Origin of the sequence: Legionella steigerwaltii (genome assembly GCF_001468065.1) — a bacterium.
Lineage (GTDB): Bacteria > Pseudomonadota > Gammaproteobacteria > Legionellales > Legionellaceae > Legionella > Legionella steigerwaltii.
Genome location: NZ_LNYZ01000013.1, coordinates 480,460 through 595,802, shown reverse-complemented (window position 1 = coordinate 595,802; position 115,343 = coordinate 480,460). Strand labels below are relative to the sequence as shown.

Below are 115,343 nucleotides of genomic sequence, written 5' to 3'. Positions count from 1 at the left end.
TTACTTTTATTGCCTCAAGATTCTCAATTTTCAAAGCACAAAGTATGGCTTCTTTTTTATCATCGACATTGAGTGTCTTTTGCTTCAATAATAGCGTTAAAATATCCATATCAGACTGTCTGCAGGCAAGATATAAAGCTGGAACTCTTGCTTTCAACCCTCCTTTAGCTTTTTGTGCTCTTTTTACTACGGCTCCTTCCTTCAATAAAAGTTCAGTTGTTTTAAAATGGCTGTTTTTGACAGCAAGTTCCAGGGATGAAAGGCCATCTACTTGTTTTCGGATATCTGCACCTGAAGTAAGAAGCAGTTTGACTTGGTCCGTCTTACCTAGTTGGGAAGCGACCATAAGGGCTGTCCAATTTTTTGAATTAGCTGCATCTACATCCCCCAGAACTTGAATCAATTGCTCAAGCTCATGTAATTCCTGATAAACAACTGAAAAGTGCAGTGTAATTTGTTCTGGTGGTAAGCTTAAAACGGACATACGTTTGTTTTTAAATTCAGCGTTAACTATTTTTTTAGATAAAAGAAAATGTAAATAATTTCGAGTAGCATGCAATGCTTTTTCATAGGCATCGCTTTGATCCATGCACAGCCATTTGTACATCATTTTATCTTCTTCTAATGCTTTTACTAATCCAGGCTCACCTCCAATTAATTCACGACATAATGGCAATTTGAATACTTCAAAAATTTCAAAAAAAGAATGTCCGCCACTGTTGTATACCATCAGAGCAGAAAAAACTGTCATATTTTTTTGAAAGTGACCTTTATAATAAACATGACCTAATCGTTTTTCTAAAATCATATTTCTAATTTGTGCCAGTGTAGTGCTGGAAATACCATTAGAATACAATTGAGTCATTCGTGAAAATAAAAGCTGTGTCCATCGGCTTTCTATCATGAACGTCGCTTGGTCTGCAGAACGTTGAAAAGGTGATGCTGTTTGTTCTTTTGTCTTCTCGTCATATTGAGAATCCACGGCATTAGCCACATCATAATACATTGGAAGTGGTGAAATGGATTTCATTAATCCTTTTGCTGTTGTTCGTACTTTATCATGCTCTTTTTTTATTATTCTTCCTCTTCCGTCCATGCCCATAGTAAAAACACTATCACTGTAAATATCTGCTGGCATTGTTTGATCGATTTGGGTATTTAATGTTGAAAGACTGGTACTGCGTGCAAGTTCCAACAAATTTTTGCACGCTTTTTTAGATAATCCATAGAAACTATTCTTGGCAAGCATAGAGATGATTTGTGCATATTCAGTTTCATACTTATTAAGTATTGTATCCATTTCCCCCTTAAGGATTTTTTCTGCTTTTTTAATATGAGTATCATCAGGAGCAGGTAAAGAATATAATCGTTTTCTTAAATTTTGCGTAAACTCAACTAATTCGTTTTGATTGAGCTCTTCTGCGTTATTCTGAAGAAGATAATAAGCGAGCTGTGTTTCAAAATAACGTCGCGTGGGGTCTTCATTAATGGTGATAGGATCCGATTTGACATTATATTTTTTAGATACCAAAATCTCCTGGATTTCTTTAATAAAGCGAAGATCCTCTTTTGACTTGATGCCTTCAATATAAAGCAAATTTAATTGATCGATTATTGTTGAATCAACATTTGCTTGAATACACGCATCCATTACAAGTAATAAACTTTCTCCAATCGATAAAACAACTTCACCGCCAGATCTATTTTCAAGTATGTACTGAATTAAGTATTTTTTTATTAATTCTATAGAAATGCTCATAATAATCGTCCTTAATTTTTATGAGTAATCTTCCAATATACTGTGTAATTATTCTTGCTTCAACTTGGATGTATTTAGTGTTTTTTTATTCTAGACTGAATTTGCTGTAGCAACTGTCTTGAAAAAACTTTCAAGACAGTTGCTACATCTTATTATGCTACATAGCCACTATATGTATGAATACGATAGCACTTATATACTTTTTTTGCTTAAAGCACACTTTTTGTGAAAAAAGCGATAGCATAATTCCTGTTTTTTCAGGTAGGATGAATAGGATTTTTATTGTTATTTTTTCAAGGAGAGAATTGTGGGCAAACTTACTGTTGATGGAATGACCGCTGTTGAAAAGGCAAAAAAAGATCGAGCGGAAGCGTTAAAATCACTGACATCCAAACCATTTAGCTTAAATGATGAGGAACAACAAGCTGCATTAAAAAAATACATCAATGACTTCGAGTACAATGCGAATCTAATGTATCTTTTCCAGGGAATGAGTACAGGACTAACAGCTTGGGGTGGTTCTTGGCTTGCCGGATTTCTTTTACCAATCCCTGAATTTGCTAAGTACTTCCTAAGTATGTTTCTTTATTGTGGAGCTGCTGGTTATATTCTCCAAAATTTTAGTATTGCTGACTTCCATAACCAACTCGATGAGATGAAAGTGCTTTACAACTGGTGCTTGAAAAAAAATCAACCTGAATATGATGGCTCTACGGATAATACTGCCGTCCTTTCAAACACAGATATTCAGCGTATGGTGAAATTAATGGCTCCACTCTGCTCTACTGAGTTTATGTTGGCATGGAAAAAAGTAACAGAAACAGAAGAAACTAAAACTTCGATTTGGAGCGGTTTCTCTTATGCCTACTCCCTCTTTTCATCACCTAAATCTGATGTGGATCTTAATCGACTTCAAGATTTAAAAGCCAGTGTAGAACGTCGAGAGCTTGATGTGGGTATATATAAAGGAGTAGAAAGTGCTATTCGTTACTTCGCGACAGATCCTCATTTCAGAGAGCTTTTAATTGCCAAAGTACAACAACCCGTGGAGCAAATAAAAGGTATGTTGCCTTCGGTCCTTACTCTAGGACACTCGAAGTCTGAGTAACCTATGTGATATGAACAGACGTAAGCTGGGCTTAACAGCCCAGACTACGATGTTTTTCGGATGGTGTTAACCGTTTAGTGATGATAAGATTTTTGCGGTGAAGCTGCTTCTTAGGTAGAATCCACGCGGTAAGGTTTTGATTTTGTTTCCCTGAATATCATAGCCATAACATAAAGATTTTCCATTTGCACCCTTAGGTCTTACTTGCAAATACTCTCCATTTTTTGCATCCAGACTTTCAAGATATCCAGTACCGATTTGCAAGGATAGATAATTCCAGTCTTCTTCTAAAATACGCTCTTGTAATCTGTCTGGTGACCAGATAAACCCTTGTCCAACTCTTCTCTGTGGGTAAGGAATATCTGTATCTCCTTCTATTGGGATCCACAAAATTCGTCTTAATTTAAGATAGCATTGTGAGGTCTTCCATTCTTGTTTATGAATTGTAAGCAAAGGAATGGATGTAATGAACGTCGATTCTGTGGGTTTCCTGGAATTATTTAATGGGAGAGTTTTTAATTCAACCCCTAAACGCTCAAAGTCAGGTACTGATTTATTTTGGGCATCAGCACCTAATGCTAATTCTATTGCCTGACCAGCCCACCCTTTTCTTTGGTTGGGATTATCAGGAATAGATAAACTCAAACTTAAAGCGAGTTGTGCGAAACTAAGGCCAGCAATAGCAGAACAGCGTTCAAGCAATTCAGCCTCAGTTTTCGGTGGTCTGCTTTTTAGCACTGAGCTCTCCTTGTCCCTCTTTAATCTCAATGGAAATTGGTTCTATAGGAGGTTTAATATTTGCTGTTTTAAATTGGGTCATTATCGCGAACAATACTTTAGATTGTACTTCAATACGAGTGTGTATCTGGACGTTAATGAAATATCGAACCTCAAATTCGAGTAAGGCCTCATCAATTTTTTTAAGGAAAACCTGAGCAGGAGGATCCCCGACAATTTCTGGAGTCGTAGCCAAAATATCCTGTATCAATTGTTGGACCATCGCTGGATCATCAGAGCGACTAACTTTGATAGGAATAACTGTTCTGACAATGCCATCTTGATGTGTCCAGTTAGTAAATGGCTTATTAAATGTTTCTGCATTAGGGATTAACACTTCCATATTGTCCCATGAAGAAACTCTCATAGACCGAATACCAATGTGGGAAACACGTCCTTCATGCTCACCAACGGTCACTAAGTCACCCTCTCGTACGGGTCTTTCGACAAGCAGCATCAGACCACCGACAACGTTGCTGGCAAAATCACGTAAACCAAAGCCCATACCAACAGCAAGCCCTCCAATGATCATCGACATACCACTAAAATCAAATCCGAGCACATGTAGGGAAACAAAACCACCTAAAAGAACAATTGCATATTGGCTAAAAACCGAAAGGCTATTCCTTATCCCCGCATCTTTAGCATTTTTATACAACCAACGATAGCAAAACTCACGCGTCCATTTAGAAGCCCATACAAAAACTGCAAGCAGAATGCAAAATCCTATCGTGCTAGTAACCGTAATATGGATGCCAGGTATATTCACAATGGTATATTGAGCAAATTTTCCTAAATTCACCATAACCAACGAATCAGAATGCCAACCAAACAATTGGAACAGCACTAATATGCTTGCAACAAGTAGTAGAATCCGCAAAATTTTATCTAATGGTTTTAAAAATACTTCTATCCATAACCATCCATTACGCAATGAGGAAATCATTAATTCAGAAAACAACTCCAGGGCATCGAACAACAAGCCTCTTGCAAGTATATATCCTACAAGAACAAGCAAAGCATAGGCCTGATATTGACTCATACTCCATGCTAAATTGATAAATCCTAATAATCCGATTACAGCAGTAGTAAATAATGTTATAGGTACTAGAATAACCAATAAAGAAATGGCATGTATAACGTATCTTTTTTGGCTTTTTAATAAAGGACGAAGAAGATAAGGAATTACATCCTTACTTTTCCATATGACTAGGGATACTGTTAAAATAAAGAGCATAAATAAACGGTTAAATATGTCCTGGAGCAGTATCGATAAGGGTAATGAATGACTAAGGGTCATTAAAGCCGTTGTCCATCCACCAAATAGCAACAGCCATTTTAAACGGTAATAAAGTTTGACATCCTTACCTGATGAGTCAGTAATGCGTTCCAATAATACTAAGCGTGCTATCAAGATTATAATCTTAAAAGTAAACCACACTGCGATTAATTTAAATAACAGCTGGTAGTTGGAAAATGAAATATGTGTTACGAAGAGCAACGCCCATAGCATAGAGACGATACAAAAATAAGGTATATTTCTTTGCACTAAAACCAAAATACCATCGTAGAGGTACCCTGTTAAACGAGAGCGTTCTTTATCTCTACGTAGCGTCCTTAAAATACGGCTAATCATAAAGAAAAAACCCACAATAAAGACAAATCCACCCCATAGGAGCACCATGGATAAAGGACTTAACCATAAATAACTGTCGTAAACTTTTAAACTCAGAGTTTTGAGGTATTTATAAAATAAACCAGGAATAGCTGCAATTTTATTAAGGATAAATGGCCAACTGCTAATATTGTAATCGGCTAGAGTTTGTCGAGCAGACATTAACTTCTTAAGCTGAGCTTGATAGTCAGACAAATTCTTAATAAGAAGTTGTTTTTGTACGTTTGTCTCCTTAAGTTGCAGAGTTAAGGTTTCTTGTAATGATCTTATTGATTTTTTTAAATTAGGGGCACCAACAAGTTTCGTTTCATTATTCAGAAAATTGCTTATTTGTTGTATTGTTTTTTCAATCTTAGAATATTGATTTAATGCATCTTTATAAATATCTGTAATCAGTTGTAAATTCTTGGTATCGGGGTTTTTAAGATAAATAATATCAGCTCTTACGACGGTCTTCTGGATATTTAAAGCATTTAAATGATTTTGAATTGCTGCAATATTTTGATTGTTAATCAGTAACATTGCTTCATAATCTGCTGCAGATAGTGGTTTTAATGACTTAGAGCGTTTATCGGGTTGTTTTGGAGTATTGCTTTCATAAAGTACGGTTAAACGTTTATTAAGTTGCTCTCTCAATGACTTAATTCGTGCTAGCTTTTGTTCAAGAACAAAATTCGAATGCCAAATCTCCAAATGTCTTATCTCTTCATTGAGTGAAGATTGAAATTCTTTGGCAAGCTTTAGATTTTCAGTTATGAGCTGAGTGGTTTGTTTGTTGATATTCAGTAGATCTTCCACTTTTTTGACGCGCTCAGGAATCGTTGTATTTTCCTTTGCGATGGGCATCTGCTGGAGATGTTTTAAACGCTGATTTAAATTATTTTGTTCTTTATACTGATGATCCAGAAAATTTTCCAAGCTTTCAATCTTTACGCGGCTCATCGATAGTATTGCTGACACTTGCTTCATTTTGGCGTTAAACTCTGCCTCACTTTGAAGCTTTATTGGCTGCTTTGTTTCCTGAATAGAGGTTGTTAGATGTGTTTTTTCTTGAGTTAAATATTCAGTAAAGGTAGCTGATGTCTTTGTAGTAGCAGCCATAGCAAAGGAAGAGCAGAAAAGTAAGAAAAATAAAAAACTCAGATATTTTCGATTTTTAGTCAATGATTTCATTTTTATTAAGAAGGAATTATTGTTGCGAATACGGGGATCCCTCTCCAAATTGACTTGTATGTCAACTGGAGGGTAGATCCCTGGTTTCACAGGATTAGCCAATTTTTTTACGATGTTAGCAAGGCTTCTACCAAGTTTGTTATTTAGTCTGTGTAGTTGGAGCAAGTCTTATTCCTAATTCAGTTAATTGCGCATTACCTGTAGGTGATGGCGCGCTCGTTAAAAGACACGATGCTGTTTGAGTTTTAGGAAAAGCAATAACATCTCTAATTGACGTTGAATCTGTAAGTAACATGGCTAAACGATCGATGCCAAGAGCAATGCCGCCGTGTGGTGGTGCTCCATATTGTAAAGCATCCAATAAAAAGCCAAACTTTTCCTGAGCTTCTTGCTCATTGATTCCAAGCAACTCAAAAACCGCTTTTTGTAAATCGGATTGATGAATTCGTATGGATCCTCCTCCAATTTCGTAGCCATTAATTACAATATCATACGCTTTGGCCAAGGTTCGTGTAGGATTAGCACGCAAATTCTCAGGTGACAGATCTTTGGGAGAAGTAAATGGATGATGCATTGGATTTAATTTGCTGGCTTCATAATCCATTTCAAACATTGGCCAATCAACAATCCATAATAGTTCCCACCCATCTTTAAGCAGTTTTCTATCATGCCCCAATTTTATCCTTAATGCCCCCATAGCTTCATTAACAATATGGTTTCTATCAGCACCAAAGAAAATAACATCCCCTGTTTTAGCTTCTGTGCGTTGCAGAATCGCGAGTACTGCTTCTTCGGAGAGGAATTTTAAAATAGGTGATTGTAAGCCAGACATTCCTTCAGCCAGATTATTTACTTTAATGTAAGCAAGGCCTTTAGCACCATAAATACCGACAAAACGGCCATAATCATCCAAATCTTTTCTGCTTAGATCACAACCACCAGGAAGTCGTAATGCGATCACTCTGGATTCTGAATCATTTGCAGCAGTAGAAAATACTTTAAAATCACATTCTTTTACTATGTCAGCTACATCGATGAGTTCTAAAGGATTACGCAAGTCTGGTTTATCACTACCGAAACGCCGCATTGCTTCAGCATAAGGCATTCTATGTAACTTTTCAGGTAAATCCACATTAAGAATTTGTTTAAATACAGTTTTTAGCAATCCTTCAATGAGATTAAGTATGCTTTCTTCATCGATAAAAGACATCTCAATATCGAGTTGTGTAAATTCGGGCTGTCTGTCGGCGCGTAAATCTTCATCACGAAAACAACGAACGATTTGATAGTACTTGTCAAAACCAGAAATCATTAATAATTGTTTAAAAAGTTGCGGTGATTGAGGTAATGCATAAAAGGATCCCTGATGAACCCTAGAAGGTACCAAATAATCGCGTGCTCCCTCTGGGGTTGCTTTAGTCAGCATGGGTGTTTCAATATCAAGAAAATCTTTCTGATTAAGATATGTACGTATACAGCTATTTAACTGATGTCTTAGTGTCAGCTTATGCTTCATTGATGGACGACGCAAATCAATATAGCGATATTTATAGCGTAGATCTTCATTTACAACTTGGAAATCATCAGGCAAAAATGGCGGTGTAGGTGATTGATTAAGAATTTCAAGCTTAGTACCTATTACCTCAACTGTACCTGTAGCCATTGCAGGATTAATCATCCCTTCGGGTCTTTTACGTACTGTACCAGTAATGCGAACAACAAATTCGGAACGTAATTTTTCCGCATCAGAAAAAGATGCTTTATTTTCTGGTTCATATACTACTTGCAAGATACCTGAGCTATCACGTATATCAAGAAATATAACACCACCATGATCTCGACGATGATGTACCCAACCACATACAACAACTTCTTTACCTAAACTTGACTCATCGACGCCCAAACAGTAGTGTGTACGCATATAAAACCGCCTTTTTAAATTTTTACAAATTGTTTGCTAATGCTGCCTCGGATGCTGGCGGCATTACTCCTAAAGAAATTATAAATTTTAGTGCTTCATCAATACTCATATCTAACTCAATAACATCATTTCTAGGAAGCATCATAAGAAAACCTGAAGTGGGGTTAGGAGTAGTCGGTATAAATACAGAGATCAATTTTTCTTTTGTTATATTATTTATTTCTGTATTTGCTGTACCTGTTTGAAAAGCGATAGACCATAATCCCTTACGTGGGTACTCTATTAACACTACTTTTCGAAAAGCTTCACTGTTTGTTGACATTACGGTATGAATAACTTGTTTCACCGTTTTATAAATTGATCGGACTAGAGGAATTCTGACAAGAATGGACTCTCCCCATGCTACGAGCCGCTGTCCAAAATAATTGGTAGCAATTATTCCAGTAACGAGCAGAATAACCAGTGATAAGATAACTCCTAAACCTGGAATATAATGTCCAATTAATTGTTCCGGTTGATACGCCTTGGGGATTAAAGCCAATGTATTGTCAAGTAAGTCGATAATAAAGCGCAATACCCCTATAGTGATGAGTATGGGTAACCATACTACCAATCCAGCAAGTAAATAGCTTCTTAATGATATTGTTTTCACTTATTATCACCGTCTTGAGTAGTTTTTGATGAAGAGGTATCTTTTGTTTTATCTGTGCCAGCAGAATCATCATTTTTAGCTTTAGTTTCTGTAGATTGGCCGCTTTTATTTTTAAAATCTGTAGCATACCAACCCGTACCTTTAAGTTGAAAACCAGCAGCAGAGATAAGTTTCACCACTGTATTCTTATAGCATACAGGACATTGTTTGACAGGCTCATCACTGATTTTTTGCATTAAATCAAAGTGATGATTACAACTGGTGCATTGGTATTCATAAATTGGCATCGAAAACGACTCCATTAACTTCAGATAGTTCAATCTAACCAATTATTATAACTAACTCCGAAAGAATGAACAATATGTAAGCCCGGTGACAAAGGCATAGGTCTTTGAGTAATCTAAATTTTTATAAATATTTTTCGTCGGTATAAAAAGGCAGCGACTAGAAAATTTAAAAAAAGAAACAGTATAGCATAAAATAATCCTGCATTTTCTGGACTAAAACCTCCAAATAAATACTCCGAAATTGCTACACGCAAGACATCACTTGTTCCATTGGGCAAGGGAAAAATAAACATGGATTGGATTTTAAGTAAAATAACGTGAAAAATAAAAATAAATAGTGCATTCATGCCAAAAATTTTAAATGGAGTCGACCACTTCGTATAACCTAATACATCAATAACAAAAAAACATAAACCAAAAACTATAAGCGAAAAGCCACTACTCCATAATACAAAAGTGCTTGTCCAAATATTTTTAATAATGGGGAAGTCATAACTCCAAATCCAAGCTAAAAATAGAAAAATTAATCCCACAGAAATTAAGATCACACTTTTCTTTTGTTTACTGATTTTTGTCAATAGGAAATGTCCGGTAAGAAGCCCAGAAAGAGTTGTAGCGATTGCTGGGATAGTACTTAAAAAGCCTTCTGGATCATAATTCTTAAAAAATAAATGTCCAGGAGAAAATAGTTGACTGTCAACATAAGCCACCCAGTTGCTTGCCATACTTAATTGATCGGCTCCTGAACCAGGGAATGGAATCTGAGTTAGTAAAAACCAATAACCTATAAGAATACTCAAAAAGATAAGAACTTGTGTTCGAACGGATGTATGAAGATAGAGCATAGAGCAAATGAAATAACACACAGCAATACGTTGTAAAATTCCATAAAATCGCATGGTTGCAAAATCAATCTTCTTTGGAAAAACACTAAGGAAGATACCAATGACAATTAAAAGAAGAGTGCGAGTCAAAATACTCCTGTAAAGTTGCGCTTTACTCTCCGAATTGATATGTCTTTTTAGACTGATGACCGTTGTGATCCCTACAATAAACAAGAATGCAGGAAATACTAAATCAGCTAAATTACATCCAATCCAGTCGGCATGCGTTAATATAGGATAAGAAACTCGTGTTCCCAGGCTATTGACTAATACCATTAATGCCATTGTTAGGCCGCGAAAAACATCTAAAGATAAGATACGATTATTTTCGATTGTATTACTGCTCATAAAGAAAATGCTTTAAAAAATGAATATGATAGCAACAATATACTACGTTGTCTTCAAGCCACGCACAGGAACGTCCATATGGTATACGTAATGTTTAATAATTTGCTCTGCTTGTTCACATGTTAAAGGTTTACTGATTGCTCCTTCCATAAAGTAATGTTGGCAATCGTATTTGACTACCTCCGCTTCAAAACCAGTCAAGGCAATAATAGGAACATGGTGATTTGTATTTTTTTCTTTTTGACGTAATTGTTTCGCAACGACATACCCTGAGGAGTCTTCCAATCCAATATCCATCAAAACCAAGTCATATTTTCCAGGATGAAATAATTTTATCGCGCTATCAGCAGAGTCTGCTATATCGACGTGACAATGTAATGCTGTTAATAATGCTTTTTCAACATTTTGTGCGATTATATTATCTTCTACCATGAGCACAGTAGGTAAGTAACCTTCTTTAAGTGTATGCTCCATTTTTTTATTATTTTTTTGTAAACTATCTACATGAGTTTCAACTTCTTTATTAAGAGTGATATCGTTTAAAATAACAATTAATCCAATTATTTTTTTGTCACGATTATGCATTGGCACTCGAGACGATTGAAAATAGTAAAGTTTTTCAGAATTGTCTTTAATCGGTTTTTCTTCTACATGAAGCTGAGGAACCCCAGAAAAAATCACTTTCATGTCATCTAGTTTTAACTCTTCTATTCGTTCCTTATCCCAGTGCGCAAATTCCTCCAGTTGTTGGTAAGGCGAGCCCTTTAGATCGCTTATTGTATTTACGCCAAGCAATTTTATGAAATTGTTATTGCATCCTTTTAGATTACATTCAGTATCTATCCAGTACACAATATTTGGCATTGAATTGATAATTTCCATGTAATATTGATGTATGGAATCAATCTCTTCTTGAGATTTATTTTTAGCTTGGGATGACATGCAAATACTCCAATAATTTATCGTTTCGCATGTAAATTATAGTACAGGTAAATTATTTTGATTGTTTCACTTAGAAGCTAGTTCATCAGAGAGTATTTTTCAAAGAATAATATTAAGTTTTATCTCTGAAGTATCGCCATTTTTTGATTAATACCTTGATTTATAAATACTTTTCACACCTACCACGTCCTGCACTGCGAACAGGACATGAAATACAGGACGTAGAAGTCAAAGATAAAAAAAATAATCTAACGAATAATCCATTCAATTTGTTGTTTCAAATCAATTGAAATTTCGGAAAGTTCCTCAAGCTCATAATCCATATAAGGATTATCAATTGAGTTATTAACTTGATGTTGTTTAATTTTTTTGTCTCGCTCTTGATGTAACCACAAAATCTGTGGCTTAAATAGATGAAGTACACCTTCAACCCACTTATCCAGTACTTGCCAGTAGGGATCATCTATCAAAGTCATTTTGTAGCGTTTTAACAGACGTTCGCTGTCCTCAGCATTATACCAAATTTCGGAAGTTACCCACCGATTAACAGTGAATAAGCGTATAGGTTGCCCTAATTGATTCATGCCAATGGCGATCAAATGAGTCATTGGATTATCAATATACCTATCCCAATCCGCTAAAGGTGCTGGCTTAATTCCTTTAGGAATATGTTTGTAGCGTAAAAAACAATGAAAATGGCCATGCTCAGTACTTTCATAGTTTTCCCTATGGCAGTGATAAAAATATTGCGAGCCTGTTTTATGATCAATACGATCGCCTGGAGGATAATGACTCATATGTTCAAAACGACGTTTCTTTTTTAAGGCGTAATGAAGAACGTTCTTACCCTTATTTGTCGTCATTATTTGTTGTGATTCTAAAACTTGTTTGGCGTAATTCAAATAAATATTCTTATGCCAATTACTGAGTTGGGGTAAGGTAAAATCTGAATGGGTACTCATATTTCTTACTTCATGAAGGAAAAATGAAGAGGTAGTAAGAACTACCTCTTTAAAGAATAAAGATTACAGATTACTCGCCAGAGCAACCACCGCAACCTTTACAGCCTTTGCAACCTTTGCAACCTTTACAGCCAGCACAACCCTTGCAACCTTTACAACCTTTGCAAGTGCTTGTAGTAGTAGAAGAAGCGTCATCTGCGTAAGCAACAGAAACCACAGGAGCTGCTAAAACAGTTAACAAAGCAGCTACAGCTATTGTTGATTTTTTCATAATTTTACTTCCTTGATAGTTAATGATTTTTAACCCAATTAGATATTAGCAAAGAAATTGGAGTTTTTCTTCTTTTTTTTAAAAAAAGTTTATCTTTTCATGCCTTTTAAACACTATAAATAGCTGAAAAATTAGGTATGGAAAAATTATGACAATTCTTTTTTCGAAACCATTAAAAAGAATCTATCCAACATTTTTGCACTTAAAATCCATTTTAAAAAAATCATAAGATGCGCTGGAAAAGTCACTGGATACTTGACTCTAGGTCTCTTAGATTCGATTGCATGAATAAATTTATTAATTACTGCATCAGGTTTGCGGGTAAAAACAGAATCTGATTTTTTTTGTTTAAACGTTGTCAGCATCCGTTCGTATTGTTTCGAAAAGTGGCTTTTTTGCATGTTGATATGCTTCAATGAATCATCAACACAATTATCTCGAAAACGACTTTCTATTGGCCCTGGCTCTATAGTAATGACATCAATACCTGATGACTTCAATTCGAGTCTTAACGTGTCACTTATACCTTCTACTGCATATTTAGATGCATTATAGGCGCCGCGAAAGGGCATACTAATAATCCCCAAAATCGAACTTAGATTAATAATGCGACCAGAGCCTTGCTGACGCATGACTGGAATGGCAAGATTTGTGAGCTCAACTAATCCAAAAACGTTTGTTTCAAATTGTGCACGCAATACATCACGTGAAATATCTTCCAACGCCCCTGCCTGGCCATATCCTGCATTATTAATTAAAACGTCTAAACGCCCATCTGTTTTGGCCAGAACCTCAGTAAAAGCTCTCTGAATTGAAGATGAATCAGAAACATCCAGTTGAACCGCTTCGACGCCCATATCCAATAATTTTCGGACATCCTCCTTTTTCCTACATGAGCCAATGACTCTGTGCCCTCTTTTTTGCAGAGCAAAAACAGCATCAAAGCCAATACCACTAGAACAACCAGTAATTAAAATTATTTTTTCATTCATAAATCAAATCCCAAAATTGCTCATGAAAATTATTTATAATCTATAATTCTTAATGTAACAACATAAGAGGGGTTGCATCATGGAAAAAGTTAGCATCCGAAGTTACAAAACGATTTCGCATCTTCTACTACCCTTTATAATATTTATAGGTTTTTTCTACAGCAGCTTAGTTAAAGCAGATACCCTACCCGCACAACCACCAGGCCAACAGCTTGCTTATTTTATTGGATTTCATTCTGGTGGCTATTATGAACCACCTCCATATTATTTTCATCGTCACCATAGAAATCTGTTCTGGACCCCCTGGAGATATGTAGGTCATGGCTGTCGCAAAAGCTGTCTTATTGACCGCTGGAGTGGTCAAGTGCTTCGTTGTAGAAGAATTTGCCGATAGCTGAGAAAGACATTTAAAAACAAAAGATTAGAGTCTTTTTCCATTTTGCTAGCTTGGGACAACCCCTAGAGTTTAGGCAAAATAATCAACCAGTCCTTTGACTCTCCCTTTATTTTTTAGGGGAGTTACTCCAATTTCATCTTCAAAAGTGTGAGTTAATTGTTCTTGACCGCTATTATTTTGCTGAGAAAACTGACGTGGATTGGCATCAGAATCAATTTGAACTTCAGATAAGTTTAAACCTTGCTCAGCCATCATTGCCTGTAATCTTGGTAATGATTGATCAATAATGTCTCGTATATGATGATTATTGGTTATTATGTTTACCGAAGCAGAATCGTTCATCACCTTAATATTGATTTCTAATGGACCTAAATCTTCAGGATTTAGTTTGATTACCGCACTTTTAACCCCTTGTTGCTGCCCAAGCCAAATAATATGCTCTGAAAATTGCTTAGACCATTCGGGTGTATTAACTTCTATTGGTATCACTAGAGATTGAGTTTGAGACGCAATATCCATAATAGGCGCTCGGTTTTCCATAGGCACATCAACACGCACCTCACTTGTTAATACATGCCCCATCAGTTGTAATTTTGTTTCGTCAGAATTTTCGATTGCGGGCAAAGACGGTGCAGAAGTAGTGCTAAGCGGGGGAGATGTTATTCCATTTTCATCAGTTAGTGATTGAAATGATACGGTTTGACTTGTCTTTTTTTCTTCTGTAGAATTTTCCAAGTCGCCGAATTGATATTCCAAGCGTAAATTTGATGTCATTGATTCCTTGTTGTTAATGTGATGTGACAAGGTATTTGGCGAATCTTTATTGTTTCCAACGGGTTCTACAGATTTTAATAATATATTGTTACTAATTTGTGGGATCTCAGAATTTAAAAACTGCTCTGCATCTTGTAGTAAATTATTCTTAGCTTCGACTATAAGAGCTTGTTGTTCTATAGATTGTCTATCTAATAATTGTTGTGTATTTAACGATTGTATCTCTTTCTGTTGTATTTCTTCCGATAAAAGATCATTTTTGGAGATTAATTCATTGTGCTGTATTTGAGTTTCTTTAACTTGTACTGGTCTGGGTAAAGGCTTTTCTTCATTTTGTTCTGGGGAGGTAACGCCATTTAACATGTCACTTGGATTATATTCTTGCTTCAAATTGATTCGCTTGTTCTCAATTTCCTGCTGATAATATTGAGAATTAATCCAAGAAACAGCAACATTATTTTCCATCTCAATGATTGACTGCTCTTCACTTTTTTCTTCAATAACATCTTCTGATTCCGGTGATTCCGAATTAATTGATTCTGGACATGACTGCTGAGGTTCTTCTGCAATTTCAGTGGTTGCCTGATAATTAGACATCTCTTTTACAACATGTGCTAATAATAAAATAAAGGTATTTGGGTCTTTGAGATCGACTGTTGGCAGAGGATTTTGAATATCACTTTGAGGTTTTTCTACTGATTCTGTCAATATTTCGCCATTTAGGGCATTTTCACATGACAAATTATTAGAGAAAAGATCAGCAACTCCAGATGAATTTAATAGTGTATTATTCAAGTCGGTCATTCTACCCCCCCATAATATTGATTATTGGAAAGCAATATCCGTACCAATTGATAACTTAAACTATAATAATCAAATTTTTGTTAAAAAATATTTCTTGAGTGTAAATCCACCTAAAAGATCTATTTTAAACCAAACAAATGATGCTAATCTACGCTCACTAAAAATTTTAAGAGTTATTATCATGTATTTTAAGTCTTTTTTCCCCAAGAAATATACGCACGAATCAGTTTTAGTGGAAATCAAAAGAGTGAAGGATTTCTTGAAGGACAAAGAAGAAACAGATAAATCTGCTTTTTTTATCCTGCTACAGTATCGAATCGAAGATTTTGAGAGGGCCCTAAAAGAAACTCCTGATCCATATGAAAAACAAAGAATAATAGATCAATATCACCGTTTTGCTAAAACGGTATTATCTTGTCTATCCAAACCAAAAGACACTGATTCTTATATAAGTACTTACTTTGACGCTAAAAATTATTACCCAGTAGGAGTTACTGAGGTAATACAAGAACCTATTCGGCATAATATATCACTCGCTGCAACCATTTTAGGTGCAGCGCTTATCTTAGCATCCATAGCTGCGATATGGATTAATCCGTTGATAACTGCCATTTTACTTCCAATTGGCATTACGATTTTAGCGCCTGGCGGTACATCTTTATTAATCTCAAGTCCTCTTGATCCCTCAGCAAAACAGACTGAAGAGAAGCAAATTTTTGAAGCTGGAGCTCGAGTAATTGATCCTAAATTTGATGCCGATCAAAAATATTACCCACAGCTTACCGCTGTTACACTCTAAAAAGTTCAGGCCTAATTTCATAAGATCCCATGGAATTTTCTTAAATTTGAGCTATCATTCAATTTTTGATTTCAGGAGTTCTTCATGAAAGTAGGTCGTGACAGCTTATCAACAAAATCTCAATTGCAGGTAGATGGAAAAACCTATCATTATTACAGTCTTAAAGAAGCCGAACAAAAAAACTTTAAAGGGATCAGTCGTCTTCCCTACTCGCTCAAAGTTCTTTTTGAAAATCTGTTGCGTTTTGAAGACGATAACACCGTAACTACCAATGATATTAAAGCTGTTGCAGACTGGCTACATAATAAAACATCACAACATGAAATTGCTTTTAGACCTGCACGTGTATTAATGCAGGACTTCACAGGAGTTCCTGCTGTAGTTGATTTAGCAGCGATGCGAAACGCAATCACTAAGATGGGTGGCGACCCCGATAAAATTTCTCCTTTATCGCCCGTAGATTTGGTTATTGATCACTCAGTGATGGTGGATAAATTCGGAAGTACTGATGCTTTAGCTGTAAATACTGAAATTGAGATGAAGCGAAATAATGAGCGCTATGAGTTTTTACGCTGGGGTCAAAAAGCATTTGATAATTTCCAGGTTGTTCCTCCTGGTACAGGTATTTGCCATCAAGTAAATCTTGAGTACTTGGGCAAAACGGTGTGGAGCAGCAGTGACAACGGTACTTTGTATGCATATCCAGATACATTAGTTGGTACAGACTCCCATACAACAATGATTAATGGCCTAGGCGTGCTCGGATGGGGTGTTGGTGGTATTGAAGCCGAAGCAGCAATGTTGGGACAGCCTGTATCCATGTTGATTCCTGAAGTGATTGGCTTCAAATTGCATGGAAAGATGAAAGAAGGAATTACCGCAACTGACCTGGTACTTACAGTAACACAGATGCTTAGAAAAAAAGGTGTTGTCGGTAAATTTGTTGAATTTTATGGACCCGGTTTGAGCGATCTACCTCTTGCTGATCGCGCCACCATCTCTAATATGGCACCCGAATATGGTGCGACATGTGGATTTTTCCCAGTAGATAAAGAAACGATTCGCTATCTCGAATTAACTGGACGTGATAAGCACACGATAGCATTGGTTGAGGCGTATGCTAAAGCGCAAGGAATGTGGTATGACAAAGACAGTGAAGATCCTATATTCACTGATACTTTAGAACTTGATTTGAGTACGATTGTGCCCTCATTGGCCGGTCCTAAACGACCTCAAGATAAAGTCACTTTAAGTACCTTACCTATTGAATTTGATGCGTTCCTCAAAGAGGCTGGAAAAGAACAAGAAAAAAACTCTTCTTTTGCAGTTAAAAATCATGATTTCCAAATGAAACACGGTCATGTAGTCATTGCGGCAATAACCAGTTGTACGAACACATCAAATCCAAGTGTCCTTATGGCTGCAGGATTAGTAGCTAAAAAAGCAATTGAAAAAGGACTGCAACGCAAACCTTGGGTTAAGTCCTCTTTAGCCCCAGGCTCAAAGGTAGTAACAGATTATCTTAAACAAGCCGGGTTACAATCTTATTTAGATCAATTAGGTTTTAATTTAGTAGGTTATGGTTGTACTACATGTATTGGTAACTCTGGCCCATTACCTGATGCAATTTCACACAGTGTTAGTGATAATGATCTCGTTGTTTCAGCTGTTTTATCTGGAAACCGGAATTTTGAAGGCCGCGTACACCCTCAAGTCAGAGCCAATTGGTTAGCATCACCTCCGTTAGTAGTAGCCTATGCTCTTTGCGGTACCACAACCATTGATCTAAGCAAAGATCCTATAGGTAAAGACAGTAAGGGCAATGATGTGTATCTGAAAGATATTTGGCCATCTAATGCGGAAATTGCGGCTGAAGTTTCTAAAGTTACAGGTGGAATGTTCCGTAAAGAATATTCAGAAGTATTTCTTGGTGACGAACACTGGCAAACGATTAAAACAAGCAGTGGGAAAACCTATGAATGGGATACAAATTCAACGTACATTCAACACCCGCCCTTTTTTGATAACTTAAAAGCAAAGCCTGATTCAATTAAACCAATTAAACGAGCTTATGTACTTGCTTTATTTGGTGACTCGATTACAACAGACCATATCTCTCCAGCAGGCTCCATTAAGGCCAACTCACCTGCTGGCTTGTATTTAAAATCCAAGGGAGTTGATGAAAAGGAATTTAACTCGTATGGCTCTCGACGTGGTAACCATGAGGTCATGATGCGAGGTACTTTTGCTAATATTCGTATTCGTAATGAAATGACCCCAGGTCAAGAAGGCGGTATCACACGTTACATTCCTTCAGGTGAAGTAATGCCCATTTATGATGCAGCAATGCTTTATAAGAAAGACCACCATGATCTTGTAGTCATTGCTGGTAAAGAATATGGGACAGGATCTTCAAGAGATTGGGCAGCAAAAGGAACCAATTTACTTGGGGTCAAAGCAGTCATTACTGAAAGCTTTGAGCGCATTCACCGTTCTAATTTAATCGGTATGGGGGTTTTACCTTTACAATTTTGTGACGGTATGACACGTAAGACATTGGAGTTGAAGGGAGATGAGCGCATCAGTATTGATGTATCTGATTCTTTAAAACCTGCTTCAATGGTTCCAGTAACTATTGAACGGACTAATGGTCAAATCGAAAAGATTAATGCATTATGCCGCATCGATACCGCTGACGAATTAGAATATTATAAAAATGGTGGTATTCTGCAATACGTTCTTAGAAATCTGTGTGCTTAATATGATCAAAATATATTCTCAGTTGGGTCTTTGGCCCAACTGGAGTATCATCAGCTTAGATCGATATGCTCATGGCTTGTTTGGGTTAAAATCCCAACCTACTTTTATATTTAAATTTCACATATGACAAGAGCACCAGCGTCCAAAGTTATTGGCGGTTTGGTTAGGCCGCATTTGTTAAGGATTAATCATGAATCACCCTAAAAAAGTTCTAAGCGTTTTTTCTTTAGTAATGATTAACGTCATTGCTGTTGATAGCTTACGTACTTTGCCTATTAGTGCCAAGCTCGGCCTTACATTAGTCTCTTATTATGTTGTTGCTGCGTTTGCCTTTTTTATTCCTGTCTCTTTAGTGGCAGCTGAATTAGCAACTAGCTATCCTGAAACAGGAGGAATTTATGTATGGGTTCGTGAAGCATTCGGTAAGAGAGCAGCGTTTATTACGATTTGGCTTCAATGGATATATAATGTTGTTTGGTATCCAACGATACTTGCTTTTATCGCTGCCACCCTATCCTATTTAATTAGCCCAGAATTAGGAAATAATAAGTACTATTTATTAGGCACAGTGTTAATTCTGTTTTGGATGTTTACAATACTTAATTGCTTTGGCATGAAAGTATCAAGCATAGTTAGCACAATTGGAGCAACACTAGGCACAATATTTCCCATGCTTTTTATTATTTTCTTAGCAATGCTTTGGGCTGCTCAAGGAAAACCAATGATGGTCGGCTATCCCTCCGCATGGTTACCTGACTTCAGTTCTTTAGGTAATTTATCGTTATTTGCAGTAGTATTATTTGGCCTACTTGGTATGGAAATGTCCGCAGTTCATGCTGAAGAAGTAAAAAATCCCCAGCGGGATTATCCAAAAGCGCTTCTTTACTCAACTATTTTAGTCATTTCTACGCTTTCTTTAGGCTCGATAGCCATTATAGTTGTAGTCCCTAATGAAAATTTAAGCGTTGTATCTGGACTTATTGATGCTTATGCTGTTTTCTTTAACTCATATAATATGCCCTGGATGACCTCAATTATTGCCATCTTAATTATTTTAGGTGGTCTCAGTGGTGTTTCAGCATGGATTATTGGGCCAACAAAAGGATTAATGGTTTCTGCGCGTGACGGATCCTTACCTACGAAATTTGCACATACCAATAAGCACGGCGCACCAACAACAATTCTCTTTGCACAGGCTATTATTTTTACCGTTTTAAGCTCAGCTTTTATTTTGTTACATTCAATTAATGCGGCTTACTGGATGTTGAGTGATCTGTGTGCCCAAATGGCCTTATTAGTCTATGTTTTTATGTTTGCCGCAGCCATTAAGCTAAGATACAGTAAACCCAACCTACATCGTGGATACACTGTTCCAGGTGGTAATCTAGTTATGTGGTTATTATGTATCGTTGGGATTCTTTGTTGTCTTACAGCAATTGTTATCGGTTTTGTACCTCCAACACAAATCCCTGTTGGTAATGTATTTATTTTCGAATCATTTCTAATTGGTGGATTAATTATATTTGTGTTAATTCCGTGGTTTCTTGCTAAAAGACATTAGAGTATTTTTAATACGTGGCCTGGGTGAAGGCGTAGCCGTAACCCGGGTTCCGCTGCGCTTCACCCAGGCTACAATTATTGATTTATGCGAAGAAATCAATAACCGCTTGATTCCACTGTTTGGGCTGCTCTAAATTAGATAAATGCCCTGTATTAGGTAAAGTAATTAATTGACTATTTTTTGCAAGTGAATGCATATCAATACTTTGTTGTGGTGGAATTACTTTATCCAATTCACCTGTAATAATTAAAATAGGTAGCGTTGTAGTTGCGAGTAAAGATGAGGTGGAGTCACGGAGTGCCATACCGCGCAAAGCAGATGCAGCAGCTGTAGGTTTTTGTAAGCTTAAAATATGGTGAAGATAAGTTTTTATTTCTGGTGAGGCATAAGGAGAGAGTGCTTTTGTCATAAATCCATCAATCAGAGTGTCCATTCCATTTTCAAGAACATCAAGCGCAGTTTTTTCACGAGCAGCTTTTGCTTCTGCGCTATCTGCCACAGCTTGCGTATTGGAAAGTACTAATCCTAATGTTAGATCTGGATATTTATTTAAAAAGGCAAGAGCAATGTATCCTCCCATTGATTCTCCTGCAACGATTGCTTTATCAATCTTTAAGTAATCTAATAATTCTTTTACTTCCTGAGCGTATTCAGACATGGACATTGCTTTTCCATCCACACTGGATGATTCACCAAACCCCCATAGATCGAGAGTAATTACACGAAAATGTCCTTTTAGCCCCTCTTGTTGAGCCTGCCATAGCCGTTGATCTGTGGGAAATGCATGAATTAATACAAGTGGTTTGCCGTCACCTACGTCATTATAAGAAATAAATTGGTTTGTATGAGGGAGGGCTATTGTCGTCGCAAACAAGGCATTATCAAAAAAAGCAAATACAATAAAAATTAAAAAGACAAATATCTTATTCATTAATTACTCCATTAATCAGTGCGTTGTAACGTCATGTTAACTAGAATATGGGAGTTACTTTAACAGTGATAAGACACTCTATTAAAGTAACGTCCTTTAAGCAGTTTATTATCTATTAATCAGGCAAAGACATTAAACTTGCATTACCTCCAGCTGCAGTTGTATCAACAGTATAAGTTCGTTCATGACATAATCGGACTAGATAGTTAGGTCCCCCTGCTTTAGGACCTGTTCCTGACAATCCCTCACCACCAAAAGGTTGTAAGCCGACAACGGCTCCTATCATATTTCGGTTTACATAACAGTTACCTGCATGAACGTTCTGTCTGATGTATTCAACTGTTTCATTAATGCGACTATGGATTCCCAGAGTTAGACCATAACCAGTTGCGTTAATTTGTTTAATCACTTGATCCAAGTCTTTTTGCTTAAATTGAATCACATGCAATACTGGACCAAAAACTTCTTTTTCTAGTGCATTGATATGATCAATAGCAATAGCAGTTGGTGGCATAAAATATCCCGATTCGAGTGATTCATCCAATGAGCATTGGTAAATTATTTCAAAACGTTTTTTCATATTATCCACATGATTTTTTAATGTGGACAAAGCTGCTTTATCTATAACAGGTCCTATATCAGTGACTAGCCAGCGCGGATCTCCTACAACTAATTCCGCCATGGCCCCTTTTAAAAGCGCTATCGTTCTTGGGTAAACTTCTTCCTGCACAAATAATACACGCAATGCAGAACATCTTTGACCTGCACTACCAAAGGCTGAGTTAATTGCATCCACAACAACTTGCTCAAGCAATGCAGACGAATCAACAATCATTGCATTTTGACCACCTGTTTCAGCAATCAATGGAATAAGTTCTCCACCCCGTGTCGACAAGGTATGATTAATGAGATTAGCCGTATCAGTTGACCCTGTAAATAACACTGCTTTAATCCGGTGATCAGCAACCAATGCAGCCCCAATTGTCTCACCTGGTCCGGGAAGTAATTGTACCGCACCTATAGGAATACCCGCTTTATGCATTAATTTAACAGTATAAGCAGCAATTAATGGCGTTTGTTCTGCAGGTTTTGCAATAACACAGTTCCCCGTTACTAAAGCAGCAGCAATCTGACCAGTAAAAATTGCCAATGGGAAATTCCATGGGCTAATACAAAGTACTACACCGCGAGGATGCAAACTAAGTTCATTTAATTCACCTGTATAACCTGTCAAACGCAAAGGGGTAGCTAAAATTTGCTGAGCTTGCATAGCATAGTAACGACAAAAATCAATGGCTTCTCGCACTTCTGCAACGCAGTCATTCATTGTTTTTCCCGCTTCCAGGCATGCTATAGTCATAAGTTCTGTCTGATTTTCTTGTAATAAATCTGCAAACCGATTCAGACAAGCAGCTCTTTCCTTAACGGATATAGCAGACCAAACAGGGAAAGTCTGTTCGGCTGTTGCTAAAGCCTGTTTTACATCGTCAAGTGATGCATTTTGGACTGTTCCTATAATATTTTCAATTTGTTGCGGCGATTCAATTCGTTGCTTTTCGCCTATAAGCGTTGTGCTACCTGCAATGATAGGCTCTGAAGTCCATTGCTGTAGCTTGATTTGAGCCATTTTTTGTTGTAAAAGAGCGCGCTCGGCTCGATCGGTAAAATCAAAACCTTGAGAGTTTTTCCTACTTGGTTGAAATAGATCTTCCGGTAAGGGAATGTTCTGATTCATCTTATGCAATAGTGACTTGGCTTTTTCAACGGGGTCCTCAACCAATGTACTAATAGGCGCATTGTCATCAACAATACGGTTTACAAATGAAGAGTTTGCTCCATTTTCTAATAATCTACGGACCAAATAAGGAAGTAAGTCTTCATGGCTACCTACAGGTGCGTAAATACGACAAGGAATACCATGACATTCAGCTGGTACTATTTGTTGATACAATTCATTACCCATTCCATGTAAACACTGAAACTCAAAATCTCGATAATCACCAGTAATATTTAAGATCATCGCCACGGAATAGGCATTATGTGTTGCAAATTGAGGGTAAATCGCATCCGTCATGGTCAATATTTTTTTCGCACATGCCTGAAAAGAAACATCTGTGAAAACTTTACGCGTAAATACAGGGTATTCTTTAAAACCCTGCATTTGCGTTTTCTTGATCTCGCTATCCCAATAAGCACCTTTGATCAAGCGGACCATAATTCGGCGTTGCTTTCTTCTTGCAAGAGCTGCTACCCAATCCAGTACATAAAAAGCTCTTTTTTGATACGACTGAACAGCCAAACCAAAGCCATTCCATCCGTCTAAACTGGTGTCATTAAAAACACGCTCCATTACATCAAGTGATAACTCCAAACGTTCAGACTCTTCAGCATCAACTGTTAGAGCGATATCATAACTCTTCGCTAAACGAGCAAGTGCCAACAATTTAGGTGACAACTCTTCCATAACTCGCTCATATTGGCTTTCATTATAGCGTGGATGTAATGCAGAGAGTTTTATAGAGATTCCTGCACGTTTGTATACATTTGAATTTTTATCAGCCTGTCTGCCTATTGCTTCAATTGCGTTTTTATATGCTTCAAAATAGCGTGATGCATCAATCGAGGTAAGTGCTGCTTCCCCGAGCATATCGTAAGAATAACGATATCCTTGCGCCTCTTTCTTTTTTGCTCGACTTAATGCTTCATCTATAGTTCGTCCCATCACAAATTGTTTACTCATGATTCGCATCGCTTTATCAACCGCTTTTCTTACTACTGCCTCACTGCTGCGATTCACGAGCTTCATTAACGATTTAGATAATGTTGTTTGGGCTTTTTCTGGTGTCAGTATTTTACCTGTAAGCATCAGGGCCCATGTTGTTGCATTTACAAAAAACGAATCACTTTGGCCTATATGAGATTTCCAATCACCACCAGACAATTTATCTTTAATTAAATTATCAATTGTAGCACTGTCAGGAACACGCAATAATGCTTCAGCCAAACACATGAGGGCAATACCTTCATCACTGGATAAGGCATATTCAGTTAAAAATGAATCAATACCGGTACTTTTTTTTCGTTCTGCTCGCACTGATTCAACCAGTTTTGTTGCACTATTCCTAATATCAATTAATTGCTGTTGCCCTAATGCTGCTTTCTCACAAAGCTCAGATATCAAGGATAATTCATCAACACGATAGGCATGATTAATAGCAGCTCGTATTCCTTCAGGTAATTGTATGATCTGCTTTTCCAGCATAGCATTCTCCGAAATCAAATATATAACTATTCTTTTTCCCCTTTCTCTCTTGAGAAGTATCAAGTCAATGCTGGGTTTAAAAGAGTTTAAAAAAGTAGCAGCCAAGTATAATTTAGTGCTATATAAAATGGAATGCACTGGCTATTATTTTGCTATACAATAACCATAGCAATCCACAGTAAATGGGGTAATTATACCTTGTTTTAAGCAAAATATCTGTTGTTTATTTGATAAATTTGAACTATTTTTAATCATTTAGGCCGTGTTTTGCCACACCAAATAGAGCAAATAACAAACCAATCGTTCACTTATTGATCAATTGGTTTTTTTAACGCTTAAATAAGACTTTGAATTGAATAATATTTTTCCCTGATGAACAAAGAAAGCTCTTGTAATTTTACAATTACATGAATTGTTAATATAATCACCATTTTTATAAAGAACTGTAATTGCTATTTACAAGAAGAAAGGAGAAGTATGAATACCCTATTGACTCTAATCTCAACTATAATTTTAACCAGCAATATAACTTCCAGTGCACCTACATTTGCAGCTCGATCTGAAACAGATATCAATACTAAATTGCAGCATTTGAGCAGCAAGGCACCCCAATTAAATAGAAATGTGTTAAAGCTTGCATTAACTGCATATAGAAATGCGAGCAAGAGAGGCGCCGTCAAAAAACCTGTGCTTACGGTAATTGATTACTCTTTACCCTCAAACAAGCAACGTATGTGGGTATTTGATCTCAATAGAGAACGCCTCCTATATAATACTTATGTTGCACATGGCAAAAATTCAGGTGTGAATAAAGCAAGTCATTTTTCGAACGTTCCTTCAAGTAAACAATCAAGTTTAGGCACATATATTACAAAAGATACCTATATAGGACATAAAGGATACTCACTCAATCTTCAAGGTCTGGACAAAGGCTTTAATGATAATGCATTAAGTAGACGTGTAGTAATACATGGTGCATGGTATGTAGAACCTGATTTCATAAAACGTGCTGGTCGAGCTGGGCTATCTTGGGGTTGTCCTGCTATTGCACAAACCTTAGCAAAACCTGTAATTAACACCATTAAAAATGGTTCTGTAATTTTTGCTTATTTTCCAGATAGAAAGTTTTTATCTAAGTCAGGTTATTTAGTGGCCTAAATGTAAAAAAGCCAGGGTTACCCCTGGCTTTCGCAGTCATCCGTATAAGAACTTCCAGTTCTTATGATCATCCATGATAAATCATATCCGTATGATTACAATTCCATTTGTTTGACTCATATCCATACAAGTCATGATTAAAATGTAGCAATAGAAAAAAAGAAGTTCAAGTTTACTTTGTACTTATTTCTCAAACTTATTCACGAAAACCAGCAATTAAATTTTATTAAATTTTTTTAAAAAACAACAAGTTATAAAAAATATAAAAATTTACGCCTAAAAAAAACGGCTATTATCCCCAAGGCAATTGAGAAATATCTTACAAGAAATCAAGCAAAAGAGCGTAAAGCATATTACTTGAACTTAATGCGTAACACTAAAATAACTTAGGATAATAATTATGTTTGCATATAAGTGCTTGATTATGTCAAAAGATGTGGTAGTTTATTCTGCATCTAGATCACGCTTTAGAGCTATGCAATGGACAAACAACCGCTAACTACAATTAAAAAAGATAAATTACAAGTTATAGATTGGCTTATTGAACATTTTCCCAATGCTTTTTTTAAAAAGGGAAATCAGATTAAGCCTCTGAAAATCGGGATATTTGACGATATCATTGACTTCTACGAACGACTTGACTCTCCTCCATTCAGTAAAAAATCTTTACGAGAAGCTTTAAGCTACTATAGTGCATCACCAGCGTATTTAAGCTGTCAAAAAGAACACTCCGCACGAATTGATATTTACGGCAATGAGGTGGATGTGGTAACCCAAGAACAAGCTAAATACGCCCATCAACGATATTTAGAACGCTATAGCAAAAAGCAAGACTTAGGGAACAAATAATTGTAGCCTGGGTGCAGTGCAGCGGAACCCGGGATACTAGCAGCAGTAAAACCCGGGTTCCGCTGCACTGCACCCAGGCTACATCTACTTAGTAATACCCCTGAAACTCACACCTGCATTATAGATTAAGCAATTAGCTGTAAAGCCATCAAATAATTAACTCTAATATCTGATCCTAATGAAGCCTTCCTTAAAAAGGGGTTGTAGTCCATTCCTTTCAATTCGATCAAGTCAAAATCCCAAGGTCGGGCCATGGTAAGTAACTCACTTGGTTTTATAAATTTTTTATAATCGTGGGTCTGTTTAGGTAATAAGTTGAATATATATTCTGCAGCAATAATTGCCGTAGCATAAGCCTTAATTGTTCTACTAATTGTTGATACAAATAATAGGCCTTGCGGCTTCAGTAATCGTCTACAGTGTTCGAAAACCAATCCAGGATTTTCTACATGCTCCAACATTTCCATGCAAGTGATCACATCAAAACGCCGGTGATTATATTCTTCCACTGAAGTAGATAGATAATTAATCTTCAGATGATTATTTTTTGCATGTTCTTGAGCGATTAAAATTGCCTCAGATTCTGCATCTATACCAGTAACATGTGCCCCTGAGCTTGCCATAGCTTCACAGAGGATACCTCCACCGCAGCCCACATCCAAAACAGTCAAATCATTTAAATGGGTATGCTGCTTTATAAAATCAAGCCTTGTTTGATTTATGTCATGAAGAGTTTTAAGAGGCCCCTCAGTATCCCACCATAAGCTGGCATGCTGAGCAAATTTACTAATTTCTTTGGGATCAACAGTTGATTCAGGATGACTCATATTTGTAATAAATCCAGAGGTTTAAAAAAATCGATAACTCGCTGATTGGTAATAAAACTTACATTATAAGGATGTTCTGCAATAAGTCCTATAGGTAATTTATTTTGTGCAGCAGTTTCTGCAATTTTACCCAATAAAATCAATTGGACAGAAGGTTTAATTATAGCCAATTGACTAAAAAGGCTTTGCATAAACGGTTTCCATTGTCGTGCGTGGTAAGGAACTTTACCTTCACTATAAACTAAAGAAGCATTGAGCAATAAGATTCCTTTCGTCATCATTCCTTCAAACAATTGTTGCGCCGTTTGTACTAAAGAGCTTTTATCCAGTAGTGCTATATTGGCTTGTGACGTATTGGAGTCTAATTCACCGCGTGCGACAAGCAACATTTTAATCCAATTACGCAAAGAAGTTGCTCTATTAACTGCTTTACTTAAGCCATTTATGCTCCATAAGTTACCAACTGAATTATCCCAAAAAGCATATCCGTTCGCTGAATCTTGCCGAGGATAAGGAGATTCACCCAGCAAAATATATCGAGTTTTAGCTAGCGGTAAGCTGAAGGCCGCGAATAGACTCTCCTTCCCTGGTAACCAATGTTCATCATGCATTAGCAGTTGTAAATAATGCTGGTCCATTGTTTCTAGTGCTTTGGTAACAATTTCTTTCCAATCAGAATGACAATTGTTTAATAATGATTGATTATCCACTTTTATGCTCGGTGAAGAGAATTCTAATGATACTTCCACTCTGCCTCCTTAAACGGGCCGTATACTTTACAAGATATATTCAATCTTCTGAGTACTCCGGTAAATAAAATGTAACCGCAGTAATGAATACACCATCGTAACTGCTCTATCTATTTTCTTCAATTAAAACCTAAAATTTATCCCGAGAGCATTAAGCGAATTCTATCAAAAATAACTATCGCACTTCATAGATCTTTTTCATATAAGAGAGAATAAATTATATTATGTAAGGCTCCAGATTGTTTTGATTTTTTCCAAATAGGAAAATGAGTCACCTACAGCATATTGTTTTTAAACAACTACAAAACAACAAATTTTTACTTGCTTATTAGTGCTTTTGTGGTTAAAAATAGAATTTACAGGGAGATTCTTAAACACAGGGAGTGTTGTATGTCTACTAAAGATCAAGAACTTGAAACACTTATTAAAAGCGATACTAATGCTTCTGTTTCAAATAAAGTAATCCTTCAAAAAGCTTTGTCACAGATGAGTTTTTCTGATGCGGCAAAAAAAATATTACTAGATCCAAGCTCTCCTCCGGCTGATTTAGATAGTTTGCAAAGTATTGCTTTAACCCAAGAGCATTTAACACAAGTCAAAAAAAGTCTAGGAGCAATAGTTGATAGTTTACATGATAATCCAAGCCTTATTTCACGTGCAGCTGCTTTTTGGGGTGAGCTACCTCTGTGGCAAAGAATTATTGGTGGAGTTGCTATAACAGGCCCAACCCTCATTATTGGAGCTGCAGCACATATTGGATTTCTCGTTACAATTAGCGGAATAAGTGCCGTAGCGTATACTACAAGCGGAATTGTTCTTGATGACCATCATTATCATACAAAAAATATTGCACAAAAATTAAAAGAGGGAATTTTTGGAGTTGCAGAAATTCTTGAATTAACTATTGGCGCATTAGATTCAATTCGTAAAAAATTGGCTGTTGAAATAGATAAATTTAAAGAAGAGAATGAAAAGCTCGCCCAAAATATTACGCGATTAAATGAAGAAGTTGAGACTTTGAGCGCTCAGGTAGAGGTTTATGTTGAAACAGAAAAATTACTTCGTAAGACAAAGGAAAAACTTGAAGAAACAGCTGCCTCTTTAAAGCAAGATCTTGAAAAACAAAATGAACAGTTTCAAGCCACTCAAAAAGAGCTTTTAAAAGCACAAGATGAACATTCTAAAAGTCTATTGCTCTTATCTCAAAAAACTTCTGAGTTATCGGAAGTTAGGAAATCAATGGGGACTGAACTAGATAAAGCTAAAAAAATTGCCACTTCTCTGGAAGGAACAGTGAAAGTTCTATCTACTGCAGCAATCAGTGACACCAGTCAACGACAAGCTTTTCAAGAAAAATTAAATAGCTTTTTAACGGATAAGTCAGCTAGTTTTGATGAGGTAACCGAGCGGATGTCTAAAGCAGAATCTGAACTTTCTTTAGTTAAGTCTGAATTAAAAGCGAGTACAGAACGATTTAATAAGTTATTAGAACTTCAAGAAAAGCAACTTCTACGTCTGCAGGGACTCGATCGACGCGTTGACTCGAGCTTTCATCCAGAGCTACAGCAGACTAAAAGTGATGAACAAGTCAAATCTGAGGGTTTACTGAGTAAATTTGGTTTTATGGCTTTGCCCCAAATATGGCCGATAACCAACACACCACAACCTGCTAAACAAAACGCATCACTTAGCTCTGTGCCATAGCAAAAAAACCTCAATTTGTCTTTTCCTCCGAGTCGAATTACTCGGAGGATTTCATTTATTTTCCTTGGGTATAACGTTGTGAACTACCCTAATTTCAGCTATTCTGTATTTTTAGCTCTAAGTTAAAAGCCGTGATTAAAGCATACAAGAAACTGATAAATATAATAAAAAATAATCAGGAAACGATGGTGAAACAACTCCATCAGTTTTGTGAGATTAATTCTGGCACAACTAATTTAGAAGGGTTAGCCCAAATGGCTTATTTATTGCAAACAGCCTATAACCCCATAGCTGATACAATTCAGATAAAAAAACTTCAGAAATTATCTGCTATAGATATGTCTGGCAATACAGTATTACAAACCTGCGGCGATGCTCTATTTATTAGAAAACGACCTCACTTGAAACGTCGAGTTTTGCTCAGCGGACATATGGATACCGTGTATGCTGCAGATAATCCTTTTCAAAAATTAACTTATATTAATGATAATTGCATTAATGGCCCTGGCGTTACCGATATGAAAGGTGGGCTTATTGTGATGTTGCATGCTTTATCTGCTTTCGAACAAGATGAGTGTGCCGCAGAACTTGGTTGGGATGTTTTAATTAATTCTGATGAAGAAATTGGCTCACCGGCATCCAGCCTTCTTTTCGATGAGTTAGCAGCTAATTATCAAGCAGCTTTAGTCTATGAGCCAGCGATGACTCCAAATGGCACTTTAGCAAAAAATCGCAAAGGTAGTGGGAAATTGACACTTATTGCTACTGGAAAAGCTGCGCATGCAGGACGAGCTTTCTCAGAAGGGCGAAATGCCATTTGCTATTTAGCTGAGGTAATATGTGCCGTTGACGCCCTTAATGGGAAGCGCGAAGGAGTGACCATTAACGTAGGAAAGATTGCAGGCGGTGAAGCACTCAATGTAGTTCCTGACAAAGCAGTAGCGCAGCTTGACATTCGGATTAGTCTCCCTGAAGATGAATATTGGGTACGAACTGAGTTGGACAAAATTATTGGACAATTAAAACGCCAAGGTTATTCTTTAAATATACAGGGCGTTTTTGGTAGGCCCGTTAAACGTGTATGTTCTGGTACAAAACGTTTGTTTCATCGTATTCAACACTTAGGAAAAGAGCTTGGTTTAGCTATAGATTGGCAAGATAGTGGTGGTTGTTGTGATGGAAATAATTTGGCTCAACATGGTTTACCTGTTCTAGACACACTTGGGGTTAGGGGCGGTAATATCCACAGTGCAGAAGAGTATATTTTACTTGATAGTTTATCCGAACGCGCCGCACTCAGTACCCTACTCTTGCTTGACCTAGCTCAAGGTGGTTTAGAGGATCTAAAAAATGATGCTATTTCGTAGTGCTCGTGATACAGATTTAGATGCGATTCATTATTTGGCTGAGGAAAGTGGCATAGGAATAACAACGCTTTCCAAGGATAAAAAAATCCTAAAAAAACGACTTCACTGGTCTACTGAATCATTCAAAAAAAATATAGTAAAACCGCATAATGAATATTACTTATTTGTTTTGGAAAACCCTACAAATAAAAAAATAATAGGTGTTTCCGGAATTGAGTCATGCATTGGACATGAGGCTCCTTTTTATTCTTACAAAATCTCCAAGCGTACTCGAATTTGTCGTTCATTAAATATACGAAGCGATTATGAGGTTTTAAGTTTAGTAAATGATAATCAAGGGCGCAGTGAAATCTGCACCCTTTTTTTAGAGCCTAAATACAGGAAAAATAAAAATGGACTATTACTTTCCAAAGCCCGTTTTCTGTTTATCGCCCAACACCCAGAACGTTTTGCTTCGACTGTAATCGCTGAAATGCGCGGCACTTCAGATATAAATGGCATATCACCCTTTTGGCAGAATGTAGGAAGTCATTTTTTTCATATGTCTTTTGCAGAAGCAGATCGACTCACTCTAGCAACAGACAAACAATTTATATCAGACTTGATGCCTCGTAATCCTATATACATTAAATTGCTGTCACCCGAAGCCCAAGCAGTAATAGGTCGAGCCCATCCATCGACACAGGCGGCCATGAACATTTTGTTGAGAGAAGGATTTCGATATAACAAGTACATTGATATTTTTGATGCGGGTCCTACACTTGAAGTACCACTACCCAAAATCAAAACTATAGAACTAAGTCGAATTGTAACCATTAAAAATATTAGTGATGAAGTAAGCAGTGCTAACTATTTATTAGCAAATACACAATTGGATTTTCGTGCAACCATTAATAGTGTTCTAGTAAACAAAGAAAATAACACCTGTATTATTAGCAAAAAAACAGCAAGTGTCCTCCAAGTTAAATGTGGCGATCAACTGCGCGTAGCTCCTTTATTATTTAATGATGGAGGGTTAAATGATTAAATCATCTATATTGAATGGCAAAGGACAATATATTAATGGCCAGTGGATTAAGGGACAGGGAACTACTCTAGAATCAGTTAATCCGAGTTATGGCACATTATTTTGGCAAGGTACAAATGCGACTGAACAAGAAATTTTCGCTGCATATCATGCAGCACAACAAGTGCTTTTCCCCTGGTCGACTCTTGATTTTGAAACTCGTGCAAATTATATCCAGAAATTTGCCAAACAAATTGAAAAAAATCGCGATCAACTAGCATATTTAATAGCAGTAGAAACTGGAAAACCTTTATGGGAAGCACATACCGAAGTCAATGCAGTTATAGGAAAAATTAATTTATCCATTCAAGCTTACCAGGAAAGAACAGGCACAAAAGTAACCAAGACGACTGAAGCAAATGCCTATCTTCGGTTTAAACCCCAAGGTGTTGTAGTCGTTCTCGGTGCATTTAATTTTCCAGCTCATTTGAGCAATGGCCATATAGTCCCTGCTCTTTTAGCAGGAAACACGATTCTTTATAAGCCAAGTGAACATACACCTGCCGTAGCTGAATTTGTCATGCAATGTTGGCATGAGTGTGAACTACCTCCTGGAGTAATAAACTGTTTACAGGGAGATGCAACCTGTGCAAGAACCATGCTTTCACAAGACATTCAAGGAGTATATTTTACAGGCAGTTATGCTACGGGATTGCGCATTCATCAACAATTTGTTGACAAGCCTGAAGTCATCTTAGCACTTGAAATGGGAGGAAATAATCCTTTAGTTGTTGATGAAGTGACTGATCTTAATGCGGCTGTTTACCATACACTACTTTCTACCCTAATTACTGCTGGTCAACGATGTACCTGCGCACGGCGTGTTATTATACCTGACACGGCTCAAGGCGATGAGTTTTTAAATCGGTTTATTGAAACCTGCTCATCTGTCAAGGTTGGTCCCTTTGACCAAAAACCAGAGCCATTTATGGGGCCAGTTATCAGCTATGTACAAGCTCTTAAACATCTCCATAGCCAAAAGAAACTGATTGAGTCAGGTGCTATTTCTTTATTGCCCATGACATTACTTACTGAGTATACAGGTCTACTCTCACCAGGTGTCATTGATATGACACATTTTGATAATCCACCAGATGAGGAAATTTTTGCTCCTTTGGTACAAATTCATCGTTATACCCACTTTGAACAAGCAATTAATCTGGCAAATCAAACTCGCTATGGTTTGGTTGCGGGTTTATTAAGTGATAATGAGCAGTATTATCATCAATTTTATCAGCGAGTCCGGGCTGGCTTAATTAATTGGAATAGGCCTACTACAGGGGCAGCCGGTAGTCTTCCTTTTGGTGGAGTTGGATTAAGTGGAAATCATAGACCAAGTGCCTATTTTGCTGCAGATTATTGTGCTTACCCTGTAGCTAGTATGGAACAACCTCTTTTATCAATGCCAGAACAGATGTTACCCGGTATTACTTTGTAACCCAAATGTAGATATCGCAGCCTGGGTGCAGCGCAGCGGAACCCAGGATCAGAGGTTCATTCATATCCGTAAACCCGGGTTACGCTGCGCTGCACCCAGGCTACGATGCACCTATAATTGGGGGCAAACAGTTACATAAAATTTAAAAACGGAAAATTAAAATGAACGTTTATGAGTTAAACATGGACGGCCTAGTCGGCCCTACCCATAATTATGCAGGTATTGCTCCGGGTAATCTTGCATCTCTTTATAATGCACTGGCAATTTCCAATCCCCAAACAGCAGCTCTGCAAGGCATAGAGAAGATGCGTTTACTTCACAAAATGGGTCTAAAGCAAGGATTATTTCCGCCACAGCAACGCCCTAATCTAGAGCTACTCCATCAATTAGGCTTTTGTGGTACACCCACAGAACAAATTAATAAAGTTTATAAAACGGCACCTGAACTGCTTAGTGTGTGTTATTCGGCATCCAGCATGTGGGCAGCCAATGCAGCTACAGTTTCTCCAAGCACAGATACGAATGACCATAAAGTTCATTTTACTGCAGCAAATCTCATCAGCAATTTGCACAGACATCAGGAGGCGGATTTTTCAAAAAAAATGCTGGAGTTTATTTTCTCTAACCCCAATTATTTCCATCATCATCCTATTCTGCCACGCTCAACCATTACTGGAGATGAAGGTGCTGCAAACCACAGTCGTATCTGTCAAAACTATAGCCAACCAGGAGTTCATCTTTTTGTTTATGGGAAGAAAGCTTTAGGGAAAAATCAGTCAAACTTTGGTCCAATAAAATATCCAGCACGACAGACTCGAGAAGCATCTGAAGCCATTGTACGCCAACATCAATTATTGGAAAACAATGTTGTGTTTGCCTGCCAAAATCCAATCGCCATCGATCAAGGAGTTTTTCATAATGACGTTATTTCTGTGGTCAATGAATCTGTTTTTTTAGTTCATGAACAAGCGTTTCATCAGCAGAGCTCTGTGTTTAAAGAGTTAAGTGAAAAAACGCCCTTTCCTTTAAATATTATTCAAATTTCACAAAAAGAACTGAGCGTTGTCGATGCAGTTGAAACCTATCTTTTTAATTCACAAATTATTAGTTTAAAAAGATCAAACTCAATGATGCTCATTGCTCCTTTTGAGTGTCAAAATAATCCACGCTCCAATGCTTGTATCGAAAGAATACTTGCCGATGAATCAAACCCTATCAACTCGGTACATTTTCTTGATCTGAAACAAAGCATGCAAAACGGTGGTGGCCCAGCTTGCCTGAGATTGCGTGTTCCATTGAATGAAGCAGAACTTCAAGCCATGCATCAAGGCGTATTAGTCAATGATGAGTTATTAAAGTCCTTGGAAAAATGGGTATTAAAGAACTATCGTACTGAGTTAGTTGCAGCAGACTTAGCGGATCCCCTATTTCTTGAAGAGTGTTTTTGTGCCTTGGATGAATTAACTCAAATCTTAAAACTTGGGTCAATTTACCCCTTTCAATTAGAGACGATACGCTAAAATGTGGAGAACGAAGTTAGGAAGATGCATTTATACATCCCCTTCGGGTTATAAAGTATATCAAAATTTATGCTATCGATGGCTGACATTGGGTAGTAATGCGTTACAAACGGTAATTAATCGTTATAAACCTCATAAACCTATTTTATATTATCTTCAGGCACTGACGTTAATGGCACGTAAATATCCAGGAACAACGTGCATGTTAGGGTTAGGTGGTGCAGGAGTTGCGTTAATGCTAAAGGATATTCCGTTAATCGCGGTGGATAATAGTAAAGAAGTTATCGAAATTGCAAAACAGTTCTTTATGATAGACCGCTTAAAAAATTTAACCGTCATCCATGAAAATGCGGAAGATTATGTACAAAATTGCGAGACAAATTTTACCCACCTAATCGTTGATCTGTATAATGCAAACCATTTTCCACTCGAGTGTGCTAATGCTAACTTTTTTGCCTCATGTCACAAAATAATAACCGAGAATGGATTTTTGGCTATAAACTTAGCCAATATAAAAGAACAATATCCTATTTTTCAGTTAGTTAAAAATCAATTTAAGCATACCTTAGTCATTCCAATAAGAAAAAGTGCCAATATGGTTATTTTTGCCGCAAAAAATGAAAGTAAAGAACTATTTATGAATAAAATAAAAGAAACGGCAGCTTTTAAACGAATTATATGGGTTGATTCCTGGGGATATGTTGGAGATTATAAACAAACGAACTGGAAGCGATTAGTGACTAATTTTAGGAAGAAATTTTAGCTCTTTTATTTGTGTTATTAATGGCGTAAAAAATAAAAACATTACTTTTTGCTACTAACTCAACCACCTCAAATAGGTTGATATTACATTCACCGACATTTCGTATTGATCTAAAGATAAACATACTGACTATTTATAGTCTATACTTATAAAGTATCAATTTTCTTGTATGTCAAACAAGACTCATTGCATCAAGTCGACTTCGTAGACTTAGATGTCTCGAAGTATTTCACGAGATAGCAACAATCGTTGGAGAGAGACATGAGTGAAGAGAAACATGAAAAAAAACAATATATGGTTACGCTTAATATGTCAGATTAATTGATTTAAAAGAGATGCTTGAAGAAAAATTAAAAGATTTCGAAAAAAGTTCAGATAGTCATCTCGGAATATTCAAGGGTAGTATTGAAAAAATTATTAAAGATTTGGAAATTCTTGCTCGATTTAGAGAGCTAGATAACCTTCCGACTATAGACTTACAATATTCGGCAGCTGGAAATATGTATAAAAATGTACAACTTCTCTATTCTACACTTAAATATGAAGATCCACGAATACTAAAAATTTTAAAAAATGAAGATCTAGCAAAAATTCCCTCTCAAGAAGCGGAGAAGTGTCATGAGAGTGAGTTTAATGATGAAGCTGAAAAGATTCAAGATAAAATTTTGGGAAAAATTTCTAGAAGGCAAGAACCTGAGGAGGAGGAGGAGGAGGAAGAATTGGATTGGGGTAGCGAAGATGAGGAGGGTTATACACCCAGATGACTACAAAAAAATTACTGTGTTGAAAGACAATACCTCTGTTGTTAATTCATTGATCGCGTTCATTTGCTTGGATGTTTTAAATAAACCAATAGCAGTGATACCCCCAGCTATGGCACCTAATTCCGTACTTGAAGTGGCAACAGATACAGCTGTAGTGTAACCGCCTAAAACTCCAGCAGCTACACATCTAGGTATAAAAGCTTAGTGAACATCATAACGTGAATTCTTACTATAAAATAACTGATTTATCCCAAGAGGATACTTCAGCAGTAAAATTAGCGAGAGCTTCCACTTCCGTGGAGGGCTTAAATAAACCATATGCAGTAATACCACCAGTTATTACCCCTGATAGTGCACTTGAAGAGGCAACAGTCACCGCAGCAGTATAACCGCTTAATAAACCAGCAAAAAAAGCTCCAGGACCAGTCCACCAGCTATATGCAACTCCAATGGCGAAACCAATTAAAGCTGTCACAGTTAATACGATGGCAGCTGCAGCAACCGCAAGCACCGCTTTAAGTACGTTAGGATGTTCATCTCCTAAAATAATTTCACAGTTTTTTGTAAACTTCTCTATAGCCGCAGCTTTCTCCTTTGGAGTAACGCTTGGAACACCAGTTTTATTCAATATAATGTTTGAAAGTTCATCTAATTCAATTCCTATTAATGTGTTTTTTGCCTTTGGAAGACTGATGATACTCTTTTTCAGTTTTGTAACGGCCTCACTCCATGACAGTAGAAGTTTACCTTCACAATGAGTACGGATTAGATCAAAAAGCGCTTCTACATTATCTCCATTGTTTGCTGAAGTAATGATGAAGTTGGTAAATAATTCTTTTGATTTAATTTTTTCTAATGCGTTACTATTTGCCCTAGAAGAGTCTGATTTTGTTCCAACACAGATAATAGGAACAAGGGGAGCAAATTGGCGAAACTCTTGGATACGGCTAGTAATTTCTTGTTCTTTAATTTCTTCTGTCAAATCAACACAAAAAACACCTACATCAGCTCCCTTGTAATAATAGGGATTAATTTGCTTAAATCGTTCTTCTCCTGATATATCCCATAAGTCCACAACGTTATTGGAGTCAATTTTTCGAGATAAAAAATCAACACTTAAGGTAGGAGCCAAGTCTTCTTCAAAATCAATTTCCTTTTGGGCAATTTTATGATTTAGTCTAGTTTTACCACTTCCCTGTTTCCCAAAAACAACAACTTTATATTTCATGAGGAACCTCCAAAAACCATTTCAGAAGGGTTATAGGAAAAATATATTAAGTGACTTTTTTATAATGGATAAAAAAACTTAATAATACATTCATATCATGACTAAATTAGAAATTAAATAAAATACTTGGTGTTTTTGAATGATAAATGAAGCAAAAAGTTTTGTTGCTGCTTGAAGTGGTGTGAATCACCTCAAGCATTAATTTGATCTAGATTTCCATTAAATCTTTTTCTTTTTCAGCCAATAAGGCATCTACTTCTAGAATATATTTATCGGTTAGTTTTTGAATGACTTCTGTTGCTCGACGCTCATCATCCTCAGAAATAGCTTTATCTTTAACTAATTCTTTTAATTGACTATTTGCATCTCTTCTAATATTTCGAATGGAAACTTTTCCTTGTTCTCCTTCATTACGAACAACTTTGATTAGCTCTTTTCTACGTTCTTCAGTCAACGGAGGCATAGGAACGCGAATAGCAGTACCTGCTGTAGCAGGATTCAAACCCAAATCTGAGTTCAAAATTGCTTTTTCTACAGCTGATACCATGGATTTTTCCCAAGGTGTAACCAATATTGTGCGCGAATCACTAGCAGTAACGTTGGCAACTTGATTCAATGGAGTCATCGTTCCGTAATAATCAACTTGCACATGGTCCAGCAAACCAACATTCGCTCTTCCTGTGCGAACTTTGACTAGATCGGCCTGTAACGCCTCGATAGTTTTTTTCATTCGCTTTTCTGAATCTTGCTTAATCTCATTAATCATGATTAGCTCCGACTATAGTTCCCACGCGCTCTCCAGATACAATTCTTTTCAATGCATTAGGTGCAGTCATATCGAAAACCTGCAATGGCATGCCCTGATCTTGACAAAGACAAATTGCAGTAGAGTCCATTACTTCTAAACCTTGTGTTAGTACTTCAATATAAGTTAAATAATCATATCGTTTGGCATTTGGATTTTTGAAGGGGTCTTCAGAGTAAACACCATCCACTTTAGTTGCCTTTAAAACTACATCAGCGCCTATTTCAATGGCTCTTAAACAAGCCGCTGTATCAGTAGTGAAAAATGGGTTCCCTGTTCCCGCTGCAAAAATAACAACATGTCCGGTACGCAAATGTGTAATTGCCTTGCGTCGATGATATGGGTCAACAACTCCTAGCATGGGAATAGCTGACATAATACGCGCTGGCATATCAATTCGCTCTAAAGCATCTCTCACCGCTAAAGCATTCATTACTGTGGCCAGCATACCCATATGGTCACCAGTTACACGTCCTACTCCTGCCTGAGAAAGTGCCTTACCACGAAATAAATTACCACCACCTAATACGAGACCAACTTCAACGCCCATCTTTATTAATTCAGCGATATCCCTGGCCAAAGTATCCAAGACCGAGGGATCGATACCGAATTGTGACTTGCCCATAAGGGCTTCACCGCTGTATTTTAGCAAAATACGCTTATATTTTAATGTTGGGTGACTTTCATTCATCATGTACGAACCTGAGCCATCACTTCTTCCACAAAATTGTCTTCTTTTTTCTCTATTCCTTCACCAACTTCATAACGTACAAAGGAAAGCACTTCCGTATTTTTTTCTTTTAAAAGTTGTCCAACTTTAATGTCTGGATTCTTAACAAAAGGCTGACCTAATAAACTTACTTCATCAATAAATTTATTGATTCGACCTTCGATCATTTTATCGATAATTTCTTGTGGTTTGCCACTTTCTTTTGCTTGGGCTGTAAAAATTTCACGCTCATTTTCAATAGCCTCAGCAGATACTTGATCTTTGCTTACTACAATTGGCTTACTGGCTGCAATGTGCATAGCAATATCTTTGGCAAGTTCTTCGTCGCCCGTTTTAAGTGCAGCCATGACACCGATTCGTGAACCATGCAAGTAATAACCAATAACGCCTGCATCACATGACATACGCTCCAGACGTCTTAATTTAATGTTTTCACCAATTTTTGCTACTAATTCTTGACGAGCTTGCTCTACAGTATTTCCAGAAGGAAGCGCAATTACGGATAATTCAGCAATAGTTGCAGCAGAACTGTTTAATGCGGCCTCAGCAACCTTATTAGCAAAGTTAGTAAAATTCTCATCCCGAGCAACAAAGTCTGTTTCACTATTAATTTCAAGCATTACTGCTCTACGTCCATCCGCAGAACGAGCAACAATCACCACACCTTCGGCAGCAACACGATCCGCTTTTTTATCTGCTTTTGCTTGACCTGCTTTACGCATTTCAATGATTGCAGCCTCAATATCACCATTGGTTGCTATTAGAAATTTTTTACATTCCATCATGCCAGCACCGGTACGTTCACGTAACTGCATGACTAAACTCGCACTAATTGACATTTCATTTCTCCGTATAGCAAAAAGGGGGCAAATTGAGGTGTTCAGACACCCGGCCCCCTATATTTTTAAGTTTAATTATTCCCCAGCTTTTTCAGAATCACTAGCTTGTTCAACAACTTCAACAAATTCAGCATCAGATGAACCTGCACCTACTGTGTTACTGCCTTTAGCATCTAAAATTGCATCAGCAACACAACGTACATAGATATCAACTGCTCTCATAGAATCATCATTACCAGGAATAATATAATCAATGTTTCTTGGGCTATTGTTCGTATCAACAACACCAATAACGGGAATTTTTAGACGATGAGCTTCTTCAACGGCAATGTGCTCAAAACCAACATCGACAATAAACAGAGCATCAGGCAATCCGCCCATATTCTCGATACCACCTAAGCCTCTTTCCAATTTTTCAAGTTCACGAGTCAACATTAATGCTTCTTTTTTTATCATTCCATTCAGCAGACCCTTTTCCTTCATTTCTTTTAATTCTTTTAAACGAAAAATAGACTGACGTACTGTTTTATAGTTGGTTAACATACCACCTAACCAACGGTGATCAACATAAGGCATGCCACAACGTTTCGCATGTTCACGAATACTGTCTTGTGCTGCTCTTTTAGTACCTACAAAAAGAATCTTTGCTTTGTTAGATGCTAATCTTCCAACATAGTTTACTACGTCGTTAAGCATCACCATCGTTTTTTCAAGATTAATAATGTGGATTTTATTACGTGATCCAAATATATACTCACCCATTTCAGGATTCCAAAAACGTGTTCTGTGTCCAAAATGAGCACCTGCTTCAAGCAATTCTCGCATACTAATATTCATTTTTTATCTCCAGGGTTATTCCTCCACGCTTCCCATACAAAACCCTTACGGGACCCTATCGTATGTGACGAAACGTGTGTGTATTTAAAAGCGCGACATTTATAACACATTCGGCGAAATTCATCAATTGAATTTAGCGTCAAATCTTTTTTTTTATCTTGTGCTAAGCTTTTTATTAATGATTCCTTTTGGTCGTACAGAGTATACGAAAAACTGGCTTTTTATATGCGGTAATTTATTGAACTCTAAAATAAAGAAAAAAAATGTATCAATATAACCCAAAATTACATGTAAAAATCTGGTTAAGCAATAATCCAAATGTATTCATGAACTTGGAGAACCAAATTCGTCTTATTGAAATGCGGGAGAAAAATCCTGACGATACCATTCATTTGGTATATGAATCTACCCTACTCACTCAGACATCAATTAATGCGCTTCGCGAATTTTGCAGGGAACATCGTATCGTCTTCATCGATGCGAACGCAATTCATTCTTCACTTCAATCATATAATGAAAAAAAATTATACGAGTTCTATAAAGATGAAATTTGTAATTTAAAAGCAGGTGGAAATTTAGCTGTTGCAAGTGATATTTTAAGATGGCTTTCCCCAATATTTAAAAAAGGTACTTATACCGACTTTGACTTTCCGGTTGATACCTCACATCTTCCTAAACTCATTCCGACTGAAATGCCAATACTACTCAACATTGGCAGCTTAAAAATAAGAAGCAAAGAATTTATTCTCGCAAATAACGATTTTGTTGCTATAGTAGACGCAATAGCAGCAGCGAAAGATATCGAACGAGTGCAAAGCGGGCTTATTGCCAGACTATCTCATTATGATACTGACTTCATTGAGCGTACTGAAACTGAATTAAGCAAAGACAGTTTTATAAATCGTTATCTCTTAAAATTCATGAAAAATCGTTCTGAGTCACTTTATATAGCAAAATCGAAAGAAATTATTCCACCAGATACATCTAATTCTTCATTAAATATCAGAAAATACATTAATGAGGTAATGACAGATAAAAATAAATTTTTAGATTTTAATAAAGTATATCCGCAAGAAACTCATATGGAAGTGATAAAAAGATTGAGAAACGATCTACATGCTCAACTGAACCTTGTAAAATATCTTTTTTTTAATAAGGAATATTCCTTAATTAAACGTATTTTAGAAAAAAAAGATGATAAATTCTTATCATACTTAATGCAAAAGGAACGTGATCTTTATCTTAAATCAATTGTTGTATGTACAACGGGGCCAATACAGATATCGAATGCCCTATTTGATGGATATGTTGTGAGTGCGGATAAATTTATCAAAGATATCCAACCCCACTCTTTTAATCATTATGGCTTGCAAAATGCTTTTTGCTCACAAAATTCTATCCCTTTGCATGAAAATGTTTTAGGAATGCTCAAATTTCTTGGTGTTGATGAAGGAGAATTAAATGATTCTTCATGGTTAGATTCCGGGAAAAAATTACAAACTTCGCGTACTAAATTGCTTGTTGCGCGACAAAAGGAATTGGCTTTAAGCCTACCTACTACTTTTTCTATAATAAGAAGTGATGTAGAAGAATACATCCAAAAAGTCACACCAATCCCAAGTCCATCTGTTTCAAGAGAAAAAAATTATCCCAAAATAGCAGATCTTAAACTTATATTAAGTTGTTTTAATAAAAAAAATGAATTCAATATTTTACAATTTAAAAAAATTTTAATAAATATTCAAGAACATAAACAAGATGAGTACACGCAGAAATTAGTAGAGGAACTAGAAAAGCTTTCTCATGATGCAGTAATCTTTAGTCTTGCTAAAAATAAAAAAATAAAATTAGCTCTTCCTGATTATCGGTTACCCCAATCATCACCACCTCACTTAAGGAAAAAAATTAAAGGGATTAGCCAGTACATGCATAACCTGATTACTTGGCCAAAATAGATTGGAATTACCTGTTTATAGATTGGCTCTAACATACTGTATTTATTCATACTATAGTCTATACTCCAATAAAGTCATCGTCGATGACAAAGGACAAAACAGGAAAGTTGGTATAATTATTATGAGGAATGGATAATGAGTAAAAAACTTCTCTGGTTATCAACCATCGCACTAGTAATGGCCATAAGTCAGCCAGGTTTTGCATGTATTGGTGACTCAAAACACTGTAATTCTCATCATCGATTTGATAGGTTAGCCCAAGAATTAAGTCTCTCTGCAGATCAAAAAGCCAAGATAAAAGCATACAAAGAAAAAGCTATGGCTTCACTCAAAGAAAATTATGCTCAACTCAGATTATTGCGTAGTCAAATTAGCTCTATGATCCAATCTGATAAAATTGATGAAGCAAAACTTGATACTCTAATCGAAAAAATAAACAAAATTAGAGGCTCCATGTTAAAAAGTAGAATAATGATGCAGCATCAGATGTTTTCCCTTTTAAATGAAAAACAAAAAGCTAAGTTTCTTGAATTAAAGAAAAAATGGTATTTGCATCATAATGTTTAATCGCCGTTTAAATGCCTGACTTTCTAATGATCAGGCATTATTATTTTCATACTTTAATAAAATTTACATTGTCTTTTTCAAAAATCTCGGGTTACGCTACACTGCACCCAGGCTACAAAGCTACATTTTAAGTTCTCTATAACATTAATATTATTATTTCTTGCGCTCAGCAACCGCTTTAAAATTTATAGTTACCTCATCTTTTATTTCACTCGTACTAGACCAATCGCCTTGTCCTATACCAAAATCCAATCGTTTTACAGTAGTATGTCCTTCAACAACCAGATGATCTTTAGGGGACTCAACCGCTGTAAAGGTAAGTGTTACTGGCATCGATTTATTCTTTATGGTTAATGTTCCAGCCGCTTCGTAATTCTTATCATCCTTTTTAGTGAACTTAGTTGATTTAAATTCAGCTTTTGGAAACTCTTTGGCGTTAAACCAATCTGAACTGACTAATATTGAGGTTATTTCGGCATATGCAGTTGTAAGTGAGTTAATGTTCACTACTACATCTACTTTACTGTCTTGATAATGAGCAGGGTCTGCCTCTATTGTTGCAGAAAACTCTTTAAATGAGCCAGTAACAGGTGCGTTATTTTGTGTTGCAGTGAAGCTTATACTGCTTTCATTAGGAACAAGTGTCCATTCAGGTAAAGCATTCGCATAGGTACTATTCAAAAAAAATAGAAAGATAAAATACTTTATTATTTTCATGGGAACATTCTCCGTAATATATCATCCTTGTTAATAAAGTGATGTTTTAGAGCTGCAGCTGTGTGCATACAGATCGCTGCAATGAGCGCGTACCCTAACCATTCATGGATCCATTGAAATAAAACTCTGTTACTTTCATCAGGTGCTATAAGGTTAGGTAAGGTAAATAGTCCAAAAAATGATGCAGGTAATCCAGCGGCTGAAGTAATTAACCAACCAGTAATTGGCATGGCAAACATAAACACGTAAAATGCCCAGTGCATACTGCGCGCAGCAATTTTTTCCAGCCAAGGCAAAGCAAGTTCAGGCTGCTCATTACTCAGTCGCCAAATAATTCTAAAAATCGCTAAAAAAAGGACTAATAAACCATACTCTTTATGCCATCCATAGAACTTCAATCTTTGGGGGTTCCATGGTAAAGATACCATGTACAACCCCAAAACCAACAATCCAATAATTAACAGAGCAATAATCCAATGAAGTATTATAGTAACAATACCAAAGTGAGTTGTGCTGTTTTTGATTTGCATAAGAGGTCCTATTTTTTATCCTGATATGCTTCTGCACCAATTGAAATATCAACTTTATCACCTACAGAAGGCAGAAAAGCATTTATCCCGAAATCAGAGCGTTTTATAGAGGTCATGGCTGTAAAGCCAACTGACATTTTATTGGTAATTGGATTCATTCCTTCTTTATTTAAGGTAACATCCAACACCACTGGTTTACTTACCCCGCGCAATGTTAGGGTACCATCAACTGTTGCTTTATTATTACCTTGAGGGGTAACTTTATTGCTGACAAAAGTTGCGGTAGGAAAATGTTCTGTATCAAAAAACAACTTACTTTTTAAATGCTTATCCAATTCTGGAATACCAGTAACCATATTAGCAACATCAATTTTCACATCGACTTTACTTTGACTTGGATTATCTTTATCAAGAATCAATTTACCTGTTGCGTACCATTTACCATACTGAGTTGAAAAGCCCAAGTGATCAATACTCCACAGTACAAAAGTATGATTTTTATCTAAAGTAAACGTTTCGGGTGCAGCATAAATTGGCGCAGAGAAAGTGAATGCCATAAACAATAATGTGGACAAGCCGCTTAGAATTTGCTTCATAATCAATTTCCTTATTTTCAATGTGAATTCTAAATCAATTTTAATTACTTATTCAGGTTTGAGATTACCACCAACAATCCGTTCACATAGTCCTTTTGGTAACAAAATAAAAGCATCTTTTTGTCGGTCTTTAGTAGCAGAGGAAGCGCATGATGCAGTTGCAGTAGCACAATCGTTCATTCCCTTTTTCGCAATTCCATAACATTTTTCTGTTGCAGCACTCGTATCATTGGTATCGGCAGCTGAACTTCCAGTTGCAATGAGAATAAAAAAAGTAGTCATTACTGATTGGATCAACTTATCCCGTGTAAACATTATTTTCCCTTTCATTAAATGAATTCTTCATTAACATACAATAGTGGCATTGAAACAACAAGTAGGCGGTATATTTTTTGTGGTATGCTATTATGGTTGAGAAAAGCTCAACAAGGAATGTTCAAATGTTCAAGGATATTAAGTGTCAGCAGAGTTTGCTCTCTATAAATTTTTTATTTCTTGCAATTATTTTTCTTCTTATCTTTTCACCTTGGCTCAGCATCAGTTATACAACAAATTCAATTCTTACGATGTTACTGGCATTCTTATTTATGCTAATACATGGGATAATCGGATGGGGTGTTAGAAACATCCTCGTTTTTCTCGTGATCACATGGATTTTTAGTTTTTGCTCTGAAGCCACTGGCGTTGCTACTGGTGCAATATTCGGCCGGTATCATTATACGAATCATCTAGGACCTAAATTATTAGGAGTGCCTTTTATGATTCAGGTATCCTATGTTGCTATGGGTTATTCCAGTTTAATGACAGCTCGTTTGATTTTAGGCATTAAGGGAACTCCTAAAAAATCAGCCCTATTTTTTAGCACATTGATTGGTGCAATGTTAATGGTTGGATGGGATCTCTGTTTAGACCCTTATGAGTCTACCGTTGCAGGTGATTGGATTTGGCCTCAAGGAGGACCTTATTTTGGGATTGGTATACAAAATTATGTAGGCTGGTTTTTTACTGTATTTATTTTTATGTTTTTATATCAACTTTTTGCCTCATATTATCCTGAAAAAAACCCACACAACACATGCAAAGCATTTTGGAGTCAACCACTTATTTATTATGCGATCATGGCACTGTCTATTATTTTAGTACCTTGGGTAGGTGGTGTGTCTGAGCCTATTGCTTCTCCTGAAAATTATTCAGGAGCATTGCATGACTTAATCTATAGTTTGTCACTGATCACTGTTTTTACTATGGGAACACCTTGTCTTATTGCTTTAGCTAAATTATTTACTCAAGAAAATGGGCAGGAAAAGTAAAAAATTGGATGTCAATAATTTAGCTATAAAAAATCAATCATTGTTAAATCCCCTCCAAATGGTACTTTTGCCAAAAGAGGGGAAGTAAGTTTTCGGTTTAACGTTGCAATATTAGCGGATAAAGCCTGCATGTTTGGGTCAATGCAATTGGCAATCCAACCCGTGCATTGAATGTTATTTGCAAGCAAAGCAGCTTCCGTCAACAATGCATGATTAATACATCCCAATTTCATCCCAACTACTAAAATAACTGGGATTTTAGTGATTTGTAAAAAATCAATCCAAGTGTCGTGGTCATTTAAAGGCACCATTAATCCACCCGCACCCTCAATAAATAATGTTTCAATCCCATCCAACTGCAAATTGAGGCAATAATCTGCTATTTCAGTAAGGGATAAACAAACTCCTTCACTCTCTGCAGCAATATGAGGTGAAACAGGCAATTTAAATCGCCAGGGATTTATTACTTCCATGCTGATACTTTTCTTACTATTTTTTTGTAAATGCTCCGCATCACTGTTGACCAGCTTATTTTCTATCTCCATACATCCACTTGCAATGGGTTTAATTGCAGCTGCCGATGAAAAATAATTTAACAACTGGGTTGTTACATAAGTTTTACCACAATCAGTATCAGTGCCAGTAATAAAGAAACGCTTCATTTAATAAATCCTCGGATTTCTTCGATAAATAAATCCACATGAGATAAAAAAGGCATGTGTGCAGCACGTTTGAACAGTATATAATTAAACTCAGGATAGTTCACTTGCATGGAATTCATTGTTTTAATCGGAACAATAGGATCAAGTCGACCAAACATAAAACATGCGGGCTTGCCGAACTGTTTTAGCTCCTCACGTAAATCCCAAGTTTCTAGAGTTTTAAGACCTAACTCTAACCCTTCAGGAGATGGAAGTTTATCTGGGAGATGTTGCAGTCTATCATTGATCGCTAATCCATTAAGCTCCATAAATTCTTTTAGGGTAGCACTTGGTTCTTCCAATAATTTTTTATAAAATTTTTTAAATACCTCTTGAGAAACACCTGGCCATAAATTTCTATGTAAAAATCGTGGCGATGAGGTCACGTTAATAAGATACTCTACTCGATTAGGTTCTTCTACTGCTAAACGAGTGGCATATAACCCACCCATAGACCAACCTATTAATGCAAACTGGTTAGGTAATTGATTCACTAAAAACTGTTTAAATACATTCCAGTCCATGATTGGACTATGACCAAAACCTGGCAAATCAATTAATATAAGCTGGTAATCCATAGAGAGTTTAGGCACTAATGGCAACCAAACATGACTGTCAAATCCCCATCCATGAAAAAAAACCAGAGGAAATCCTTTTCCGTAACTATGAATTTTTATGTTCATAAATAAAACTTAACTTTTCAAATAACTCACGGATCTGTTCCGGAGTGTGATTGTAATTCAATATGATACGCAAACCGGATGCTTTTGTACTTACTGTAGGTTTCCTTATAGCACAACAACTAATCCCTTGTTTTTTCAACTCTCGATCATAATATAATGCTGAATGTGGGCAACCTAATTGAAGTTGTTGAATTGGACTCATAGAATCAGCCCAAGTTAAAGGAGACTGTTTAATATATGATCTAAATAAAGTGATTAATTGTGTTAGTTTCGACCTCCTCTCCTCCGCATTAACTATAAATTCCAAAGCATGTAATAAGCCATAACTTAAGGCTGGGCTTACAGCAGTTGAATAAATAACTGAACGCCCTGCTTGTAATAAAGCATAAATCCAGTCTGCTTTACCAGCAACAAGTGCACCTTGAGCGGCATAGGCTTTTCCTAACGGAATAATCCTTAATGGGACTTCATTTTGAGTTAAACCGTGATGTGATACTGCCCCCCTTCCTTGAGTTCCTAAGATTCCAAATGAATGCGCTTCATCAACTAAGAGTGAGCTTTGGTTCATTCTACAAAGAGAAGACAGTTTTGCTAAAGGGGCCAATTGGCCACTCATACTAAAAACACCCTCCGTAATTAAAGCAGAGCATTTGACTGAAGCTATTAATTTACGAGCTAAATCATCTAAATTATTATGCAAATAGCGTGTGTAGTTTACTTGTGATAAAGCTAATCCATCATAAATTGATGCGTGTATTTCTTTATCAATAAAACAATGTACTTTTAATTTACCAAGTAACGCCGTAACTGCGAGATTTGCCGCATATCCTGAGGAAAATAAAATGCAATCATCTACCGCCAATAAGTTAGCAAATGCCTCTTCAACTGCTCGGTGATTCGGGTGATACCCACTCAACAACATCGAGGCACCGCTACCTGCAGGATATAAGGCATACCCACGCTGGTAACCTTCTGAAATACGTTTGTCTTTGGCTAACGATAAATAATCATTGCTGTCAAAATGAATTAATGACGAGTCGTCAGCATTGATTAGTCTATTTCTTAATAGTCCTTCATGTGCTAACTGATTCGTATAATCCTTAATCTTATGACTTATAGCCATTTATACCATCTCAGTTAAACCTAGCTTGTCAAAAAGAGTTTTATCCTTAGTCCGTTGTGGATTTTCTTCAGTGAGAAGTTTATCACCCAACCACACAGAATTAGCTCCAGCATAGAAACATAGAGCTTGTAACTCCTCACTCATTCCCACTCTGCCAGCGGATAATCTGACCATACTTTGGGGCATTAATATTCGCGCTGTCGCAATAGTCCGAACTAATTCAATCCCTTCAACTTGTGCTGCCTTTGCAAGAGGAGTCCCTTCCACTGGAATAAGACGATTTATTGGAACACTTTCTGGGGGTGACTCCATATTGGCAAGAGTAAATAAAAACTCTATTCGATCTTCTCTTGTTTCGCCTAGACCCAATATTCCCCCGCAACAGACACCTATCCCAGCGCTTCTTACATGTTCCAAAGTTTCAAGACGCTCACTAAATTTGCGTGTTGTTACTACTTTTTCATAGTATGAAGGTGAGGTATCAATGTTATGGTTATAATAATCCAATCCAGCTTCCTTTAAAGAGGTTGCTTGTTCTTGATTGAGCATCCCTAAAGTCATACAGGTTTCTAATCCTAATGCCTTAACGCCTTTAACCATTTCTTTCAAGTTATCCATAACTTTATCTGGTGGACAGCGCCAAGCAGCACCCATGCAAAAACGTTGTGCCCCACCCTCTTTTGCTTCTTTTGCACATTTTAAGACATCTTCAACAGACATCAATTTTTCTTTTTCAACATGCGTCTTATAATGGCCACTCTGTGAACAATAACCACAATCTTCAGGACAAGCACCCGTTTTAATGCTAAGCAAGGAGGCAAATTGCAATGAATTCGGTTGATGATTTGCTCTATGCACCGTAGATGCCTGGTGCAACAAATCATTAAATGGTTGTTCATAAAGCGCTGTAATTTCAGAAATAGACCAGTGCTTCTTAGCTTGAGTCACAACAGTTCCTCCTCTCAAGGATATTAAAAACAGCTTAGGCAAGCAAAGAAAAGCCCAGCTGCATTCCATATTTCTCATTTTATTTACCTAGCGAACATGATAAAGTGCCGCTTAATCTTGTCAACCAAAATTTTTAAAATGGTTAACGTACATCAATTAATTAGTAGAGATTTGAAACACTTTTGGCACCCTTGTACACAAATGAAAGATTTTGAAACCTGTCCTCCTCTCCTTATTGAAAAAGCACAAGGTAGCTATCTTTATACCGATAAAGGCCCATTGATTGATGCCATCTCCAGCTGGTGGTGTAAATCTTTAGGTCATGGCCATCCTGCTGTGATGACAGCAATAACAGAACAGCTTAATCGTTTTGAACATGTCATTGCAGCTAATACCACACACCCACAACTCGTTGAGTTAGCAGAAGAGCTCACTAAAATTACTAAGAAACAACATACCTTCTTTGCCAGTGATGGCTCCAGCGCAGTTGAAATAGCAATGAAATTGACGATCCATGCGAATCAAATCAAGGGTTTTACAGATAGGAATCAATTTATTGCACTTAAAAATGGATATCATGGGGAAACACTGGGCGCAATGAGTATCAGTGATTTGGGCATTTACAAAGCTCCCTATACGTCATTTGGACTAACCTGTCATTTTATTCAAAATATTCCTTATATTTCCGGAAAAGAAGACTCCCTATGGAGCAATTGTGATTCGTATTGGTCTGCTGTTGAAAAAGAATTAGAAGCAGTGTGCGACAAAGTCTGCGCCATTATTATTGAACCATTGATTCAAGGCGCTGGAGGGATGCTATGTTATAGCCCCGATTTTCTTAAAAAACTATCGTCCTGGGCCAAAAGCAAAGATATTTATCTCATTTCTGACGAAATAATGACCGGAATGGGACGCACAGGCAAATGGCTTGCTTCACATCATGCAGATGTAGAACCGGATCTGATTTGTTTATCCAAAGGACTAACTTCCGGATCCATTCCTTTAAGCTGTATCATGATTGACAGTTCTATTTTCGATCTTTTTTATGCAGATTATGCAAGCGGAAAATCGTTTCTGCATTCACATACCTACAGCGCTAACCCACTCGCAGTGAGTGCGGCACTAGCAACTATTCGTGTTATGCATGAAGAAAAAATAATGATGCAGGCGCAAAATCTAGGGGAATACATGCTTACTGCTTTAACTGAAATAGCGCAACTTTCAGGTAGATTAAGCAATATTCGTGGAATTGGAGCAGTTGTCGCTGCTGATCTTGAAGATACAGGGCATAATCGAATAGGTAATAAAGTGTATCAACATGCATTAAAGCATGGTGCATTAATAAGACCAATAGGAAATACGCTTTATTGGCTTCCTCCTTTAAATACTAGTTATGAAGTAATTGGGAAATTAGCGGAAATCACACTACACTCTATAAAGGGAGCCTATGTAACATCTTAAATTATGCGAAAAATATTCAGAAATCTGACATTTTTTGTCTACAAGCGATTCAAATTATTCTGGATATTTTTTACCTTTTTTTTGCTTTTAGTCTTTTCTTATATCAATTGGCATAATAGCGTCAAAAATTCTTTTACTTTGGTTATGGAAGTAAGTAATAAACTAGAACATAAGGTTGATCGATTTATAAATAATATTGTTCAAGGTTTGAATCAAATTCCGTCATATCAAAAGAACAATCTAACGTGTGCCGATGATTTTATTCCTTATCTGCAACATATCATCATAAATCACCCACAAATCTCTGGGCTAGCAATTCGTGATCAAAAACACCAAATTATATGTTCTACATTACCTAGCAATCAGGCCTTCCTCTTAAATCATGGTCTACATCAAACGATTATTGGACCATTAAAAACACCTATATTTAATCATCCAATTTATGCAATACAAAAAAAAATAGGTAATTATCAGGCGGAAATAGTAATTATGTCCTCAGTTCTGGAAAATATCTTGAATATTCCAGACAATATTTCACGGACAGTGACGTTATATGACGCGAATCAAAAAAAAGAAATTATCCAAGTGGGAAAAATAAATGACAACACATGGATAACTAAATTATCTTTTGACTCATCTTTTGCATCAGAAAGAATATTTGCTACAGCAAAACTATCTAGTCTTAATGGAATCTTACTTATAGTTACTGAGCCTAACCAAGTAATAATGAATAATCTATGGTATAACCAAATTTTGCTTGGTCTCGATGTTTTAGTACTTTCAATTTTCTTATATTTTGTAATTAAGAACATTTTTAACAAACATTATTCTTTGCATGGGGCAATAAAGAAGGCTCTTCGAAGTAGACAATTTTATCCTGTTTATCAGCCATTATTTGATGCAAAATGCGGTACCTACTCTGGCGCAGAAGTTCTATTAAGATGGCAGGACAATTATGATGAAATTATAATGCCTGATCTTTTTATAGAAGAAGCTGAAAATACAGGATTAATTGTCCCAATAACGTTACAGATTATTGAGATAGCATTTAAAGAAGCTAAAAAAATCTTAACTACTCAACCAACTTTCTATTTATCATTTAATATTTGTGCGATGCATTTTACTGATAATCAATTTTTTTCTGAGTTCTATAAACTTGTGAAGCATTATTCAATTTCACCCAAACAAATATTATTGGAGGTAACGGAACGTTATTTACTCGATATGAATGATCAAATTTACATCAACAGAATGAAAGAACTTAGAAAAATCGGTTATTCATTGGCTATAGACGATTATGGAACAGGACATTCAAGCATCAGTTATTTGCAATATTATCCTTTTAATTATCTGAAAATTGACAAATTATTCATCCATGCGATAGGTACTAAAGCCATTGCAGAAACTCTAAATGATGCAATAATTCATTTAGCAAAAAAAATTAATTTAACTATTATTGCAGAAGGTGTAGAAACGAAAGAGCAGCTAAACTATTTATTACAAAACGAGGTTCGATTCCTTCAAGGCTGGTATTTTTCAAAAGCGTTGCATGTGGAACAATTAATTGAACTGCTTCAGGGAGAAAAAAATGAATAAGTACATAGGATGTTATTTTTTGCTTGTTCTAGGTATCTCAGTTCCAAGTTTTGCTGAACCAATAAACACCGAAGGTAATTATTGGGAATGTTCCACTCAAGATGCCTCTCATACAAAATGGTCTGCACAAAACATTTTCCAAAAAATTGCTTTAACTCTTTCTTATGCCGAGTGTAAAAAAAATAGCCAGGCGCCTGCTACTTGCAAAACGTCTAAGGCCAACTGCATACGATTCATTAATGGCGTAAATGTTATGCCTATGTGGCGATGCACTGCTTTTGATAGGGAAGCATTACGATGGAGAAGTAATCTTTATCCGTTTCGTGAGGATGCTGCATTAGCTGCTTTAGCATATTGCAAACAGAAAAGCCCTGTGCCCTATACTTGCTTTATCAATTTGGTAACATGCGTTAATAAAAATGAGATATAAAAGTATGGTTTATTGTGTTGGATTAACAGGTGATATAGCGAGTGGGAAAACTACTGTTGCTGAACTCTTTTCCAAATTAGGTATTGAAGTAATTCATGCTGATAAAATATCAAGAGAACTGACCCAAAAAAACAAAGCCGCATACAGTAAAATCCTTGAGCATTATGGTCGTAGGGTTCTTAAAGAAGATGACGAATTGGATCGTAGCAAACTAAGAGAAATCATATTTTCTGACCATAAAGAACGGGAGTGGCTTGAACAACTCTTACATCCTCTTATCCGTCAAGAGATAAAAAAACGTGTTGATGCATGCATCACACCTTATTGTATCATTGAAATACCACTGCTTATTACGAAACAAACTTATCCTTATATCAATCGAACTTTACTTGTATGTGCGCCAAAAGAAACTCAAATATCACGATTAATGCAGCGAGATCAATCCAGTAAAGAACAAGCTCAGGCTATTTTATCAACTCAACCCGATATCAATAAACGCTTAGAAAATGCAGATGATAAGATTGTTAATAATATGGGGATCGAACAGTTAACAAAGAGGGTAAACGATTTACATTATAGATATCTTCAGGAGTCTAAGAATGTGTAATAGATATTTACCGCTTGTCAAAATTGGCTGTAAGTAAAAAATATAGTTATAACGAACACAAGGGACTCAGTAATAAATGAAATTAATTACTTTAAATTTATGGGGAGGCCATATAAGAGATCCCTTATTAAAATTTATCAGTGAGCATCGTGATATTGATATATTTTGTCTACAAGAAGTTTATTACAACGCCCACAGAACTGTAACAGAAGAAGATAGAGAACTTAGCTTAAATATTTTTGCAGATCTACAACAGCTCCTCCCTAATCATTTTGCCATTTTTAAACCTGCTGTCGAAAATGTTTATGGAATTGCGATGTTATTGAAAAATAATATTGATATCTTAGGGGAAGGAGATATAAACATTCATCAAAAACAGCATTACCCAGGAATAGGATTAAATCATCCTAGAAATTTGCAATGGGTCGAATGTGAAATTAATAAAAAAATTTATTCTATTCTTAATGTGCATGGACTATGGAATGGGCAAGGTAAAAAAGATACCCCAGAGCGAATCAATCAGTCATGCCGTATTCGGCATTTTATGGATACCATCAATACCCCTAAAATATTATGTGGTGATTTTAACTTAAGACCCGATACGGAAAGTATGCATATAATTGAACAAGGAATGAATAATTTAATTACAATGAATAACATCAACTCAACAAGAACTCGTTATTATAAAAAAAATGAGAAATACGCGGATTATATCCTGACTTCACCGGATATTGTCGTGAATCAATTCATTGTGATGAATGATGAAGTTTCTGATCATGCGCCATTGTATCTTGATTTTAATTAGGGAATTTGTAGCTGTCGCCTGGGTGCAATGTAAAGAAATCCGGGGAAACTTGGAGATTTATACCCGGGTTTCGCTACGCTGCACCCAGGCTACCAAAGTAATCATTTACCATTGAAATTACTTCGTGATTTGCTTCAGGGAAATGTTCCGGATTTAATTCGTGTTGATAAACCCATTTCATGGCCAATTGTCCTTCCAAACATGCAGGCATCCCGGAAAATTGATTGATAAGAAAAATAATTAAGTTTACTGCTTTATCCGGATAATGATGATTTACTTCGCCCAATAACTGGTATTGATGAACTTCTAAACCAACTTCTTCTTTTACTTCTCGAATTAATGCAGATGATGATGACTCTTCTGCCTCCAATTTCCCTCCGGGAAATTCCCAACATCCTCCGTGGGGTACGTGAAAAGGACGTTGGGTTATTAAGATTCGTTGCTCTTCATCAACTATGACCGCTACGGCAACTGTGATGTTCACGCCAGGCTTCCATGGCAAGATTTATATTTTTTACCCGAACCACATGGACAAGGATCATTTCGACCCACCTTCTTTTCTTGTCGCCTATATGTTTGGGGTTGAGCCTCTTCTTCATTTTCATCAGCATAATTGCCATGTTGTAAGTTCATCTTGCTTACTTGCTCAGCACGTCGTTGTTCCTCAACTGCATTAACGTCTTCTTCAGTTTGAATTTCAACTGAAGAAATTAAACGAATTACATCATACTTTAAATTATCAAGCATCGTAGTAAACAGCGCAAATGCTTCCTTCTTATACTCTTGTTTTGGATCCTTTTGTGCGTAACCTCGTAAATGAATACCTTGACGCAATTGATCCATTACAGCCAAATGTTCACGCCATTGATTATCCAATGTTTGTAAAATCACAGACTTTTCAAATTGTGACATTGTAGCTCTGCCAGCCTGATTTACTTTTGCAGCATACTTCTGTGCAGCAAGATCAAGAATTTTTTCTCTAATTTGCTCTGGTTGAATATGATGATCTTCTTCAATCCACTCAAGTACAGGTGCTTTAAGTTTGAATTCATCCATTAGGACGTCACTTAAAGCTTTTGGATCCCATTGATCTTCTAAGCTTTGCGGAGGAACATAAGTATCAACAAGATTTGAGATAACTTCCTCTCTCATCATATTTATCATTTCCTCAGTGTCCGTCATTTCCATGATTGAGGCACGTTGAGTGTAAATGACTTGTCTTTGGTCATTAGCAACATTGTCATAATCTAACAGTTGCTTTCTGACATCAAAATGATGACCTTCCAGCTTACGCTGTGCGTTCTCAATTGCTTTCGTAACCAAGCTATGCTCAATCGGCTCACCAGGTTTCATTCCTAAACGACGCATCATCGATGCGACACGCTCTGAAGCAAATATTCGCATCAAATTATCTTCAAGCGACAGGTAAAATCGACTGCTTCCCACATCACCTTGACGACCTGAGCGGCCCCGCAACTGATTATCAATGCGTCGTGACTCATGACGCTCCGAACCTATAATTCTTAGTCCGCCCGCAGCAAGTACTTCATCATGGCGTTTTTGCCACAATTTTTTTACAGCTTCTATTTCTTCAGTACTCGCAGTTTCAGGCAATTGTGCCAAATCTGCAGCCAAACTTCCGCCTAGCACAATATCTGTTCCTCGACCAGCCATGTTGGTAGCGATAGTTACCGTACCAGGACGACCTGCTTCAGCAATAATTTGTGCTTCCTTTTCATGGAACTTAGCATTAAGTACTTGATGCTTAATATTTTCTTTTTTAAGAAGCTGACTTAAAAATTCAGACGCTTCGATCGAAACAGTACCTACAAGAACCGGCTGTTTACGTGCAATACAACCGCGGATATCTTCTATAACCGCCTCAAATTTATCTTTTTGCGTTAAATAAACCAAGTCAGACTCATCTTTGCGTACCATAGGTTTATTTGTTGGAATTACAACCACATCGAGATTATAAATTTGTTGCAACTCATATGCTTCTGTATCGGCTGTTCCAGTCATTCCCGATAATTTATTATACATACGGAAAAAATTCTGGAATGTAATTGAAGCAAGGGTTTGGTTTTCATTTTGAATAGAAGTACCTTCTTTAGCTTCAACAGCCTGATGTAATCCCTCAGACCATCTTCGACCAGGCATTGTTCGACCAGTATGTTCATCAACGATGATAACCTGTCCATCCTTAACGATATAATCCACATCTCGATGAAACATAGCATGGGCTTTTAATGCGGCATTGACATGATGCATTAACATGATATTACTGGCATGATACAAACTCTCACCATGGTCCAGAAGTTTTGCCTTAACTAATAATTCTTCAATATGTTGATGGCCTGCATCAGTAAGATGCGCCTGCTTTTGTTTTTCATCAACAGTATAATCCCCTTCTCCACCCTCTTCTTCTTGCTTTTTCAAATGGGGAATCAATGTATTAATTTTAATATAAAGTTCAGAACTGTCTTCAGCTGCACCTGAGATAATCAGAGGGGTCCGCGCTTCATCGATGAGAATTGAGTCGACCTCATCTACTATGGCAAAGTTTAACTCTCTTTGTACTTTATCTTCGAGACTAAATGCCATATTATCGCGCAAATAATCAAAACCATATTCGTTGTTTGTTCCGTATACAATATCACAACGATAAGCTTCTTGTTTTTCAGGATGTGACATATCAGGGAAAATAACACCCACAGTTAACCCTAAAAACTCAAATATGGGCTTCATCCATTGGCTGTCACGTTTAGCAAGATAATCATTTACTGTAACAACATGTACACCACGTCCGGTAATTGCATTCAAATAGGCGGGTAAAGTAGCTACTAATGTTTTACCTTCCCCTGTTCGCATTTCAGCAATATTGCCTTCATGCAATACCATTCCACCAATTAATTGCACATCAAAATGGCGAAGACCTAAAGTGCGTACAGATACCTCTCTTACCGTAGCAAAAGCCTCTGCTAATAGTTCATCAAGAGTTTCTCCCTCTGCAAAACGTGCTTTAAAATGCTGGGTTTTTGCGGCTAATTCAGCATCAGTTAGTGCTTGCATTTGTGACTCAAACGCATTAATTGCCATCACCGCCTTTTCCATACGCCGCAATGTACGCTCATTTCGGCTTCCAAACATTTTCTTAATCAACGTATTCAGCATGGCCTAAATAATCCTCTGGATATTTCAAATAACAAATTGGTTAATGTACTAAAATTTGGGGGAAAATACTATGAATACCTTCTAATTTAAGTGCATCTTCATGGTTTAAACATAGTAAAAAGAACAGTTTTCTGACAAACAGATAAGTAAAATATTATTTTCCGCAATTTCTTTTCATAGTATACAATATTTTACTCGCTAAGTGACGTACATATCAGAATATCTCTTACTAAGAAATCACGCCCCCAAAAGTGGTCTAAGCGCACGAACTAGCTGCGACTCGAAGGAGTTAGAAAGGAATGGTGTTCCACTGTCATAAAAAATAAAATTGGATTCTTAACAAATCTCTGCGTGCAATTCAATATTTTGAAGGTACTCACTTAATTCTTGAAACAAAGATAAGTTTTTAGTTTGCAAAATCAGCATCAGCTTTTTTTTCCATTGGCTGGCGCCAGGTAAACCAAAAACCAGATTGAATATGGGTTTCATCAGCAAACTAAGGGAAACACCTTTGCTGGATTCTTCAAGCAAATAATCCAAATAGTGATTAAATACTTGGCTTCGAGTAGTCTTTTGATTCTTTGGATAAAGCGCTTGATGTATCGTCGCTATTTGAAAAGGATTATCACATGCCAAGCGTCCAAGCATCACCCCTTCGACACCTTGAAGATGTTCCTTAATTTCTTTTATATTCAAAATATTACCATTGATTACCACAGGAATTTCAGGAATTTCCTTTTTAAGTCGATAAACATAATCATAGTTAACCGGTGGAATGGTTCGATTTTGTTTGGGATTTAAACCATTTAACCAAGCCTTACGCGCATGAACAATAATCTTTTGTGCCCCTGCCTCAACTAATTGATGAGCAAAATCACTAAAAAACTCATAGCTGTCTTGATGATCGATACCTATTCTGGTTTTGGCTGTAACAGGAATACTAACTGCTTGCCGCATAGCATGAATACAATCAACAACGTGTTTGGGCTCCTTCATCAAGCAAGCACCAAAACGTCCGGCCTGAACTTTATCACTAGGACAACCAAGATTGATATTCACTTCATCATATCCTTCTTGCTCAGCGCGTTGAGCGCATTGCGCTAATGCATCAGGGTCCGAACCACCCAGCTGAAGTGCTATTGGATGTTCTTTTACATTAAATTGTAAAGAGCGCACAGGATTGTTTTGTATTGCTCCAGTAGTTTGCATTTCAGTATACAAAAGTGCATGAGGAGCCAAAATACGCATAAAAACTCGGAAGTGACTGTAGGTCCAATCAATCATCGGAGCAATAGACAAAGGAGAAAGCAGAGTATTTGTCACTATTGTTATTCAGTTAAAAAGTGTTGATTATAACCGAAATTAAAAATTTTGTGTAAAAATATAACTAAAAATGTAGCCTGGGTGCAGCGCAGCGGAACCCGGGATCTGGAGTTATTAAAACCCGGGTTCCGCTGCGCTGCACCCAGGCTACAAGGCACTGAAAATAAGATTATTCTTTATTTACAGCATTCATCACTTGAATAAGCAGTTGCAATCGAGTCCGGCCCTGGTAAAAATTAATATCCAACTTATAAGCCGCATGTATGTATTTAACTCTATGGTTTGGCCAAGATTTTAAATCGACATTGAACGCAATCGCATCAACCTGCTGATCACCTTGTGTTGTCGCCAATGTCATTTTCAAGTGATTTTTCCCCACCAACCGTTGATCAAGCACTTCAAAAACATTGTCAAAAACAGGCTCAGTAAATTGCTGTCCCCATGGGCCTGCTTGCTGGATTAATTGAGCGATTTCAATACTAAATTCCTCAGGCTGTAATGGACCATCAGTAAGCACCTCCCCTTCGCATTGAGATAAATCAATGTGCTTACCCACTTCGAGAACTAATGCTTCATTAAATGCTTTGAAAGCGCTTGGATGAATACTCAAACCTGCGGCCATAGCATGACCACCAAATTTATTGATAAGACCTGGATGATCCTTATCTATTGCTGCCAATACATCTCGGATATTTAAATCCGAGACAGAACGAGCAGATCCTTTTAATTCCTGTTCACTTACTTCCGCAAAAGCAATGACAGGCCGATGATAACGTTCTTTCACGCGTCCTGCTAAAATTCCAATAACCCCTTGATGCCAAGTTTTATCAAAAAGGCACAAAGCAATGGGTAAATGATTGTTATTGTATTCCGCACTGAGAGTAAGTTTTTCCAATGCGAGCATTGCCTGCTCTTTCATTTCTGTTTCGATCTGTTTTCTTTCTTCATTTAGCTCATCGAGTTGTTGACAATAGTTTCTAGCTTGCTGCTGATCTGTAGTAATTAAACATTCTATACCTAAAGCCATATCATCCAATCGTCCAGCAGCATTGAGCCTTGGTGCTATTGCAAAACCTAAATCGGATTCTCTTAGTCGTGCATACTCTCGTCCAGACACTTCAATCAAGGCCTTAATTCCTACACGACACTGTCCTTGTCGTATTCTAGCAAGACCTTGATTTACCATAATGCGGTTATTCTGATCTAAACCCACTACATCAGCTACTGTACCTAAGGCAACTAAATCCAAAAAACTGGCCATATTGGGTTCACTAATATTCATCTCATGAAACCAATTGGCGTTCACTAAATGTCTACGCAAAGCCAGCATAACATAAAAGATAACCCCAACTCCGGCTATCGATTTACTGGGAAATTTACAATCCCGCTGATTTGGATTCACAATAGCACAGGCATCAGGAAGAGTATCCGCAGGTAGATGATGATCAGTAATTAAAACATCGATACCTAATTGATTTGCTTTATCCACACCCTCAACACTGGCAATACCGTTATCTACGGTGATAATTAGTGCTGGCTTCCATTTACTGGCTACTTCAACTATTTGAGGTGTTAAACCATAACCAAATTCAAATCGATTAGGGACTAAATAATCAACAAATTGAGCTCCCATCATGCGTAAGGTGCTCACGGCAAGCGCTGTTGAGGTTGCACCGTCTGCATCAAAATCCCCAATAATCAAAATTCTATGCTGTTCACGTAAAGCATTCTCTAAACGCATGCATGCTTCTTTCATTCCTTTAAAGCTGTCAAATGGCAGTAATGTTTGGAGTTGTTTATCTAATTGGCAAGATTCCTTGATTCCTCGGTTTGCAAATATCCGTCTTAATACCTCAGGAACATTAGGTAAATCGAGTATGTGTGATGGTCTGGGGCGTTGTTTAATAAGCATGAATTAATTTTCTCCATAAACGAGCGTACCAACTGCCAGTACTCATCGAGTAGGCCGTATTATTCCAATACCAATGAACTGGCATCATTTTTAATTCTTCTTGATGTTGGTCACTTAGACTAGAAAACTCCGAGAGTAATAGAATTTGATAGTCCTTGAGTGTTATTCCTGGACGATACAAAGTAACGTGAGTACTACATAGTTGTGCAAATGGGAAAAAATGCTCATCAACACAAATATTGGTTGTTTTTTTCTCATCAAGCTTTGAGTTTCCCCAAACCCACAAGCCATTAATTAATGACTGGTTAGGTCTTGAGGCAAAAAGCATTTGGCTTTCGGTGATGAATTTTTGCCAATGCATCGTATTGTCAAGTTGAATTAATTCTGGCATTAAAGATTGATGCAGCAAATGATGTGGCGGTTTTGCATTTAAAGAATATTTTTTATTATTACTCAGCAGCCATGTTCCAGCATCATGATAAAAAAGTGTTGTTTCTTCTTCCGCCAGATACTCTGAGAATAGATCAAACCATGCTCTTGACTCACTCTCTTCGAACTGTAAATTTCTTGCCAAAGTAACAATCATAGCGTCATTATGCGTTGCCTCCCAATGAACGGGAGTCAACACAAACCACTCACCTTCTAAATGATGATGTTGTCTTAATAAATCAGCAAAAGGTGGGTTGTCAGGAGCATAGCCAAGGCTCAATAAAAAATTGAGCAATACATTCCCTTCTGCAGTGAGTAGTCCCGCTTGTTCAGGGATAGAATGACACTCTGAGTCAATCACAACATGCATGTTTCTTCGGCCTTAATTAATCCATCTCTACGAAACAATGATTTTAAATTTCGTAATGCTTGCCGCATGCGATCTTTATTTTCTATTAGGCCGAAACGAACATAGCTATCGCCTTGTTGGCCAAAACCTATCCCCGGGGATACAGCAACATGAGCTTCTTTAAGTAAGTATTTACTGAACTCAAGTGAACCCATGTGTTGATAATGAGCGGGGATAGGCGCCCAAACGAACATAGTTGCTTTGGGTCGGGTAACTTCCCAACCGATCTCATTTAAACCATCACAAAGAATATTACGTCTGCTTTCATACAGTGCTCTGATTTCATGCACGCAGTCATCAGGACCATCTAATGCTGCAATAGCCGCAACTTGGATTGGTGTAAATGTACCGTAATCTAAATAAGACTTAATTCGTGTAAGCGCAGCAACCAATTCTTCATTACCGCAGGCAAAACCAACGCGCCAACCTGGCATATTATACGATTTAGACATTGAATAGGTTTCGATTGCAATATCAGTAGCACCTGGTACTTGCAGTATTGAAGGCGCTTTATATCCATCAAAGACAATATCAGCATAAGCTAAATCATGAATCACCCAAATTTCATGTTTTTTTGCTAAATCAACTACTTGTTCAAAAAAAGAATAATCTACACAGTGTGTACTCGGATTAGCAGGAAAATTAATTACTAATGCTTTGGGCTTGGGCAAACTTCGATTAATTGTATCCTCTACTGAAGCTAAAAATTGGGTTTCATTAATGAGAGGAATTTGTTTTACATTAGCACCTGCAATAATAAATCCATAAGTATGAATAGGATACGCTGGATCAGGAACCAATACAGTATCCCCGGGCCCACTTATAGCCAATGCCAGATGCGCCAACCCCTCTTTCGAACCAATGGTAGCTAATATTTGCGTTTCACTATTTAGCTGTACGTCATAGTTACGTTGATACCAGGAAGCCATAGCTCGTCTTAATCTTGGTATTCCTTTAGACATGGAATAACGATGGGTATCTGGCCTTTGTACCGCTTCGATTAACTTATTTACAATGTGAGGTGGTGTGGGTTGATCAGGATTTCCCATTCCAAAATCAATGATATCTTCTCCACGCGCCCGCGCTTCTGTTTTTAATTGTGCTAAAGTATTAAAAACATAGGGGGGTAAACGTTTTATGCGCGGAAATTGACTCATAATATTGACCTCTGTAGTATAATTGCAGCTACGTTAATTCATTTGAACACCCTAAACCATGAATATCAATTTAGAATCTGCAGAACAACACGCAGTGCAAGCTTATAGTGATAACAAAATTCAGATTAATTCCATTGTTTATGAACACAGTTTAATTGTTTCTAAAACAGAAATCATTAGTGATCTCTCAATCAAAGACATTGAAGAAATTGATGCACACTATATGAACTTATTAACGCAATTTAAACCGGAAATTATCATCATTGGTCATGAACATACCGGAAAACTGCTCCCTCTGTCAATTATGAACCAACTGACACAGCAACGAATAGGTATAGAATGCATGTCTGTAGGTGCAGCATGTCGTACTTATAATGTGTTATTGAGTGAACATCGTGCGGTAGTTGCAGGATTTATTTTTAAATAGAAGTATAAATGCAGATTGTAGCCTGGGTGCAGCGCAGCGGAACCCGGGATTTCTGACATGAATGGGAGATCCTCAGGGATGGACCCCACGAGGTCCGTCCCCTTTTAACGATAGATTATAATTGTCTTCTTGCCTCAAGCACATTAGGAATTTGCTCTAATTTTGTTAATAATCGAGATAGACTATTTAGACCATCAACATCTACAGTTAATGTAATGTAGGCCATGTTTTCCTGTTTATTACTTTGCGTTTGCAGGGCATAGACATGTGCTTTTTCATTAGCAAGTAACGAAGTGACATCTTTTAAAAGTTCAGAACGGTCAAAAGCCTTGATTAAAATATCCACCACATAGTTTTCTCGTGTAGCACTACCCCAAGTGACTTGCAAGAAACGTTGTTTTTGTCGTTCACTCGCATGAATAATGTTAGGACAGTCTTGTCTATGTACTGATACGCCGCGTCCTATAGTGATGTAGCCAATCACCGGATCACCTGGGACCGGTTGGCAGCATCGAGCCATAAAGGTTAATAGGTTACCGACCCCTTCAATACGTAGATCACTGCCTGTAATTTCCGGTTTTGCCTGAGATCTAACAAATCGTTCAAGATTAAGCTCTGAAGTAGACGGCGGGGCAAGCTTACTGACAATTTGCCCTATCTTAATATCACCACGTCCAAGATTTGCATACAGATCATCAAGCTTTTTGAAATGCAACGCCGCGGTAACTTCATTAAGCTTATCGGATTTTATCCCTAAAGATTTTAATTCTTTGTCTAATAATTCTCGTCCATCCTGAATGTTTCGATCATAATCTTGCATTTTAAACCAATGCAATACCTTGGCCTTAGCTCGTGATGTTTTGAGATAATTTAAGTGGGGGTTAATCCAATCACGAGAAGGTTTAATTTCCTTTCCAGTCAAAACCTCTACCTTATCTCCTGTTTTTAGTTGATAAGTCAGCGGTACGATATGACCATTGATACGGGCACCACGACATCGATGTCCTAAATCACTGTGTACGTGATATGCAAAATCTAAAGGTGTTACACCTTGAGGTAAGTCGAGAACATCCCCATCAGGAGTAAAAACATAAACTCTATCTTCAAGGAACTCTGTGGTTGTGCTTTCAGGAACACCCTTATTACTTGCCATTTCCCGGTGCCAAGCCAATACATCTCGTAACCATTCAATTTTACGCTCATGGCTTTGTTTCTGTTTAAAACCACCTTCTTTATATTTCCAATGTGCGGCGACCCCCATTTCTGCCAAATCATGCATAAGAAATGTTCTTATTTGTACTTCAAAAACTCTACCTTCGGGTCCTTTAACTGCTGTATGCAAAGATTGATAACCATTTGCTTTAGGATTGATAATATAATCATCAAATTCAGCAGGAATTTGTTTCCAAAGTGTATGTACCATACCTAAAACTTCATAACACTGTGGCTTGGTATCAACAAGGACACGCACCGCTGTAGCATCATAAATTTCATCAAGCGATACATTCTTACGCGTCATTTTTTTATAAATACTATGAATGTGTTTTGAACGCCCGTAAACAGCAAAATGATCTATTCCACTTGCTTTAATCTGTTCATTCAGCTGGGCAACAATAGTATTAACAAAGTTATCCCGCTCTAATCGTTTGGATTTTAAACCTTTGGCAATCGCTTTATAATCTTCAGGATGTAGATGGCGAAAAGCCAAATCCTCCATTTCCCATTTAATCGCCCCTATCCCCAGCCTGTTTGCTAGTGGAGCATAAATTTCCATTGCCTCTGTAGCTAATTGTTTGCGTAACTCTTCTGATAAATGAGTGGCAGTTCTTAAAACGCACAAACGTTCAGCAAGCTTAATTAATACAGCCCGAACATCATCCACCATAGCCAATAACATTTTTCGAATATTATCGATCTGTTGCTTATTTTGTGGGTATTTATTTAATCCCTGAAAACTGTGCATGGCACTCATGCGCTCGATGCCCTTCACGAGTTTCGCAATATTAGGGCCTAATTGCTCCGCAACATCATCAATAGACAGATCTGCATAATGCACATTTTCAAAAATAATCGCGGCTGCCAGTGTTTCTGGGTCGACCTCAAGATCTGCAAGCAAATCAGCCATAATCAACCCTTGTTGCAAACAAGATTGGCCTGTTTCTGTAGCGTGCTCTTGGCCTGCAAGCTGACTTAGAGTGCATGCACTACGTATGAGTTCAAGATTCTCCAAATAACCCTTTGCGCCTAACTGATGAAGCCATAAATCGACATCTATGCTTCCGTCTTCGCATAATGGAACAGTATCTTTTACTCTAACCATGAGTTTTATCCTTTTTCAAATAACGCTATCGACTCAACATGGGCAGTATGAGGAAACATATCCATTACTCCTGCTTTTATCAACGTATAGCCTTTTTGATTGACTAATATATCTGTATCTCGTGCTAATGTTACGGGATTACACGATACATAAACAATACGCTCTGGATTTAGTGCATCAATTTGTTTCACAATTTCAAGCGCGCCTGATCGAGGCGGGTCAATTAATACTTTATTGCAAGGTTGCTGAACCAGTTTCTTTACTTCATTAACATCATCCAAATTTGCAGCATAAAAATCTACATTTTGAATATGGTTTAATTTTGCATTCATATATGCTCTTTCAACCATAGTCTTACTACCTTCAACACCCAGTACTTTGGCACAAAATTGAGCCATTGGAAGTGAAAAATTTCCCAACCCACAAAATAAGTCTAGCACTATATCTGTACTTTTTAAGTCCATTAGTTGAATTGCTTGCGATACCATGGAGCGATTTAATGCAGAATTAACTTGTGTAAAATCGGTTGGATGAAATGAAAAAGTAATTTGATAATCTGGTAATTTGTACGTTAGATACTCACTGGAGTTAGGTGGAAAAAAACAATAAACAGTGTCAGGCCCACCGGGTTGCAGAAAAATTTTATATTGGTAGTCTTTCGCAAATTTTTGAATTTCTAATTCATCATCAGGATTTAAAGGAGTTAAATTCCGGAAAATAAGTGCGACTTCCTCGTCGCCTGCAGCAACCTCGATTTGTGCAATACAATGTTTGTCTTGCATCGAATCAATTAGTTGTCTTAATGGAATAATATCCGCATCAAGTTTTGCATTTAAAACAGGACATTGGGTAATCTCTGTAATGTATCGAGGGTTATTACGCTCTCTAAATCCCACCATAGAGGCTTGCTTTTTCTCAACATAACGTACGCTTAATCGTGCTTTATTTCTGTAATTCCAATAGCCAGAAACTAAAGGTAATAACACAGTTTGTGGTTTGGTATGCCCATAACGTGATAACAAATCCAACAATTGCTCCTGTTTAAAATGAATTTGTTCTTCTTCACTCATATGTTGTAATGAGCAACCGCCACACATTGAATAATGAGGGCACTTAGGTTCTACCCGTAAGGAAGATGGCTTAAGTACCTTAAGTAAGAGACCTTCATCAAAATCTTTTTTAATTCTCTTATATTGAAACTCTACGAGTTCACCTGGCAAAGCACCTTGAATAAAAGTTGCCTTACCTTGAATGCGTGCAATGCCTTTTCCATCATGGCTTAAATTATCGATTGGAGCAGTTTGTGGGGTAGGATTTTGTTTGGATTTTGCTCTTCTCATGAAAATATTCTCAACAAAAAAACTTTAAATTAATCTGAAAACCAGTTGCAATCGTTATGGAATGATTGCATTTTTAAGATTTAGAGAGTACCACATGCGATTTATATTTGTCATGGAAATTTGTCGCGGCAAGATTCATGATGTACAAATTAACACCACTTCTATGCCGCACAGGAAGTAAAGTAGTATCTTTGCCTATTATTAACTAACTCATATTTTTTTGTTACTCCTCATCCGATTAAATGATTTCTTACATCGCATCATTGTGTGATTTTAAAGCATCTTTAAAATGAGCTTATTTATCAAGTAATTCATAGCCCTATTCACAATGTTATCCACAGTTTTTGTGGATAAATCATAGGTCATTATATTTATGCTTAAAAATGATAATACCGCTCTGTACAAGAGTTGTATAATTTTTTAGTAAAAAAACAAAAAGGGAATATTGATTTTTAAAAAAAGTTATCCACAGGATGGGGAAATTTAAGGTTCTACAAAGTTGGTCGTATATATTAACTAAAGAAAAATTTTAAAAACAGTCTTGACAGATGATTTTTATAAATTTTTTAATTGTATTTCAGCTTTTCATGTGTAATTTCTTTTTCAATACAATTGCATCTTCAACACTACTACCTTCAGCATAGTAACCCGGTTTAATTTCTACTTGTTCAAATCCCATGCTCTCATAGAGGTGTAAGGCTGCTTTATTGCTAGGTCTTACTTCAAGAATAGTATAATCAATATGCTGTAATTCAGTTAGGGAATGAAGTATTTGTTGCAAAAATTGGCGTCCATATCCTTTCGATTGAAAAGGTCTTGCAATGCAGAAATTTAAAATATGACAGCAATTGTTACTGTGTCGAGAAATAATATAACCACCGACCAATAGGTTATTTCCTTCATCCATTTCGAATACACGACAATCATATCCTACGCGTACACAGTCTCTTAAAATATCTCTACTCCAAGGAGCTATATGAACATTTTTTTCAATAGCATAAACTGCATCAATATCTGATTCAGTCATGCGTCGAATCTTGAATGTCATCCCTGTTGCTCCTAAAAATATGTAGCCTGCACCCAGGCTACATATTACTCTCAATCATTATTATTCAGTATTTTTTTTCTTTTTTGGCAAATAAAGATCCGTTATCGTTCCTTCAAACGCCTCTGCAGCTTGAGCAATAGTTTCTGAAAGTGTCGGATGAGGATGTATTGTTAGGGCAATATCTTCAACATCACAACACATTTCAATAGCTAATGATGTCTCAGCGATTAAATCACCTGCATTAATCCCCACTATTCCTGCGCCTAATATTCGATTAGAATCTGGACAAAATAACAATTTAGTCATTCCTTCCTCTCGCCCCATACTGAGAGCACGACCACTCGCAGCCCAAGGAAATGTAGCTTTTTCATAACGAATATTTTTTTCTTTAGCTTCTTTTTCAGTTAAACCCGTCCAAGCAATCTCTGGATCGGTATAAGCAACGCTGGCAATACATTTGGGATCAAAATAATGTTTTTTGCCTGCAATAACTTCTGCAGCAACTTTACCTTCAGGAATTGCTTTATGCGCTAACATTGGTTGTCCAACGACATCACCAATAGCAAAGATATGCGACACATTCGTTCTTTGTTGATTATCTACTTTAATAAAACCTCGTTCATCAACTTTTACCCCAGCTTTTTCTGCATCAATTGCCCCACCATTGGGTTTTCTACCAACTGAAACAAGAACTTGTTGGAAGCAAAGGGGTTTGTCCGTTGCATGTTCGCCTTCCATAGAAACATAGATACCGTCTTTTTTTGCTTCTACAGCTGTTACTTTGGTTTTCAAAAGGCATTTGACTCCTTTCGTCTGCAAGCGTTTTTGCAAAACATTAACCAAATCTAAATCTGCGCCTGGAATCAATTGATCCATAAACTCAACTACGGTTACATCAACACCTAGAGCTGAATAAACTGTGGCCATTTCCAGACCAATAATGCCTCCACCCAAAACCAATAAATTGCCTTTAATATCAGCCAGCTCTAACGCACCTGTTGAACTAAAAATACGTTTGTCTTCAGGAATAAAGGGTAAATTGATGGATTCAGAACCTACAGCAATGATTGCATTTTCGAACTCAACGTCAACTGAACCATCTTTAGTAGCAACAGTTATTTGATGTGAACCTGAAAACTTACCTACCCCAGTAACTACTTCAACCTTACGTTGTTTTGATAGGGCTTTTAAACCACCTGTTAATTTGGAAACAACTGAGTTTTTCCATGCAACAATTTTTTTATTATCCAGTTTGGGTTTGCCAAAGCTAACACCCTGATCAGACATTTCATGAGCTTCTTCAACAACTTTTGCAATGTGCAGCAATGCCTTAGAAGGGATACAGCCCACATTTAAACAAACACCACCTAGTGAATCATAACGTTCCACCAAAACTACTTTTTTTCCTAAGTCCGCTGCTCTAAACGCCGCTGTGTATCCACCAGGGCCACTTCCTAATACAACGACATCTGTCTTTATTTTATTAGCCATTTACAAGCCTCTTTAATTAGATATTATAAAAAAAACTACAATAAAATTCGTCTTATATCGCTTAAGCAATCACAAATAAAACGAGTAAAACGCGCTGCTTCAGCACCATCAATAACTCGATGATCATAGGATAGAGACAACGGCAACATTAACCTTGGTTGAAACGAGCCATTTTGATATACAGGTTTTATTTCAGAACGAGACAACCCAAGGATCGCTACTTCAGGACTATTCACTATGGGTGTAAATGATGTGCCACCAATTCCTCCTAGACTGGAAATAGTAAAACATCCACCGTTCATATCTGCTGGCATTAAACCTTTATCTCGTGCTTTGGTGCTTAAGCGCGTCATTTCGATTGCAATTTCAGCAACGCTTAACGTGTCGACGTTTTTTATTACTGGAACAACCAAACCATTTGGTGTTTCTACGGCAATTCCTACATTGCAATATTTTTTATAAACAAGATTAGCACCTGTAGCATCTAAAGATGCATTAAATTGAGGAAATGTTTTTAATGCTTTGCTTACTACAGCACAAACAAATGCAAGCAACGTGAGCTTATAACCTTTTTCTTTTGCATGCTCTGCTTCAGATTTTCTGAATGCCTCCACATCTGTAATGTCTGCTGAATCAAATTGTGTTACATGAGGTATTGTAATCCATGAGCGATGCACATTAACCCCAGTAAGTCTTTTAATTTTATTGAGTGGCTTCGTTTCGATTTCACCAAACTGGCTAAAATCAATTACTGGATTAGGTGGTATACCTAATGCTCCAGAGCCTGGTTGTTCATTTAGACGTGCTTTCACAAAAGCCTGTATGTCTTCTTTAGTAATACGTTCTTTACGACCAGTTCCTGCAACTTCTGCTAAATTGACCCCAAGTTCTCGAGCCATTCGTCTTACAGCAGGACCAGCAGCGACTACTCTTGTCGATTCGACTGTACTGGCAAGAACAGGTTTAGATGAAAGCTCTTCTTTTTTATGTTCGTTTTCATCTGATTTCGAGGGCTTAAGAGCATTTACCTGCTCTGATTTGCTTACAGTTGATTCACTTTTCTCTACTTCAGACCCACCTTCTACAGTAGCTAAAAGAATCACATCGCCTTCTGATACCTTATCACCAACCTTTACGCTCAGCTTTGTAACCTTTCCTGCCACAGGTGAAGGGATATCCATGCTGGCTTTTTCCGATTCCAAAGTAATAAGCGGGGTATCAACTTCAATTTGATCGCCTACTTGTACCATAATCTCGATCACATCGACTTTTGTTGCACCACCAATATCGGGTATCTTAATCTCTTTTACTCGTTCTGATTTTTTTTCTTGCTCAACTTGAGGTTTATCTTCTGCTTTTTTTGTTGTGTCGCTTTTAGGAGTCTCTGGCTCACTTTTTTTCTCAGTTTCTGATTTATATTCAACAGTGGCTAAAAGAATTACGTCTCCTTCAGAAACCTTATCTCCTACTTTAACTTTCAGTTTTGTGATTTTTCCTGCAACAGGAGAAGGAATTTCCATGCTGGCTTTATCTGATTCCAAAGTAATAAGTGGTGTATCAACTTCGATTTGATCCCCAACATGAACCATAATTTCAATCACATCAACTTGAGTAGCTCCACCAATATCAGGAATCTTAACTTCTATTTCGTTTGACATATCTTTCCTCAAAAGGTTGCCAATATATTCAAGCTACGATCCACAGGAAGCAGACATGAATAAATGTTTATCTGCTTCCTTAGCATCTTTACTTGAGTTACCAAGGCTACTGTATATTTCAATTCTAATGATTAACCGGATTCAATTTATCAGGATTAATGTTATAGCGCTTCATTGCATCCACAACTTTGGATTTATCAATGCTTCCTTCAGCAACTAAAGCGTTTAATGCTGCCAAAACTATAAATTTAGCATCTACTTCAAAGAAATGACGTAAACGCTCGCGAGTATCACTTCTTCCATAACCATCTGTACCTAGTGTTACAAAATGATTAGGTACAAAAGGTCTAATCTGATCCGCATAAATTCTTATATAATCTGTTGCAGCAATTACAGGTCCAACTCGTCCTTCTAATTGCGTTGTGACATAGCTTTTTAATTTTTTTGCATCAGGATGCATTGCATTGTGCCGCTCCACTGCTAATCCATCTCGTCTTAATTCATTAAAACTGGTCACACTCCAAATATCCGAAGTTACAGAATAATCTTCTTTTAACATCTTCGCGGCTTCAATCACCTCGCGCAATATGGTACCACTCCCCATTAATTGCACATGCTGTTTGGATTTTTTCTTGCTTTCTTGTAATAAATACATTCCTTTAATAATGCCTTCTTCAACACCTTTTGGCATATCAGGATGTATATAGTTTTCATTCATTACAGAGATATAATAAAAAATATTTTCTTGTTTTTCATACATGCGATACAAGCCGTTTTGAATGATCACTGCAAGCTCATAAGCAAAGGTAGGATCATAAGAAACACAATTCGGAATTGTTGATGCATATAAATGGCTATGTCCGTCTTGATGTTGCAATCCCTCACCCGCAAGAGTAGTTCGACCAGCAGTACCGCCGAGCAGAAATCCCCTGGCCTGCATATCACCGGCAGCCCATGCTAAATCGCCAACACGCTGAAACCCAAACATGGAGTAGTAAATATAAAATGGGATCATGGCTAATTTATTGGAGCTGTATGAGGTTGCTGCAGCTATCCAGGAACAAAAAGCACCTGCTTCATTAATTCCTTCCTCTAGAATTTGTCCGTCTTTAGCTTCACGATAAAACATGACTTGTTCATGATCTACAGGCGTATAAAGTTGTCCAACCGGGGAATAAATACCAATTTGTCTAAATAAACCTTCCATACCAAATGTTCTACACTCATCAGGAACAATTGGAACAATGCGCGAACTAATCTCTTTATTTTTTAACAATGCTGAAAGAATTCGTACAAAAGCCATTGTTGTTGAAATTTCTCGATCCCCTAAGCCTTTTGTAACTGAGGAAAAATCAGTTAAAGGAGGCGCTTTGAGGGGTTCAACTTTTGTTGAACGTGATGGCAAATAGCCACCTAACTCTTCTCGGTGCTTTTTGATGTATTTAATCTCAGGACTATCATCTGCAGGTTTATAAAATGGGATGTCAGCAATTTGTTCATCACTGATAGGGATACTAAACCTGTCTCTAAAAGCTTTCAATTGATCAACAGTCATCTTTTTTTGCTGGTGGGTTATATTTTGTCCTTCTCCAGCAGCTCCCATACCATAGCCTTTAATTGTTTTAGCTAAAATAACAGTTGGCGAGCCTTTATGCTCTACAGCTTTAGCATAAGCTGCATAAACTTTTTGTGGATCATGCCCACCTCGATTCAATCTCCATATTTCATCATCAGTATAGTTTTCAACCATTTTCTTTAATTCAGGATATTGATTAAAGAAATGTTGTCTTACATAGGCGCCATCATTTGCTTTATATGCTTGGTAATCACCATCAACACATTCTTCCATACGTTTTATTAACCAGCCATCTTTATCGCGCTCAAACAATGGATCCCAGCGACCACCCCAAATGACTTTAATTACATTCCAACCTGCTCCACGGAATAAACCTTCGAGCTCTTGAATAATTTTGCCATTACCACGTACAGGACCATCAAGTCTCTGTAAATTACAATTTACAACAAAAATAAGATTATCGAGCTTTTCACGAGCAGCAATACTTAAAGCACCCACTGACTCGGGTTCATCCATTTCACCATCGCCCAGAAAGGCCCATACTTTCCTATCCTCATTATGGATAAGCCCTCTATTTTCTAAATATTTTAAAAAACGCGCTTGATAAATAGCTTGCAAAGGTCCTAATCCCATAGATACAGTGGGGAATTGCCAAAATTCGCTCATCAACCAAGGATGAGGATAGGAGGATAAACCATCAACTTCTACTTCTTGCCTGAATTTACTTAATTGCTCTTCTGTCAATCGCCCTTCAAGGAAGGCTCGTGCATAAATCCCAGGAGAAGAGTGGCCCTGAATATAAATTAAATCACCACCATGCTCACCATTTGGTCCTTTAAAAAAATAATTAAAGCCTGTTTCATACAAGGTAGATGATGAAGCATAGGAGGCAATATGTCCCCCGAGTTCAGGAGCATATTTTCCTGCACGCAGCACCATTGCCACAGCATTCCAACGAATCAATGCACTAATACGTTTGCCAAGACCTTCATCGGGCGGCATTTGCTTTTCTTCATACGTCTTAATTGTATTTCTGTAAGGTGTATGAATTGAACTTGTTAAATTGACCCCTTCCGAATTTGCTTTATTAAGAAGTTGTTTTAAAAGAAAAGCGCCTCGTTCAGGACCATCGTTGATTAATACAGCTTGCAGGGCATCCAGCCATTCACGCGTTTCTATAGGATCCAAATCTAAATTAGTTTCATTTGCCATGAAAGTGTTCCCCGAAATCTATTAAACACAATAAGGTACAGCTTGCAATTCTTTTGGAATTATACCAGCGCAACCTTTCTTACAAATTGCCAAATCTAATACGCAATCACATGTTACTTTGCGGCATTGTAGTGGATCGCGGTAAGAATTCAACTCACGCATCACTTTTTTGCCTTCGACTCTTCGCTCATACACGTATTTAGCATAATTTTTTTCTGCCATTCTTTGAGCTTTATAGGAGCAATTTGGGCAGTTATCAACACAACTTTGTCTGCAAAATTCAAAGTGCTGCATGCAAGTCATATTGCATCGTGCCTCTGCTTGAGCTTTAAGTTCATTTTGCTTTAATGCTTGGCAACCACAAAGCCCTAATATTATAGTGCAATAAATGACGCGCAAAAACGAATTCATATAGATAGCATCCGAATAAATAATTAAGCAGATTGAGCCGTCAGCTCAACACCAATCTCAACCGTCAATTAAAACTAAAGCCAAGGAATTAAGGTAAATAACGCAATAAAAACCAACATGACGATAATTGCATGTTCAACTAAACCTTCAGCTACAGTCATGGGAACTTCTTCAGTCTCATTTGTTCTTACTGCGAGTAATCCACACTCACGTAACATACTACTATTCAAATCGGGTTTAGCAAGAAAGTACCTGGCAAATGAAGAAAAACCGCGTTGAAAATTCCCCACAAGTAAAAAAAGCAATGTAGTTAATCGCGCAGGAATCCATTCAAGTAAATCAGTGACTTCATTTGCTTGCTCACCAATGGAATCAAAGTCACGACACAGAGTGATCAGACGATAAGCCAAAGCAACTATAGGTCCAGCAATGATGTACCAAAAAACAAGAGAAAACAGCTGTCTATTAACTAAGATAAAATAGTCGCCTAAGAGCTCTTGATTATCTTTAGTATCTGATTGAGATATTGGATAAAAGACATTTTGAGGACCAAGACAATAAAAGAAAATGATTAAACTTAAAAGAAATCCCATCAATCCAAAAACTACATGATGCAATAATAAATATATTATCAATACAAGCACTACAATAGGCATTGCTATCAATGCTAAAAGCACCCAAGGATTAGAAAACATACTGTGCTTATTGGCAAAGCCTTTTATTTTTTGGTAATAATCAGGAAACCAATAGAATCGTTGATAGGACATAGTGTGAATCAAGAAACGTTCACTTAATAAACACAATAATATAACTAATAATTTCATTATTTAATCCTTACGCATTTTATCAGAGAATGCTATGGGGGTTGGGTACTTCAAAACAACAAAGTATGATGAAACAATAAAAGTCAAAATAGTAGTCGCTTGAATTAAATTAGATGCTTTGTCCGAAATAAGCTTGGTGCTCAAAGCGATGCTGGCAACAAGTAATGAAAACTCGCTTGCTTGCCCCAATCGGATACCTACCTCCTTTGAAACTTGTTTCTTTTCACCAGATTTTCCAAGAAGTAAATAAAATAATACTGGTTTAAACAATAAAACTAAGCCAGATAAAATAAGTGCAGGAATGATTACTTCGAGTACTAATCCAAAGTTAAAAGTTGCCCCGATCGAAAAGAAAAACATAACTAGGAAAAAGTCTCTTAAAGGTTTTAAACTTTCTGCAATATAAAGAGAAATAGGACTTGCTGCTAAGGCTACCCCAGCAATAAACGCACCAATATCTTCTGAAAGACCTATTTTTTGTGCAAGAACAGACAAACCAAGACACCATCCAATCGATAACAGAAATACATATTCTTGAGTTCTATCAAAACGAGCCAGTAACCGAATCAAAACATATCGTTCAACAGCAAATGCAAACAGCCATAGTGCAGGTAAATCAATACCCACTAAAATGATATCATCGATTGAGAAACCACCTGTTTGCTGCGCACCATTAATTAAGATCAGCACAATAATTGCAATAACGTCTTGCATTAACAACACGCTAATCATTACCTCACCAGTATGCTGGTGGTGTAAGATGGTTGTTGGTAATAATTTCAAGCCAATAATAGTACTTGAAAACATCATTGAACAACCTAAAATCCATGATTCAGTCACAGTTAAACCAAAAAATCGACCAATCCAATAAGCTGTTACAGCAAAAAGAACTGAACTAATTAAAGCAATCCATGTAACCTTCTTTAACATATGTATAAGATTTTGCGGCTGCAAATGTAATCCAAGCAGAAATAATAGAAAAACAATTCCAACATCACCAATCTGCTTGACAATGCTTACATCAGATACAAGCTTTAAACCCCATGGTCCAAACACTGCACCAAGAAGAATATAAGCAACCAACAAAGATTGTTTGGTATAAAGAACCACCGTTGATAATAACGCAGCACCTGCAAAAATTAAGAAAATAGTATAAAATACAGAGCCGTCGTGCATTGATTAAGTACCTCAATATTAATAAATCAACCTAAGAAAATTTGTAGCCCGGGTGCAGCGTAGCGGAACCCGGGATAAAGAAGTCAACTCATGCTCAAAATCCCGGGTTCCGCTACGCTGCACCCGGGCTACATCTCTACAATCTCATTACCACAGCAATTCTAATGTCCTGAAAATTTAACGCAATAATTTTATCTATTAATCCATTAATTAGCTATCAATAATTTTATTGTCAATTAAATTAAAACTGAAAAAGATCCAGTAACTCCATTAAGGACCAATTTATGCTTTAAACTGTCTGCCATATTTTTTGAACCAAATGGCCCTACTCTTACAATATAGTGTTGTTTATAGTGCTCAATATAAACTGGGGAAGGAGTAAGGCGAGTTAATTTTTCTTTTAAACGTTTTGCTAAGACTTCGGTTGAAAAAGCGCCTGCTTGTAGATAATAATGCGCTTTTCCGGCAGGCCCCGCTAATGTTTCAATTTCAACAGGAGCTGTTCCCCTGGGAAATACACCAAGTTTTAAAGCTGCAGCATAAGACAAGTCGATAATCCTATCAGAGTGAAAAGGACCACGATCATTTACTTTAACTACAGCTTCCTTTCCATTATTCAAATTTTTAACTTTTACATAAGTAGGTAAAGGTAGGGTCTTATGTGCAGCGGACATGACATACATATCATAAGGCTCGCCACTTGACGTTCTTTGCTTGTGAAATTTTGTTCCATACCAGGAAGCAATCCCACGTGTTTTATAACCAGTTGAACTCCTCATTACTTTATATGAGCGTCCATCAACAGAATATTCAGTTGGATTACCATATCGACTTAAAGGTTCTTTTGTTGGGACAGGCTCTTTAAAACTGACCTGTTTCAATTTAGAGGGAGCTCCATCTTGAAGTTGCGTGTATCGATTTGTTTTATTTTTGTAACGATTATAAACGGAATTATTCGTATTTTTAGATGCTTGTCGGGTAGACTGTCTAGTTCCTGAATCAAGAGACTGATTTGTAGTTTGACAGCCTATTAGCAGAATAGTCACAACAATAAGTATCTTTCGCATTTTTTCCATTTTTTATAATTATTTTCTGGCTAATATACAGAAATATCATCTGATTTCGAAGACTTATTTTAGTTTGAAAAAAAATTCATTATTTTTCATCTCTATTTTGTTGCCTTCAAAAGGCTGTGATACTATATTCTCATTTTTGTATTTGGACTAGTAAACAACATGACAAGAACAACGTCTATTCTATTAACAACGCTATTTCTCATTACCTTATTTGTGCAGTCAACCAACTCAATAGCAGATGAAGGTTCATTACCAACAAAACCTACTGCAGACTTGGAAAGACCTTCTCCAACAGTAAACAATAAGCCCTTAGTTACTCCTGCTCCTCCAATTCTTAATGCAAAAGCTTATATATTGATCGATGTAAACAGCGGCAAAATCATTGCTGAAAAAAACAGTGAAGAGCGTTTACCTCCAGCCAGTTTAACTAAGATGATGACTTTATATGTCATATCGAATGCATTGCATCATGAGCAAATCCACCTCACTGATAATGTACGTGTAAGTCGCGATGCTTGGAAAATAGGTGGTTCTCGCATGTTTATCAAGGAAGGCCAACAAGTTCCTGTTGAAGACCTACTGAAGGGGATTATTGTTGACTCAGGAAATGATGCATGTGTTGCAATGGCAGAGCATGTTGGTGGTACAGAGAATTCATTCACTGATCTTATGAATCAGCAAGCCCAAAACCTTGGAATGAAAAACAGCCATTTTACTGACAGTACGGGCCTACCTGATCCTAACTTGTATACTACTGCGAAAGATTTAGCGATTCTTGGTAGAGCATTAGTTATCGATTTTCCACAATACTATGACTGGTACAAGCAAAAATGGTTTACCTATAATGGCATTCGCCAACCCAATAGAAATCGCTTATTATGGCGCGATAATCAAGTAGATGGTATAAAAACTGGTCATACGAATGATGCTGGATTCTGTCTGGTCTCTTCTGCTAAACGTGACAACATGCGTTTACTGGCAGTAGTTCTTGGAGAACCTAGCGATTCTTCTCGGGCAGATGATAGTGAAAAATTATTAAATTATGGATTCAGATTTTTTGAAACTCACCAACTTTACAAATCAGGTCAATCTATTACCGAACTTCCTCTTTATAAGGGTAAAGTAGATAAAGTTACTGTAGGATTAAATGAAGATCAATTTATCACTATTCCTACTGGTCAATATCAACGTCTAAATATTGCAACCAAAGTTCCTACTTACCTTGTAGCTCCAATTAAAAAAGGTGATAAAATAGGTGACCTGGTGGTTCAATTTGATAATAATACCGTCTCAACCCGACCTCTCTATGCATTACAAGATGTTGAATCAGGTGGTTTTTATACTCGAACCAAAGATTCTATTCGTTTAGCCTTCAAACGTTGGTTTGGCTCCTAAAGATCTATAGGATTTGAAGATGACAAAAACGACTTTTATTGAATTTCCCTGTTATTTTCCTATAAAAATAATAGGGAATAATTCAGCTTTTTTTCTTGAGGAAATTAGACAAATTACCATTACACACTTTCCCAATATTGAAGAAGATGCATTAACTCATAAAATGAGTAAGGATTCTAATTACTTAGCAATAACAATCACAGTTTATGCTGAGAATCAAGAGATGCTTGACACGTTTTATCGAGCCATTACAAAGCATCCAGAAGTAAAAATGGTTCTATAATGAAAATACGACAGCTAGGTATTCGAGATTACAATGAAGTTTGGCTGCGAATGAAAGAGTTTACCCAAAATCGTGAGGAAAGCACATCTGATGAGCTTTGGCTTTTAGAGCATTTTCCTGTTTATACCCAAGGACAGGCAGGAAAGCCTGAGCACATACTAAATCCTGAATCCATATCCATAGTTCAATCTGATCGAGGGGGACAAGTAACTTATCATGGACCTGGTCAACTTGTTGCTTATGTTTTGATGGATATCAGAAGGAAAAATTTGGGAATAAGATCGCTAGTGAGTAAGCTAGAACAGGTTCTAATCTCTGTTCTTGCACAATATCAAATAGAAGGATCTATTCATTGTGGTGCACCAGGAGTATATGTCAATGAACAAAAAATAGCCTCAATAGGATTAAGAGTAAAAAATGGCTGTACTTATCATGGAATTGCGCTTAATGTTGATATGGACTTAAAACCTTTTTCAGGAATAAATCCTTGTGGATTTGCAAAAATGGAAATGACTCAAATAAGACATTTCATTCCTGATGTTCAAATTGATCAAGTCAATCAGCATTTTGTGCAATATTTTCTAGAACAATTTTATCCCTGAAAAAAATATGAACTTGTTCGTTGACTACGTACAACCGCTTACAGACTGGTTGCAACATAACCCACGTTGGTCTTTATTTATTACCTTCCTTATTTCCCTGACCGAGTCCCTAGCAATTGTAGGCAGTATCGTACCCGGGAGTGTCACTATGACCGCTATAGGTATACTGGCGGGTTCCGGAATTATGCGCATTGATCTTACTTTATTAGCAGCTATTTTAGGTGCTGTTGCTGGTGATAGCCTAAGTTACATTCTAGGATACTACTACAGTGATCGATTGACTGAAATTTGGCCATTTAGCAAATATCCTAAATGGATAGAATACGGCAAGGACTTCTTTGCTACACATGGTGGAAAAAGTGTATTAATTGGTCGCTTTGTTGGCCCTCTACGCTCAATTATTCCAGTCATCGCCGGAATTTTGCATATGAAACAGTGGCGATTTTTTGTAGCCAATGTTTTGTCTGCTATCGGCTGGTCTCTATTATACGTCATGCCTGGTGTTGCAATCGGAGCGGCAAGCCATGAATTATCCGCTGAAAGTGCAACACGTTTATTTGTGCTAATACTTGTTTGCCTAGCAGGGCTTTGGTTTATTGGCTTATTTATAAAACGATTAATCCGATTATTAAATTCTTTTTTAACCTCACATTTACATGTCTTTTGGCTCAAGCTTAAAAATACTCCGCTTTTAGCCTATGTGTATAATGCATTTACTCCAAAAAGTGAAACAAATCACTATCCTACTGCTTCTCTTGTGCTAATAACCCTGCTCTGTTTATTTTGTTTTTTGATTCTTCTGGTCTTAACTGTTGTAACACAATGTCTCATAAATATTAATCTACCTACCTATTTGTTTTTACAAAGTTTTAATACATTGTCTCTGAAAGTTTTTTTCATCTTTTGCACCCAATTGACCTCAACAACAACAATAATTAGCCTCTTTATTATTTGTTGTTGCTGGTTTATTTTCCATAAAAATAAAACCGCAATTATTTATTTATGTAGCCTGATTTTTTTTAGCGGTATTGCTGCTTCATGGCTTACATCTCTTATTCACAGCCCGAGACCATCAGGGCTATTGGTCACTTTACCCGGCTTCTCCTTTCCAGCAGTTAACCTCCTGGTTGCTACCGCATTATACGGATTTATTTTATTTTACATTAATAGTACCTATACCTTATTCACGAATATACTGAAATCAATCGTATTTACAATTTTACTCTTTAGTGGTTTAGGTTCTCTCTATTTAGGGGATTATTGGCTTACAGACGTTTTAGCATCTTATTTTTTAGGTACAACAATTTGTTTAATTCACTGCTTAATTTATAGAAAATCCAATATCTTGCAAAAGAAAACTACGCATTCATTGTTAATGATTTCTCTTCTTTTAATCGGTATACTATTGGCCTCATTTGCATCGACCTATATTAATTTTAAAGCGCTATCTTATAACCATACTCCTAACTATAAAAAATTTACTCTCAGTGAAGTAACATGGTGGGAGCAGGAAAAACCAATTCTCCCAATTTATCAATTCAGCAGAATAGGTAAGAGAATCAGTTTGTTAAATCTTCAATTCGCAGGCAGTTTAGATTTATTGCAAAATAGTCTTGAGAAGAATGGTTGGGAAACACAAACAGACTCATTTTTTACCAATTTATTGATGCGTATGAATCAGCAACCAAACAGTGTTAAGCTTCCATTATTTACCCAATTATATGAAAACAAACCACCTATTTTGGTCATGACATATACCGATCAGCAAACTAAGCTAACACTGGAGTTAAGGGTTTGGGAGTCAAATTATAATTTATTAGAATCAAACCAACCCTTATGGATAGGTAGTGTTCATCCATCCAATCGTGCAAATAAGCAAATGAGTAATCAGGGCTATTTTCCAAATTTAATCAATCCATTAAAGTATTTGTTTAAAGATGAAGATGTATTTACAGTCAAACAAATCAAACTACCAGATACCATGATTAAAACAACCTTATATCCAACACGGCCCTACTTAACGCTTATTAAAGAAAAAAATCAAGCTTTTACCCAGTAAGTAGCTTTGTTTTATAACACATCTATAAATGACCAATTTTTTATTGTTTCTGTAAATGATGAGTTACAAAATAATGCCTTAAGGTAATTTAGAATCTCTACTTTGCTCTTCAATTTCTTTATAAGCTTGCGTTATTTCCTGATAACGCTTCCTATATTTAGCAAAAACTAGAGGTTTATCTTCAAGTGCATAATGAACATTATTAAATTGTTACATTGAAAAGAACTGAGGTGATCCTTCATCAGGCTATGGCCACTCAAAAACCCATTTGAGCTTACATTATCTATACATATGTAGAAAATACTGTTATAACTATATGGCTTTAAAGTAAATACCATTTAATTTTGAGAGTATGCTCAAATGTATACACTGGGAAAATTAATCCAAGCTTTTTTTCCATTAATTGCTCTAGTCCTCTTTATTATTGGAATTAAAAGAAATGCGATTTATTACATCATTTCATCTCTTTGGCTAAGTCTTATTGCCGTGCTGATTCATTTTCAGTTTTCAGGAAACCAAATTTTTGGAACGTATTTTAATTATTTTAATGCTGGAGTCTATTCATTTAACTTTCTTATATTGCTCCTTGCGTTAATACAAGTCATATCACATTTACGTGTTAACGGCCCTGCTTTTAAATATATATACGCCTTTGTTAGTTCATTCTTAGTTGTTGGCGCAATTATTGTAATCAGCAACCTTTGGATTAATGCATTTTTTATAGAACATAAGATGGAGGGCACACCCATCATGCAAGTGGCACTCTTTGAAAGACCAGATTATTGTGATAGTAAATACGTTTTTTATAAAATTGACCAAGACAGTTCTGTCATGTATCTCTGTCCAAATCATTATGGTTTGTTACCCTCTTTTGGACGCTTAGCGACAAGCCCAGACTTTATAACAACACAACTGTCATTACCTGTAAAAAAACAATTACTACTGAAACAAAAAAATAAGAGTTAACGTATGGATACGCTCCCTAGATATATATCAATAAATTCAATTATTACATAAGGGTTACGTAGTCCTGATTTAGTCAAGATCCTAGGAGGTTAAATTGTTCTTTGGGTTAATATTTGATAACATGCCAACACTTCATCACTTTAATGTTTATATGAAACGGTTATTAGCCCTTATCATAATGATGCTGAGCATCAATTGCCATGCCATGACACACAAGCTTAATTGGGATCAAGCAGTTGATAAAGCAATAAAACGTTATGGCTTACGAGTTGAACCCCGTCTTAAATCTTATTTCGCTAAAGCAAAAGTAAGTTATCCTCCACGCGAAATCGCCTTACTCGCTTTTAAATCAGAAAGAAAAGTAGAACTCTGGGCTAAAAATCCTGATCAAAAATGGAAACATGTCCACGACTATCCTTTAACTGGATTTAGTGGCCGATTAGGACCTAAGCTCCGTGAAAATGACAAGCAAATTCCAGAAGGTGTTTATAGACTAGTTAATTTTAACCCCTTTAGTAGTATGCATTTGTCAATGATGATTAATTACCCCAATAATTTTGATAAGCAAAAAGGTTATCAAGATGGAAGAAGAAATTTAGGTAATAATATTTTTATACACGGTAAAAACTTATCAGTAGGTTGTTTAGCAGTAGGTGATCTGGCTATAGACCAGCTTTTTATTTTGGCGCGTCGTGTTGGTCTAGAGAACATCCAAGTGATTATTGCACCCAATGATTTGCGCAATGATAAACCATCTACCTCTACATTTGCGCAACCCAGATGGCTTCCTGAATTATATAAACAAATTGCGGAATCACTAAAACCCTTTAACAAGAAAGACTATACGGTTTAAATCGATGTAGCCTGGGTGAAGGCGCAGCCGGAACCAGGGAAATCGTATGGCAGAAAACCCGGGTTCCGGCTGCGCCTTCACCCAGGCTACAAGAAACTTTTTAATTCAATCACTCTTTTGGTAAAGAAGCTAAAAATTCAGTAACCTCTTTAGGTGATAATTCATAACACTGTCCACGTGATAAAAATCTTGGCATCGTTAATTGACCGTAACGAATGCGTATCAATCGACTTACTTCAACTCCTTGTGATTCCCACAAACGTCGAACTTCCCGATTACGACCCTCATTCAAAGTCACATGATACCAAGAGTTAGCACCCTCACCGCCTCGAAATTCCAAGCGTGTGAATTTAGCTATCCCATCTTCAAGCTCTACCCCTTTTTGAAGCTGATTTAAAGCATCAGGACTAACCTGACCATGAACTCTCACTGCATATTCTCTTTCTAATCCGTATTTAGGATGCATTAACTGATTGGCTAAATCACCATTATTAGTAAAGATAAGCAATCCAGAAGTATTTAAATCCAAGCGGCCTACTTGTACCCAACGACCTTGTCGTAAGTGGGGTAAATGATCAAAAACCGTTTTCTCAAATTTAGGATCATGTCTACTTGAAATTTCACCAACAGGTTTGTGGTAAAGTAGGATACGTATATTTTGCCTTACCTTAAGAGGATTAGGGATTAGTTTTCCTTTTACAGTGATTTTATCTTCGGCACTTGCTGAATCCCCTAGTTTTACAGGTTTTCCATTCACTTGTACCCAACCATTTTCTATCCAACGTTCCATTTCTCGTCGCGATCCAAGACCTGCCTGGCTTAGTATTTTCTGTAACCTTTCGCTGCTCATTCGGTAATATACTCTTCATTAGGATTATGTAAGGTTAATGCTTCCATAACCTCAGGTAAGGCTGGAAGTTCATTTAAATATTTTAAATTAAAATAATTTAAAAACTCTCTCGTTGTTGTATATACAGCAGGTTTACCCGCTACATTTTTATAACCAGAAATACGAATCCATTCTCTTTCCAATAACGTTTTTATTATGTGACTACTTACTGCAACTCCACGCAACTCTTCAATATCCGCGCGAGTAACCGGTTGCTTATAAGCAATAATAGCTAAAGTTTCAAGTAAAGCGCGAGAATATTTAGTTGGTTTCTCGATTTGCATTCGCGCAATCCAATTACTGTATTCTTTTTTAGTTTGGATCATAAAACCCGTTGCAACATGAACAAGGTCAAAAGATCGTGATGCATAATCCTCTTTTAAGTCATTGATAATAATACTTAAGTACTCTTTAGTAGGTCTTTGCCATTCATCAAAAACTTCTAATAATTTATCAAGTGATATGGGTTCATTAGAACTTAAGAGTAATGCTTCAACAATGTTTTTTAATTCCTTTTCATCCATATTATGCTGCCTGTAAATGTATAGGAGAAAATGCTTCGTTTTGTGTAATTACAATAAGTGATTGTCTTGCTAATTCCAAAATAGCCAACAAAGAGACAACTAACCCAATTCGTCCTTCTTGAACAGAAAATAATTGACTAAACTCCAAGACCTTGTGTTCCTGTAGTTGCAACAAAATATGGCTCATACGCTCACGAACAGATAGTGCTTCACGCGTGACCTGATGATGACTCATTTGTTCTTCTCTTTGCAATAATGTTTTCATTGCATCAATTAAATCCTCGAGCTTTACTTCTGGGTGCACAATGATCTGCTCAAGTTCCGACGGTACTACTTGAATAATAAAATGATCTCGTTCTTGTCGAGGGAGCGCATCAAGCAGTTCTGCGGCAATTTTAATTTGTTCATAGGCTTGAAGTTTTCGTACTAGCGCCATTCTGGGATCTTCTTCCTCTTCATCATCGCTAGTAGCTGGGGTTGGCAGCAACAGCCGTGACTTAATTTCTGCAAGCATTGCTGCCATCAATAAATAATCAGCAGCTAACTCCAATCGTCTGCACTCCATCAATTGAATGTAATGCAGGTATTGTTTGGTAATGCTTACAATAGGAATATCCAAAATATCAATATTCTGTTTGCGAATCAGATACAAAAGCAAATCGAGCGGGCCACTAAAAGAATCCAACAGTACTTCAAGCGCATCAGGAGGAATAAATAAATCTTCTGGAAGCTCTGTAAGCTCCTTGCCATCAACTATTGCTTTTATTTCTGGATTGCTTGATATTTCAATGTCCATGCTAACAACTCATTTTTTTGGTTCGACACAGTGCACTTTCAAAGATCCACATATTACATAGGAGAACGGGTGAAACCTGGTTTCTAATCGGGTAACCCAGGATTGCTTTTTAGAACCTATTTTAAAATCTTACCTTGATCAGTAAAACGTCGGCATTTTTGTACTCTATTGCTCATTTACTTCTATGTAAAATTACACTGCGGTACACAAAACCGACGCTTTCTGAGCCAAGCTAAAAAATTTTAAAGACTCTTTAGCAACCGAACATCAATAATCGAGCCCCATGACCTCTCGTACTGTGCTTAAATTTTTACAAGCCACTTCTCGAGCGGCCTCACTCCCTTCAGAAACGATTCGTTTCACAGAACTTAAATCAGATTCATATTCAGCAATCGCTTCCTGGATGGGTTGTAATTCCTTATTAATCGAATCAACAACAGGTCTTTTGCATTCAATACAACCAATTCCTGCAGAACGACATCCATTTTGCACCCAATCCTTTACTTCATTATTTGAGTAAATTTTATGGAGTTGCCATACTGGACATTTTTCTGGTTCACCCGGATCGGTTCGTTTGACTCGCGCGGGATCAGTTGGCATAGTCAAGATCTTTTTTTCAACCTGTTCTGGCGGTTCTCTTAACATAATGGTGTTGTGATAAGACTTAGACATTTTTTGTCCATCAAGACCAGGCATCTTGGCAGTCTCAGTAAGCATTGGATGAGGTTCTGGTAAAATAATTTTTCCACTGCCCTCTAAATAGCCTAATAAACGCTCTTTATCACCAATAGATAAGTTAGATTGGTCTTCTAAAAGAGCTTGTGCTGTTTTAATCGCCTCATGATTTCCATGTTCCTGAAATTGTCGACGCAATTCACTGTAATACTTGCTGTTCTTTTTTCCCATCTTTTTAATTGCTTCAGCTACAAGCTCTTCAAAATTTGGTTCTTTCCCATAGATATGATTAAACCTACGCGCAATTTCTCGAGTTAGTTCAATATGAGATACCTGATCCTCTCCAACTGGAACATAATCAGCATGATAAATTAGAACATCCGCACTTTGTAATAAGGGATAGCCTAAAAAACCATAAGTTGATAAATCCTTTTCTTTTAATTTCTCTTGCTGATCTTTAAAGCTAGGCACCCTCTCAAGCCACCCTAAAGGAGTAATCATGGATAACAGCAAATGCAGTTCCGCGTGCTCTGGTACCCATGATTGAATAAATATTCGTGATAACCCTGGATTTACACCACAAGCCAACCAATCAACGATCATATCCCATAAATGGTTCTCGATAAAACCTGGCTCTTCATATTGTGTTGTTAAACCATGCCAATCGGCTGCAAAAAAGAAGCAATCATATTGATGTTGTAATTTGATCCAATTTTTTATTACACCATGGTAGTGCCCCAGATGTAATCTTCCGCTAACTCGCATTCCAGAAACAACTCGCTTATTGGAACTAAATAGTGCTGACATCAATATCCTCTTTTAATAATTAATTATTTAAAGGGCTCAGGATCACCTTTACCCTCCCTTATTATCACTGGATACTCACCAGTTAAATCAACTACAGTCGTCGGTTCATGCCCACAATTGCCACCATCAATAACCAAGTCGATTTGATTTCCCAAAAGATCATAAATTGCTTCAGGTTCACTTAATGGAGCCTTAGCACCTGGAAGAATTAGTGTAGTACTCATTAATGGTGCCTCAAGGCACTCCAGCAATGAAAGTGTAATCATATTATCAGGAACACGTAATCCTAGGGTTTTCCTTTTGGGATGCAGCATTAAGCGAGGAACTTCATGTGTTGCATTAAGAATAAACGTATAAGAACCAGGCGTGAATGCTTTCAATAATCGGAATATTGGATTGGATACTCGAGCATAAGTGCCAAGTTGGGATAGATCACGACATACAAGCGTCATATTATGATTTTTATCCAATTGTCGCAGTTTTCTAATGCGCTCAAGTGCTGCCTTGTTCCCTAAGCTGCAACCTAATGCATAACCCGAGTCTGTAGGATAAACAATTAATCCACCGTCCTCAATAATACTTACCGCTTTTCTCAACAAACGAGCTTGCGGATTGTCAGGATGTAATGCAAAAAACTGACTCATAAGGTCCCCTGTTAGATGTTCCATTCATACCAAATAGGCCTACAGTTTACTGGTAGTTGTTTTTGACTTCCAAGATTAATTCGCGAAGAAATATCACTATGATAGTCTGACCCAGAAGAAGCTAATAAATCAAAACGTAGGCATATTGCAGCCATTTCATTAACTTCAGTTACTGTCATTTCCCCCGAAACAACTTCTATTCCTACGCCACCAGCCTCTTTAAATTCATTAATTAACTCATGCAATTTAGAACGCGTCAATCCGTATTTAAGTGGATGAGCAATCACTGCCTGACCACCTGCGGCAATAATGCTTTGTACAGCCTCTTGAACACCAATCCAGGGAGTAGGAACATAGGCACTCTTGCCTCTACCTAGAAAACGTTTAAATGCAGTGGCTAAATCTTTGACCATACCTTCATTAACAAGAAGTTGGGCAAAATGAGGTCTACCTACTCGATCATGACCTGCCAAATCACGCGCTTTTAAGTAAGCATCCGAAATACCGAGCAATTCCAAAGCGCTACCAATTTGTTGTGCGCGATCCACTCTACTTTGATTTTGTCGCTTAATCAGTTCGAGAAAGTTTGCAGTATGATTAATTTGATAACCTAGAATGTGTAATTCATGTTTTTTCCAGCGAACACTAAGTTCTATGCCATTAATTATTTTAATTGATGTTGCAGAAGCTGCATCAAGTAACGCTGAATAACCAGCAATTGTATCATGATCGGTAAGTGACAAACACCTTATCTTTTGACTTTGTGCTCTTTGTATTAGTTCTTTTGGACTTAAGATTCCATCAGAAAAATTGCTATGACAATGAAGGTCGATCATGAGTTTCGTGTTATATCAAAAAAAAGAATGATTGTAGCATAAATCTTGCAGAAGATGTGCTTTCTGCACTATTCTTGCGTGCTTATACTCTGCACGGTCAAAAAGTATAATAAATACTATACTGATAATATATATTACTTCATTAAGGAAAACCAAAAAATAATGATTCATAATGTTCATCACGTTAAATTATGCCGAAAATCAATCGTTGCACGAAACAACAAACAAGCTGATTTTCTCGATTCAATTGACCGCTTTGACATAACTTTTGCTGTGGGTCCTGCTGGAACTGGGAAAACTTATTTGGCTGTTTCTAAAGCCATACAATGTTTTGAAAAGGGTGAAGTACAAAGATTGATTTTTGTTAGACCCGCAGTTGAAGCAGGTGAAAAATTAGGCTTTCTGCCAGGAGATTTGGTGGAAAAGGTGTTGCCCTATTTAAGACCAATTTATGATGCATTATATGAAATGATCGGTTTTAAAGAAACACAGAAATTGATTCAAACTGATATAATCGAAGTGTTACCTTTAGCATTCATGCGTGGACGAACATTAAACGAATCATTTATCATTCTTGATGAGGCACAAAATACTACTATTATGCAGATGAAAATGTTTTTAACTCGCATAGGTTTTGGTTCAAAGGCAGTGGTAACTGGAGATATGACACAAGTAGATTTACCCAAGGGTATTGATTCCGGACTTGCCCATGCAGTAGGATTATTCAAAAAAATACCGGAAATTAGTATTCATACTTTCACAAGTCGGGAAGTAGTACGACATCCGTTAGTATCTAAAATTGTTGACTGCTATGATAATGCATCAACTGGAAAAAAATAATGAGTTATTATATTGATATTCAAAATGCAACTGATGAATCCCTACCAGTTAGCGAAGATGAAATAACACGTCTAGCACACCTAACATTGAGGGATTTTCAAAAAGAAGCTGAGCTGACAATTCGCCTGGTTATGCCAGAAGAAATGATTTACTTAAATCATACATACAGAAAACAGAATAAGACCACTAATGTACTGGCATTTCCCAGTGCATTGCCCCCTGAAATACAAGTTGAGTGCTCACTTTTAGGTGATGTTATTATTTGTCCGCAAGTATTACTAGAAGAAAGTAAACAACTTAATAAGACATTAGAAGCCCATTGGGCATTGATTTTGATTCATGGAATATTGCATTTATTGGGCTATGATCATATTAAGGATGATGAAGCAGCCATAATGCAATCTATTGAAATTAAATTGTTAGCGGAACTGGGGTTTCCTAATCCTTATGACGCAGAGGATATTGAACTTGAATAAAGAGGAAGATAATAGTACGTGGTTTGCTCGCCTTAAACAATTTTTACAAGGTGAGCCACAGAATCAAGAGGAACTTGTTAGTTTATTAAGGGACGCTCAAATTCGCTCTCTTATTAGCGCTGAAACTTTGGCAATGATAGAAGGTGCTATCTCATTCTCCAAAATGCGCGTACGAGATATCATGTTGCCAAAAAATCAGATGGTTAGCATTAAACAAGACGATGAATTCTGCGATATTATTAAAACAGTGACTCAAACTGGTCATTCAAGGTTTCCAGTAATTGCTGCAGATTCAGATGAAATCATAGGAATATTACACGCAAAAGATTTATTACGTTATCAATCATCTAATCTAGACACCTTTGATTTGTTAGATATTTGTCGTTTGACTGCTTTTGTTCCTGAAAGTAGACGTCTGGATAGCTTGCTCAGTGAGTTTCGTAGCAACAAAAATCACATGGCTATTGTTGTGGATGAATATGGCGAGGTCTCAGGATTTGTAACCATTGAAGACATTATTGAACAAATAATTGGCGATATTGAAGATGAATTTGACATTGATGAAGACGCTTATCTTAAAGTACATGAAGATGGGCACTATATTGTTAAAGCCCATATGCCTATTGATGAATTCAATGAACAACTGAATGCAGATTTTAGTGACGAATTTTATGATACAATAGGTGGTATTGTAATGAATAGTTTTGGTCATTTGCCTTCACGAGGGGAAACCATTACGATTGATTCTTTTGAATTTAGAATTATTAATGCAGATGCGAGAAGAATTAAGTTAATGGAATGTATTGATCAACGTAAGGCATAGTGAAGTATGAATGGTAATATTCTCATAATTGATGATGATACAGAGCTGACTGATTTATTAGCCCAATACCTGGTGCCCGAAGGTTTTAATGCAGTATGCGTTCATGATGGTGAAAGCGGCGTAAAAAAAGCTTTAAATCAGACTTTTGATGCAATTATTCTTGATGTCATGTTGCCTAAATTAAATGGTTTTGAGGTATTAAAAGCAATTCGTGAGCATTTGGAAACACCTGTTCTCATGCTAACCGCTCGTGGAGATGATATTGACCGTATCGTAGGTCTTGAAATTGGTGCGGATGATTACTTACCCAAGCCTTGTAATCCACGCGAACTTGTAGCACGCTTGCGTGCTATTTTAAGACGCACTCAAAAAATTCCCACATCAAGACCGATAATCGAACAGCACAATATTGTTGTTGATTGTTCCAAACGCCATGTAACTATGGCCGGCAATTATCTTGAACTAACAAATGCAGAATTTAATATTTTAGAGATGCTTATTAAATCACCAGGACAAGCATTTTCAAAAGAAGAGCTCACTGAATATGCCCTGGGCAGAAAATATACTGCGTATGATCGTAGCATAGATGTTCATATCAGTAATCTAAGAAATAAGTTAGGAGATAATCCTCAAGGCGAACCTATAGTTAAGACTGTTCGTGGCTTTGGATATATGTTTAATGCGTAGTTTATATTGGAAAATTTTTATTTCATTTTGGCTAGCCACCATACTTATTATTTTCACCACTGCCTGGGGCATCAGTCATATTGTGCAAAAATCCTCATTGCCTGCACAAGAACAACTTTTTATGGACAGCTATGCAAATGCCGCTGTTGCAACTTATGAATCAGGGAGACAAGCTGCTTTATTAAAATGGCTGAATAAAATCGGCATTTCCCGCCATATGTCGCTTTACTTGTTATCCAGTACTGGTGAAATTATTGGGACACAGGTAGCACCAGAAAATGTAAAAGAAGTTGCAGAAAATCTGCTTCAAGATCAACTGAATGAAGGCATTTTAAAATCAGGGAAACTCATTGTCAGCCATGAGATTTTATCAACGTCAGGAAAATTCTATCGTCTTGCAGCGGTTAGTGAAAAACCTATCTATCATTTTGTTGGTGTACCCTGGGCTGGTCTAGCGATTCGTCTTACTTTAGCCACATTTATTAGCGGACTTATTTGTTATTTATTATCGCGATATTTAACTCAGCCTTTGCGATCTTTGGGTATGGCGGCAAAGTCAATTGCAACGGGAAAATTAAATACACGCGTCGGACATTTAAGAGGACACCATAAAGATGAAATTGCTCAATTGAGTAAAGAGTTTGATCGCATGGCAGAACAACTAGAAACTTTAGTTAATTCAAAAGAAAGACTGCTGCAAGATATTTCTCATGAATTGCGCTCGCCTCTTGCTCGGCTGCAAATTGCTATTGAGCTGGGGCGCAATAAAACACAACATCTAGCAGATAGCGAATTCAATCGCATGGAACTTGAGTGCTCCCGATTAAATGTTTTAATTACAGAGGTTTTGGATTTTGCTCGTTTAGAAAAATCAACAACCGAGCTTAATTTAACTGAAACCGATCTTTCTGAGCTTTTGTTCAATATCATTAATGATGCTAATTATGAAGTTGGTGAAGATACGCCTAGAGTCCAAGCTGGGATAATTGAGTCGTGTCACTTATTAATTGATGAACGATTGATTCATAGAGCAATAGAAAATGTGGTTCGCAATGCGTTGCATTACTCACCCGCTGCCAAACAAGTTACCGTTTCATTAAAATATGATGAAACAAAAGAACATGTATACATCGACGTTAGCGACAAAGGACCAGGTGTTCCTGAAGATCAGCTAGAGAGAATATTTAATCCGTTTTATAGAGTAGATACATCAAGAACAAAAAAAACTGGTGGGTATGGTTTAGGTTTGGCTATAGCCTCCCGTGCGATTCAATTACATCATGGTGAAATTACTGCTCTAAATAATCCTGATGGTGGATTACTTGTTCGAATCATTCTAGGTTCATCACACTTAGTTAAAAAAGAGAAACCCGAATCAAACTCAATTATGGCTATATAAAAACAAATAACAAAGCAGTTAATGAATAATTATTTTCCCAATCTGATTCCATGAAATCGAACTGTTTTTTCCTGTCTAATTAAGGTACAATGCGTAGGATTATAGGATACCAGGACTATATTTACAATGACCGTAGCTCAGAAGTTAGATAAAGCAAGTGGTATTTTTTTCTTCGCTGGCTTTTTGCTATCAAAGCTCCAATATATACCTCATCCACTTGCATCGGCTATTTTCAGATTCGTTTCGCTGGGAATTTATTTATTCGCTTATCTGTCATGGCTTACTGCATGCCTTCTTCACCCAGATCATAAAGAACTCTATCGTAAATGGTACGGTTTTGCTCAGATTAAAGAACAATTTTTCCTTGCGTCATTAATAGGGTTCGGCGCAACGATACTTAGTGTTGCTGCGGTTTTTATCCCTGCTCTATTTCCTCCAGCAGCCTGGCTTTTTCTTATTGGTAATATACTATGGGCAATTGGAGAACATCATAAATTAAAAAATCCACCGCAGGATGATCCTAGTTTTTCTTATCCCAAACAGCAGGCTTATCTATTTTATGCGAGAACGTCATGTGTTATATCTTTAGTGACTGCAATTGCAGCCACTTTTATATTTGTGTTCCCGCCTGCGGCAATACCAATTACTATTTTTTCTCTAGTCATTTGCGCAGGGCTTGGGGCGCTGGCATTCGAGTTCTGGCTAAATTCCACATTTGGAGATCATAAACCAACCCTAGTACCTGGTAGTTATGCTCAAATGGGAGATACATTAGGTCCCTCTAATGCTCTGGACCATGCTGATACACCCGAACCAGGCTGTTGGAGCAGCTTATTTAATAGACAAAGTGATAAACCAACTAAATTATCTCTAAAATCTACAAAACTACTTGACGCTGAAAAACTTGAGGAAAATTTGGGAGAACATAGTTTTACTACTAATAGTCTTTTATAATTGAATGAATAGTATCTATTGTTTTATTGAGATTTATTATGGATCCAAAAACTGCGAAAATGATTTCTAATGCATATCGAGCACTTGCCCATTCTTACTCACCTTACTCTAAATTTAGAGTAGCTTGTTGTATTTGCACGGATAAAGATAATTTATATACCGGCATCAACGTGGAAAATAGCTCTTATAGCTTAGCAGTATGTGCAGAAACTTCAGCAATTTCTGCTATGGTGTCTGCAGGCGAGCAATGTATTAAAAGTATGGTGATACTTGCAGGATCAAATTCCTTGTGCTCACCGTGTGGTGCATGCAGGCAAAGGATTTATGAATTTTCAACACCGGATACCATAATCCATCTATGTAATAAAGATTCGATACTACGTAGCCTAAAAATTGATGAACTCCTACCCCTGGCTTTTAAGTTTGATTTTAACCCTTAAACTAGAAAAAACAGTTTAGACCCGCTTTTTCTAAGTTAATATAATAGGAAGATTTGTATGACAAATACTGCAACAAAGCAGAACTACGCTCATTTAGCAGCAAACTATATCAAAAAATTATATCCTTCATTTAAGCCAACTATTGGTGTGGTTTTGGGATCAGGACTAGGTAAGTTTGCCGATGAGCTGAACGATTCAATACGTATCAATTATGAAGAGTTACCTGGGTTTCCCAAAGTTACTGTACATGGACATGGTGGTAATTTAATTCTTGGATATTGTAACAATGTAGGTGTTGTCTGTTTGCAAGGCCGAGCTCATACATATGAAGGTTTAGAGAACTATGAAACAGTTAAAACCTATATACGTACTTTGAAACTTCTAGGATGCGATTATTTTATTGCAACCAATGCCTCTGGCTCATTAAGAGAAGATGTAGGCCCTGGAGAATTGATGCTCATTTCCGACCATATTAATTTACAACCGATTAATCCACTTATGGGTCCTAATGATGATGAATTTGGCCCCAGATTTTATCCTTTGGACAATGCATACGATAAACAAATGCGCTGTGACTTATTATCAATTGCAGCAAAAAATTCAATCAAACTTACAGAAGGAGTTTACATCTCCGTATTAGGCCCAAACTATGAAACAGCTGCAGAAATTAGAGCATTTAAACTTTGGGGAGCAGATGCAGTGGGAATGTCTACAGTTCCGGAAGTCTTAGTAGCAAATCACTGCTCCATGCATGTAGCAGTAATCGCCATGATTACTAATTATGCGACTGGTCTTTCAAAAACAGCCCATAGTCATGACTCAGTCGTTGCAATGGCGGAGAGCGCCGCCGAAAAGTTGAATCTTATCCTAAAACAATATATTGCGAGCTTAAAGTGACTTTAGAGACCCATTTTAACGAGGTCATGCATGCGTTGCTTGGCAGCTATCCTCATACAACCATAACAGCCAAGCAACTCATTCACACAATTGATCTCACTTTATTGGATGAGCATGCAAGCACCGGATCATTAACTCAACTAAAACAGAATGCAAATCTGAATCATGTGGCTGCACTATGTATTTACTTACAGCATCTGAAGCAATTTTCTTCACAAAATACCATTCCCTTAGCAACCGTCATCAACTTTCCTCAAGGAAATGACGAATTAGATTTCTCTCTTGCATCTATCGAAAAAGCCATGGAATTCGGTGTAGCTGAAATTGATTATGTGCTTCCCTATCATTTGTATTTACAAGGACAAAAGCAAGAAGCAATAAACCAATGTCAAGCTGTTTCAAAATTATGCAAGCAACACAATCTTGTTTTAAAAATTATTTTAGAAACTGGCGCTTTTCCTGACATGCAAACTATTTATACGGTAAGTAAAGAGTTAATTGATTCAGGTTGTGATTTTCTTAAAACATCTACCGGTAAAATAGCTTTTGGAGCATCTTTACCTGCAGTATTTGCTATTTTAAGTGCTATTAGAGATACAAGACCAGACTGTGGTATTAAGGTTTCTGGTGGCATTAAAAAGCCACAGGATGCATGCAATTATGCGATGCTTTCAGAACTAATAATCGGAAAGCAAATTAATAAAAGCTGGTTTCGCATAGGAGCTAGCAGTTTATTAGATGAACTGTTAAAAATAATTTAATTCTCGGTTATACTTCGTGCGGCCAAATTAAATTAATAACGTGACACAAATAATTCCCCATATACTGGAAGATAATCTCACAGTTATATACCTTAAGGGCTATTATTTCGGTCATGTTCCAAACTGGAGTTTAAGCCTTATGAATCGAAAAAACCTATTCAAATCTGTTTTTGTAATACTTTTTGGCTTGATTTTATTAAGCTGCAATAAAGCATTACCTCCTGGTGAGTATGATACAAGCGAAGTTGGCAAAGTTAAAAAAGTAATTCCGGGGATGATTATTTCTAAACGCCCTGTGAATTTACATCGAAACATGAATAATATGTCTAAAAACACAAACAATGGTTTTGTTGATAATGGTTATAGCCAGACACGTGGTGTTGAATACGTTATTAAATTAAATTCAGGAGGAATTATTTCTGTAGTTCAATCAGAAGATCTCAAACTAAAAGCCAAACAAAAAATTCTTGTAATTTATGGTAAACATACACGTGTTGTTGCAGATAATGGCAGTGAGATCTATTAAAGCAGACCTGTATGGTCTTTACTTGTTCCTGTTGTGTCAAGACCATTTTAACCTTCCCCCGACGTGTTCTCGGGGGTGTTCCTGGACTATGAAATAATTCTTTTTATGGAATAATCATTTACCAATCGCAACTGCTAACCACATCCATGCACCGTAATACGTGCTCACAATAAACGCTTTAAAACAATCTTTCGGGACTCGCTTATTTATCAGTTTTTGCTGATAAATCAAGATAATACCAGCTACAAACCAACAAATATAGAACCATAAGTTTGTTTGACTCATCAACGCCCAGCACAACCATAAGCCATGAAATAAACTTTGTAATACACCAATAATCAATCGGTCATAGCTCGCAAAATAAATTGCTGTAGATCTGACGCCAATTTTTAAATCATCTTCTTTATCTGTCATAGCATACATGGTGTCATAAACAAGAATCCAAGAAAAATTGATTAAAAATAATAAGAAACATTCAGTATTTAAAGCTAAATCTGAAGCGACATAAGCCATAGGTATTCCCATAGAAAAAGCCAAACCGAGGATCAGTTGAGGCGCATCTAGAAAACGCTTGCAAAATGGATATAGAAAGGAGATGAATAATGCGATTAATCCAAGATAAAAACAATTTCGAGGTAACTGAATTAATATAAATAATGCATTTGAAAGTAATATTATTAATAAAAGGAAAGCCTCAGGAAGACTAACTTCCCCAGCCGTTAACGGCCTTAGTTTAGTACGAGCAACATGCTTATCGATATTTCGATCTGCGATATCATTGATTACACAGCCCGCAGCGCGCATAAGGACTGTACCGCATAAAAAAAGAATGAGCAGTTTAAGTGATGGCACTCCTTTATTTGCAACCCATAAAGCCCAGGCTGTCGGGTACCAAAGCAACAAAACGCCCACTGGCTTATCAAAACGCATTAATCGCCAGTATGCAGCCCATTTCATGACGTAATATTCTCAAGTTCAGGTAACATAATCTCAACCAAATAAAATGACTCCTTTTGCTGAAATGAAAACTCAGCGAGGCGGACCCAAAATACACCCTGAACAGAATCCAAGTTTCGTTTTACCCAATAGTATTCTAAACATTGCTGATCTACAGGATAACTGATCCATTGAAGGCGACGTACTTTCTCTTCATTGAAGATTAAGTTTTTTATTGATTCATTTTTAAGACGGTCAAAAAAAGCGGGATCGCAATCGTAACATTTTTTGGGAATAATGCTGCGAGCGTACCAATAAGCTAGCCCATGACTTTTCATAATGATTTCGCGCTGAAAAACCATTTCATCATGAATCTGTAGAAGATTTTTATTCCACCAATCCGTATTTATCCAACATTGGGAAATAAGTTCAATTTGTGCATCACCCTTTATTTGATGTAATTTCTCAGTTAACGAAGCTTGATGATTAAGCCACTCTTTAAGATGTTCTGAACTCTGTGTATTTATTTTAAAAACAGATTGGGCATTAATAGGCATGGATCTTAACTACTTATAACAAATATATTTCAGTAAGATCTTACAAAATTAACGCACCATCGACAAGTTATTGCTGATTCTTATTCTTCCTAGTCGATTTAAAATCACAGTGATTTGCTCATGAGTCACTTTATTCATTAAGATAAACCGTCCATTACTCATTCCTTGTCCTAGGTAGGTTGAAAATGTAATCTTATTTGTTGCCCCCACTCCTTCCCAACTTAAATCCCAGCGAGGATGATTCCATTGCCATTGATAAATCTGTTTGACTTGATTGGTTTGTTTATTTAAAAGCTTTAAAGCCATGCCATTTGACCAATTCAATGAGCCCTCGAGAGGAACAAGATATACAGGATTGCCAAGAATAACAGCCTGAATCTTGGCATACTGAATTGCTGTTCGAAGTTCATCAATTATTGTTTGCCGCTCATTTTTATTGATGAAATAAGTATATGAAGCAATTCCTATTATTGATAACCCTATAAATAACGTTATGGTTATAAGTAATTCAAGAAGTGTAAAACCTTTTATTTTCATAAAAACAAACTGACTCCGTGTTTATTGCTAATGCGAGTTGCTGCAAACAAAATATCATGTATTACAAAAAGATTATATACTCAAAGAAAAAGCTTCATCAGACTCATCCTCTTCTTCATAAAAAACACCAGAAACAACTGTTTGCAATGGCTCGCTTTTTCTACTCATTGAACGAAACAAACGGGTATTAATTTGAGGGTCCTGATTCAATAAACGCAACATTCGTAAGCATTGGGGAAAAGATAAATCCCAGCGCGCAAAATACTCCTCCTTATCTAAGTTTTTATTTCCATTTAATAAATCAAGAACCTGACTTAATGCGTCGAATACTTTTTTGCTTGGATTTTTTTTAAGCTCTTTTAATAAATTAATTACAATATGAAGAATTAGATGTGTATCATTACTAATTTTTGCAAAATGCTCTAAACATGCAAAAGGATCTTTTAACAGGAAGGAATGACGAGCATAATCAAAGATTTTTTTGTCGGTACTGTCTTTTAGCATTGACTGAGATAATTTTAAAAATACTGGATACACTGCAAGTAATATTTCATGATTCTCGGTTCTACCTGTAGAAGTGTTCGGTATTTCATTCCCAAAAAAAGTTAATGGATGGTCATCGTGTAAGGGGCTTCTTAAGGAAGAGGATACCGAATTGAAATAAAGAGCTTTTAATTCTTGTGCCTGTTTTAGTAACTCAATCCGATTAGGAACAGTAGACTTATCCAGAAGTTGGTATACCCTATCAAACCATTGTCTATCCCCTCTGTAACAGCAATAAGAGAGCAATTCTCCTAAAGAGCTGAACGTTTCATACATAAACTCCTCATTTTCATATTCTTCAGATTCATTTTTGTGATAGCGCATTTTTAAGTAGCTTTGTGTTTCTTCATAACCTGATTCAATCATTTTTTTTCTGGTTTCCTCTCCCACAGTAAATGATGAACTGGATACATTATCCACATTGATCACAATGGATTGACATGCATATTTTCTCAACTTTAAACGATCTTTTTCCCAACCACTAGCCGGATCACTAACACCTGTAAGCAATCTATAAATCCAGTTTAATACTATATTTTCCCTATATACCCTATCCATTACCCGATCTATTGCCTTTCTTTCCGGTCCATCATCAAACTTGACGGCTAATACTTTTAAATTATTACCATATTCTGATTCGAGTAGTGTGGTGTGATCATCAAAAAAGGGCTCCGTAGGAAAATTATTTAATACGCCACCATCATTATGTTCTTCTCCATCAATAACTGTTGATCGATAAACTATAGGAAAACTTGCGGATGTTTTAACTGCTTCACTTACTTCAAAAGTTGGTGAACGTAATAATGAGAAATATCGCGTTTTTCCTTGACGTTTGTTCGTAGCCGTAACCACTAACTCTTTTCCAATCCCACAACCCGGACATTTTTGTCTGATATCTTCTAAAGTTGCAAAATCAATTTTTCCTTTTGGATATGGAATTTGATATTTATCAACAATTTGTTTTAATTTATATGCAATTGCATAATCAAGCGCAGTCTTCAATGAGTGTGCTTCAGAAATTCCATTGATGTTGATATCAAAATGAACTAAATGCTCATGTTTAAAATGTTTAAATAATTCCTCAATTTCAGCCGCCGAATAACCTAAGTAACACATTAATGCCATAATCGCGCCTGCGGAGCTACCAGCGAACTTTTCAGGACGTATTTTTGCTTCATTTAGCGCTTTCCAAACACCAATATGTGCAAAAATTTTTGCGCCACCACCGCAAAAAACTATATTTTCAATATCGGGTTTTCTTTCTCTGACTAAAATCTCATGTGATTTTAAGAATCGATATATCTCTATTTTTTTTGTTTCATATAAGGGAACTACTTGTTTTTCTTTAATGGATTTGCTTTTAACTTTTTCATCAGCCAACCATGGAAATAACCAATTCCAAATTCGAATATACCAAGGTTTCATGGACATAAATCGCTGCATTTTTCGATAATCATACATTTTATCCAGACGTTCTTGAGGATCAGACACTTCTATAGATTGAGGATGAGGACTTTTGCATACGGACTCAAATTTGATATTTTTTAGATTGACTGAGATAAGCTGGTCGACTAATTTATCGGTAATAAAAACTCGCTTTGTATTCCCTAACGGTTCTTGTTGTGAGTCATTTTGATCCTTATACTTTGTTCCTGTTCCAGGTACTAGGAATTGATTAAAACCGATTAATATCCCGTGACTGCCCTGGCACATCTCAATTCCAGTCAATTGATAATTAGATATTTTTTTCAGAGATAAATCTAAATCGCTTATTTTCCAATAATCCAAATACAGCCCTTGAAACCAGCTTACAATTCTACCCCACCAAGACAATGAGACTTCAGCAGTAAAACCGCGATATTCATTTACGGTAATACCCCTTAAAAAAACCTTAGTCTTCTCTTCTTGATGCGGATCCAAAAACCATTGCATAAACAATGCTCTTTTCTCATCACTTAAGCGCGTGAAATCGAACATCATTTGCTCGTTATCAAATAGATAGTTACCCAAAGCAATTTTATTATCTGGTGGCAAGCCGTTGATTTGCAGACGCCCTAAGTAGGCCGCAATAATGATTTTTTTTAATAAATCTAGATTTTGAGTATATTGGGCTGAGTCAGAGTCAAGCAACTGACTTATTACGTGTTGTGGTGTCATCACTTATCCTTAAGTTATGATAATCCATAAACTCTTTCAGCAGTTTTACTGTAACTATTCCAAAATTTTGATTCCTATTTCTGCTGAGTCTTGCTTTTGCTTAACTCGGGTTTTTGTTTTTTCCATCAACTTTTTTATTATTTTTAACCATCACAAATATAATTAACACAAATTTATCAGAAATTAAATAGCATGCTAATTAATCAAAAAAATGCTTTTTTCGTGATGGAAGGGAATCGAAGTATAAAAATTTTACTTCACTGTGGTAAAACCCTGGGTATCAACTTGTGCTACCCGAGGCTATGAAGATTAAGGTTCTTGAATACTTTTTAGAATTTCGGTAACAACTAGTTCTGGATTTGCTGATTGTGTGATGGGACGCCCAACTACCAAATAATTGCTACCTTCTTCAATAGCTTGTTTGGGGGTCATCACTCTTGATTGATCATCATTTGAATCATTGGCAAGTCTAATGCCAGGTGTAACAGTAAGAAATTGATTACCGCACTCTCTTTTTATCACTTTAACCTCTTGAGCAGAACTGACCACTCCATCTAAACCCGACTCTTTAGCCAAGAGTGCAAGTTTACTTACATGATCAATGATTGGTGTGTTTATGCCAATAGAAGTTAATTCGTTCTGATTAAAACTGGTTAAAACGGTTACCGCAATTAATATCGGTCGCTCAGCACCATAAGTATCGATTGCTTTTCGTGCTGCCAGCATCATACTCATGCCGCCAGCAGCATGAACATTCATCATCCACACACCTAATTCAGCTCCTGCTTTACACGCTTTGGCAACGGTATTAGGAATGTCATGAAACTTCAAATCCAAAAAAACTTTAAATTGTCTTTTTACCAATTGTTTTACAAAATGAGTACCAAATAGAGTAAAAAGTTCGCTACCTACCTTTAAAGCACAATTTCTTGGATCAAGCTTTTCAATTAGGGTTAAAGCATCATGCTCACTATCAAAATCAAGCGCTACAATTAATTTGGTTGTCATTTTATGCTAAAGCCTCTTCTTCATACACTTTTAGAGCATTTTTAACTGCTGCAACAATTTTTATTTGTTCTGCTTCTTGTAAATAAGGATGCATAGGTAAACTAATAACCCGACTGCTTGCATGCTCAGAATGAGGGAAATCACCAACGCTATAACCTAAATAAGCCAGAGCTGCTTGTTGATGCAACGGTACTGGATAATGGACAGCTGTAGGAATTCCCGATTCACTCATTGCTTTTTGAAAAGCATCTCGATTGTCTACTTCAATGGTGTATTGTGCATAAACACTAGTATTATAACTATGAACAAATGGTGTTTTTACAAACTGTGAAAGCATTTGATCATAAGCCTTAGCAACCCTATGTCGCATAATGATTTCATCTGGGAAAAGTTTCAACTTTTCAATCAGAACAGCAGCTTGTATGGTATCCATCCGCCCATTAATACCTATACGGTTATGGCAATAACGTGCATTTTGTCCATGAATTCTTATTTCAATGAGTTTTTGTGCTAAATCATCATCATTGGTAAAACATGCTCCAGAATCCCCATATCCACCTAGAGGTTTAGAAGGAAAGAAGCTGGTACATCCAATTGTTGATAAATTGCACGAATAGTTACCTTTGTAAGTGGCACCAAAACTTTGTGCTGCATCTTCAATGACTGGAATGCCATAGCGCGCAGCAATCGCATTAATTTCATCGTGATCGGAACATTGACCGTACAATCCAACAGGCATTATTGCCTTAGTTTTACTGGTAATTGCAGCTTCCAACTTATTAGGATCCATATTGTAAGTCAGAGGATCAATATCCACAAAAACGGGTTTAGCTTGACAAAGACTAATTACTTCCGTGGTAGCAAAAAAACTAAAAGGAGTTGTAATAACCTCATCTCCCGGTTGAATTTCCAAGGCCATTAATGCCATTAATAAGGCATCAGTTCCGCTTGAATTAACAACAACATGCTTAACACCTATAAAATCAGCCAATTGCTTTTCAAGCTGCATAATTTCAGGCCCCATAATATACTGGCCATGATTCAAAACGTTTTTAATACTCGTTAAAATTTCATTTTCTATTATTGAATATTGTTTTTTTAAATCGATAAATTGCATCATAATCTCTTAAAATTAGTTAATATCCTTCCAAACCATGGACAGGTTTCATTCTTCCCCAGTTTTTGCAACCAGGACAATGCCAATGCAGATGTTTTCCACCAAAACCACAATGAACACATCGATAAACTGGCTTGTTATCTAAAAATTTACTCGTTATATCATAAAGCATTTGTAATTTGTCACGAACTTTTCCGTGAGCAGATTCAAGATGCCAATAAATTAACTGATTTAAACCTCTTATTGATGGATGTTTGCTCAAATTATCGGCGACGAAATCTATAGCGGCATCCATATTCTTTTGTTGTCTTAAATATTCTGCAATGACAAAAATTACTGAAGCTCTGGGATGATCTTCTAAAGTCTGTTCAAGATACTTGATGCACTCATCCATAGTATTTAATTCTTTATGGCATATAACTAATGGTTCAATAATTTCCGTTAAAAAATCTGCATCTTGTTGCGGGACACGTTTTAATGAACGAATTGCTTGTTTGTAACGCCCTTCTTTCATTTCAAGGTTTGCATTCATTAAACTGGCACGAACTGATTCATTATCAACAGATATCGCCTGTTTAATACAATATGCGGCCTTATCAATCGCATTGGTTTTTAATGCCTGATTGGCCATTTCACAATAATAATGAGCTGCTTGGTTATGAAAACTTGTTCCAGTTGAAATTTCCAATTTTTTAATTGCATCTAAAGCCTTTTCCCATGCTTTCTCTTGCTGATAAATCGCTAATAAACCATGTAGGCTGCTTGTTTCTTTAGATCCGCCTAGCTCCACAACTTCTAAAAAAATTCGCTCCGCGCGATCAAATAAACCAGCACTCATATAATCTTGGCCAAGTGCCATCAAGGATTCTTTCCTTTGCAAAATACTTAACTGGGGTCTTGCAATTAAATTTTGATGAATTCGGATGGCTCTATCAACCTCTCCACGGCGTCTAAATAAACTTCCTAGAGCGAGATGGGTTTCTACCGTATCGCTATCAACCTCTAATAATTTGATAAAAATATCGACAGCCTTATCTGACTGTTCATTTAAGAGATAATTAAGTCCGACAACGTATTCACGGGATAAACGATTATAAACTGTTGGATCTTCTTTAGGTTTACTACGATTTGCCATCCACCAACCTGACCAAGCAGCAGCAGGCAATAGTAATGGCCATAAATCAATCATTATTACCCCCCCTTCTGTACGTGTTAGGTTTTATAATAACAAAAAAATTAATGTTGATCTTGCAATGGAATTGATCGTAAGTTTTTAATTTCTTTTTCAGTTAATTTTAATTGATTTTTAATCTTGTGACATTCCGCTTTTAGACGCCAATATCGCCCAACAAAAAGTATAAAGCCTACTAAAATACCGATACCCAGCATAATTGTCATAAGAACTGAAATAGGCATGGATATTGTTTTAAAATAAAAATTAACATCTACCGAAGTAGCATTTAAGGCAGCAAAACTAACGCCAATAATAATGAGAAGTATATAAATAACCAGCATTAATATGCGCATAAATTCTTCCTTTTTGTTGCCTGGGTAATGCGAAGTGAAATCCGGTATTTCCAGGAGACTATAATAACATAAACCTGAGCTCACTTCGCCTCACTCAGGTTGTTCAAATAGATAAAAACAAAAAAGCGTAGAAAAATCTACGCTTTCTTAACTATTTGACAATAAAGAAATTAATCACTTTCTTTGCTTGCCATTTTTTCTTTCAACAAATCACCTAAGGTTGTTGTAGACGTACCTTCGGTTCTAGAGTACTTCTTAATCGCATCCGCTTCATCTTGAGCATCTTTCGCTTTGACTGAAAGAGTAATTGAACGATTTTTTCGGTCAACATTTATGATTTTTGCTTCAATCTCGTCACCTTCTTTGACAAGGGTAGTAGCATCATCAACACGCTCATCAGAGAGCTCAGCTGCACGAATAGTACCAGTAATGTCATCTGCTAATGCGACAGTGACTGTTTTAGGATCAACAGCTACAACAGTCCCTTTTACGATAGCACCTTTGGTATACTCATCAACAAAACTTGTAAAGTTATCACCCTCAAGTTGTTTAATACCTAAGGAAATTCGTTCACGCTCTGGATCTATCGCAAGAATAACTGCTTCTAACTCTTGTCCTTTCTTAAACTGTTTTACTGCTTCTTCACCAGCAACAGTCCAGGAAATATCAGACAAGTGAACCAAGCCATCGATATCTCCATCCAAGCCAATGAATATTCCAAAATCAGTGATTGAACGAATCTTACCACTAACTTTTTGGCCTTTGGAATGGCTTGCTGCAAATTGTTGCCATGGATTACCAACACATTGCTTCATACCTAAAGAAATACGACGTCGTTCTTCATCAATTTCAAGAACCATAACATCAACAACATCGCCCAGTGAAACCACTTTACTTGGGTGTACGTTTTTGTTAGTCCAATCCATTTCTGACATATGAACTAAGCCTTCCACGCCTTCTTCTATTTCCACAAAGCAACCATAATCAGTAATATTGGTTACTTTACCTTGTAATTTCTTACCTATAGGATAACGCTCTACCAGATCAACCCAAGGATCGTTACCTAATTGTTTCATGCCTAAAGAAACACGATTTCTTTCGCTATCAAAGCTTAATACTTTTACTTTTACGTCTTGACCAACTGATAACACTTCACTTGGATGTTTTACACGTTTCCATGAAATATCAGTAATATGAAGCAAGCCATCTATGCCGCCCAAATCAATAAATGCACCATAATCGGTAAGGTTTTTGACAATACCATGGAGTTCTTGGCCTTCATGCAGTGACTCAAGCAATGCTTGTCTGTCAGCACTACTTTCTTCTTCAACAACTGCACGGCGTGATACAACAATATTATTGCGCTTTAAATCCATTTTAATTACTTTGAATTCAAGCTCTTTTCCTTCAAGATAAGAAGGATCTCTTACAGGTCTGACGTCTACTAATGAACCAGGTAAGAAGGCGCGTATAGTACCAATTTCAACAGTAAATCCGCCTTTGACCTTTCCGGAAATAAGACCTGTAACTGTTTCATTGTTTTCATGCGATTTAGATAATTTTCGCCAAGCTTCCTGACGTTTTGCCTTTTCTCTTGAAAGGAGCGTTTCGCCGTAGCCATCTTCAACAGAATCCAGCGCTACTTCAACAGTATCACCCAGGCTAACTTCCAACGCACCATCTTTGTCATAAAATTCTTCTTTAGGAACAATACCTTCAGATTTTAGACCGGCATTTAAAATGACATAATCACTATCGATACCGATAACCTTGGCATTAATAATGGCACCAGGATAAAATTGAGCGCCGGCAATACTTTGCTCAAACAATTCTTTGAAACTTTCAGACATGTTAATAAACTCTTTAGTAAAAAAATGAAAGAATGAGTTCCACTCATCTTTCCCCTAACAAACACTTAAGCATTGTTCAAACGCTCATTAATTAATTTTAATACAATATTGAACACTTGTACAATGGATAAGCTGGTTGTATCAATTTGCACTGCATCATCCGCAGGCTTTAATGGCGCATGCACACGACCAGTATCCCTAACATCACGTTTAGCCAATTCTTCTACAACCTGCGCGAGGCTAACATTAATTCCTTTTTCTTTCAACTGCAAATATCGTCTATTTGCTCTTTCTTCTTCACTTGCATATAAAAAAATTTTTAAAACTGCCTTTGGAAAGACTACTGTGCCCATATCTCGACCATCTGTAACCAAACCAGGAGTTTGAGCAAAATTACGTTGACGCTCAAGCAAAGCTTGCCTTACCTCTTGAATTGCAGCAATTTGAGATGCATCTTGCCCACATTGTTCGCTTCGAATTGCTGAGCTTATGTCTTCATCGTCCAAAATTGTTCGTGTTCCGTAATCATCTGAAGATTCAAAACGTAAATTTAGGGAGCGTGCTAAGGCAGTTAATTTTTCTACATCATGAAAATCGATTTTGTTTTTTCTTGCTGCATAGGCGAGGACGCGATAAATTGCGCCACTATCCAGCATATTCCATTTAAGTTGTTTTGCAAGTAATTGACATATAGTTCCCTTTCCAGTGCCACTTGGTCCATCTAGGGTTATTACAGGTACGGCGTCATTGTACATTATCAACTGTTTCCTCTATTTGAAGTTGAAGTTCCCTTGCTGTTTCTACGAACAAAGGAAATGAGGTAGCCACATTGACACAATTTTTTATAGTAATAGGATCACTAGCTACAGCCCCAGCGATTGCAAAAGACATGGCAATACGATGGTCACCACTACTTTCAACAACCCCTCCATGTATAACGCCGCCCTCAATTACTGCACCATCATCTAATGCTTCTGCTTGAATGCCTAATTTTTTTAGGCCATCGACCATTGTCGCAATACGATCGCTCTCTTTAAAACGTAACTCGCTAGCTCCATGAAGTGTAGTTTGTCCTTGGGCACATGCAGCGGCTATAAAAATAGCAGGAAACTCATCAATTGCAAGTGGGACCATATTCGGTCCAATGTTAATTCCTTTCAATGGTGCATATTTAACTCGTAAATCTGCAACCCATTCTTCTCCCAGTTGCCGCTGATTTAAAAGAGTAATGTTGCCACCCATTTCCAGTAAAATATGAATGACCCCTGTACGTGTTGGATTAATGCCTACATTACGAATGAGCACTTCAGACCCAGGAATGATCGTGGCAGCAACAATGAAAAAAGCAGCTGATGAAATATCTCCAGGAACAAAAATCTCAGTACCTAAACATTCATTTGCTGAATTAATAATTAGTGTATTGTCTTTGTGCTGTATCGGATAAGAGAAGTATTTGAGCATCAGCTCTGTATGATCACGACTCACACCAGTTTCTGTAATTCGCGTCTCACCTTGAGCATAAAGTCCTGCCAATAAAATACATGATTTTACCTGAGCACTTGCCTCAGGCATTACATAATGAATGCCATTAAGCTCTTTTCCGCCTCTAATTGTAATAGGAGGTTTGCCATCCACAGTAGTTATATCAGCACCCATTTGTGTCAATGGCTTACTGATCCGTAACATAGGTCTCTTTAATAAGCTCTCATCACCAGTCAATTGACTATCAAAAGATTGTGCCGCTAATAATCCAGCTAATAAGCGCATGCTGGTTCCAGAGTTTCCACAGTCAATAACATGTTCCGGTTTCTTTAATCCATGCTTTCCAACGCCATAGATTACAACTTGTTGCTCATCAGGCCCCTCTATTGTAACACCCATAGCTTGAAATGCTTTCAAGGTCGCCATGCAATCATCACCATCGAGAAATCCATTAATAATAGTTGTTCCTTTAGCTATAGAACCAAAAATAATGGAACGATGTGAAATCGATTTATCCCCAGGCACAGTGATTTCACCTTTGATTGCCCGGACAGGTTTACTTATGAAATTATGTATTTTCAACGACTATTTTCCTTTGCAAATTCAGACATAAACTCAATGAGCGCATCAACTCCAGCCATTGGCATTGCATTATAAAGACTGGCGCGAATTCCCCCCACAAATCGATGTCCCTTTAAAGCATATAAACCCCGTAATTGTGCTAAACGAAGGAATTCATCCTCTAACTTATCATTTTTAAGTGAGAAACATATGTTAACAATGGAGCGCACTTCAGGATCTATATTCGTAGTATAAAAATCTGTGCTATCCAGATATTGATATAATTTGGCCGCCTTTTGACAGTTAAGACGATATATTTCTTCAACACCACCTTGTTTTTTTATCCAATCAAACATCTTATCAGCCAAATAACAATTGAACACTGGCGAAGTTGCATAAAGTGAGTGATGTTCTGCCTGAATCTTATAATTTAACATGGTGGGGACATGAGGAGTCGGTACTCGCTCCAATAAATCATCCCTAACAATAACTATTGTTAGCCCCGCATTTGCTATATTTTTTTGGGCACCAGCAAAAATTAAACCGTAATTTTTGACATCTATAGGTTCAGTAAGCAGAGCAGATGTCATGTCAGCAATTAATGTAATTCCTTTGGTTTTAGGAACATAAGGGAAACGAACACCATTGACGGTTTCATTAGGTGTGTAATACACATAGGATGTATCTTCTTTTATTTCCCAGTTTTGGGGGGCAGGGATTGTTTTATAACCACTTTCTTCACCACTGGCGATGCAATATACTTTTTTTAAGTGCTGAGCTTCAGAAAAAGCCATATGCGACCATATCCCGCTAATAAGATATCCGGCTTGCTCCTCAGGATACAAAAAATTCATTGGAATCATAGCAAATTGGGTACGGGCTGCGCCTCCCAAAAATAACACATGGTAATTGGGAGGTATAAAGAGTAATTCTCTTAAGGACTGCTCTGCATGATTCAAAAGTGCCAAAAATTCAGGACTACGATGTCCAACTTCAAGCACTGAAACACCTAGATTTTGCCAACTAAGAAATTCTTCCTGAGCTTCTTTAAGGATACTCTCAGGAAGCATTGATGGACCAGCACCAAAATTATATACTCGAGTTGTCATCGCCACTTTCTTCAATTTCAGTTACATTATCGGACTCATTGGAATCGTCACCCAGATCTTCAATTTTCTGCATTCCCACTACTTTTTCACCTGGGCTGACATTAATTAATCGAACCCCTTGTGTGTTTCGGCCAATCACAGACAATTCATTTATCCTAAAACGTACTAAGGTGCCTTTATCTGTTATGAGCATGGCTTCATCTGCATCAGTAACTTGGACTGAGCGAACCACTTTACCATTACGCTCGCTTACCTGGATGGAAATCACCCCCTGCCCACCTCGTCCAGAAACACGATATTCTTCAATTGCTGTACGCTTACCGTATCCATTTTCTGTTGCGGTTAATATGGTTCCATCTGAGTGAACCACCACTAAGGAAATTACTGCTTGACCGTCCTCTATACGAATACCTCGTACACCACGGGCGGTACGTCCCATGGGGCGAACTTTGGTTTCAACAAAACGAACTACTTTTCCGGCATCAGTAAATAACATAATATCTTTGCTGCCATCAGTGATATCAACACCGACCAAACTGTCATCTTCATCGAGATCCACAGCAATAATTCCATTTGATCTGGGTCTGCTAAAGGCATTTAAAGGTACTTTCTTAACTGTACCTTTTTTGGTAGCCATAAATACATAATAGCCATCTTGATATTCTCTAACTGGCAACATCGCATTGATTTCTTCACCTTCAGCGAGTGGTAAAATATTAATAATTGGACGACCACGAGAAATGCGACTGGCTAACGGCAATTCATAAGCTTTTAACCAATAGAGTTTCCCATGATTAGAGAAACAAAGTAATGTATCATGGGTACTTGCAATAACTAGACGTGAAACAAAATCCTCATCTTTAACATTTGTTGCAGATTTACCCTTTCCACCTCGACGCTGAGCCTGATATGCACTAATAGGCTGATATTTTACATAACCTTGATGTGATAGAGTAACTACTACATCCTCTTCGGTAATTAAATCTTCAATGGTTAAATCTTCTTGTGATGCAGTAATTTCAGTACGACGCTCGTCACCAAATTGAGTTTTAATCTCAAGAAACTCATCACGTATCACTTGCATAAGCCGTTCTGGAGAAGCCAATATTTCCAATAATTCGCGAATCAACTGCAACAATTCCTCAAACTCACCTAAAATCTTATCTTGTTCCAGTGCAGTTAAACGATGAAGTCTTAATTCTAAAATAGCTTGGGCTTGAGCCTCTGATAATTTATATCCATTAGTACCCAAACCAAAATCTGCTGCCAAATCATCAGGGCGTGATGCATCTGAGCCAGCCCGCTCCAGCATCGTCTTGACCATGCCTGGTTGCCATAATTTAGCAAGTAAGGCTTCTTTTGCATCTTGCGGAGTGGGTGATTGTTTAATCAAAGCAATCATTTCATCAATATTAGCTAATGCAATGCCCAAACCTTCTAATAAATGAGCACGGCTGCGCGCTTTTTTCAGATCAAACAAAGTTCTTCGCGTTACTACTTCACGTCGGTGTTTAATAAAATATTCAAGAATTTGTTTCAAGTTCAATGTGCGTGGTTGGCCATCAACTAAGGCAACCATATTGATTCCAAAAACATTTTGCATTTGCGTGTGTGCATATAAGTTATTTAAGATGACATCAGCCACTTCATTTCGCTTGAGTTCGATAACAACGCGCATACCTTGTTTATCAGATTCATCTCTAAGACCCGAAATACCCTCAATCTTTTTATCACGAACCAATTCTGCAATACGTTCAACCAAACGGGCTTTATTCACTTGATAAGGAAGTTCCGTAATAATAATGGCCTGACGTCCTGAATCTTCATCAGTTTCTATCTCCGTTCTTGCACGAATAATGGCGCGTCCTTTCCCTGTACGATAGCCTTGAATAATTCCAGCTCTTCCATTAATAATTGCCGCTGTTGGAAAATCAGGACCAGGAATAATCTCCATAATGTCATCTAGACTTAGCTCAGGATCATCGACTAAGGCAATACACGCATTAATAACTTCGGTAAGGTTATGTGGGGGAATATTAGTCGCCATCCCTACAGCAATACCTGAAGAACCATTAACCAACAGATTAGGAACCCGTGAAGGCAAAACTACGGGAGCGAATTCGGTTTCATCATAGTTAGGGCTAAAATCAACAGTTTCCTTTTCCAGATCAGCTAATAAAGCATGAGCCACTTTAGACATTCGTACTTCGGTATATCGCATTGCTGCAGGAGCATCACCATCTACGGAACCAAAGTTACCCTGGCCGTCAACTAAAAGATACCGCATCGAAAAAGGCTGTGCCATACGAACTATAGTATCATAAACTGCTGTATCACCATGAGGGTGATATTTACCGATCACATCCCCCACAACACGCGCCGATTTTTTGTAGGGTTTATTCCAATCATTACCTAATTCACTCATTGCATAAAGCACACGCCGGTGAACGGGCTTCAGTCCATCACGAACATCAGGCAAAGCCCTGCCTACAATGACACTCATCGCATAATCAAGATAGGATTGTTTTAATTCATCCTCAATATTAACTGGCAAGACTTCTTTAGCTAGATAAACCATGGTTTGGACGTATCCTTGACGATAAATTTTAATAATAAAGAATACCACACAGACGGATTTAATTAAATCATCTATCCTAAAATGTGGCCTGGAAAAATCACAGAAACACCGTATTTCCTAGAGAGAAACAATTAAATATAAGCGAAAGCTAACTGCCCTCTGTGAACCTAACAAATTTATTCTTTTTTACTGTTATTCTTTGAAATTCTAAACCATAATAAAATTGACTGTAAGTGCTCATTTTGTATATAGTGCGACGCACAAACAATTTGAATCCTTTACCAGGAGATGCAATGACCAATAAAACAGCTAAACTTAGCCTTGAAGGCCAAGAACCGCTTGAATTACCAGTATATACGCCTACCTTAGGGAACGACGTGATTGATATCACAAAACTGGGGGCGCGTGGCGTCTTTACCTTTGATCAAGGTTATTTATCAACTGCCTCCTGTGAATCTAAAATCACTTATATAGATGGCGATAAAGGCATATTGCTCTATAGAGGATACCCTATTGAGCAATTAGCTGAGAAAAAAGATTTTCTTGATGTAAGCTACCTTTTACTCAACGGCGAATTACCAAACGCTGAAGAAAAGAAAAAATTTGTTGGCTTAATTAATAATCATACGATGGTCCATCAACAAATGTATCAATTTTTAAATGGTTTCCGTCGAGATGCACATCCTATGGCAATTATGGTGGGAATGGTTGGCGCACTATCTGCCTTCTATCATGACACCATGGATTTAAATAATGCAGAGGATCGCTTTATTTCTGCAATTCGCATGGTTGCTAAAATGCCTACCTTTGCAGCTATGAGTTATAAATACTCGATAGGATTACCTTATATTTACCCACAAAATAAAATGTCTTATGCTGAAAACTTCTTGCATATGATGTTTAGCGTTCCCTCCGAAGAATCCACACCTGATCCTGTTTTAGTCCGCGCTATGGATACTATATTTATTCTGCACGCAGATCATGAACAAAATGCTTCTACGTCTACAGTGCGTCTCGCTGGCTCAACAGGAGCGAATCCTTTTGCATGTATTTCTGCCGGAATCGGTGCATTATGGGGACCTGCGCATGGTGGTGCGAATGAAGCCTGCCTTAACATGCTCAAAGAAATTGGAAGCGTTGATCGCATTCAACATTACATTAAGCGAGCAAAAGATAAAGATGATCCATTCCGATTAATGGGATTTGGGCATCGGGTTTACAAAAGTTATGATCCCAGAGCGAAAGTAATGCGTCAAACATGTTATGATGTATTAGAAGCTGTAGGTGCAAAAGATGAGCCACTGTTCAAACTTGCTATGGAACTAGAACGTATTGCTCTTGAAGATGATTACTTTGTTGAGAAAAAGCTTTATCCCAATGTTGATTTTTATTCGGGTCTTACTTTAAGCGCTCTTGGAATTCCAACCAATATGTTTACAGTAATTTTCGCTTTAGCCCGTACAGTTGGTTGGATGAGTCATTGGATGGAAATGGTTGCCACTAAATCAAGAATTGGTAGACCACGCCAACTTTATACTGGTGAGAAAACAAGAGATGTACCTTAAAAACTAATC

104 protein-coding genes (1 of these 104 running past the window's edge) are annotated in these 115,343 nt (G+C 37.0%); 40 read left to right on the top strand and 64 right to left on the bottom strand.

What is annotated here, in order from left to right; translation table 11 throughout:
• Positions 1-1,759: the 5' portion of an ankyrin repeat domain-containing protein gene (locus Lstg_RS10425; RefSeq protein ID WP_058477598.1), read on the bottom strand. Its footprint begins 653 nt before the window's first position; 1,759 of the gene's 2,412 nt are visible here — the first part of the coding sequence; the start codon lies at positions 1,757-1,759; its stop codon lies beyond the left edge, outside the window.
• 307 nt (positions 1,760-2,066) lie between these two features.
• Between Lstg_RS10425 and Lstg_RS10420 the strand changes: the two genes are divergently transcribed.
• On the top strand, positions 2,067-2,867 hold the full coding sequence (locus Lstg_RS10420) for a hypothetical protein (protein WP_058477597.1): 801 nt from the start codon (positions 2,067-2,069) through the stop codon (positions 2,865-2,867).
• A 66-nt stretch (positions 2,868-2,933) separates the two neighbouring features.
• Here the strand turns inward: Lstg_RS10420 and mutH are convergent, their stop codons facing one another.
• The 10 genes from mutH to Lstg_RS10370 all read right to left on the bottom strand — a co-directional run bounded on the left by mutH (position 2,934) and on the right by Lstg_RS10370 (position 13,751).
• Entirely contained in the window at positions 2,934-3,605 is a 672-nt protein-coding gene (gene mutH / locus Lstg_RS10415) for a DNA mismatch repair endonuclease MutH (RefSeq protein ID WP_238585410.1), read from the bottom strand.
• Positions 3,577-6,492 (bottom strand): mechanosensitive ion channel domain-containing protein, encoded by a 2,916-nt coding sequence (locus Lstg_RS10410; protein ID WP_172462851.1) that lies wholly within the window; start codon positions 6,490-6,492, stop codon positions 3,577-3,579. Before Lstg_RS10410 ends, mutH begins: the two co-directional genes overlap by 29 nt.
• A gap of 139 nt (positions 6,493-6,631) precedes the next feature.
• Entirely contained in the window at positions 6,632-8,413 is a 1,782-nt protein-coding gene (gene aspS, locus Lstg_RS10405; protein ID WP_058477594.1) for an aspartate--tRNA ligase, read from the bottom strand.
• Positions 8,414-8,435: 22 nt separating this feature from the next.
• Positions 8,436-9,065, bottom strand: coding sequence for a DUF502 domain-containing protein (locus tag Lstg_RS10400; protein ID WP_058477593.1), 630 nt, complete (start codon positions 9,063-9,065; stop codon positions 8,436-8,438).
• A complete protein-coding gene (locus tag Lstg_RS10395; RefSeq protein WP_058477592.1) occupies positions 9,062-9,352 on the bottom strand; it encodes an FmdB family zinc ribbon protein in 291 nt (96 codons plus the stop codon). The genes Lstg_RS10400 and Lstg_RS10395 overlap by 4 nt, the downstream gene beginning before the upstream one ends.
• A 113-nt stretch (positions 9,353-9,465) precedes the next feature.
• Positions 9,466-10,584 (bottom strand): acyltransferase family protein, encoded by a 1,119-nt coding sequence (locus Lstg_RS10390; RefSeq protein WP_058477591.1) that lies wholly within the window; start codon positions 10,582-10,584, stop codon positions 9,466-9,468.
• Positions 10,585-10,626: 42 nt separating this feature from the next.
• A complete protein-coding gene (locus Lstg_RS10385; protein ID WP_058477590.1) occupies positions 10,627-11,526 on the bottom strand; it encodes a response regulator in 900 nt (299 codons plus the stop codon).
• 248 nt (positions 11,527-11,774) lie between these two features.
• Positions 11,775-12,488 (bottom strand): DUF6969 family protein, encoded by a 714-nt coding sequence (locus tag Lstg_RS10380; RefSeq protein WP_058477589.1) that lies wholly within the window; start codon positions 12,486-12,488, stop codon positions 11,775-11,777.
• Between the two features lie 70 nt (positions 12,489-12,558).
• The gene (locus Lstg_RS10375) at positions 12,559-12,759 is read right to left on the bottom strand and encodes a hypothetical protein (RefSeq protein WP_058477588.1); all 201 of its coding nucleotides are present in this window, start codon (positions 12,757-12,759) and stop codon (positions 12,559-12,561) included.
• Between the two features lie 146 nt (positions 12,760-12,905).
• Positions 12,906-13,751 (bottom strand): SDR family NAD(P)-dependent oxidoreductase, encoded by an 846-nt coding sequence (locus tag Lstg_RS10370; protein WP_058477587.1) that lies wholly within the window; start codon positions 13,749-13,751, stop codon positions 12,906-12,908.
• A gap of 79 nt (positions 13,752-13,830) precedes the next feature.
• Here Lstg_RS10370 and Lstg_RS10365 point away from each other — a divergent pair, with 79 nt between their 5' ends.
• The gene (locus Lstg_RS10365; RefSeq protein ID WP_058477586.1) at positions 13,831-14,145 is read left to right on the top strand and encodes a hypothetical protein; all 315 of its coding nucleotides are present in this window, start codon (positions 13,831-13,833) and stop codon (positions 14,143-14,145) included.
• Between the two features lie 72 nt (positions 14,146-14,217).
• Here the strand turns inward: Lstg_RS10365 and Lstg_RS10360 are convergent, their stop codons facing one another.
• A complete protein-coding gene (locus Lstg_RS10360) occupies positions 14,218-15,726 on the bottom strand; it encodes a flagellar hook-length control protein FliK (RefSeq protein WP_058477585.1) in 1,509 nt (502 codons plus the stop codon).
• A 94-nt stretch (positions 15,727-15,820) separates the two neighbouring features.
• On the opposite strand from Lstg_RS10360, the gene Lstg_RS10355 reads away from it, so the two are divergent.
• The 3 genes from Lstg_RS10355 (at position 15,821) to Lstg_RS10345 (ending at position 20,846) form a co-directional block, all read left to right on the top strand.
• Positions 15,821-16,525, top strand: a complete 705-nt coding sequence (locus tag Lstg_RS10355) for a lpg1689 family Dot/Icm T4SS effector (protein ID WP_238585409.1) — start codon at positions 15,821-15,823, stop codon at positions 16,523-16,525.
• Between the two features lie 84 nt (positions 16,526-16,609).
• Complete coding sequence (acnA, locus tag Lstg_RS10350) at positions 16,610-19,285, top strand: aconitate hydratase AcnA (RefSeq protein WP_058477583.1); 2,676 nt, start codon at positions 16,610-16,612, stop codon at positions 19,283-19,285.
• A gap of 190 nt (positions 19,286-19,475) precedes the next feature.
• Positions 19,476-20,846 (top strand): APC family permease, encoded by a 1,371-nt coding sequence (locus Lstg_RS10345; RefSeq protein ID WP_058477582.1) that lies wholly within the window; start codon positions 19,476-19,478, stop codon positions 20,844-20,846.
• Positions 20,847-20,928: 82 nt separating this feature from the next.
• Here Lstg_RS10345 and Lstg_RS10340 read toward each other — a convergent pair whose 3' ends face one another.
• Positions 20,929-21,777: an alpha/beta fold hydrolase gene (locus Lstg_RS10340; RefSeq protein ID WP_058477581.1), complete on the bottom strand. Its 849-nt coding sequence runs from the start codon at positions 21,775-21,777 to the stop codon at positions 20,929-20,931.
• A 115-nt stretch (positions 21,778-21,892) separates the two neighbouring features.
• Positions 21,893-25,039: a bifunctional proline dehydrogenase/L-glutamate gamma-semialdehyde dehydrogenase PutA gene (gene putA / locus Lstg_RS10335; RefSeq protein ID WP_058477580.1), complete on the bottom strand. Its 3,147-nt coding sequence runs from the start codon at positions 25,037-25,039 to the stop codon at positions 21,893-21,895.
• A 477-nt stretch (positions 25,040-25,516) separates the two neighbouring features.
• Here putA and Lstg_RS10330 point away from each other — a divergent pair, with 477 nt between their 5' ends.
• Positions 25,517-26,197 (top strand): murein L,D-transpeptidase catalytic domain family protein, encoded by a 681-nt coding sequence (locus tag Lstg_RS10330; protein ID WP_058477579.1) that lies wholly within the window; start codon positions 25,517-25,519, stop codon positions 26,195-26,197.
• A 480-nt stretch (positions 26,198-26,677) separates the two neighbouring features.
• The gene (locus tag Lstg_RS10325) at positions 26,678-27,046 is read left to right on the top strand and encodes a ProQ/FINO family protein (RefSeq protein ID WP_058477578.1); all 369 of its coding nucleotides are present in this window, start codon (positions 26,678-26,680) and stop codon (positions 27,044-27,046) included.
• A 125-nt stretch (positions 27,047-27,171) separates the two neighbouring features.
• Here Lstg_RS10325 and ubiG read toward each other — a convergent pair whose 3' ends face one another.
• Together ubiG and Lstg_RS10315 are read right to left on the bottom strand one after the other, a co-directional pair.
• Positions 27,172-27,873 carry a bifunctional 2-polyprenyl-6-hydroxyphenol methylase/3-demethylubiquinol 3-O-methyltransferase UbiG gene (ubiG, locus tag Lstg_RS10320; RefSeq protein ID WP_058477577.1) on the bottom strand — a complete coding sequence of 234 codons (702 nt, stop codon included), beginning with the start codon at positions 27,871-27,873 and terminating at the stop codon, positions 27,172-27,174.
• The gene (locus Lstg_RS10315; RefSeq protein WP_058477576.1) at positions 27,870-28,622 is read right to left on the bottom strand and encodes a uracil-DNA glycosylase family protein; all 753 of its coding nucleotides are present in this window, start codon (positions 28,620-28,622) and stop codon (positions 27,870-27,872) included. The genes ubiG and Lstg_RS10315 overlap by 4 nt, the downstream gene beginning before the upstream one ends.
• A gap of 390 nt (positions 28,623-29,012) precedes the next feature.
• Between Lstg_RS10315 and Lstg_RS10310 the strand changes: the two genes are divergently transcribed.
• From Lstg_RS10310 to Lstg_RS10280, 7 genes are all read left to right on the top strand, one after another.
• Entirely contained in the window at positions 29,013-30,326 is a 1,314-nt protein-coding gene (locus Lstg_RS10310; protein WP_058477575.1) for a LegC2/C7 family Dot/Icm T4SS effector, read from the top strand.
• 131 nt (positions 30,327-30,457) lie between these two features.
• Entirely contained in the window at positions 30,458-31,693 is a 1,236-nt protein-coding gene (locus Lstg_RS10305; protein WP_082650830.1) for a hydrolase, read from the top strand.
• Positions 31,677-32,720: an arginine N-succinyltransferase gene (locus tag Lstg_RS10300; RefSeq protein ID WP_058477573.1), complete on the top strand. Its 1,044-nt coding sequence runs from the start codon at positions 31,677-31,679 to the stop codon at positions 32,718-32,720. Before Lstg_RS10305 ends, Lstg_RS10300 begins: the two co-directional genes overlap by 17 nt.
• Complete coding sequence (astD, locus tag Lstg_RS10295; RefSeq protein ID WP_058477572.1) at positions 32,713-34,197, top strand: succinylglutamate-semialdehyde dehydrogenase; 1,485 nt, start codon at positions 32,713-32,715, stop codon at positions 34,195-34,197. The genes Lstg_RS10300 and astD overlap by 8 nt, the downstream gene beginning before the upstream one ends.
• Before the next feature lie 161 nt (positions 34,198-34,358).
• Complete coding sequence (gene astB / locus Lstg_RS10290) at positions 34,359-35,717, top strand: N-succinylarginine dihydrolase (protein ID WP_058477571.1); 1,359 nt, start codon at positions 34,359-34,361, stop codon at positions 35,715-35,717.
• Position 35,718: 1 nt separating this feature from the next.
• Positions 35,719-36,480, top strand: coding sequence for a class I SAM-dependent methyltransferase (locus tag Lstg_RS10285; RefSeq protein ID WP_058477570.1), 762 nt, complete (start codon positions 35,719-35,721; stop codon positions 36,478-36,480).
• 335 nt (positions 36,481-36,815) lie between these two features.
• Positions 36,816-37,244: a hypothetical protein gene (locus tag Lstg_RS10280; protein ID WP_058477569.1), complete on the top strand. Its 429-nt coding sequence runs from the start codon at positions 36,816-36,818 to the stop codon at positions 37,242-37,244.
• 229 nt (positions 37,245-37,473) lie between these two features.
• Here the strand turns inward: Lstg_RS10280 and Lstg_RS10275 are convergent, their stop codons facing one another.
• The 5 genes from Lstg_RS10275 to rpsB all read right to left on the bottom strand — a co-directional run bounded on the left by Lstg_RS10275 (position 37,474) and on the right by rpsB (position 41,683).
• On the bottom strand, positions 37,474-38,472 hold the full coding sequence (locus Lstg_RS10275) for a Rab family GTPase (protein ID WP_058477568.1): 999 nt from the start codon (positions 38,470-38,472) through the stop codon (positions 37,474-37,476).
• A gap of 208 nt (positions 38,473-38,680) precedes the next feature.
• Complete coding sequence (gene frr / locus Lstg_RS10270) at positions 38,681-39,238, bottom strand: ribosome recycling factor (protein WP_058477567.1); 558 nt, start codon at positions 39,236-39,238, stop codon at positions 38,681-38,683.
• The gene (gene pyrH, locus Lstg_RS10265) at positions 39,231-39,971 is read right to left on the bottom strand and encodes a UMP kinase (RefSeq protein ID WP_028380479.1); all 741 of its coding nucleotides are present in this window, start codon (positions 39,969-39,971) and stop codon (positions 39,231-39,233) included. The genes frr and pyrH overlap by 8 nt, the downstream gene beginning before the upstream one ends.
• Positions 39,968-40,846 carry a translation elongation factor Ts gene (tsf, locus tag Lstg_RS10260; protein WP_058477566.1) on the bottom strand — a complete coding sequence of 293 codons (879 nt, stop codon included), beginning with the start codon at positions 40,844-40,846 and terminating at the stop codon, positions 39,968-39,970. The genes pyrH and tsf overlap by 4 nt, the downstream gene beginning before the upstream one ends.
• 75 nt (positions 40,847-40,921) lie before the next feature.
• Positions 40,922-41,683 (bottom strand): 30S ribosomal protein S2, encoded by a 762-nt coding sequence (gene rpsB, locus Lstg_RS10255; RefSeq protein ID WP_058477565.1) that lies wholly within the window; start codon positions 41,681-41,683, stop codon positions 40,922-40,924.
• A gap of 263 nt (positions 41,684-41,946) precedes the next feature.
• On the opposite strand from rpsB, the gene Lstg_RS10250 reads away from it, so the two are divergent.
• Positions 41,947-43,638, top strand: a complete 1,692-nt coding sequence (locus Lstg_RS10250; protein ID WP_058477564.1) for a glycosyltransferase family 88 protein — start codon at positions 41,947-41,949, stop codon at positions 43,636-43,638.
• A 135-nt stretch (positions 43,639-43,773) separates the two neighbouring features.
• Positions 43,774-44,205: a Spy/CpxP family protein refolding chaperone gene (locus Lstg_RS10245; protein WP_058477563.1), complete on the top strand. Its 432-nt coding sequence runs from the start codon at positions 43,774-43,776 to the stop codon at positions 44,203-44,205.
• Positions 44,206-44,358: 153 nt separating this feature from the next.
• Here the strand turns inward: Lstg_RS10245 and Lstg_RS10240 are convergent, their stop codons facing one another.
• From Lstg_RS10240 to Lstg_RS10225, 4 genes are read right to left on the bottom strand one after another with little or no spacing between them, the layout of a single operon-like run.
• The gene (locus Lstg_RS10240; RefSeq protein WP_058477562.1) at positions 44,359-44,922 is read right to left on the bottom strand and encodes a YceI family protein; all 564 of its coding nucleotides are present in this window, start codon (positions 44,920-44,922) and stop codon (positions 44,359-44,361) included.
• The gene (locus tag Lstg_RS10235; protein ID WP_058477561.1) at positions 44,919-45,452 is read right to left on the bottom strand and encodes a cytochrome b; all 534 of its coding nucleotides are present in this window, start codon (positions 45,450-45,452) and stop codon (positions 44,919-44,921) included. The genes Lstg_RS10240 and Lstg_RS10235 overlap by 4 nt, the downstream gene beginning before the upstream one ends.
• Before the next feature lie 8 nt (positions 45,453-45,460).
• Entirely contained in the window at positions 45,461-46,048 is a 588-nt protein-coding gene (locus Lstg_RS10230) for a YceI family protein (protein WP_058477560.1), read from the bottom strand.
• Positions 46,049-46,096: 48 nt separating this feature from the next.
• A complete protein-coding gene (locus Lstg_RS10225) occupies positions 46,097-46,363 on the bottom strand; it encodes a BufA1 family periplasmic bufferin-type metallophore (RefSeq protein ID WP_058477559.1) in 267 nt (88 codons plus the stop codon).
• Positions 46,364-46,488: 125 nt separating this feature from the next.
• Here Lstg_RS10225 and Lstg_RS10220 point away from each other — a divergent pair, with 125 nt between their 5' ends.
• The gene (locus tag Lstg_RS10220; RefSeq protein ID WP_058477558.1) at positions 46,489-47,358 is read left to right on the top strand and encodes a carotenoid biosynthesis protein; all 870 of its coding nucleotides are present in this window, start codon (positions 46,489-46,491) and stop codon (positions 47,356-47,358) included.
• Positions 47,359-47,381: 23 nt separating this feature from the next.
• Here Lstg_RS10220 and bioD read toward each other — a convergent pair whose 3' ends face one another.
• The 4 genes from bioD to bioB are packed head-to-tail and all read right to left on the bottom strand — an operon-like array spanning position 47,382 to position 50,813.
• The gene (gene bioD / locus Lstg_RS10215; RefSeq protein WP_058477557.1) at positions 47,382-48,020 is read right to left on the bottom strand and encodes a dethiobiotin synthase; all 639 of its coding nucleotides are present in this window, start codon (positions 48,018-48,020) and stop codon (positions 47,382-47,384) included.
• Positions 48,017-48,742, bottom strand: coding sequence for an alpha/beta fold hydrolase (locus Lstg_RS10210; protein ID WP_058477556.1), 726 nt, complete (start codon positions 48,740-48,742; stop codon positions 48,017-48,019). The genes bioD and Lstg_RS10210 overlap by 4 nt, the downstream gene beginning before the upstream one ends.
• Positions 48,723-49,865, bottom strand: coding sequence for an aminotransferase class I/II-fold pyridoxal phosphate-dependent enzyme (locus Lstg_RS10205; RefSeq protein WP_058477555.1), 1,143 nt, complete (start codon positions 49,863-49,865; stop codon positions 48,723-48,725). The genes Lstg_RS10210 and Lstg_RS10205 overlap by 20 nt, the downstream gene beginning before the upstream one ends.
• Positions 49,866-50,813: a biotin synthase BioB gene (gene bioB / locus Lstg_RS10200; RefSeq protein WP_058477692.1), complete on the bottom strand. Its 948-nt coding sequence runs from the start codon at positions 50,811-50,813 to the stop codon at positions 49,866-49,868.
• Between the two features lie 138 nt (positions 50,814-50,951).
• On the opposite strand from bioB, the gene bioA reads away from it, so the two are divergent.
• The 5 genes from bioA (at position 50,952) to Lstg_RS10175 (ending at position 55,712) form a co-directional block, all read left to right on the top strand.
• Positions 50,952-52,274: an adenosylmethionine--8-amino-7-oxononanoate transaminase gene (gene bioA, locus Lstg_RS10195; RefSeq protein ID WP_058477554.1), complete on the top strand. Its 1,323-nt coding sequence runs from the start codon at positions 50,952-50,954 to the stop codon at positions 52,272-52,274.
• A gap of 144 nt (positions 52,275-52,418) precedes the next feature.
• Positions 52,419-53,870, top strand: a complete 1,452-nt coding sequence (locus tag Lstg_RS10190; RefSeq protein ID WP_238585408.1) for an EAL domain-containing protein — start codon at positions 52,419-52,421, stop codon at positions 53,868-53,870.
• The gene (locus tag Lstg_RS10185; protein WP_058477552.1) at positions 53,863-54,300 is read left to right on the top strand and encodes a hypothetical protein; all 438 of its coding nucleotides are present in this window, start codon (positions 53,863-53,865) and stop codon (positions 54,298-54,300) included. Before Lstg_RS10190 ends, Lstg_RS10185 begins: the two co-directional genes overlap by 8 nt.
• Positions 54,301-54,304: 4 nt before the next feature.
• A complete protein-coding gene (gene coaE / locus Lstg_RS10180; RefSeq protein ID WP_058477551.1) occupies positions 54,305-54,907 on the top strand; it encodes a dephospho-CoA kinase in 603 nt (200 codons plus the stop codon).
• A gap of 76 nt (positions 54,908-54,983) precedes the next feature.
• Positions 54,984-55,712 (top strand): endonuclease/exonuclease/phosphatase family protein, encoded by a 729-nt coding sequence (locus tag Lstg_RS10175; RefSeq protein WP_058477550.1) that lies wholly within the window; start codon positions 54,984-54,986, stop codon positions 55,710-55,712.
• Between the two features lie 73 nt (positions 55,713-55,785).
• Here the strand turns inward: Lstg_RS10175 and mutT are convergent, their stop codons facing one another.
• The 6 genes from mutT to alaC form a co-directional block, all read right to left on the bottom strand.
• The gene (gene mutT, locus Lstg_RS10170; RefSeq protein ID WP_058477549.1) at positions 55,786-56,196 is read right to left on the bottom strand and encodes an 8-oxo-dGTP diphosphatase MutT; all 411 of its coding nucleotides are present in this window, start codon (positions 56,194-56,196) and stop codon (positions 55,786-55,788) included.
• On the bottom strand, positions 56,193-58,886 hold the full coding sequence (secA, locus tag Lstg_RS10165; RefSeq protein ID WP_058477548.1) for a preprotein translocase subunit SecA: 2,694 nt from the start codon (positions 58,884-58,886) through the stop codon (positions 56,193-56,195). The genes mutT and secA overlap by 4 nt, the downstream gene beginning before the upstream one ends.
• A 336-nt stretch (positions 58,887-59,222) precedes the next feature.
• Positions 59,223-60,170: a tRNA dihydrouridine(20/20a) synthase DusA gene (gene dusA / locus Lstg_RS10160; RefSeq protein ID WP_415583197.1), complete on the bottom strand. Its 948-nt coding sequence runs from the start codon at positions 60,168-60,170 to the stop codon at positions 59,223-59,225.
• Positions 60,171-60,378: 208 nt separating this feature from the next.
• Entirely contained in the window at positions 60,379-62,121 is a 1,743-nt protein-coding gene (recJ, locus tag Lstg_RS10155; RefSeq protein WP_058477546.1) for a single-stranded-DNA-specific exonuclease RecJ, read from the bottom strand.
• Positions 62,111-62,920 carry a hypothetical protein gene (locus Lstg_RS10150; RefSeq protein WP_058477545.1) on the bottom strand — a complete coding sequence of 270 codons (810 nt, stop codon included), beginning with the start codon at positions 62,918-62,920 and terminating at the stop codon, positions 62,111-62,113. Before Lstg_RS10150 ends, recJ begins: the two co-directional genes overlap by 11 nt.
• Positions 62,908-64,116, bottom strand: coding sequence for an alanine transaminase (gene alaC, locus Lstg_RS10145; protein ID WP_058477544.1), 1,209 nt, complete (start codon positions 64,114-64,116; stop codon positions 62,908-62,910). The genes Lstg_RS10150 and alaC overlap by 13 nt, the downstream gene beginning before the upstream one ends.
• A gap of 58 nt (positions 64,117-64,174) precedes the next feature.
• Here alaC and Lstg_RS10140 point away from each other — a divergent pair, with 58 nt between their 5' ends.
• A complete protein-coding gene (locus Lstg_RS10140; protein ID WP_058477543.1) occupies positions 64,175-64,543 on the top strand; it encodes an Mth938-like domain-containing protein in 369 nt (122 codons plus the stop codon).
• A gap of 115 nt (positions 64,544-64,658) precedes the next feature.
• Here Lstg_RS10140 and relA read toward each other — a convergent pair whose 3' ends face one another.
• The 10 genes from relA to Lstg_RS10090 form a co-directional block, all read right to left on the bottom strand.
• Positions 64,659-66,863, bottom strand: a complete 2,205-nt coding sequence (gene relA / locus Lstg_RS10135) for a GTP diphosphokinase (RefSeq protein ID WP_058477542.1) — start codon at positions 66,861-66,863, stop codon at positions 64,659-64,661.
• A 5-nt stretch (positions 66,864-66,868) separates the two neighbouring features.
• Positions 66,869-68,203 (bottom strand): 23S rRNA (uracil(1939)-C(5))-methyltransferase RlmD, encoded by a 1,335-nt coding sequence (rlmD, locus tag Lstg_RS10130; protein WP_058477541.1) that lies wholly within the window; start codon positions 68,201-68,203, stop codon positions 66,869-66,871.
• A 577-nt stretch (positions 68,204-68,780) separates the two neighbouring features.
• The gene (gene rimI, locus Lstg_RS10125; protein ID WP_058477540.1) at positions 68,781-69,251 is read right to left on the bottom strand and encodes a ribosomal protein S18-alanine N-acetyltransferase; all 471 of its coding nucleotides are present in this window, start codon (positions 69,249-69,251) and stop codon (positions 68,781-68,783) included.
• 60 nt (positions 69,252-69,311) lie between these two features.
• The gene (lpdA, locus tag Lstg_RS10120) at positions 69,312-70,742 is read right to left on the bottom strand and encodes a dihydrolipoyl dehydrogenase (protein WP_058477539.1); all 1,431 of its coding nucleotides are present in this window, start codon (positions 70,740-70,742) and stop codon (positions 69,312-69,314) included.
• A gap of 35 nt (positions 70,743-70,777) precedes the next feature.
• Positions 70,778-72,400, bottom strand: a complete 1,623-nt coding sequence (aceF, locus tag Lstg_RS10115) for a dihydrolipoyllysine-residue acetyltransferase (protein ID WP_058477538.1) — start codon at positions 72,398-72,400, stop codon at positions 70,778-70,780.
• Positions 72,401-72,524: 124 nt separating this feature from the next.
• The gene (gene aceE / locus Lstg_RS10110; protein WP_058477537.1) at positions 72,525-75,188 is read right to left on the bottom strand and encodes a pyruvate dehydrogenase (acetyl-transferring), homodimeric type; all 2,664 of its coding nucleotides are present in this window, start codon (positions 75,186-75,188) and stop codon (positions 72,525-72,527) included.
• Positions 75,189-75,209: 21 nt separating this feature from the next.
• Positions 75,210-75,599 (bottom strand): hypothetical protein, encoded by a 390-nt coding sequence (locus Lstg_RS10105; protein ID WP_058477536.1) that lies wholly within the window; start codon positions 75,597-75,599, stop codon positions 75,210-75,212.
• Between the two features lie 74 nt (positions 75,600-75,673).
• Positions 75,674-76,423 carry a hypothetical protein gene (locus tag Lstg_RS10100; RefSeq protein WP_058477535.1) on the bottom strand — a complete coding sequence of 250 codons (750 nt, stop codon included), beginning with the start codon at positions 76,421-76,423 and terminating at the stop codon, positions 75,674-75,676.
• 3 nt (positions 76,424-76,426) lie between these two features.
• Positions 76,427-77,599, bottom strand: coding sequence for a cation:proton antiporter (locus Lstg_RS10095; protein WP_058477534.1), 1,173 nt, complete (start codon positions 77,597-77,599; stop codon positions 76,427-76,429).
• Positions 77,600-77,835: 236 nt separating this feature from the next.
• Positions 77,836-78,666, bottom strand: a complete 831-nt coding sequence (locus Lstg_RS10090) for a septal ring lytic transglycosylase RlpA family protein (RefSeq protein ID WP_058477533.1) — start codon at positions 78,664-78,666, stop codon at positions 77,836-77,838.
• 168 nt (positions 78,667-78,834) lie between these two features.
• Between Lstg_RS10090 and Lstg_RS10085 the strand changes: the two genes are divergently transcribed.
• The 6 genes from Lstg_RS10085 to Lstg_RS10060 all read left to right on the top strand — a co-directional run bounded on the left by Lstg_RS10085 (position 78,835) and on the right by Lstg_RS10060 (position 84,833).
• On the top strand, positions 78,835-80,070 hold the full coding sequence (locus tag Lstg_RS10085) for a D-alanyl-D-alanine carboxypeptidase family protein (RefSeq protein WP_058477532.1): 1,236 nt from the start codon (positions 78,835-78,837) through the stop codon (positions 80,068-80,070).
• A 19-nt stretch (positions 80,071-80,089) separates the two neighbouring features.
• Positions 80,090-80,353, top strand: coding sequence for an HP0495 family protein (locus Lstg_RS10080; RefSeq protein WP_058477531.1), 264 nt, complete (start codon positions 80,090-80,092; stop codon positions 80,351-80,353).
• The gene (gene lipB / locus Lstg_RS10075) at positions 80,353-80,955 is read left to right on the top strand and encodes a lipoyl(octanoyl) transferase LipB (protein ID WP_058477530.1); all 603 of its coding nucleotides are present in this window, start codon (positions 80,353-80,355) and stop codon (positions 80,953-80,955) included. The genes Lstg_RS10080 and lipB overlap by 1 nt, the downstream gene beginning before the upstream one ends.
• A 7-nt stretch (positions 80,956-80,962) precedes the next feature.
• Positions 80,963-83,014, top strand: a complete 2,052-nt coding sequence (locus Lstg_RS10070) for a bifunctional DedA family/phosphatase PAP2 family protein (protein WP_058477529.1) — start codon at positions 80,963-80,965, stop codon at positions 83,012-83,014.
• Between the two features lie 360 nt (positions 83,015-83,374).
• A complete protein-coding gene (locus Lstg_RS10065; protein ID WP_058477528.1) occupies positions 83,375-83,980 on the top strand; it encodes a hypothetical protein in 606 nt (201 codons plus the stop codon).
• Between the two features lie 151 nt (positions 83,981-84,131).
• Positions 84,132-84,833: a L,D-transpeptidase family protein gene (locus Lstg_RS10060; protein WP_415583199.1), complete on the top strand. Its 702-nt coding sequence runs from the start codon at positions 84,132-84,134 to the stop codon at positions 84,831-84,833.
• A 109-nt stretch (positions 84,834-84,942) separates the two neighbouring features.
• Here Lstg_RS10060 and rluB read toward each other — a convergent pair whose 3' ends face one another.
• From rluB to Lstg_RS10030, 6 genes are all read right to left on the bottom strand, one after another.
• The gene (rluB, locus tag Lstg_RS10055) at positions 84,943-85,683 is read right to left on the bottom strand and encodes a 23S rRNA pseudouridine(2605) synthase RluB (RefSeq protein ID WP_058477527.1); all 741 of its coding nucleotides are present in this window, start codon (positions 85,681-85,683) and stop codon (positions 84,943-84,945) included.
• Complete coding sequence (scpB, locus tag Lstg_RS10050; RefSeq protein WP_058477526.1) at positions 85,680-86,246, bottom strand: SMC-Scp complex subunit ScpB; 567 nt, start codon at positions 86,244-86,246, stop codon at positions 85,680-85,682. Before scpB ends, rluB begins: the two co-directional genes overlap by 4 nt.
• 1 nt (position 86,247) lies before the next feature.
• A complete protein-coding gene (locus Lstg_RS10045; protein WP_058477525.1) occupies positions 86,248-87,042 on the bottom strand; it encodes a segregation and condensation protein A in 795 nt (264 codons plus the stop codon).
• Positions 87,043-87,309: 267 nt separating this feature from the next.
• Positions 87,310-88,524, bottom strand: coding sequence for a tryptophan--tRNA ligase (locus Lstg_RS10040; RefSeq protein WP_058477524.1), 1,215 nt, complete (start codon positions 88,522-88,524; stop codon positions 87,310-87,312).
• A gap of 23 nt (positions 88,525-88,547) precedes the next feature.
• Positions 88,548-89,168, bottom strand: a complete 621-nt coding sequence (locus tag Lstg_RS10035) for an L-threonylcarbamoyladenylate synthase (RefSeq protein ID WP_058477523.1) — start codon at positions 89,166-89,168, stop codon at positions 88,548-88,550.
• 11 nt (positions 89,169-89,179) lie between these two features.
• Positions 89,180-90,004 carry a PHP domain-containing protein gene (locus Lstg_RS10030; RefSeq protein ID WP_058477522.1) on the bottom strand — a complete coding sequence of 275 codons (825 nt, stop codon included), beginning with the start codon at positions 90,002-90,004 and terminating at the stop codon, positions 89,180-89,182.
• 162 nt (positions 90,005-90,166) lie between these two features.
• Between Lstg_RS10030 and Lstg_RS10025 the strand changes: the two genes are divergently transcribed.
• The 10 genes from Lstg_RS10025 (at position 90,167) to Lstg_RS09980 (ending at position 97,807) form a co-directional block, all read left to right on the top strand.
• On the top strand, positions 90,167-90,844 hold the full coding sequence (locus Lstg_RS10025) for a PhoH family protein (RefSeq protein WP_115324552.1): 678 nt from the start codon (positions 90,167-90,169) through the stop codon (positions 90,842-90,844).
• The gene (gene ybeY / locus Lstg_RS10020) at positions 90,844-91,320 is read left to right on the top strand and encodes an rRNA maturation RNase YbeY (protein WP_058477521.1); all 477 of its coding nucleotides are present in this window, start codon (positions 90,844-90,846) and stop codon (positions 91,318-91,320) included. The genes Lstg_RS10025 and ybeY overlap by 1 nt, the downstream gene beginning before the upstream one ends.
• Complete coding sequence (locus Lstg_RS10015) at positions 91,292-92,143, top strand: HlyC/CorC family transporter (RefSeq protein ID WP_115324551.1); 852 nt, start codon at positions 91,292-91,294, stop codon at positions 92,141-92,143. The genes ybeY and Lstg_RS10015 overlap by 29 nt, the downstream gene beginning before the upstream one ends.
• Before the next feature lie 6 nt (positions 92,144-92,149).
• The gene (gene cpxR / locus Lstg_RS10010; protein WP_058477519.1) at positions 92,150-92,830 is read left to right on the top strand and encodes a two-component system response regulator CpxR; all 681 of its coding nucleotides are present in this window, start codon (positions 92,150-92,152) and stop codon (positions 92,828-92,830) included.
• Positions 92,823-94,229 (top strand): two-component system sensor histidine kinase CpxA, encoded by a 1,407-nt coding sequence (cpxA, locus tag Lstg_RS10005; protein WP_058477518.1) that lies wholly within the window; start codon positions 92,823-92,825, stop codon positions 94,227-94,229. Before cpxR ends, cpxA begins: the two co-directional genes overlap by 8 nt.
• A gap of 126 nt (positions 94,230-94,355) precedes the next feature.
• Positions 94,356-95,183, top strand: a complete 828-nt coding sequence (locus Lstg_RS10000) for a hypothetical protein (protein ID WP_058477517.1) — start codon at positions 94,356-94,358, stop codon at positions 95,181-95,183.
• A gap of 38 nt (positions 95,184-95,221) precedes the next feature.
• The gene (gene cdd, locus Lstg_RS09995) at positions 95,222-95,623 is read left to right on the top strand and encodes a cytidine deaminase (protein WP_058477516.1); all 402 of its coding nucleotides are present in this window, start codon (positions 95,222-95,224) and stop codon (positions 95,621-95,623) included.
• A 57-nt stretch (positions 95,624-95,680) separates the two neighbouring features.
• Positions 95,681-96,520: a purine-nucleoside phosphorylase gene (locus tag Lstg_RS09990; RefSeq protein ID WP_058477515.1), complete on the top strand. Its 840-nt coding sequence runs from the start codon at positions 95,681-95,683 to the stop codon at positions 96,518-96,520.
• Positions 96,517-97,281, top strand: a complete 765-nt coding sequence (gene deoC, locus Lstg_RS09985; protein WP_058477514.1) for a 2-deoxyribose-5-phosphate aldolase — start codon at positions 96,517-96,519, stop codon at positions 97,279-97,281. Before Lstg_RS09990 ends, deoC begins: the two co-directional genes overlap by 4 nt.
• 139 nt (positions 97,282-97,420) lie before the next feature.
• Positions 97,421-97,807, top strand: coding sequence for a hypothetical protein (locus tag Lstg_RS09980; RefSeq protein WP_058477513.1), 387 nt, complete (start codon positions 97,421-97,423; stop codon positions 97,805-97,807).
• Positions 97,808-97,921: 114 nt separating this feature from the next.
• Here the strand turns inward: Lstg_RS09980 and ubiA are convergent, their stop codons facing one another.
• From ubiA to gyrA, 13 genes are all read right to left on the bottom strand, one after another.
• Positions 97,922-98,764, bottom strand: a complete 843-nt coding sequence (gene ubiA / locus Lstg_RS09975; RefSeq protein WP_082650826.1) for a 4-hydroxybenzoate octaprenyltransferase — start codon at positions 98,762-98,764, stop codon at positions 97,922-97,924.
• Positions 98,761-99,300, bottom strand: coding sequence for a chorismate--pyruvate lyase family protein (locus Lstg_RS09970; protein WP_058477512.1), 540 nt, complete (start codon positions 99,298-99,300; stop codon positions 98,761-98,763). The genes ubiA and Lstg_RS09970 overlap by 4 nt, the downstream gene beginning before the upstream one ends.
• A 48-nt stretch (positions 99,301-99,348) precedes the next feature.
• Complete coding sequence (locus Lstg_RS09965) at positions 99,349-99,837, bottom strand: GspH/FimT family protein (RefSeq protein WP_058477511.1); 489 nt, start codon at positions 99,835-99,837, stop codon at positions 99,349-99,351.
• A 72-nt stretch (positions 99,838-99,909) separates the two neighbouring features.
• The gene (vpdC, locus tag Lstg_RS09960) at positions 99,910-102,537 is read right to left on the bottom strand and encodes a Dot/Icm T4SS effector VpdC (protein ID WP_058477510.1); all 2,628 of its coding nucleotides are present in this window, start codon (positions 102,535-102,537) and stop codon (positions 99,910-99,912) included.
• 309 nt (positions 102,538-102,846) lie between these two features.
• Entirely contained in the window at positions 102,847-103,545 is a 699-nt protein-coding gene (gene pyrF, locus Lstg_RS09955) for an orotidine-5'-phosphate decarboxylase (RefSeq protein ID WP_058477509.1), read from the bottom strand.
• A gap of 1 nt (position 103,546) precedes the next feature.
• A complete protein-coding gene (locus Lstg_RS09950) occupies positions 103,547-104,662 on the bottom strand; it encodes a DegT/DnrJ/EryC1/StrS family aminotransferase (RefSeq protein WP_058477508.1) in 1,116 nt (371 codons plus the stop codon).
• Between the two features lie 19 nt (positions 104,663-104,681).
• A complete protein-coding gene (gene lapB / locus Lstg_RS09945) occupies positions 104,682-105,851 on the bottom strand; it encodes a lipopolysaccharide assembly protein LapB (protein ID WP_058477507.1) in 1,170 nt (389 codons plus the stop codon).
• Between the two features lie 47 nt (positions 105,852-105,898).
• Positions 105,899-106,189, bottom strand: coding sequence for a lipopolysaccharide assembly protein LapA domain-containing protein (locus tag Lstg_RS09940; RefSeq protein ID WP_058477506.1), 291 nt, complete (start codon positions 106,187-106,189; stop codon positions 105,899-105,901).
• Between the two features lie 170 nt (positions 106,190-106,359).
• Positions 106,360-108,039 carry a 30S ribosomal protein S1 gene (gene rpsA / locus Lstg_RS09935; protein ID WP_058477505.1) on the bottom strand — a complete coding sequence of 560 codons (1,680 nt, stop codon included), beginning with the start codon at positions 108,037-108,039 and terminating at the stop codon, positions 106,360-106,362.
• A 65-nt stretch (positions 108,040-108,104) separates the two neighbouring features.
• Positions 108,105-108,794 (bottom strand): (d)CMP kinase, encoded by a 690-nt coding sequence (gene cmk / locus Lstg_RS09930; protein ID WP_058477504.1) that lies wholly within the window; start codon positions 108,792-108,794, stop codon positions 108,105-108,107.
• Positions 108,784-110,103, bottom strand: coding sequence for a 3-phosphoshikimate 1-carboxyvinyltransferase (gene aroA, locus Lstg_RS09925; RefSeq protein WP_058477503.1), 1,320 nt, complete (start codon positions 110,101-110,103; stop codon positions 108,784-108,786). The genes cmk and aroA overlap by 11 nt, the downstream gene beginning before the upstream one ends.
• The gene (gene serC / locus Lstg_RS09920) at positions 110,100-111,191 is read right to left on the bottom strand and encodes a 3-phosphoserine/phosphohydroxythreonine transaminase (protein ID WP_058477502.1); all 1,092 of its coding nucleotides are present in this window, start codon (positions 111,189-111,191) and stop codon (positions 110,100-110,102) included. Before serC ends, aroA begins: the two co-directional genes overlap by 4 nt.
• A complete protein-coding gene (gene gyrA / locus Lstg_RS09915; RefSeq protein ID WP_058477501.1) occupies positions 111,172-113,769 on the bottom strand; it encodes a DNA gyrase subunit A in 2,598 nt (865 codons plus the stop codon). Before gyrA ends, serC begins: the two co-directional genes overlap by 20 nt.
• 293 nt (positions 113,770-114,062) lie before the next feature.
• Here gyrA and gltA point away from each other — a divergent pair, with 293 nt between their 5' ends.
• The gene (gene gltA, locus Lstg_RS09910; RefSeq protein ID WP_058477500.1) at positions 114,063-115,334 is read left to right on the top strand and encodes a citrate synthase; all 1,272 of its coding nucleotides are present in this window, start codon (positions 114,063-114,065) and stop codon (positions 115,332-115,334) included.
• Positions 115,335-115,343: the final 9 nt, after the last annotated feature.

Coding starts and splice junctions, on each gene's coding strand:
- Lstg_RS10410 (WP_172462851.1), bottom strand. CDS start 6,492: ATGAAATCATTGACTAAAAATCGAAAATATCTGAGTTTTTTATTTTTC.
- aspS (WP_058477594.1), bottom strand. CDS start 8,413: ATGCGTACACACTACTGTTTGGGCGTCGATGAGTCAAGTTTAGGTAAA.
- Lstg_RS10395 (WP_058477592.1), bottom strand. CDS start 9,352: ATGCCAATTTATGAATACCAATGCACCAGTTGTAATCATCACTTTGAT.
- Lstg_RS10390 (WP_058477591.1), bottom strand. CDS start 10,584: ATGAGCAGTAATACAATCGAAAATAATCGTATCTTATCTTTAGATGTT.
- Lstg_RS10385 (WP_058477590.1), bottom strand. CDS start 11,526: ATGTCATCCCAAGCTAAAAATAAATCTCAAGAAGAGATTGATTCCATA.
- Lstg_RS10380 (WP_058477589.1), bottom strand. CDS start 12,488: ATGAGTACCCATTCAGATTTTACCTTACCCCAACTCAGTAATTGGCAT.
- Lstg_RS10375 (WP_058477588.1), bottom strand. CDS start 12,759: ATGAAAAAATCAACAATAGCTGTAGCTGCTTTGTTAACTGTTTTAGCA.
- Lstg_RS10370 (WP_058477587.1), bottom strand. CDS start 13,751: ATGAATGAAAAAATAATTTTAATTACTGGTTGTTCTAGTGGTATTGGC.
- Lstg_RS10365 (WP_058477586.1), top strand. CDS start 13,831: ATGGAAAAAGTTAGCATCCGAAGTTACAAAACGATTTCGCATCTTCTA.
- Lstg_RS10360 (WP_058477585.1), bottom strand. CDS start 15,726: ATGACCGACTTGAATAATACACTATTAAATTCATCTGGAGTTGCTGAT.
- acnA (WP_058477583.1), top strand. CDS start 16,610: ATGAAAGTAGGTCGTGACAGCTTATCAACAAAATCTCAATTGCAGGTA.
- Lstg_RS10345 (WP_058477582.1), top strand. CDS start 19,476: ATGAATCACCCTAAAAAAGTTCTAAGCGTTTTTTCTTTAGTAATGATT.
- Lstg_RS10340 (WP_058477581.1), bottom strand. CDS start 21,777: ATGAATAAGATATTTGTCTTTTTAATTTTTATTGTATTTGCTTTTTTT.
- putA (WP_058477580.1), bottom strand. CDS start 25,039: ATGCTGGAAAAGCAGATCATACAATTACCTGAAGGAATACGAGCTGCT.
- Lstg_RS10330 (WP_058477579.1), top strand. CDS start 25,517: ATGAATACCCTATTGACTCTAATCTCAACTATAATTTTAACCAGCAAT.
- Lstg_RS10325 (WP_058477578.1), top strand. CDS start 26,678: ATGGACAAACAACCGCTAACTACAATTAAAAAAGATAAATTACAAGTT.
- ubiG (WP_058477577.1), bottom strand. CDS start 27,873: ATGAGTCATCCTGAATCAACTGTTGATCCCAAAGAAATTAGTAAATTT.
- Lstg_RS10310 (WP_058477575.1), top strand. CDS start 29,013: ATGTCTACTAAAGATCAAGAACTTGAAACACTTATTAAAAGCGATACT.
- Lstg_RS10300 (WP_058477573.1), top strand. CDS start 31,677: ATGATGCTATTTCGTAGTGCTCGTGATACAGATTTAGATGCGATTCAT.
- astD (WP_058477572.1), top strand. CDS start 32,713: ATGATTAAATCATCTATATTGAATGGCAAAGGACAATATATTAATGGC.
- astB (WP_058477571.1), top strand. CDS start 34,359: ATGAACGTTTATGAGTTAAACATGGACGGCCTAGTCGGCCCTACCCAT.
- Lstg_RS10285 (WP_058477570.1), top strand. CDS start 35,719: ATGTGGAGAACGAAGTTAGGAAGATGCATTTATACATCCCCTTCGGGT.
- Lstg_RS10280 (WP_058477569.1), top strand. CDS start 36,816: ATGCTTGAAGAAAAATTAAAAGATTTCGAAAAAAGTTCAGATAGTCAT.
- Lstg_RS10275 (WP_058477568.1), bottom strand. CDS start 38,472: ATGAAATATAAAGTTGTTGTTTTTGGGAAACAGGGAAGTGGTAAAACT.
- frr (WP_058477567.1), bottom strand. CDS start 39,238: ATGATTAATGAGATTAAGCAAGATTCAGAAAAGCGAATGAAAAAAACT.
- pyrH (WP_028380479.1), bottom strand. CDS start 39,971: ATGATGAATGAAAGTCACCCAACATTAAAATATAAGCGTATTTTGCTA.
- tsf (WP_058477566.1), bottom strand. CDS start 40,846: ATGTCAATTAGTGCGAGTTTAGTCATGCAGTTACGTGAACGTACCGGT.
- rpsB (WP_058477565.1), bottom strand. CDS start 41,683: ATGAATATTAGTATGCGAGAATTGCTTGAAGCAGGTGCTCATTTTGGA.
- Lstg_RS10250 (WP_058477564.1), top strand. CDS start 41,947: ATGTATCAATATAACCCAAAATTACATGTAAAAATCTGGTTAAGCAAT.
- Lstg_RS10245 (WP_058477563.1), top strand. CDS start 43,774: ATGAGTAAAAAACTTCTCTGGTTATCAACCATCGCACTAGTAATGGCC.
- Lstg_RS10240 (WP_058477562.1), bottom strand. CDS start 44,922: ATGAAAATAATAAAGTATTTTATCTTTCTATTTTTTTTGAATAGTACC.
- Lstg_RS10235 (WP_058477561.1), bottom strand. CDS start 45,452: ATGCAAATCAAAAACAGCACAACTCACTTTGGTATTGTTACTATAATA.
- Lstg_RS10230 (WP_058477560.1), bottom strand. CDS start 46,048: ATGAAGCAAATTCTAAGCGGCTTGTCCACATTATTGTTTATGGCATTC.
- Lstg_RS10225 (WP_058477559.1), bottom strand. CDS start 46,363: ATGTTTACACGGGATAAGTTGATCCAATCAGTAATGACTACTTTTTTT.
- Lstg_RS10220 (WP_058477558.1), top strand. CDS start 46,489: ATGTTCAAGGATATTAAGTGTCAGCAGAGTTTGCTCTCTATAAATTTT.
- bioD (WP_058477557.1), bottom strand. CDS start 48,020: ATGAAGCGTTTCTTTATTACTGGCACTGATACTGATTGTGGTAAAACT.
- Lstg_RS10210 (WP_058477556.1), bottom strand. CDS start 48,742: ATGAACATAAAAATTCATAGTTACGGAAAAGGATTTCCTCTGGTTTTT.
- Lstg_RS10205 (WP_058477555.1), bottom strand. CDS start 49,865: ATGGCTATAAGTCATAAGATTAAGGATTATACGAATCAGTTAGCACAT.
- bioA (WP_058477554.1), top strand. CDS start 50,952: ATGGTTAACGTACATCAATTAATTAGTAGAGATTTGAAACACTTTTGG.
- Lstg_RS10190 (WP_238585408.1), top strand. CDS start 52,419: ATGGAAGTAAGTAATAAACTAGAACATAAGGTTGATCGATTTATAAAT.
- Lstg_RS10185 (WP_058477552.1), top strand. CDS start 53,863: ATGAATAAGTACATAGGATGTTATTTTTTGCTTGTTCTAGGTATCTCA.
- coaE (WP_058477551.1), top strand. CDS start 54,305: ATGGTTTATTGTGTTGGATTAACAGGTGATATAGCGAGTGGGAAAACT.
- Lstg_RS10175 (WP_058477550.1), top strand. CDS start 54,984: ATGAAATTAATTACTTTAAATTTATGGGGAGGCCATATAAGAGATCCC.
- secA (WP_058477548.1), bottom strand. CDS start 58,886: ATGCTGAATACGTTGATTAAGAAAATGTTTGGAAGCCGAAATGAGCGT.
- dusA (WP_415583197.1), bottom strand. CDS start 60,170: ATGATTGATTGGACCTACAGTCACTTCCGAGTTTTTATGCGTATTTTG.
- recJ (WP_058477546.1), bottom strand. CDS start 62,121: ATGCTTATTAAACAACGCCCCAGACCATCACACATACTCGATTTACCT.
- Lstg_RS10150 (WP_058477545.1), bottom strand. CDS start 62,920: ATGCATGTTGTGATTGACTCAGAGTGTCATTCTATCCCTGAACAAGCG.
- alaC (WP_058477544.1), bottom strand. CDS start 64,116: ATGAGTCAATTTCCGCGCATAAAACGTTTACCCCCCTATGTTTTTAAT.
- Lstg_RS10140 (WP_058477543.1), top strand. CDS start 64,175: ATGAATATCAATTTAGAATCTGCAGAACAACACGCAGTGCAAGCTTAT.
- relA (WP_058477542.1), bottom strand. CDS start 66,863: ATGGTTAGAGTAAAAGATACTGTTCCATTATGCGAAGACGGAAGCATA.
- rlmD (WP_058477541.1), bottom strand. CDS start 68,203: ATGAGAAGAGCAAAATCCAAACAAAATCCTACCCCACAAACTGCTCCA.
- rimI (WP_058477540.1), bottom strand. CDS start 69,251: ATGACATTCAAGATTCGACGCATGACTGAATCAGATATTGATGCAGTT.
- lpdA (WP_058477539.1), bottom strand. CDS start 70,742: ATGGCTAATAAAATAAAGACAGATGTCGTTGTATTAGGAAGTGGCCCT.
- aceF (WP_058477538.1), bottom strand. CDS start 72,400: ATGTCAAACGAAATAGAAGTTAAGATTCCTGATATTGGTGGAGCTACT.
- aceE (WP_058477537.1), bottom strand. CDS start 75,188: ATGGCAAATGAAACTAATTTAGATTTGGATCCTATAGAAACGCGTGAA.
- Lstg_RS10105 (WP_058477536.1), bottom strand. CDS start 75,599: ATGAATTCGTTTTTGCGCGTCATTTATTGCACTATAATATTAGGGCTT.
- Lstg_RS10100 (WP_058477535.1), bottom strand. CDS start 76,423: ATGAAATTATTAGTTATATTATTGTGTTTATTAAGTGAACGTTTCTTG.
- Lstg_RS10095 (WP_058477534.1), bottom strand. CDS start 77,599: ATGCACGACGGCTCTGTATTTTATACTATTTTCTTAATTTTTGCAGGT.
- Lstg_RS10090 (WP_058477533.1), bottom strand. CDS start 78,666: ATGCGAAAGATACTTATTGTTGTGACTATTCTGCTAATAGGCTGTCAA.
- Lstg_RS10085 (WP_058477532.1), top strand. CDS start 78,835: ATGACAAGAACAACGTCTATTCTATTAACAACGCTATTTCTCATTACC.
- Lstg_RS10080 (WP_058477531.1), top strand. CDS start 80,090: ATGACAAAAACGACTTTTATTGAATTTCCCTGTTATTTTCCTATAAAA.
- lipB (WP_058477530.1), top strand. CDS start 80,353: ATGAAAATACGACAGCTAGGTATTCGAGATTACAATGAAGTTTGGCTG.
- Lstg_RS10070 (WP_058477529.1), top strand. CDS start 80,963: ATGAACTTGTTCGTTGACTACGTACAACCGCTTACAGACTGGTTGCAA.
- Lstg_RS10065 (WP_058477528.1), top strand. CDS start 83,375: ATGTATACACTGGGAAAATTAATCCAAGCTTTTTTTCCATTAATTGCT.
- Lstg_RS10060 (WP_415583199.1), top strand. CDS start 84,132: ATGAAACGGTTATTAGCCCTTATCATAATGATGCTGAGCATCAATTGC.
- rluB (WP_058477527.1), bottom strand. CDS start 85,683: ATGAGCAGCGAAAGGTTACAGAAAATACTAAGCCAGGCAGGTCTTGGA.
- scpB (WP_058477526.1), bottom strand. CDS start 86,246: ATGGATGAAAAGGAATTAAAAAACATTGTTGAAGCATTACTCTTAAGT.
- Lstg_RS10045 (WP_058477525.1), bottom strand. CDS start 87,042: ATGGACATTGAAATATCAAGCAATCCAGAAATAAAAGCAATAGTTGAT.
- Lstg_RS10040 (WP_058477524.1), bottom strand. CDS start 88,524: ATGTCAGCACTATTTAGTTCCAATAAGCGAGTTGTTTCTGGAATGCGA.
- Lstg_RS10035 (WP_058477523.1), bottom strand. CDS start 89,168: ATGAGTCAGTTTTTTGCATTACATCCTGACAATCCGCAAGCTCGTTTG.
- Lstg_RS10030 (WP_058477522.1), bottom strand. CDS start 90,004: ATGATCGACCTTCATTGTCATAGCAATTTTTCTGATGGAATCTTAAGT.
- Lstg_RS10025 (WP_115324552.1), top strand. CDS start 90,167: ATGATTCATAATGTTCATCACGTTAAATTATGCCGAAAATCAATCGTT.
- ybeY (WP_058477521.1), top strand. CDS start 90,844: ATGAGTTATTATATTGATATTCAAAATGCAACTGATGAATCCCTACCA.
- Lstg_RS10015 (WP_115324551.1), top strand. CDS start 91,292: ATGACGCAGAGGATATTGAACTTGAATAAAGAGGAAGATAATAGTACG.
- cpxR (WP_058477519.1), top strand. CDS start 92,150: ATGAATGGTAATATTCTCATAATTGATGATGATACAGAGCTGACTGAT.
- cpxA (WP_058477518.1), top strand. CDS start 92,823: ATGCGTAGTTTATATTGGAAAATTTTTATTTCATTTTGGCTAGCCACC.
- Lstg_RS10000 (WP_058477517.1), top strand. CDS start 94,356: ATGACCGTAGCTCAGAAGTTAGATAAAGCAAGTGGTATTTTTTTCTTC.
- cdd (WP_058477516.1), top strand. CDS start 95,222: ATGGATCCAAAAACTGCGAAAATGATTTCTAATGCATATCGAGCACTT.
- Lstg_RS09990 (WP_058477515.1), top strand. CDS start 95,681: ATGACAAATACTGCAACAAAGCAGAACTACGCTCATTTAGCAGCAAAC.
- Lstg_RS09980 (WP_058477513.1), top strand. CDS start 97,421: ATGAATCGAAAAAACCTATTCAAATCTGTTTTTGTAATACTTTTTGGC.
- ubiA (WP_082650826.1), bottom strand. CDS start 98,764: ATGAAATGGGCTGCATACTGGCGATTAATGCGTTTTGATAAGCCAGTG.
- Lstg_RS09970 (WP_058477512.1), bottom strand. CDS start 99,300: ATGCCTATTAATGCCCAATCTGTTTTTAAAATAAATACACAGAGTTCA.
- Lstg_RS09965 (WP_058477511.1), bottom strand. CDS start 99,837: ATGAAAATAAAAGGTTTTACACTTCTTGAATTACTTATAACCATAACG.
- vpdC (WP_058477510.1), bottom strand. CDS start 102,537: ATGACACCACAACACGTAATAAGTCAGTTGCTTGACTCTGACTCAGCC.
- pyrF (WP_058477509.1), bottom strand. CDS start 103,545: ATGACAACCAAATTAATTGTAGCGCTTGATTTTGATAGTGAGCATGAT.
- Lstg_RS09950 (WP_058477508.1), bottom strand. CDS start 104,662: ATGCAATTTATCGATTTAAAAAAACAATATTCAATAATAGAAAATGAA.
- lapB (WP_058477507.1), bottom strand. CDS start 105,851: ATGATTGATTTATGGCCATTACTATTGCCTGCTGCTGCTTGGTCAGGT.
- Lstg_RS09940 (WP_058477506.1), bottom strand. CDS start 106,189: ATGCGCATATTAATGCTGGTTATTTATATACTTCTCATTATTATTGGC.
- rpsA (WP_058477505.1), bottom strand. CDS start 108,039: ATGTCTGAAAGTTTCAAAGAATTGTTTGAGCAAAGTATTGCCGGCGCT.
- cmk (WP_058477504.1), bottom strand. CDS start 108,794: ATGTACAATGACGCCGTACCTGTAATAACCCTAGATGGACCAAGTGGC.
- serC (WP_058477502.1), bottom strand. CDS start 111,191: ATGACAACTCGAGTATATAATTTTGGTGCTGGTCCATCAATGCTTCCT.
- gyrA (WP_058477501.1), bottom strand. CDS start 113,769: ATGGTTTATCTAGCTAAAGAAGTCTTGCCAGTTAATATTGAGGATGAA.
- gltA (WP_058477500.1), top strand. CDS start 114,063: ATGACCAATAAAACAGCTAAACTTAGCCTTGAAGGCCAAGAACCGCTT.